At 48.7% G+C, this 112,741-nt stretch carries 116 protein-coding genes, 1 tRNA gene and 1 riboswitch (1 of these 118 only partly in view); of the genes, 56 read left to right on the forward strand and 61 right to left on the reverse strand.

Annotation, left to right across the window (positions count from 1 at the left end; translation table 11 throughout):
• A protein-coding gene (locus tag GUA87_RS06360; RefSeq protein ID WP_193715843.1) for a sterol desaturase family protein crosses the window boundary here: on the reverse strand, positions 1 to 270 show its 5' end (the start). 531 nt of this gene lie to the left of the window's left edge; the window shows 270 of its 801 coding nt (coding positions 1–270); its start codon is at positions 268 to 270; its stop codon lies beyond the left edge, outside the window.
• Positions 271 to 361: 91 nt separating this feature from the next.
• Between GUA87_RS06360 and GUA87_RS06365 the strand changes: the two genes are divergently transcribed.
• On the forward strand, positions 362 to 979 hold the full coding sequence (locus GUA87_RS06365; protein ID WP_193715653.1) for an alpha/beta family hydrolase: 618 nt from the start codon (positions 362 to 364) through the stop codon (positions 977 to 979).
• Here the strand turns inward: GUA87_RS06365 and GUA87_RS06370 are convergent, their stop codons facing one another.
• From GUA87_RS06370 to GUA87_RS06380, 3 genes are all read right to left on the reverse strand, one after another.
• A complete protein-coding gene (locus tag GUA87_RS06370; RefSeq protein WP_193715654.1) occupies positions 980 to 1,525 on the reverse strand; it encodes an NAD(P)-binding domain-containing protein in 546 nt (181 codons plus the stop codon).
• A gap of 75 nt (positions 1,526 to 1,600) precedes the next feature.
• Positions 1,601 to 2,008, reverse strand: a complete 408-nt coding sequence (locus GUA87_RS06375) for a tellurite resistance TerB family protein (RefSeq protein WP_193715655.1) — start codon at positions 2,006 to 2,008, stop codon at positions 1,601 to 1,603.
• Between the two features lie 52 nt (positions 2,009 to 2,060).
• The gene (locus tag GUA87_RS06380; protein ID WP_193715656.1) at positions 2,061 to 4,850 is read right to left on the reverse strand and encodes an ATP-dependent DNA helicase; all 2,790 of its coding nucleotides are present in this window, start codon (positions 4,848 to 4,850) and stop codon (positions 2,061 to 2,063) included.
• Positions 4,851 to 4,936: 86 nt separating this feature from the next.
• Here GUA87_RS06380 and GUA87_RS06385 point away from each other — a divergent pair, with 86 nt between their 5' ends.
• A complete protein-coding gene (locus GUA87_RS06385) occupies positions 4,937 to 6,526 on the forward strand; it encodes a lysine--tRNA ligase (protein WP_193715657.1) in 1,590 nt (529 codons plus the stop codon).
• A 65-nt stretch (positions 6,527 to 6,591) separates the two neighbouring features.
• Here GUA87_RS06385 and GUA87_RS06390 read toward each other — a convergent pair whose 3' ends face one another.
• Positions 6,592 to 7,437 carry a branched-chain amino acid aminotransferase gene (locus GUA87_RS06390; RefSeq protein WP_193715658.1) on the reverse strand — a complete coding sequence of 282 codons (846 nt, stop codon included), beginning with the start codon at positions 7,435 to 7,437 and terminating at the stop codon, positions 6,592 to 6,594.
• Positions 7,438 to 7,598: 161 nt separating this feature from the next.
• Here GUA87_RS06390 and GUA87_RS06395 point away from each other — a divergent pair, with 161 nt between their 5' ends.
• Positions 7,599 to 7,940 carry a DUF952 domain-containing protein gene (locus tag GUA87_RS06395; protein ID WP_193715659.1) on the forward strand — a complete coding sequence of 114 codons (342 nt, stop codon included), beginning with the start codon at positions 7,599 to 7,601 and terminating at the stop codon, positions 7,938 to 7,940.
• Positions 7,941 to 7,951: 11 nt separating this feature from the next.
• A complete protein-coding gene (locus tag GUA87_RS06400) occupies positions 7,952 to 9,010 on the forward strand; it encodes a quinone-dependent dihydroorotate dehydrogenase (RefSeq protein ID WP_193715660.1) in 1,059 nt (352 codons plus the stop codon).
• Here the strand turns inward: GUA87_RS06400 and GUA87_RS06405 are convergent.
• On the reverse strand, positions 9,007 to 9,555 hold the full coding sequence (locus GUA87_RS06405; RefSeq protein ID WP_193715661.1) for a cupin domain-containing protein: 549 nt from the start codon (positions 9,553 to 9,555) through the stop codon (positions 9,007 to 9,009). The genes GUA87_RS06400 and GUA87_RS06405 overlap by 4 nt on opposite strands.
• 155 nt (positions 9,556 to 9,710) lie before the next feature.
• Here GUA87_RS06405 and GUA87_RS06410 point away from each other — a divergent pair, with 155 nt between their 5' ends.
• The 3 genes from GUA87_RS06410 to GUA87_RS06420 all read left to right on the forward strand — a co-directional run bounded on the left by GUA87_RS06410 (position 9,711) and on the right by GUA87_RS06420 (position 13,363).
• The gene (locus tag GUA87_RS06410; RefSeq protein ID WP_193715662.1) at positions 9,711 to 11,039 is read left to right on the forward strand and encodes an aspartate aminotransferase family protein; all 1,329 of its coding nucleotides are present in this window, start codon (positions 9,711 to 9,713) and stop codon (positions 11,037 to 11,039) included.
• A 27-nt stretch (positions 11,040 to 11,066) separates the two neighbouring features.
• Positions 11,067 to 12,185 (forward strand): alanine dehydrogenase, encoded by a 1,119-nt coding sequence (gene ald / locus GUA87_RS06415; RefSeq protein ID WP_193715663.1) that lies wholly within the window; start codon positions 11,067 to 11,069, stop codon positions 12,183 to 12,185.
• Between the two features lie 155 nt (positions 12,186 to 12,340).
• Entirely contained in the window at positions 12,341 to 13,363 is a 1,023-nt protein-coding gene (locus GUA87_RS06420; RefSeq protein ID WP_193715664.1) for a Fe(3+) ABC transporter substrate-binding protein, read from the forward strand.
• 44 nt (positions 13,364 to 13,407) lie between these two features.
• Here the strand turns inward: GUA87_RS06420 and GUA87_RS06425 are convergent, their stop codons facing one another.
• The 6 genes from GUA87_RS06425 to GUA87_RS06450 form a co-directional block, all read right to left on the reverse strand.
• Positions 13,408 to 14,346: an alpha/beta hydrolase gene (locus GUA87_RS06425; protein ID WP_193715665.1), complete on the reverse strand. Its 939-nt coding sequence runs from the start codon at positions 14,344 to 14,346 to the stop codon at positions 13,408 to 13,410.
• A gap of 3 nt (positions 14,347 to 14,349) precedes the next feature.
• Positions 14,350 to 14,958, reverse strand: coding sequence for a 2-hydroxychromene-2-carboxylate isomerase (locus GUA87_RS06430; protein ID WP_193715666.1), 609 nt, complete (start codon positions 14,956 to 14,958; stop codon positions 14,350 to 14,352).
• A gap of 63 nt (positions 14,959 to 15,021) precedes the next feature.
• Complete coding sequence (locus GUA87_RS06435) at positions 15,022 to 15,663, reverse strand: response regulator transcription factor (protein ID WP_193715667.1); 642 nt, start codon at positions 15,661 to 15,663, stop codon at positions 15,022 to 15,024.
• 136 nt (positions 15,664 to 15,799) lie between these two features.
• Positions 15,800 to 16,906 carry a DUF2336 domain-containing protein gene (locus GUA87_RS06440; protein ID WP_193715668.1) on the reverse strand — a complete coding sequence of 369 codons (1,107 nt, stop codon included), beginning with the start codon at positions 16,904 to 16,906 and terminating at the stop codon, positions 15,800 to 15,802.
• Positions 16,907 to 17,004: 98 nt separating this feature from the next.
• The gene (locus GUA87_RS06445) at positions 17,005 to 18,339 is read right to left on the reverse strand and encodes a deoxyguanosinetriphosphate triphosphohydrolase (protein ID WP_193715669.1); all 1,335 of its coding nucleotides are present in this window, start codon (positions 18,337 to 18,339) and stop codon (positions 17,005 to 17,007) included.
• A 164-nt stretch (positions 18,340 to 18,503) separates the two neighbouring features.
• A complete protein-coding gene (locus tag GUA87_RS06450) occupies positions 18,504 to 18,857 on the reverse strand; it encodes a hypothetical protein (RefSeq protein WP_193715670.1) in 354 nt (117 codons plus the stop codon).
• 65 nt (positions 18,858 to 18,922) lie between these two features.
• On the opposite strand from GUA87_RS06450, the gene GUA87_RS06455 reads away from it, so the two are divergent.
• Entirely contained in the window at positions 18,923 to 19,288 is a 366-nt protein-coding gene (locus GUA87_RS06455) for a response regulator (RefSeq protein ID WP_193715671.1), read from the forward strand.
• A gap of 78 nt (positions 19,289 to 19,366) precedes the next feature.
• Positions 19,367 to 19,506: riboswitch (FMN riboswitch) on the forward strand.
• An 86-nt stretch (positions 19,507 to 19,592) separates the two neighbouring features.
• Positions 19,593 to 20,102: a 6,7-dimethyl-8-ribityllumazine synthase gene (locus GUA87_RS06460; RefSeq protein WP_193715672.1), complete on the forward strand. Its 510-nt coding sequence runs from the start codon at positions 19,593 to 19,595 to the stop codon at positions 20,100 to 20,102.
• A 35-nt stretch (positions 20,103 to 20,137) separates the two neighbouring features.
• On the opposite strand, the gene GUA87_RS06465 is transcribed toward GUA87_RS06460, so the two are convergent.
• From GUA87_RS06465 to GUA87_RS06490, 6 genes are all read right to left on the reverse strand, one after another.
• A complete protein-coding gene (locus tag GUA87_RS06465) occupies positions 20,138 to 21,679 on the reverse strand; it encodes an AMP-binding protein (RefSeq protein ID WP_193715673.1) in 1,542 nt (513 codons plus the stop codon).
• A gap of 22 nt (positions 21,680 to 21,701) precedes the next feature.
• Positions 21,702 to 22,919: a CaiB/BaiF CoA transferase family protein gene (locus GUA87_RS06470; RefSeq protein WP_193715674.1), complete on the reverse strand. Its 1,218-nt coding sequence runs from the start codon at positions 22,917 to 22,919 to the stop codon at positions 21,702 to 21,704.
• Between the two features lie 21 nt (positions 22,920 to 22,940).
• The gene (locus tag GUA87_RS06475; RefSeq protein WP_193715675.1) at positions 22,941 to 24,107 is read right to left on the reverse strand and encodes an acyl-CoA dehydrogenase family protein; all 1,167 of its coding nucleotides are present in this window, start codon (positions 24,105 to 24,107) and stop codon (positions 22,941 to 22,943) included.
• A 152-nt stretch (positions 24,108 to 24,259) separates the two neighbouring features.
• Complete coding sequence (locus GUA87_RS06480; RefSeq protein ID WP_193715676.1) at positions 24,260 to 25,567, reverse strand: TRAP transporter large permease; 1,308 nt, start codon at positions 25,565 to 25,567, stop codon at positions 24,260 to 24,262.
• Entirely contained in the window at positions 25,567 to 26,247 is a 681-nt protein-coding gene (locus tag GUA87_RS06485; RefSeq protein ID WP_193715677.1) for a TRAP transporter small permease subunit, read from the reverse strand. The genes GUA87_RS06480 and GUA87_RS06485 overlap by 1 nt, the downstream gene beginning before the upstream one ends.
• Before the next feature lie 128 nt (positions 26,248 to 26,375).
• Positions 26,376 to 27,410 (reverse strand): C4-dicarboxylate TRAP transporter substrate-binding protein, encoded by a 1,035-nt coding sequence (locus GUA87_RS06490; RefSeq protein WP_193715678.1) that lies wholly within the window; start codon positions 27,408 to 27,410, stop codon positions 26,376 to 26,378.
• 213 nt (positions 27,411 to 27,623) lie between these two features.
• Between GUA87_RS06490 and GUA87_RS06495 the strand changes: the two genes are divergently transcribed.
• From GUA87_RS06495 to GUA87_RS06530, 8 genes are all read left to right on the forward strand, one after another.
• The gene (locus GUA87_RS06495) at positions 27,624 to 28,388 is read left to right on the forward strand and encodes a CbiX/SirB N-terminal domain-containing protein (RefSeq protein WP_193715679.1); all 765 of its coding nucleotides are present in this window, start codon (positions 27,624 to 27,626) and stop codon (positions 28,386 to 28,388) included.
• A gap of 110 nt (positions 28,389 to 28,498) precedes the next feature.
• Positions 28,499 to 28,987, forward strand: a complete 489-nt coding sequence (locus tag GUA87_RS06500) for a cold-shock protein (protein ID WP_193715680.1) — start codon at positions 28,499 to 28,501, stop codon at positions 28,985 to 28,987.
• Positions 28,988 to 28,997: 10 nt separating this feature from the next.
• Entirely contained in the window at positions 28,998 to 29,216 is a 219-nt protein-coding gene (locus tag GUA87_RS06505) for a DUF3126 family protein (protein ID WP_193715681.1), read from the forward strand.
• Positions 29,217 to 29,261: 45 nt separating this feature from the next.
• The gene (locus GUA87_RS06510; protein ID WP_193715682.1) at positions 29,262 to 29,663 is read left to right on the forward strand and encodes a hypothetical protein; all 402 of its coding nucleotides are present in this window, start codon (positions 29,262 to 29,264) and stop codon (positions 29,661 to 29,663) included.
• A gap of 337 nt (positions 29,664 to 30,000) precedes the next feature.
• Positions 30,001 to 30,870, forward strand: coding sequence for an OmpA family protein (locus tag GUA87_RS06515; protein ID WP_193715683.1), 870 nt, complete (start codon positions 30,001 to 30,003; stop codon positions 30,868 to 30,870).
• A 56-nt stretch (positions 30,871 to 30,926) separates the two neighbouring features.
• On the forward strand, positions 30,927 to 31,097 hold the full coding sequence (locus tag GUA87_RS06520; protein WP_227711701.1) for a DUF3012 domain-containing protein: 171 nt from the start codon (positions 30,927 to 30,929) through the stop codon (positions 31,095 to 31,097).
• A gap of 150 nt (positions 31,098 to 31,247) precedes the next feature.
• Positions 31,248 to 31,805, forward strand: a complete 558-nt coding sequence (locus tag GUA87_RS06525; protein ID WP_227711702.1) for an RNA polymerase sigma factor — start codon at positions 31,248 to 31,250, stop codon at positions 31,803 to 31,805.
• Positions 31,792 to 32,556 carry an anti-sigma factor family protein gene (locus GUA87_RS06530; RefSeq protein WP_193715684.1) on the forward strand — a complete coding sequence of 255 codons (765 nt, stop codon included), beginning with the start codon at positions 31,792 to 31,794 and terminating at the stop codon, positions 32,554 to 32,556. The genes GUA87_RS06525 and GUA87_RS06530 overlap by 14 nt, the downstream gene beginning before the upstream one ends.
• 3 nt (positions 32,557 to 32,559) lie before the next feature.
• On the opposite strand, the gene GUA87_RS06535 is transcribed toward GUA87_RS06530, so the two are convergent.
• Together GUA87_RS06535 and GUA87_RS06540 are read right to left on the reverse strand one after the other, a co-directional pair.
• Complete coding sequence (locus tag GUA87_RS06535; RefSeq protein ID WP_193715685.1) at positions 32,560 to 32,835, reverse strand: aldehyde dehydrogenase; 276 nt, start codon at positions 32,833 to 32,835, stop codon at positions 32,560 to 32,562.
• A 94-nt stretch (positions 32,836 to 32,929) separates the two neighbouring features.
• Positions 32,930 to 34,231, reverse strand: a complete 1,302-nt coding sequence (locus GUA87_RS06540) for a sulfite oxidase (RefSeq protein ID WP_193715686.1) — start codon at positions 34,229 to 34,231, stop codon at positions 32,930 to 32,932.
• 109 nt (positions 34,232 to 34,340) lie between these two features.
• On the opposite strand from GUA87_RS06540, the gene GUA87_RS06545 reads away from it, so the two are divergent.
• Entirely contained in the window at positions 34,341 to 34,811 is a 471-nt protein-coding gene (locus GUA87_RS06545) for a GNAT family N-acetyltransferase (protein ID WP_193715687.1), read from the forward strand.
• Here GUA87_RS06545 and GUA87_RS06550 read toward each other — a convergent pair.
• Together GUA87_RS06550 and GUA87_RS06555 are read right to left on the reverse strand one after the other, a co-directional pair.
• Positions 34,795 to 35,421 (reverse strand): LysE family translocator, encoded by a 627-nt coding sequence (locus tag GUA87_RS06550; RefSeq protein ID WP_193715688.1) that lies wholly within the window; start codon positions 35,419 to 35,421, stop codon positions 34,795 to 34,797. The genes GUA87_RS06545 and GUA87_RS06550 overlap by 17 nt on opposite strands.
• Before the next feature lie 64 nt (positions 35,422 to 35,485).
• Positions 35,486 to 36,436, reverse strand: coding sequence for a LysR substrate-binding domain-containing protein (locus GUA87_RS06555; protein ID WP_193715689.1), 951 nt, complete (start codon positions 36,434 to 36,436; stop codon positions 35,486 to 35,488).
• A gap of 116 nt (positions 36,437 to 36,552) precedes the next feature.
• Here GUA87_RS06555 and speB point away from each other — a divergent pair, with 116 nt between their 5' ends.
• The 7 genes from speB (at position 36,553) to GUA87_RS06590 (ending at position 43,468) form a co-directional block, all read left to right on the forward strand.
• Complete coding sequence (gene speB / locus GUA87_RS06560) at positions 36,553 to 37,611, forward strand: agmatinase (protein ID WP_193715690.1); 1,059 nt, start codon at positions 36,553 to 36,555, stop codon at positions 37,609 to 37,611.
• Positions 37,612 to 37,679: 68 nt separating this feature from the next.
• Positions 37,680 to 38,768 carry an ABC transporter substrate-binding protein gene (locus GUA87_RS06565; RefSeq protein WP_193715691.1) on the forward strand — a complete coding sequence of 363 codons (1,089 nt, stop codon included), beginning with the start codon at positions 37,680 to 37,682 and terminating at the stop codon, positions 38,766 to 38,768.
• A gap of 95 nt (positions 38,769 to 38,863) precedes the next feature.
• On the forward strand, positions 38,864 to 39,901 hold the full coding sequence (locus tag GUA87_RS06570; protein ID WP_193715692.1) for an ABC transporter ATP-binding protein: 1,038 nt from the start codon (positions 38,864 to 38,866) through the stop codon (positions 39,899 to 39,901).
• Entirely contained in the window at positions 39,898 to 40,755 is an 858-nt protein-coding gene (locus GUA87_RS06575; protein ID WP_193715693.1) for an ABC transporter permease, read from the forward strand. The genes GUA87_RS06570 and GUA87_RS06575 overlap by 4 nt, the downstream gene beginning before the upstream one ends.
• Positions 40,755 to 41,552: an ABC transporter permease gene (locus GUA87_RS06580; RefSeq protein ID WP_193715694.1), complete on the forward strand. Its 798-nt coding sequence runs from the start codon at positions 40,755 to 40,757 to the stop codon at positions 41,550 to 41,552. Before GUA87_RS06575 ends, GUA87_RS06580 begins: the two co-directional genes overlap by 1 nt.
• Positions 41,552 to 42,328 (forward strand): carbon-nitrogen hydrolase family protein, encoded by a 777-nt coding sequence (locus GUA87_RS06585; RefSeq protein WP_193715695.1) that lies wholly within the window; start codon positions 41,552 to 41,554, stop codon positions 42,326 to 42,328. Before GUA87_RS06580 ends, GUA87_RS06585 begins: the two co-directional genes overlap by 1 nt.
• A gap of 57 nt (positions 42,329 to 42,385) precedes the next feature.
• On the forward strand, positions 42,386 to 43,468 hold the full coding sequence (locus tag GUA87_RS06590; protein ID WP_193715696.1) for a carbohydrate kinase family protein: 1,083 nt from the start codon (positions 42,386 to 42,388) through the stop codon (positions 43,466 to 43,468).
• On the opposite strand, the gene GUA87_RS06595 is transcribed toward GUA87_RS06590, so the two are convergent.
• From GUA87_RS06595 to GUA87_RS06685, 19 genes are all read right to left on the reverse strand, one after another.
• A tRNA-Arg gene (locus tag GUA87_RS06595) sits at positions 43,469 to 43,545 on the reverse strand.
• Positions 43,546 to 43,617: 72 nt separating this feature from the next.
• Positions 43,618 to 44,853, reverse strand: a complete 1,236-nt coding sequence (locus tag GUA87_RS06600; RefSeq protein WP_193715697.1) for a beta-ketoacyl-ACP synthase — start codon at positions 44,851 to 44,853, stop codon at positions 43,618 to 43,620.
• Positions 44,850 to 45,575, reverse strand: coding sequence for a 3-oxoacyl-ACP reductase FabG (gene fabG, locus GUA87_RS06605; protein WP_193715698.1), 726 nt, complete (start codon positions 45,573 to 45,575; stop codon positions 44,850 to 44,852). The genes GUA87_RS06600 and fabG overlap by 4 nt, the downstream gene beginning before the upstream one ends.
• Positions 45,576 to 45,588: 13 nt before the next feature.
• Positions 45,589 to 46,071: a 3-hydroxylacyl-ACP dehydratase gene (locus GUA87_RS06610; RefSeq protein ID WP_193715699.1), complete on the reverse strand. Its 483-nt coding sequence runs from the start codon at positions 46,069 to 46,071 to the stop codon at positions 45,589 to 45,591.
• 1 nt (position 46,072) lies between these two features.
• Positions 46,073 to 47,266 (reverse strand): beta-ketoacyl-[acyl-carrier-protein] synthase family protein, encoded by a 1,194-nt coding sequence (locus GUA87_RS06615; protein WP_193715700.1) that lies wholly within the window; start codon positions 47,264 to 47,266, stop codon positions 46,073 to 46,075.
• Positions 47,263 to 47,856, reverse strand: a complete 594-nt coding sequence (locus tag GUA87_RS06620; protein WP_193715701.1) for a DUF3261 domain-containing protein — start codon at positions 47,854 to 47,856, stop codon at positions 47,263 to 47,265. Before GUA87_RS06620 ends, GUA87_RS06615 begins: the two co-directional genes overlap by 4 nt.
• Positions 47,853 to 49,088, reverse strand: coding sequence for an NAD(P)/FAD-dependent oxidoreductase (locus tag GUA87_RS06625; RefSeq protein ID WP_193715702.1), 1,236 nt, complete (start codon positions 49,086 to 49,088; stop codon positions 47,853 to 47,855). Before GUA87_RS06625 ends, GUA87_RS06620 begins: the two co-directional genes overlap by 4 nt.
• A gap of 4 nt (positions 49,089 to 49,092) precedes the next feature.
• Entirely contained in the window at positions 49,093 to 51,342 is a 2,250-nt protein-coding gene (locus GUA87_RS06630; RefSeq protein WP_227711782.1) for an MMPL family transporter, read from the reverse strand.
• Entirely contained in the window at positions 51,342 to 51,920 is a 579-nt protein-coding gene (locus GUA87_RS06635) for an outer membrane lipoprotein carrier protein LolA (RefSeq protein ID WP_193715704.1), read from the reverse strand. Before GUA87_RS06635 ends, GUA87_RS06630 begins: the two co-directional genes overlap by 1 nt.
• Positions 51,917 to 52,339 carry an acyl-CoA thioesterase gene (locus tag GUA87_RS06640; protein WP_193715705.1) on the reverse strand — a complete coding sequence of 141 codons (423 nt, stop codon included), beginning with the start codon at positions 52,337 to 52,339 and terminating at the stop codon, positions 51,917 to 51,919. The genes GUA87_RS06635 and GUA87_RS06640 overlap by 4 nt, the downstream gene beginning before the upstream one ends.
• Complete coding sequence (locus tag GUA87_RS06645) at positions 52,332 to 53,294, reverse strand: hypothetical protein (protein WP_193715706.1); 963 nt, start codon at positions 53,292 to 53,294, stop codon at positions 52,332 to 52,334. Before GUA87_RS06645 ends, GUA87_RS06640 begins: the two co-directional genes overlap by 8 nt.
• A complete protein-coding gene (locus GUA87_RS06650) occupies positions 53,291 to 54,031 on the reverse strand; it encodes a glycosyltransferase family 2 protein (RefSeq protein WP_193715707.1) in 741 nt (246 codons plus the stop codon). Before GUA87_RS06650 ends, GUA87_RS06645 begins: the two co-directional genes overlap by 4 nt.
• Positions 54,028 to 55,791 (reverse strand): AMP-binding protein, encoded by a 1,764-nt coding sequence (locus GUA87_RS06655; RefSeq protein ID WP_193715708.1) that lies wholly within the window; start codon positions 55,789 to 55,791, stop codon positions 54,028 to 54,030. The genes GUA87_RS06650 and GUA87_RS06655 overlap by 4 nt, the downstream gene beginning before the upstream one ends.
• Positions 55,788 to 56,324 (reverse strand): hypothetical protein, encoded by a 537-nt coding sequence (locus tag GUA87_RS06660; protein ID WP_193715709.1) that lies wholly within the window; start codon positions 56,322 to 56,324, stop codon positions 55,788 to 55,790. The genes GUA87_RS06655 and GUA87_RS06660 overlap by 4 nt, the downstream gene beginning before the upstream one ends.
• A gap of 28 nt (positions 56,325 to 56,352) precedes the next feature.
• Positions 56,353 to 56,601: an acyl carrier protein gene (locus GUA87_RS06665; protein ID WP_193715710.1), complete on the reverse strand. Its 249-nt coding sequence runs from the start codon at positions 56,599 to 56,601 to the stop codon at positions 56,353 to 56,355.
• A complete protein-coding gene (locus tag GUA87_RS06670) occupies positions 56,598 to 56,870 on the reverse strand; it encodes a phosphopantetheine-binding protein (RefSeq protein WP_193715711.1) in 273 nt (90 codons plus the stop codon). Before GUA87_RS06670 ends, GUA87_RS06665 begins: the two co-directional genes overlap by 4 nt.
• A complete protein-coding gene (locus GUA87_RS06675; RefSeq protein ID WP_193715712.1) occupies positions 56,863 to 57,639 on the reverse strand; it encodes a lysophospholipid acyltransferase family protein in 777 nt (258 codons plus the stop codon). The genes GUA87_RS06670 and GUA87_RS06675 overlap by 8 nt, the downstream gene beginning before the upstream one ends.
• A complete protein-coding gene (locus tag GUA87_RS06680; protein WP_193715713.1) occupies positions 57,632 to 58,318 on the reverse strand; it encodes a beta-ketoacyl synthase chain length factor in 687 nt (228 codons plus the stop codon). The genes GUA87_RS06675 and GUA87_RS06680 overlap by 8 nt, the downstream gene beginning before the upstream one ends.
• Positions 58,319 to 58,330: 12 nt before the next feature.
• A complete protein-coding gene (locus GUA87_RS06685) occupies positions 58,331 to 58,756 on the reverse strand; it encodes a hypothetical protein (RefSeq protein WP_193715714.1) in 426 nt (141 codons plus the stop codon).
• Between the two features lie 77 nt (positions 58,757 to 58,833).
• Between GUA87_RS06685 and GUA87_RS06690 the strand changes: the two genes are divergently transcribed.
• From GUA87_RS06690 to GUA87_RS06700, 3 genes are all read left to right on the forward strand, one after another.
• Positions 58,834 to 59,421, forward strand: a complete 588-nt coding sequence (locus GUA87_RS06690) for a 4'-phosphopantetheinyl transferase family protein (protein WP_193715715.1) — start codon at positions 58,834 to 58,836, stop codon at positions 59,419 to 59,421.
• 99 nt (positions 59,422 to 59,520) lie between these two features.
• Entirely contained in the window at positions 59,521 to 60,909 is a 1,389-nt protein-coding gene (locus GUA87_RS06695; protein WP_193715716.1) for a methyl-accepting chemotaxis protein, read from the forward strand.
• Between the two features lie 229 nt (positions 60,910 to 61,138).
• Entirely contained in the window at positions 61,139 to 62,350 is a 1,212-nt protein-coding gene (locus GUA87_RS06700) for a porin (protein ID WP_193715717.1), read from the forward strand.
• Between the two features lie 73 nt (positions 62,351 to 62,423).
• On the opposite strand, the gene GUA87_RS06705 is transcribed toward GUA87_RS06700, so the two are convergent.
• Together GUA87_RS06705 and GUA87_RS18185 are read right to left on the reverse strand one after the other, a co-directional pair.
• A complete protein-coding gene (locus GUA87_RS06705) occupies positions 62,424 to 63,629 on the reverse strand; it encodes an acetyl-CoA acetyltransferase (protein WP_193715718.1) in 1,206 nt (401 codons plus the stop codon).
• A gap of 2 nt (positions 63,630 to 63,631) precedes the next feature.
• Entirely contained in the window at positions 63,632 to 65,101 is a 1,470-nt protein-coding gene (locus GUA87_RS18185) for a hydroxymethylglutaryl-CoA synthase family protein (RefSeq protein ID WP_193715719.1), read from the reverse strand.
• A gap of 246 nt (positions 65,102 to 65,347) precedes the next feature.
• On the opposite strand from GUA87_RS18185, the gene GUA87_RS06715 reads away from it, so the two are divergent.
• Positions 65,348 to 65,833, forward strand: a complete 486-nt coding sequence (locus GUA87_RS06715) for a MarR family winged helix-turn-helix transcriptional regulator (RefSeq protein ID WP_193715720.1) — start codon at positions 65,348 to 65,350, stop codon at positions 65,831 to 65,833.
• Between the two features lie 3 nt (positions 65,834 to 65,836).
• Here the strand turns inward: GUA87_RS06715 and GUA87_RS06720 are convergent, their stop codons facing one another.
• The gene (locus tag GUA87_RS06720; protein ID WP_193715721.1) at positions 65,837 to 66,292 is read right to left on the reverse strand and encodes a MarR family winged helix-turn-helix transcriptional regulator; all 456 of its coding nucleotides are present in this window, start codon (positions 66,290 to 66,292) and stop codon (positions 65,837 to 65,839) included.
• A 110-nt stretch (positions 66,293 to 66,402) separates the two neighbouring features.
• Between GUA87_RS06720 and GUA87_RS06725 the strand changes: the two genes are divergently transcribed.
• The 6 genes from GUA87_RS06725 (at position 66,403) to GUA87_RS06750 (ending at position 71,672) form a co-directional block, all read left to right on the forward strand.
• A complete protein-coding gene (locus tag GUA87_RS06725; RefSeq protein WP_193715722.1) occupies positions 66,403 to 67,548 on the forward strand; it encodes an acyl-CoA dehydrogenase family protein in 1,146 nt (381 codons plus the stop codon).
• Positions 67,545 to 68,303 (forward strand): glucose 1-dehydrogenase, encoded by a 759-nt coding sequence (locus GUA87_RS06730; protein WP_193715723.1) that lies wholly within the window; start codon positions 67,545 to 67,547, stop codon positions 68,301 to 68,303. The genes GUA87_RS06725 and GUA87_RS06730 overlap by 4 nt, the downstream gene beginning before the upstream one ends.
• Positions 68,304 to 68,318: 15 nt before the next feature.
• Positions 68,319 to 69,101, forward strand: coding sequence for a 2-ketocyclohexanecarboxyl-CoA hydrolase (badI, locus tag GUA87_RS06735; protein ID WP_193715724.1), 783 nt, complete (start codon positions 68,319 to 68,321; stop codon positions 69,099 to 69,101).
• Between the two features lie 176 nt (positions 69,102 to 69,277).
• Positions 69,278 to 70,411, forward strand: a complete 1,134-nt coding sequence (locus tag GUA87_RS06740; RefSeq protein ID WP_193715725.1) for a CaiB/BaiF CoA transferase family protein — start codon at positions 69,278 to 69,280, stop codon at positions 70,409 to 70,411.
• Positions 70,412 to 70,486: 75 nt separating this feature from the next.
• Positions 70,487 to 71,134, forward strand: coding sequence for a rhomboid family intramembrane serine protease (locus tag GUA87_RS06745; protein ID WP_193715726.1), 648 nt, complete (start codon positions 70,487 to 70,489; stop codon positions 71,132 to 71,134).
• Positions 71,135 to 71,207: 73 nt separating this feature from the next.
• A complete protein-coding gene (locus GUA87_RS06750; RefSeq protein WP_227711703.1) occupies positions 71,208 to 71,672 on the forward strand; it encodes a YHS domain-containing (seleno)protein in 465 nt (154 codons plus the stop codon).
• A gap of 107 nt (positions 71,673 to 71,779) precedes the next feature.
• Here the strand turns inward: GUA87_RS06750 and GUA87_RS06755 are convergent, their stop codons facing one another.
• The 4 genes from GUA87_RS06755 to GUA87_RS06770 form a co-directional block, all read right to left on the reverse strand.
• Complete coding sequence (locus GUA87_RS06755) at positions 71,780 to 72,268, reverse strand: DUF934 domain-containing protein (RefSeq protein ID WP_193715727.1); 489 nt, start codon at positions 72,266 to 72,268, stop codon at positions 71,780 to 71,782.
• The gene (locus GUA87_RS06760; RefSeq protein WP_193715728.1) at positions 72,261 to 73,913 is read right to left on the reverse strand and encodes a nitrite/sulfite reductase; all 1,653 of its coding nucleotides are present in this window, start codon (positions 73,911 to 73,913) and stop codon (positions 72,261 to 72,263) included. Before GUA87_RS06760 ends, GUA87_RS06755 begins: the two co-directional genes overlap by 8 nt.
• 20 nt (positions 73,914 to 73,933) lie before the next feature.
• Positions 73,934 to 74,254, reverse strand: coding sequence for a DUF2849 domain-containing protein (locus GUA87_RS06765; protein WP_193715729.1), 321 nt, complete (start codon positions 74,252 to 74,254; stop codon positions 73,934 to 73,936).
• Positions 74,255 to 74,358: 104 nt separating this feature from the next.
• Entirely contained in the window at positions 74,359 to 75,108 is a 750-nt protein-coding gene (locus tag GUA87_RS06770) for a phosphoadenylyl-sulfate reductase (RefSeq protein ID WP_193715730.1), read from the reverse strand.
• A 144-nt stretch (positions 75,109 to 75,252) separates the two neighbouring features.
• Here GUA87_RS06770 and GUA87_RS06775 point away from each other — a divergent pair, with 144 nt between their 5' ends.
• Positions 75,253 to 75,948 carry a hypothetical protein gene (locus GUA87_RS06775; protein WP_193715731.1) on the forward strand — a complete coding sequence of 232 codons (696 nt, stop codon included), beginning with the start codon at positions 75,253 to 75,255 and terminating at the stop codon, positions 75,946 to 75,948.
• On the forward strand, positions 75,949 to 77,442 hold the full coding sequence (locus tag GUA87_RS06780; protein WP_193715732.1) for a M48 family metalloprotease: 1,494 nt from the start codon (positions 75,949 to 75,951) through the stop codon (positions 77,440 to 77,442).
• On the opposite strand, the gene GUA87_RS06785 is transcribed toward GUA87_RS06780, so the two are convergent.
• The 5 genes from GUA87_RS06785 to secA form a co-directional block, all read right to left on the reverse strand.
• Positions 77,433 to 78,263 (reverse strand): hypothetical protein, encoded by an 831-nt coding sequence (locus GUA87_RS06785; RefSeq protein ID WP_193715733.1) that lies wholly within the window; start codon positions 78,261 to 78,263, stop codon positions 77,433 to 77,435. The genes GUA87_RS06780 and GUA87_RS06785 overlap by 10 nt on opposite strands.
• A 124-nt stretch (positions 78,264 to 78,387) precedes the next feature.
• Positions 78,388 to 78,885: a CarD family transcriptional regulator gene (locus tag GUA87_RS06790; protein ID WP_193715734.1), complete on the reverse strand. Its 498-nt coding sequence runs from the start codon at positions 78,883 to 78,885 to the stop codon at positions 78,388 to 78,390.
• A gap of 272 nt (positions 78,886 to 79,157) precedes the next feature.
• On the reverse strand, positions 79,158 to 79,493 hold the full coding sequence (gene fdxA, locus GUA87_RS06795) for a ferredoxin FdxA (RefSeq protein WP_193715735.1): 336 nt from the start codon (positions 79,491 to 79,493) through the stop codon (positions 79,158 to 79,160).
• 108 nt (positions 79,494 to 79,601) lie between these two features.
• Positions 79,602 to 80,054 (reverse strand): TerB family tellurite resistance protein, encoded by a 453-nt coding sequence (locus tag GUA87_RS06800; RefSeq protein ID WP_193715736.1) that lies wholly within the window; start codon positions 80,052 to 80,054, stop codon positions 79,602 to 79,604.
• Between the two features lie 19 nt (positions 80,055 to 80,073).
• A complete protein-coding gene (gene secA / locus GUA87_RS06805; protein ID WP_193715737.1) occupies positions 80,074 to 82,749 on the reverse strand; it encodes a preprotein translocase subunit SecA in 2,676 nt (891 codons plus the stop codon).
• A gap of 309 nt (positions 82,750 to 83,058) precedes the next feature.
• Between secA and GUA87_RS06810 the strand changes: the two genes are divergently transcribed.
• Positions 83,059 to 83,982 carry a peptidylprolyl isomerase gene (locus tag GUA87_RS06810; protein WP_193715738.1) on the forward strand — a complete coding sequence of 308 codons (924 nt, stop codon included), beginning with the start codon at positions 83,059 to 83,061 and terminating at the stop codon, positions 83,980 to 83,982.
• Between the two features lie 56 nt (positions 83,983 to 84,038).
• Here GUA87_RS06810 and GUA87_RS06815 read toward each other — a convergent pair whose 3' ends face one another.
• Positions 84,039 to 84,473 (reverse strand): DUF1178 family protein, encoded by a 435-nt coding sequence (locus GUA87_RS06815; protein WP_193715739.1) that lies wholly within the window; start codon positions 84,471 to 84,473, stop codon positions 84,039 to 84,041.
• 120 nt (positions 84,474 to 84,593) lie between these two features.
• Here GUA87_RS06815 and GUA87_RS06820 point away from each other — a divergent pair, with 120 nt between their 5' ends.
• The gene (locus tag GUA87_RS06820; protein ID WP_193715740.1) at positions 84,594 to 85,103 is read left to right on the forward strand and encodes a class I SAM-dependent methyltransferase; all 510 of its coding nucleotides are present in this window, start codon (positions 84,594 to 84,596) and stop codon (positions 85,101 to 85,103) included.
• On the opposite strand, the gene GUA87_RS06825 is transcribed toward GUA87_RS06820, so the two are convergent.
• From GUA87_RS06825 to GUA87_RS06835, 3 genes are all read right to left on the reverse strand, one after another.
• Entirely contained in the window at positions 85,100 to 85,939 is an 840-nt protein-coding gene (locus GUA87_RS06825) for a carbon-nitrogen hydrolase family protein (protein ID WP_193715741.1), read from the reverse strand. The genes GUA87_RS06820 and GUA87_RS06825 overlap by 4 nt on opposite strands.
• 22 nt (positions 85,940 to 85,961) lie before the next feature.
• Positions 85,962 to 86,222 carry a glutaredoxin 3 gene (gene grxC / locus GUA87_RS06830; protein ID WP_193715742.1) on the reverse strand — a complete coding sequence of 87 codons (261 nt, stop codon included), beginning with the start codon at positions 86,220 to 86,222 and terminating at the stop codon, positions 85,962 to 85,964.
• A gap of 104 nt (positions 86,223 to 86,326) precedes the next feature.
• Positions 86,327 to 87,088: a ComF family protein gene (locus GUA87_RS06835; protein ID WP_193715743.1), complete on the reverse strand. Its 762-nt coding sequence runs from the start codon at positions 87,086 to 87,088 to the stop codon at positions 86,327 to 86,329.
• 95 nt (positions 87,089 to 87,183) lie between these two features.
• Here GUA87_RS06835 and GUA87_RS06840 point away from each other — a divergent pair, with 95 nt between their 5' ends.
• The 7 genes from GUA87_RS06840 to GUA87_RS06870 all read left to right on the forward strand — a co-directional run bounded on the left by GUA87_RS06840 (position 87,184) and on the right by GUA87_RS06870 (position 93,792).
• Entirely contained in the window at positions 87,184 to 88,074 is an 891-nt protein-coding gene (locus GUA87_RS06840) for a methyltransferase domain-containing protein (RefSeq protein WP_193715744.1), read from the forward strand.
• Positions 88,075 to 88,189: 115 nt separating this feature from the next.
• Positions 88,190 to 89,251, forward strand: a complete 1,062-nt coding sequence (locus GUA87_RS06845) for a LacI family DNA-binding transcriptional regulator (RefSeq protein WP_193715745.1) — start codon at positions 88,190 to 88,192, stop codon at positions 89,249 to 89,251.
• Positions 89,248 to 90,261: an ABC transporter substrate-binding protein gene (locus tag GUA87_RS06850; RefSeq protein ID WP_193715746.1), complete on the forward strand. Its 1,014-nt coding sequence runs from the start codon at positions 89,248 to 89,250 to the stop codon at positions 90,259 to 90,261. Before GUA87_RS06845 ends, GUA87_RS06850 begins: the two co-directional genes overlap by 4 nt.
• 54 nt (positions 90,262 to 90,315) lie before the next feature.
• Positions 90,316 to 91,137: an ABC transporter permease gene (locus GUA87_RS06855; protein WP_193715747.1), complete on the forward strand. Its 822-nt coding sequence runs from the start codon at positions 90,316 to 90,318 to the stop codon at positions 91,135 to 91,137.
• A 3-nt stretch (positions 91,138 to 91,140) separates the two neighbouring features.
• Positions 91,141 to 91,971, forward strand: a complete 831-nt coding sequence (locus tag GUA87_RS06860; RefSeq protein ID WP_193715748.1) for an ABC transporter permease — start codon at positions 91,141 to 91,143, stop codon at positions 91,969 to 91,971.
• A gap of 1 nt (position 91,972) precedes the next feature.
• Positions 91,973 to 92,971, forward strand: coding sequence for an ABC transporter ATP-binding protein (locus GUA87_RS06865; protein WP_193715749.1), 999 nt, complete (start codon positions 91,973 to 91,975; stop codon positions 92,969 to 92,971).
• On the forward strand, positions 92,968 to 93,792 hold the full coding sequence (locus GUA87_RS06870; protein ID WP_193715750.1) for a phosphodiesterase: 825 nt from the start codon (positions 92,968 to 92,970) through the stop codon (positions 93,790 to 93,792). Before GUA87_RS06865 ends, GUA87_RS06870 begins: the two co-directional genes overlap by 4 nt.
• Here the strand turns inward: GUA87_RS06870 and mutT are convergent.
• The 3 genes from mutT to ubiG all read right to left on the reverse strand — a co-directional run bounded on the left by mutT (position 93,789) and on the right by ubiG (position 96,282).
• Positions 93,789 to 94,196 (reverse strand): 8-oxo-dGTP diphosphatase MutT, encoded by a 408-nt coding sequence (mutT, locus tag GUA87_RS06875; RefSeq protein WP_193715751.1) that lies wholly within the window; start codon positions 94,194 to 94,196, stop codon positions 93,789 to 93,791. The two genes, GUA87_RS06870 and mutT, sit on opposite strands and share 4 nt — an antisense overlap.
• Before the next feature lie 11 nt (positions 94,197 to 94,207).
• Complete coding sequence (gene argJ / locus GUA87_RS06880; protein ID WP_193715752.1) at positions 94,208 to 95,434, reverse strand: bifunctional glutamate N-acetyltransferase/amino-acid acetyltransferase ArgJ; 1,227 nt, start codon at positions 95,432 to 95,434, stop codon at positions 94,208 to 94,210.
• Between the two features lie 86 nt (positions 95,435 to 95,520).
• Positions 95,521 to 96,282, reverse strand: a complete 762-nt coding sequence (gene ubiG, locus GUA87_RS06885; RefSeq protein ID WP_193715753.1) for a bifunctional 2-polyprenyl-6-hydroxyphenol methylase/3-demethylubiquinol 3-O-methyltransferase UbiG — start codon at positions 96,280 to 96,282, stop codon at positions 95,521 to 95,523.
• Between the two features lie 163 nt (positions 96,283 to 96,445).
• Between ubiG and GUA87_RS06890 the strand changes: the two genes are divergently transcribed.
• The 10 genes from GUA87_RS06890 to clpB all read left to right on the forward strand — a co-directional run bounded on the left by GUA87_RS06890 (position 96,446) and on the right by clpB (position 110,717).
• Positions 96,446 to 97,666, forward strand: a complete 1,221-nt coding sequence (locus GUA87_RS06890) for an aspartate kinase (RefSeq protein WP_193715847.1) — start codon at positions 96,446 to 96,448, stop codon at positions 97,664 to 97,666.
• Positions 97,667 to 97,670: 4 nt separating this feature from the next.
• The gene (locus GUA87_RS06895; RefSeq protein ID WP_193715754.1) at positions 97,671 to 98,693 is read left to right on the forward strand and encodes an NAD(P)H-dependent flavin oxidoreductase; all 1,023 of its coding nucleotides are present in this window, start codon (positions 97,671 to 97,673) and stop codon (positions 98,691 to 98,693) included.
• Between the two features lie 19 nt (positions 98,694 to 98,712).
• Complete coding sequence (gene ptsP / locus GUA87_RS06900; protein ID WP_193715755.1) at positions 98,713 to 100,977, forward strand: phosphoenolpyruvate--protein phosphotransferase; 2,265 nt, start codon at positions 98,713 to 98,715, stop codon at positions 100,975 to 100,977.
• 103 nt (positions 100,978 to 101,080) lie between these two features.
• Positions 101,081 to 102,550 (forward strand): helix-turn-helix domain-containing protein, encoded by a 1,470-nt coding sequence (locus GUA87_RS06905; RefSeq protein ID WP_193715756.1) that lies wholly within the window; start codon positions 101,081 to 101,083, stop codon positions 102,548 to 102,550.
• Positions 102,551 to 102,668: 118 nt separating this feature from the next.
• On the forward strand, positions 102,669 to 103,787 hold the full coding sequence (gene ispG, locus GUA87_RS06910; RefSeq protein ID WP_193715757.1) for a flavodoxin-dependent (E)-4-hydroxy-3-methylbut-2-enyl-diphosphate synthase: 1,119 nt from the start codon (positions 102,669 to 102,671) through the stop codon (positions 103,785 to 103,787).
• Between the two features lie 36 nt (positions 103,788 to 103,823).
• Complete coding sequence (gene hisS / locus GUA87_RS06915) at positions 103,824 to 105,068, forward strand: histidine--tRNA ligase (protein ID WP_193715758.1); 1,245 nt, start codon at positions 103,824 to 103,826, stop codon at positions 105,066 to 105,068.
• A 9-nt stretch (positions 105,069 to 105,077) separates the two neighbouring features.
• Positions 105,078 to 106,166, forward strand: coding sequence for a peptide chain release factor 1 (prfA, locus tag GUA87_RS06920; RefSeq protein WP_193715759.1), 1,089 nt, complete (start codon positions 105,078 to 105,080; stop codon positions 106,164 to 106,166).
• A 2-nt stretch (positions 106,167 to 106,168) separates the two neighbouring features.
• Positions 106,169 to 107,017, forward strand: a complete 849-nt coding sequence (prmC, locus tag GUA87_RS06925) for a peptide chain release factor N(5)-glutamine methyltransferase (protein WP_193715760.1) — start codon at positions 106,169 to 106,171, stop codon at positions 107,015 to 107,017.
• Between the two features lie 238 nt (positions 107,018 to 107,255).
• Entirely contained in the window at positions 107,256 to 107,951 is a 696-nt protein-coding gene (locus GUA87_RS06930) for a DUF4167 domain-containing protein (protein ID WP_193715761.1), read from the forward strand.
• Between the two features lie 180 nt (positions 107,952 to 108,131).
• Positions 108,132 to 110,717, forward strand: a complete 2,586-nt coding sequence (gene clpB / locus GUA87_RS06935; RefSeq protein ID WP_193715762.1) for an ATP-dependent chaperone ClpB — start codon at positions 108,132 to 108,134, stop codon at positions 110,715 to 110,717.
• 43 nt (positions 110,718 to 110,760) lie between these two features.
• Here clpB and GUA87_RS18190 read toward each other — a convergent pair whose 3' ends face one another.
• Positions 110,761 to 112,161, reverse strand: coding sequence for a M23 family metallopeptidase (locus GUA87_RS18190; protein WP_321575880.1), 1,401 nt, complete (start codon positions 112,159 to 112,161; stop codon positions 110,761 to 110,763).
• Positions 112,162 to 112,741 lie beyond the last annotated feature (580 nt).

Raw genomic sequence — 112,741 nt, forward strand, 5'->3', positions numbered from 1 at the left:
TGCCCATAGGGGCAGGTTGATTATATTTAAGAGGCCCCAACCATTTTCTGCCGCGAGTGCCGCCATGCCCACGGCAAGAATAGGAAAAGCGATCCGCAAAATGAAGGAGTTCAAAAAGGTAAGGCCTAGATTATTTGCCCATCGCCACCACTTGGTCACACGAAGCTCCCGTCTTGGCGACAAAATCTCCCACAACGCAACAAGAGCTAGGGTTCCAAAAAAGAATACCAGCCTGATTGTCGGTTCATTTTCCATAATCTGATCAAACATGGTCACGATACTAATTGTTGCGTCCTTGCTTTGATATAGGGATTATTGCCGCTCCGGTTCAATATTTCGTTAGAAAAGCGAGAAGGGCTTTATGGATTTACTAAAAAACGGATCTGAAAACGCAAAAACAAAGATTATCCTGGCTCATGGGGCGGGCGCGCCCATGGATAGTCCGTTTATGGTGTTCTTTGCTGAAAAACTCGCAGAGCTTGGCCATGAAACTGTTCGCTTTGAATTTCCTTATATGCAGCAGCGCCGCGAAACCGGATCAAAGCGGCCACCAGATCGCCAGCCGAAATTGTTGGAGCGCTGGCAGGAGGTAATTGGGGCTGAAAGAAATGACGGTCAGAAACTGATCATTGGCGGGAAATCAATGGGTGGGCGCATGGCGTCACTGATTGCGGATGAAGTGGGCGCTGATGGGCTGGTGTGTCTCGGGTATCCGTTTTATGCCATGGGTAAGCCGGACAAGCCACGGATCGACCATCTAATGGACATTAAAACCCCCACTTTGATCGCCCAAGGGGAGAGGGACACCATGGGTAATCGTGAAAATGTCGCGAAACTTACCCTTGCCAGTTCGGTTGAGTATCACTGGCTGCCAGATGGAGATCATAGTTTCAAGCCACGAAAAGCGTCCGGCCGGACGGAGGAAGAAAACTGGCTGGACGCTATGGAAGCTGTGGATCAGTTCGTTCAAAAACTCTAGTTAGCTCGGGGCGAGGGCGGCACTTTGCCCGCTGCCAATGTCCCCTTCCAGTTTGATGTCTTTCGACACTAAATCAAGTAGAGGTTTTACAGTGCTCAGATTTTTCTGGTTTCCGCCTGCAGATAATTTGAGTTTTCCTTCGATGGCTTCTTCATCATTTCCGCGCGCTGGGATATCTATCCAGTCACCGCCTCTTGCGCGTGCAAGTTTGGCGTAATGTTTTGTGTCTGTGACAGATGTTGTCGACATGTCGACAATAAGGGTTTCCGCCGCCAGATTTTTAAGAAGCCCGTCATCCCCTTCCATAACTTCCGGCATTTCAGTTGGGTCCAGAAACAGGAAAACCGGCTGGCCACTCATTTTTGCGGCGAGATCAGACAATGAAGCGGTAAGGCTGATCCCCATTCGGGCGATTTCGTAGCGAATGGCAGGCCTGATATGATAGGCGAAAATTTGTACTTTATGGTCAAGAAAACGGCGGATAATGGGTCGCCCCATTCCGCCGATACCTACAACACCAATTGTTGTTCCGGATAAATTCCCCAATGTTGTCCCTCCCATTAGTTTTATTTAATTAAGAATAATATAATAAAATGGGAGGGATTTCTACGGGATAATGGTCTAGAGGCGCTGGAAGCGCGTCGCTGCACCGCGTTCGATGGCTGCGGCTGTTAAACGATCCACATTCAGGCCATGACGTAGGATTTCAAGAAGGCGCAATTCTTCCTGACTTAACTGTCCATCACATACAGCAATGTCACACGCCAAGGCATAGGCCATATCGTGAAGTTTCTTTGGAAGAACGGCCTTGATCTTGGCGACCATGGCATCCAAGCCTTCGGTTTCCTGCAGCAATTCCATGGAGCTTTTGGCGTCCGCTGGCAGATGTTCTTCGTTATATTCCGCAAAAATCGGAAGCATACGGACGACTTCACCAATTGTATTAAATTCGCGGTCTGTCATGTCGCCGTCAGCCGCGGAAACGATCACCATGGTCGAAATCAGTGCGGTATGAAGATTTAGGGACATTCAGTTTTGCTCCTGTTGCAAAGTTTTATTTCGTTAGAGCAGGATATGGCGATCAGCTTTTAATATCCAAGGAAATTTTTGCCTCTTCCTGCTCTTTCTCCGCCAGGAAATTCCGTGTGAGGCTTATGGCGTCTTTCAATCCCACCCTCTCAATTTCAACACCGGGCGGGAAAGCCGTTGCTAATCTGGATGGCATCATACTGTCTAACATGACAAACACACCATAGTCAGTATCGCGGCGAAGAAGGCGACCATAGGCCTGTTTCAGCTTCAACCGGGTGAGCATATCATCGTAGCGACTTCCCCCAAAGGCGGCTTTTCGGGCTTTGTGTTTCAAATCCGGGCGAGGCCATGGGACGCGGTCAAATACCATCAAGCGCAAAGAACGTCCGGGGACATCAACACCATCGCGAACAGCATCCGTTCCCAACAGAACGGAGTTCTCCTCCTCGCGGAAGATATCCACCAAAGTTGCTGTATCCATGGCATCCATGTGCTGCGCATAGAGATCAATACCGTTTTCGGACATGCTATCGGCGATGTTTTTGTGCACTTCACGCAAGCGCCAGATAGCGGTGAACAGACCGATGCCGCCACCTCCTGCCGCAAGGAAAAGTTCACGATAGGCGCTGGACACCTCTTTCATATGATCACGCCGTACATCGGTGACAACAATGACCCGTGTACGGTTTTTGAAATCAAACGGGGATGTCAGATGCGTGCGTTTGGGCGGCAGGACCAGATGACTGGCACCGGTACGCATATCAGCGGAGGTCCAGTCATCATCTTCTTCGATTTGATCACGCAAAGTTGCTGAGGCAATTAAAACACCATGGGAGGGTTTCAACATAACTTCGGAGAAGGGCTTCGTTGGGTCGACCCAGCTTCGGTAATAACCTAAATCAAAATCACGTCCTCCCACGCGCTCCAAACCCAACCAGTCCACAAAGGCGTCAGGTGTTGGCTCGTTCAGGTTTTTAAGGATATCAATCCATGGCGAGATCATGGTGGCTGTTCGTCGGGACAAGCCCTGAACCGCAGCTTCGATCCTTTGGCGTGTGGCGGTATCCAGCTCCTCCGCATCTTCATCAAGGCGTTTCACCAATGTCTTGGCGAGTTTCATCAACGGGGTTGCCAAATCGGCCAGCGCTTTTTCAAGTTTGAGTGCCGCTTCTTCAACCCCATCCACAAATTCAGTGGCGGCACATTCGATGCTATAGGGGCTATCCGGGGCACCAGAACGCGCCCGTACCTGCCCTTTGATTAAGTGGAGGAAAGTTTCCATGGGGCCATTGGGAAGGCCATCTTCCAGCCGTTTCATCCATCCATCTTTTGGCAGGCAAAAGCTTGCGTTGATAGCATCCTGCAGATGAGCTTGGCCTTCTTCATTGTCGCCAAGCAGGTCAGAAATGCGCTTTTCAAGGCCGCGCATACGGCCTTTCCGGGCGGTATCACTTCCTGATATCCAGCGGCGAAGTTCTGCGCCTTCAAGGCCGGTTAGATGAACAGAAAAGGCGCTGTCAGCCGCATCAAACAAATGATGCCCTTCGTCAAAAACATGACGCTTTGGCAGGTTTGGATCATCCGGGCGAGAAGCGGCATTGATCATGACAAGCGCATGATTGGCAATGACGATATCTGCTTTGCGGGCTTTGCGCGTAGATTTCTCGATAAAGCATTTCTTGTAATGACTACAGGCGGAGTAAATGCATTCCCCCCGTCGATCCGCCAGTCGGTTAATCCGGCCATGTCCTGCAAGTTCAAATAACCATCCCGGCAGGTCGCCGCCCATATCGCCATCACGGGTCGCAGATAACCAACGGGCAATCATGCCCAAGATAATACGGTCTCCGGCCATGGCTGCGCCGCCCTGCAATGCTTCTTCATAATTTAGAAGGCAGACGTAATTTTCGCGGCCTTTACGAACCACGGCTTTTTGGCGTTTGATGGCGGGATCGGGGTAAAGCCGGTCCAGTTCTTCATCAATTTGACGTTGCAGGTTCTTTGTGTAGGTAGAAATCCAGACGGCGGTTCCGTTTTTCTCCGCCCAAACACTCGCCGGGGCGATATAACCCAAGGTTTTACCCGTACCAGTGCCAGCCTCCGCCAGCACAAGGCGCGGGCAATCTTCTTGCTCCCGTGGGGTGAAGGCATGGGATGCCGCCGCACTGAAGTCAGCTTGTTGGGGACGGGCTTCCGCCCCTTCATGTAAAATCTCCTGAAGACGCACGCGGGCTTCCTGATCGCTTACCGGTTCATCATCGGGCGGCGGGTCGGGGGCAAAATCAGGCCATTCCGGCAGATCTTTCCAAATATCAAGCCCGCCATAGGGACCTTTGCCTTCTGCGACACCCAATGCGGCCAAAACATACGGGGCCCAATTCCAGCCCGCCTGTCCCATCGTCATCGCGATGCGGGAAGCTGCTTTTCGATGATCTGCCGGTAAGCGCGTTAAGCGATCCAGAAGAAGGTTCACAACCTCATACAATCTGAAGGCTTGATCTTCTAAGCTGTCAGGTTCGTCTAACCCCAGCGCTTGCGCGATGCCGCGGGCGGTTGGCAGGCAGGATTTCGCAGGGCAAGTGAACGCAAACAGCTCCAGAATATCGAAAGCAGTAAATGGGTTCAGGCCCATTTTTCGGGCAGTTGCCAAACGATGGATAACAAGTGGCGGCACATCACCGATTTTGGGAATGGCCTCATTTACTGATTCTTCGACAATTTCACCGTCACTGGTCAACCATGTGACGTGACTGCCATAGACCACCAGAACAGGGGCTTCCGGCAGGCGGATTTCCCCGCCATTGTCTCCCTTTTGCCTGTCTGTCTGGTTTTCTTCCATAATACTTTAAGTTAATCCCACCGTTTCGTTGACGCCGTCACTTTGTACGCCTAAATTCCGCCGACGACAAATATGGAGAGTAAATAATGTCATCAGATGCTGAAATCGCGCTGTCTAGCAACTCCTGGGCGTTTGCCGAGGCGAAGAAACTTGCAGATCGTTATGCGAAAGAAGCGCCTGCCAAGGGATACGTCCTTTTTGAAACTGGCTATGGCCCATCAGGCCTGCCGCATCTTGGGACTTTTGGCGAAGTGGCGCGCACAACATGGGTAATGCATGCCTTTCAGAAGCTGTCTGACATTCCAACTAAACTGGTTGCATTCTCTGACGATATGGATGGACTGCGTAAAGTTCCAGACAATGTTCCCAACAAAGAACTGTTGGCTGAAAATCTGGACAAGCCACTGACGGCTGTGCCTGATCCATTTGGTACACATAACAGCTTTGGTGAGCATAACAATAGCCGCCTGATCGCTTTCTTGGATCAGTTCGGTTTTGATTATGAATTTAAATCATCAACAGAAGCCTACAAATCTGGTGAGTTTGACGACACACTGAAACTGGTTCTTGAAAAATATGACCAGGTTATCAATGTCATCCTGCCAACTTTGGGTGAGGAGCGTCAGGCAACCTATTCACCGTTCCTGCCGGTATGTCCGCGCACTGGAAAAGTGTTGCAGGTGCCAATTATTACCCGTGATGTGGATGCGGCAACGGTGACATATAACGATCCTGAAACAGGGGAAGAGATAACCGTTCCGGTCACTGGTGGCCATTGTAAGCTGCAGTGGAAAGTGGACTGGGCCATGCGCTGGCATGCGCTGGAAGTTGACTATGAAATGGCAGGTAAAGACCTCATTGATAGTGTGACCTTGTCTAGTAAGATCGTGCGCATTCTGGGTAAGAAACCACCTGAAGGCTTTAACTACGAACTGTTCCTCGATCAGGATGGAAAGAAAATTTCCAAGTCTAAAGGTAACGGGATCAGCATTGAAGAATGGCTGACCTATGCGTCACCTGAAAGTCTTGCGCTATACATGTATCAGAACCCGAAAAAGGCGAAGCGTCTCTATTTTGACGTGATTCCGAAAGCGGTTGATGAATATTACACATTCCTGGATAAATTCCCTGAGCAGGAAGCCAAACAGCAATTTGGCAACCCGGTTTGGCATCTTCATAACGGTAATCCTCCTGCGGCCAATATGCCAATTTCCTTTGGTATGTTGCTGAACCTCGCCGCGGTTGTGAACCCTGATGACAAATCTGTTCTGTGGGGCTTTATCAGCCGCTATGCGGATGGTGCGACACCAGAAAATAATCCGGCGCTGGATCAATTGGCGGGCTATGCGGTGGCTTACTATAATGATTTTGTGAAGCCACACAAAAAATACCGTCAGCCAACAGATCAGGAAAAAGCGGCAATGGAACAGCTGGTTGGCATGCTGAAAGAGGCAGACCAAACAACCGATGCTGGTGACCTACAAAGCATGGTCTTCCAGGTGGGTAAAGATCATGAATTTGAAAACCTGCGTGATTGGTTCAAGGCGCTTTACGAAACGCTTCTTGGTCAATCTCAAGGTCCGCGCATGGGATCTTTCATTTCCTTGTATGGCGTGAAGGAAAGCACAGCGTTGATCGAGCGGGTTCTGGCAGGTGAAGATCTCGCCGCTGGATAAGCCCAAGAAAAATCAATAAAAAAGGCCGCAATAATTTGCGGCCTTTTTTGTTACTAAAACCAGTCTTAAAAGATCTGGCTTGCTTTCGAGAAGTCCATATACATATCGCGTAGTTTTGATGCGACAGGGCCCGGTTGGAATTCACGGTCTTCAACGCGGGTGACCGGCATGATTTTGCCGTAGTTGCCGCTGTTAAAGACTTCATCAGCTGTCATGATGTCTTCCTTGCTCATGAAGGTTTCGCTTACCTCAATACCTGCTTCTTCAGCAAGTTTGATAACGCGGGCACGTGTAATACCTGCAAGGAAGCAGCCGGTTGGTGCCGGTGTAAATGCAACACCGTCTTTAACTGTCCAGATGTTGGAAGTGGCAAATTCAGCGACGTTATTATTGGCGTCCATCATAATGGCGTTATCGAAACCAAGCTGACGGGCGTGGGCAACTGCGCGGCCTGAGTTCGGATATAACGCAGATGCTTTCGCATTTGTCGGGGCCATGTCACTTGCGGGGCGACGAAGTGGCGAGAAATGCGCACTGAAGCCACCTGAATCTGGCATCGGGCTGTCATAAACCGCGAGAACGAAATCTGTGCTTGCCGGATCCGGGTCGATAAAGCCACCGCGGGCAAAATACATCGGGCGAATATACAGTTCAGATTCTTTCGGTAATTTCTTGATGGCCGTCTTACACAGTTCAACAATTTCACCGCTTTCCATTGTTGGTGTCATGCCCAACGCTTGAGCTGAACGACCAAGGCGTTCACAGTGCAGGTCCAGATCCGGGGCCATACCCCGAAAAGAACGGGCACCGTCAAACACGGATGAAGACATCCAGAAAGCATGATCTTCCGGGCCTAGGATGCGTGGGTTTTCATCATACCATTTGCCGTCATAAAAATAGACACCAGCCATATTTCGAATTCCTGTCATTTATCGAAAAAAGAATGATCCACACCCATATCAGAAACACCCATGCCCCTGCAACCTAACTTGCCGTGAAGGTGTTTGTTGCCCCTGTTCAAAAGGTGTTGGATCGGGTAGGTTGCGGGCAAATAGATGGCTGAGGCGTTAAGATGACTTTGATTTATCACATGGCAAACCGTCCCGATTGGGAACAAGCGGTAAAAGACGGCAAATATGAGGGCACGGCGATGGATAAAGCCGATGGCTATATGCATTTCTCCACCGCTGAAACCATCAAAGGAAGCGCCGCCAAACATCGTGCTGGTGAGATGGATTTGGTTCTGATTACGGTCAACTCAGAAAAAATGGAAGATAAGTTGGTGTGGGAGCCTGCCCGCGGCGGTATTCTTTTCCCGCATCTATATGAAGCGCTGGATGTGAAGCTGGTGGATAAGGTGGAACCGCTGCCGCTTGGGGATGATGGGGTTCATATTTTCCCGGAACTTGGATGAGGCAGCGAAACATGTACAAGTTACTTTCCCGCGCGTTGTTTCTAATGGATCCCGAGAAAGCACACGGGCTTTCCATTAAAGGCCTTCAATCAGGCCTTATGAAAGCAGTGCCTGCTGATGTGGATCCGGTTCTCAATATCAGTCGTTTTGGTCTGGATTTTCCAAACCCTATCGGGTTGTCCGCCGGATTCGATAAGAACGGGGATGTACTTGATTCACTGTTAGGTCTGGGTTTTGGTTTTGTTGAAGCGGGCAGCGTTACCCCGCGGGCGCAGGATGGAAACCCAAAACCGCGGGTGTTTAGATTGGAAGAAGACAAGGCGGTTATAAACCGTCTCGGGTTTAATAACCGGGGCTTGCAGGCGGCGATTTCAAACTTTTCCAAACCGCGGCGGAGCGGCATTGTCGGCGCCAATCTTGGGGCCAATAAAACCAGTGAAGATCGCATAGGTGATTATGTGAAAGGCCTTGAGGCCTTGAGCCCGTTTTCGGATTATGTGACGGTAAATATCTCTTCTCCCAACACACCGGGGCTTCGGGCCTTGCAAGGGCGCGGGGAGTTGGAAGAATTGCTCGGCCGTCTTATGGAAGCCCGTAAAAACCTACCGCGGGAGCGAGAGCAAAATATCCCGTTGCTTCTTAAAATTGCGCCCGATCTGACAGGTGAAGATAAAGAAGATATTGCCACCGTTGCAAAATCCACAAATCTGGATGGTCTGATTATTAACAATACGACCATTACCCGGCCAGACAGCTTGCGAAGTGGGCAAAAAACGGAAACTGGCGGTTTAAGTGGCGCTCCGCTTAAACCCATTGCTCAAGAATTGATGGCGGATATGTATAAACTGACAGGCGGTGATATTCCGCTTGTGGGTGTTGGGGGTATCGCAAGTGCTGAAGATGCCTACGCCCGTATTCGTGCGGGCGCAAGCCTGATCCAGTTTTATTCCGCCATGGTTTATGAGGGGCCGTATTTGGCCCATCATATGGCTAAAGGGCTTGCTGGTCTTCTTAAGAGAGATGGCTATTCAAGTGTTGAAGATGCCATTGGCGTGGATGTAAAACTTTAGAAACTTGGTGGGGTGCAGGCGCTGACCACAACAGCGTCTTCATCCCCGATACAGCGAAAACGATGGGGTTGGTGGCTTTCGAAATAGAAAGCATCACCGGCTTTTAATACCTTGATTTCTGCTCCAACGGTGACTTCCAGTTTTCCTTTGACAACCACTCCTGATTCTTCCCCGTGATGGGTGAGCATATTGCGTCCCGTATCAGCGCCCGGATGATAGGTTTCGTGCAGAACCTGCAATGCTTTTCCGGTTAAATCGCGGCCCACCTGTTTATATTGAATTTTGCCGTCGGAAATGGTGGTGAGGTCTTTTTCCGCGAAAAAGATTTTCCGGTTTGTAGAAAAGTCGCTCGCGAAAAACTCGGACATGGCGATGGGTATTCCATCTAGCACCTTTTTCAAGGAGCCGACAGAGGGACTGATCCGGTTTTGCTCTATCATGGAAATGGTGCCGTTTGTAACGCCGGCGCGTTTTGCCAATTCTCTTTGGGATAATCCATGTTGCGCCCTTAACGCGCGCAGGCGGGACCCTATATCAATATCCATATCGCTAAATCCAGATTCAAAATAGTGGTTAGTATATTAAACACATTAACCACGGAAGTAAATTGAAGAGCGCAGAAAACTGCGGAAAAATTTTATGCTTGTGTAGTTTAATTACCTTGATACGGTCTTTCCCAATTCTTGACAGGGAGTGAGTGATGAGCAGTAATTCTACAAGTGCCGCCAACAATATGGATGCCTTCTGGATGCCATTTACGGCAAACCGCCAGTTTAAATCCAACCCACGTATGTTGGTAAGTGCCAAAGACATGTATTACCAAAATGCAGAAGGTAAGCAGGTTCTGGATGGAACCGCAGGCCTTTGGTGTTGTAACGCGGGTCATGCGCGCCAGAAAATTGTCGAGGCTGTCAGCAGCCAAATCGGCGAACTGGACTATGCTCCTGCTTTCCAAATGGGTCATCCAAAAGTGTTTGAATTGGCAGCGCGAGTTTCTGCTATGTTGCCAAACGGTCTGGATCATGTGTTTTTCACAAATTCAGGTTCTGAATCCGTTGATACAGCGCTTAAAATTGCATTGGCATATCACCGTGCCAAAGGGGAGGGTGCCCGTACCCGTCTGATCGGCCGGGAGCGTGGTTATCATGGTGTTGGCTTTGGTGGTATCTCCGTCGGTGGTATCGTTGCCAACCGGAAAAATTTTGGCACGCTGCTCGCGGGTGTAGATCATATGCCGCATACACATCTGCCTGAGAAAAACGCCTTCTCCCGTGGTATCCCTGAACATGGCGCAGAACTCGCGGATGAACTGGAGCGGATTGTGACCCTTCACGATGCATCCACTATCGCCGCCGTGATCGTAGAGCCTATTGCCGGATCCACCGGTGTGATCATGCCTCCAAAAGGCTATCTGGAGCGCTTGCGCGAGATTTGTACAAAACACGGTATCCTGCTGATTTTTGATGAAGTGATTACTGGTTTTGGTCGTTTGGGTTCTTCTTTCGCGACTGACTATTTCGGTGTTCAACCTGACATGATCACAATGGCTAAAGGCCTGACCAGCGGCACGATCCCTATGGGTGGCGTGGCTTGTTCTTCAGAGATTTACAACACTTTTATGACCGGTCCAGAGAATATGATCGAGCTGTTCCATGGCTATACATATTCCGGTCATCCGGTTGCCGCTGCGGCAGGTCTTGCAACTTTGGATATCTACAAGGAAGAAGGTCTGTTTGAACGCGCAAATGATCTTGCCCCATATTGGGAAGATGCCGTTCATTCCCTGAAAGACTGTAAAAACGTTATTGATATCCGTAACCTTGGCTTGATCGGTGCAATCGAACTGGCGCCAATTGAAGGCAAACCGACAGCACGGGCGTTTGATGCGTTTTTGAAAGCCTACGAAAAAGGCGTCCTTATTCGGACAACTGGCGACATTATCGCCCTGTCCCCTCCGCTTATTATTGATAAGCCGCAGATTGACCAGATTTTTGAAACCCTGCGCGATGTTTTGAACGCGCTCGACTAACATTTATTTTTATAAAGGTATTTAATCATGTTGATTGGTGTTCCTGCAGAAATTAAGACGCTGGAATCCCGCGTCGGGATGACACCTGCAGCCGTGCGTGAAGCGGTTGCTCATGGCCACCAGGTGGTCGTGCAAAAAGACGGTGGTGCGAAAATTGGTCTGACCGACGATTTATATATCTCGGCAGGTGCCAAAATCGCAGAAACGGCAGAGGAGATTTTTGCGTCTGCCGATATGATTGTGAAGGTGAAAGAGCCTCAACCACAAGAATGCGCTATGTTGCGTGAAGGCCAGATTCTGTTCACATATCTGCATTTGGCCCCGGATCCTGTTCAAGCGCAGGGTCTGCTTGATTCTGGATGCGTGGCAATTGCCTATGAAACAGTAACAAGCGCCCGTGGTGGTCTGCCTCTTTTGGCACCAATGAGTGAAGTTGCAGGCCGCATGTCTATTCAGGCAGGTGCCCATTGCCTTGAGATGCGTCAGGGCGGTGAAGGTATCTTGCTAGGTGGTGTTCCGGGTGTTCCTGCTGCCAATGTTGTCGTACTTGGCGGTGGCGTCGTGGGTGTTAACGCGGCACGTATGGCACTGGGTATGGGCGCGAATGTTACCGTTCTGGATCGTTCCATTCCGCGCCTTGCGGAACTGGATGGTCTTTATGGGCCGCAGCTTAAAACGATCTACTCCAATGCGGACACGGTTGAAGAATATGTCACAAATGCAGATCTGGTAATCGGTGCTGTGCTAATTCCGGGCGCGGCAGCGCCAAAACTGGTGAATACAGGTCACTTGAAGAAAATGAAGCAGGGATCCGTTGTCGTGGACGTTGCCATTGATCAGGGTGGGTGTTTTGAAACCTCCCGCGCCACAACGCATCTGGAGCCAACCTTTGAGGTGGAAGGTGTTGTTCATTACTGCGTGGCAAATATGCCAGGCGGTGTGGCCCGTACATCAACCTTTGCACTTAACAATGCAACCATGCCATTTACCTTGGCGCTGGCGGACAAGGGTTATAAGCAAGCTCTGGCCGATGACCCATATCTTCTGGAAGGTCTGAATGTCCATCATGGCAACCTGACCAATGAAGCAGTTGCCCGTGATTTAGGTAAATCATTTGTTTCAGCGCAAAGCGCCATTGCAGCGTAACTGTTAAGAGAGATTTCAACGAGCGGGAAAGCGGAATCGCTTTCCCATTTTTTTGGAAATATATTTGCGAACGATTATCATAATTAGTTGCCTTTAGTTTTTTGGAGTGATATACGGCTGTAAATGATAATCATTCGCATGTTAGAGGAAATGTAATGCGCGTCTCTTTTGGTCTTTTTGCCGCTGCGGCACTCATGACGTCTGTCGCAGGCACAACTGCCGCCTATGCAGAAGAAGTGAATCTGTATTCTTATCGTCAGGAAAAGCTGATCCGTCCCATCCTGGATGAGTTTGAAAAAGATACAGGCATTAAGGTAAATGTCGTTTTCGCCAAAAAAGGGATGCTGCAGCGTCTGAAATCTGAAGGTATGAACAGCCCGGCTGACGCCATCCTCACAACAGATATCAGCCGCCTACAGGCGCATAAAGCGGCAGGTGTGTTGCAGTCTGTTTCTTCTGACAAGCTGAACGCGAATATCCCATCGCAGTATCGCGATCCTGAAGGCGTATGGTATGGCTTAACTGTACGCAGCCGTGTGATCTTTTTTGCGAAAGACCGTGTCAAAGCGGAAGAACTTTCCACATATGAAGATCTGGCAGATCCAAAATGGAAGGGTCGTATCTGCATTCGTTCTTCTTCCAACGTCTATAACCAGTCTCTGATGGCCTCCATGATTGCAAATCTCGGTGCGGAAGCCGCTGAAAAATGGGCAGCTGGTATCAAAGCAAATCTTGCACGTAAACCACAGGGCGGTGACCGTGATCAGATTAAAGCAGCTGCGGCTGGTGAATGTGATGTGGCTGTCGGAAACACGTATTACTACGGGAAAATGGTGAACGGCAAAGACGAAGCGCAAAAAGCAGCAGCAGCGAAAACAGCGATGTTCTGGCCTAACCAGGATGGTCGCGGTGCGCACGTGAATATATCTGGTGCCGCTGTAACCAAGGCGTCCAAGAACAAAGAAGCTGCGATCAAGCTGATCGAGTTTTTATCAGGCGAAAAAGCGCAGAAATTTTATGCGTCTTCTAACTATGAATATCCTGTACTTGCTGGTGTAGAATTGGATGGAACAGTTGCCTCTTGGGGTAAACCAAAATTCGATGTAATCGGCCTCGATAAAGTCGCAGATAGTCAGGTTGAAGCTGTCAAAATCTTCGACCGTGTAGGATGGCGATAAGTCCATCTTCATGAAATTGAAAAGGGGCCTTGTGGCCCCTTTTTTTATGTCCTAAAGGCAGCCTGTAAAGCAGCAACCCCTTCAGCGATAGCCTCATTGGCCTGATCAATTGCTCCACCAAGATTGATAAATCCATGGATCATACCGGGATATTCCGTATGCGAGGCGGTTGATCCTTCTTTGTTCATACGCGTGCAATAGGCAACTGCCTCGTCTTTTAAGGGATCATATCCTGCTGTTTGTATTAGGGCGGGTGGCAAATCCGCTAAACTTACCGCCTGGAGAGGAGACGCACGCCAGTCGTCAATATCACCTTCATTCTGCAGGTAATGCCCCTGGAACCACTTCATCAGATCACGGGTCAGAAAATAGCCTTCCGCCAGTGCCTCATGTGAGGCTGTATCCATTTTGGCATCTGTTGCGGGATAAATCAGCCACTGAAAAACAGGGGCTTGAATGCCTTTGTCTCTCGCCATCAGAGATACGACGGCACTTAGATTGCCACCTGCGCTGTCACCGCCCACCGCAATGCGAGAAGCGTCCAAGCCGTAGGATGAAATATTCTCGACTGTCCATTGATAGGCAGTAAAGCAATCTTCCGGCGCGGCTGGAAAAGCAAATTCCGGTCCCATGCGATAATCAACGGACAGGACAGCAAATTCACCTTCATTGGCAACCTGTCGGCAGAGAGCATCATGGCTGTCGCGGCTACCGATTACCCATCCACCGCCATGGAAAAAGACAAGCACAGGAAGGTCGTCCCCACCGCTTACAGGTTTATAGAGGCGTACGGGGATAGGGCCATTTGGACCAGGCACCTCAAAATCCTTCACACTGCCGATAGGAACATCTTTGAGGCATAACTTCTGCGCACGCTGTTCATAGGCTGCCTTTGCTTCGGTGGCGTTCATTGTTTCCAGTGGGGGGACCTTATTTTGGATAGCGATATCCAGTACCCATTTCGCCTGCGGGTCGAGTGTCATTGGTTAGTTTCCTCCAACTTCTTGTAGTTTTCTTTCAACGAAATCCAGACGATCCTGCCCCCAGAATAGATCATTTTCAATGACATAGGTGGGGGCGCCAAAAACGCCTTTTCTCAGGGCTTCGTCAGTATATTCCTCGTAAATTTCAAGAATATCAGCGTCATTGCTTTTTAAGAATAATGACGTGCCATCCAGGCCTTGCTCGTTGGCAATGGTGATAACCGTTTCCTCATCGTCAATATTGCGCTGTTCCATCCAAACAGCTTTCATATATGCGTGCGCCAATTCCATGACAGGGTGGCCAGCCTGTTCGGCTGCGATAATCAGCAAGGCACCTTTGGTATGGGGAACTGGAAAATATTTTGGCTCAAGATGCAGTTGCACACCCGTTGCATCGCGCCATCTGATGAGCTCCTGCATACGGTAGGCGCGTCTCGCCGGGGGTCTCTTGTCTAGCGGCAGGCCTCCCGTCTGGCTGAAGATCCGTTGCAGGTCTACAGGCTTGAAGTGTATTTTCGCATCGTATTGATCGGCAAGTTCCTGAAGTCTGTTATGTCCGAGGTAGGTCCAAGGGGAGGATAATCCCCCGAAATAGTCGATTGTTATTGTCATTTTTCCCTCCCTTTTAACCATATATTGGCAAGCAACAGAGGAATTGTCCATGGAGGGTAAAGTTTAAATCTGAGATTTCTGCATGAGGCGCTGCGCCACTAACATGGCTTGGGTTCTATTGGATACACCGAAAGCCCTCAAAATAGCAGTGACATGCACCTTGACCGTTCCTTCTGATAACTTCAAGTGCCGTGCAATCTCACGGTTGCTTTTTCCAAAAGCAATCAGTCTCAAGACGTCCTGTTGTCGTGGTGTTAGTTTCGACGTTGCGCCAAAATATAGCGTGGCTTTTGGAGGAAGTCGTGATTTGCGATGTTGCCCTTCTTCTCCCTTGGATATCAATAGATTTTCTATAACAGTTTTAAAGCTTCCCATATCACAGGATTTGTCCAATACATCATCAATTGGAGAATGAGACGGTGTCAGTGCAGAGAGCCTTGTGGGTTTGGTTTCCTCAATCAAAAGCATGGGGGTGTTTGGTTGTAGATTCCTGATCCGGAAAATATCACAGTTTTCAGGCTTGCCTTTTGGGCAGATGTTACTGCTGAGCACAATAAGGTCATATGTGAAAGCACTTAATTCGCGGAAAAACGACTCCAGACAACTTGCTTCAACAACCTTGGCAGACGGCAAAGGAATGTCTTCAAATAAACGTGTAAGACTTTCTCTGAACAAGTCATGTCGATCGGCTACTAGGGCGCGCATTGTTATTTCTCAGGTCATCAAGTGTGGAGTAGGGGACCGAAAAAACATACTTTTTTGTTTGTTATACAAAAGTTACAGATGCAAGTATTAGCTGTATAGAAGAAAAATATTTTTCGTATTATCGCGCTGGTTTAATTTAGATGTCCCCAAAATGATGGAGTTTTTCGAAGATTTCTTCGATGGTCATCGGTGCGTGGAAATTGTAGATATTCTTTAGCTGATGGAGGAAATTGGCGCGGAGAATTTCCTTTTCTTCTATTGAAGCGTCTTTCATTCGAAGGATCTGGGGCGTGATTTTCTTGAAAGCAGGTATCAGGTGTTCTGGAGGGGAGGATTGTTTCAGGATTTTAGAAAGCGGTTTCTCTTTCCCCTCATGCAGAAGGTCTGTTATTTCTTGTTCGGATCGGCCGCTCTTTGATGACAGTGCGATCACAAGAAACTCACCGTCCAGAGCCAAATATTTGCGCAGCATTAGTGTATGCGTAAGGCGCCCATCTTCATACAGTTGGTGGATGGCCTTTCTCTTAAGCTTAACAGGCCAATTAATATCAATGACGCTGGCCAGTTTCTGCTCTTCCTTAGTATCAATGGCTCTGTTTTCAATTTCAATTGGGACAGTTTTAAATGCAGCCAATATCTCCTGCAGATCCATATCAGTTTGGGAGAGAATAGGTTTGATAAGACTTTCGGGAAGGGATTTCCTGCTAAGGATCAGTTTGATGATTCCCGGATATTTGCTGGCAAATCGATCTAACAGATTTCTGTATCCTCCTCCCGTAATCGGAGAGCTCATATTCTTCAAACAGATTTCAACGGTACTCAATTCACAGTATTTGCAGATGTAGTCTGTGAGTTGGTGGGTTAGATCAGGGCGCTCAGCTATCGCGTCCCGCACGCTTTGGCTACCCGCTAACACCAATGTATAAAGGTCGCTTTCCGTAAAATTCTCAAAGTGATGAAGCAGCCAGTTCGTGGGGTTGAGGTTACTTAGAATGATCTGCACGGCGATGCCTCCAGACAGTGTCGGGCTTTTGGCAACAAGCGAGGCAACGTGATTTTGAATCTGCTCATCCTTGTCCCCCAAGGGGAGTTTGAGCAATTTTTCATAAGTGGCGTGATTGGGAGAATCGACAGGGGTATTCAGGAATTTGTCTGCAACAGATTGAGCGGCGAAATGCCGCTCCCTTTCAGTTTGGGACATATACAGATCTACGTCCGTTACATCAATTGCGATTGTTTGCACCAGAATGCACCCTAATTCGGCGTTAATACATTAGCATGTATTGTTATAAGGTAAATTGCAATAAATAATATAATATTAATGCACGCAATGGGAGTGAATTACCGGAGACCCTTTAAATCCTTAAATTGTTTTACGGCAAAGGAATCTGTCATGCCGGAGACAAAATCTGTAATGTCCAACAACCAGTTATATCTGCCCTTTAGTGTATTTCTGTTTTCGGGAAACAGGTTCATGATAACTTGAGATCGGGGGGCGGGGGCCGCCTTTTCTTTCAGATAGGCTTCCCATTCATGGTTTGCAGTATAGAAAGCGTCCAGCAAACAGGTGATAATTTCTGAGCCACGTAATTCTGCCTCAACACGTTCTCTATGATTGAAAATGCTGTTTCTGCATAATTCTTCGATCTGTTCAAAAACAGAGGCACTGCGGGAGTGATGAAGTAGATCGCCCTTATAGGTTCCTGACAGGATTTGATTTTCGTGGTCTGCGAAGATTTCTGAAATTTCTCCGATCAAATGACCAATGCATTTCGCGCGAAGATAAGAGATTTTCTCGGATTTATCCTCAAGTTCTCCATAACGGGCCGGTGGAGTGCCTAGAATTTCAAGCATAAGCTCTTCTGTTTCAGTAAACTCCAGGCGACCTAGTTTAAACCCGTCTTCGATATCGACGACGAGATAACAAATGTCATCTGCGGCTTCCACTAGATATGTGAGGGGATGGCGACACCAGTAATCTTCGTGCCCGCGCCTTATAAGGCCGATTTCCGCTGCAATTTCTCTGAAGAATTCGGCCTCTGACTGCATAACACCAAATTTCTTCGCCGCCTGGTCTCTCGCCAAAGGGTTGGCAATGGAAGAAACTCTCGGATATTTCATGAAGGTTCCGAGGGTCGCATAAGTGAGGCGAAGTCCACCATCATTGCGCCAGTTTTGAAGGCGTGTCAGGATTCTGAACCCCTGGGCGTTGCCTTCAAATTTCAGGAAATCCTGTTTTTGGGTTTCCGTCAGGTTGTTCAGGTACCCTTTTGCGAGAGGTCCAGTTTTAAACCAGTGGCGAATGGTTTCTTCCCCGAAGTGTCCGAAAGGCGGATTGCCAATGTCATGTGCCAGACAGGCGGCAGAGACAATATGCCCAAACTCAGCGGCAGAAAAATCGGTATTTTTCATGTGCCGATCAATGATCACTTGTCCAGCATTTGCGCCTAAAGACCGGCCGACAGAAGCCACTTCCATGGAGTGAGTAAGCCGGGTTCGGACATAATCACTTTCCGCCATTGAATGGACTTGGGTTTTATCTTGAAGTCTTCGAAAAGCGGATGAAAAGACAATCCTGTCCTGATCTTTATGGAAGGGACTTCGCGAATCTGATATGGGTTCCAGAAAGTCCTGACCATACCGCTTGGTCGAGAGCAGTTTGTTCCAGTCCATCATTAGTCACATACCTTTCTGGGAGCCACCGATTCTGATGAGTGGTCTTAGTTCATCTTTTTCAAAGGATATTAATTGAGAAGTTTGAAGAAATTATAATTTTTTCCCGTACGGGGTGTGCAAATATGTAACGGTTTCAAAGGACTCAAATTTTAACATTACTAACGTTATGTTTTACCCCACCCCGGATAGGTCATAATCAAGTCAGCAGTGAGTTCGCGATTATTTGCATCCATGGAATGGATCAGTTTGGAAATACTTCCCAGCCCTTCTGAAAAGACGCGGTCTGCCTCGTTTCCCTCCCACAAGGCGACAAGCAGCATCAGCATTCTGCGTTGCGCATGGGATAGTTTTAGTCCTCCTGCAGACGCTTTGTCTTTTTCAATTTCCGGGATATCTGGTTGAATGTCGAAATGGCTTTCGACACTGTCCATTTCGCCACCCTTTGGGAAAAAATACCGCTCCAATTGGTTATAAACAATTGCCTCGCGCACAATTTTTGTAAAATCTGCTTCAAACATGTATGATGTTCACATAGTTTAATGATGTATTTGTTTGAAATTAAATAAAGAAAACCTTTTTAGCAATGAGTGATAAGCGCGCACTAATTATTGATGACGAAAAAATGTTTGCTGATTTCGTCAGGCAAGTAGCCGAAGGCATGGGATACGAAGTCCGCGTGACTGATGAAGCTGAGGTTTTCAAGCAGACATATATGGATTTTGATCCGACCGTGATCATTCTTGATATGGTGATGCCAGGGGTGGAAGGCATCGAGTTGGTCAATTGGCTCGCTGAAGAAGGCTGTTCGGCGCGCATTATGGTCGTTACCGGCTATAATCCACACTATGTGGATTTTGCTAAAACCATCGGAAGTGCACGTGGCCTTGTTGAAGTGCAAAGCTACACGAAACCCATTAGCCTTGCGGATTTGCGTAAAGCCCTCTCCTGATTTTGTGATTTCTGTCATCTTGCGTTGACGCCGGGGATATGAGATTATCCCGGTGATGTTACGCCTCATATAGAGGTGAAGCGTTCTCAGGGCAGGGTGAAAGTCCCTACCGGCGGTAAGAATGATATTCAAGCCCGCGAGCGCCTGTGCAAACAGGGTCAGCAGATCTGGTGCAACTCCAGAGCCGACGGTTATAGTCCGGATGGAAGAGAACAGCATACTTGGCTCGCATACCCGTGGTGTGTGGGTGCTTGTCTGTCTTGCCTTGAGTTTTTGATGTTTTTAAGAAAACGAGGCACATAAAATGACAACAGAAAAACAAGCAAGTGTCCTTCCTAAGGTCAAAAGCTCATCCCGCAAAATCGCAGTTATTCAGGCAAATTGGCATAAAGATATCGTGTCCCAAGCGACCGAAGCTTTTATTGTCGATCTGGAAAAGGCTGGAATATCTCGCGACAAAGTGGAAGTTTTTGACGTCCCGGGAAGCCTTGAAATTCCTTTAATGTCCCAGAAATTGGCGATGACAGGTGGGTATGACCTGATCATGGCAACAGGACTGATCGTGGATGGTGGTATCTACCGTCATGACTTTGTCGCAGGCACCGTTCTGGACGGGATGATGCGGGTTCAACTGGATACAGGTGTCCCGGTTCTATCCGTTGTATTGACACCGCATAATTTCCAGGAAGTGCCCGCCCATATGGATTTCTTCCGTAACCACTTTGTTCATAAAGGTCAGGAAGCTGCCAATGCGGCTGTACAGATGCTGAACAATTTGGCTGAATTGCCAGTAGATGTGAGGTTGGCATCTTAGAAAAAAAGGGGCGGTTTTCCGCCCCTTATCAACAACTAGATGATCTTGTTTTCGTGATCTTTCCAGTACTGATCACGTAATAATCGTTTGTAGAGCTTTCCTGTTGGGTGCCGGGGGAGTTCTTCAGTGAAGTCCACAGTTTTGGGGCACTTGATGTGGCTGATATGATCGCGGCAGAAAGCGATCAATTCCTGCTCCAGATCCTCGCCCGCATCTTTCATGTGAACAGGCTGAACAACGGCTTTGACCTCTTCACCAAATTCTTCATGAGGAATGCCGAACACCGCCACATCATAAACCCGTGGATGAGTCACAAGTAGGTCTTCCACCTCTTGCGGATATATGTTCACACCACCGGAAATGATCATGAAGCTCTTGCGATCGGTGAGATATAGAAACCCTTCCTCATCTACATATCCCACATCTCCCAGAGTGCTCCATCCTTTCTCGTTATAGCTCTCTTTTGTTCTGTCAGGATCATTGTGGTAGACGAAATCCTTCCCATCTGAAAAATACACCACACCGGTTTGCCCGGCAGGAAGTTCTTCTCCCTCTTCACCGGCGATATGGATGTTGCCAATGACAGCGCGACCAACAGTCCCGGGATGGGCAAGCCATTCTTCGGGAGTTACTGTGCAATAGCCGTTGCCTTCGGTGCCGCCGTAATACTCGTATATTATCGGCCCCCACCAATCGAGCATTTGCCGTTTGACTTTTTCAGGACATGGAGCGGCGGCATGGATCGCAAACTTCATGCTGCTGACATCGTATTTGTTCCGTATTTCCTCAGGCAGTTTCAACATGCGAATAAACATGGTCGGGACAAGCTGACTATGCGTTGTCTGGTATTTTTCAACCAGTTGCAGATACCATTCAGGATCAAAATGATCCATGACGATACAGGTTCCCCCAAATCGCTGCACACGCATATTGTAGCGAAGAGGTGCCGCATGATAGAGCGGGGCTGGAGATAAATAGACAATATCATCTCCAAATCCATAAAGCCCTTTTAATACGTTATAGAGATTGTCTTCAGATCCAATGGGATCCCCTATTTCAGTTGGCTTGACCCCTTTGGGTTTCCCAGTTGTGCCAGATGAATAGAGCATATCAGCGCCTTCACATTCATCCTTAATAGGCGTTTGGGGCATGGCGGACATGATATCTTCGTATGATGTGTACCCTTCGCGCACGCCGCCCATCATAAGGCGATGGTCCACATTCGGGATCAGGGGTAGAATTTCTTCGGCGAGCTCCCCCTTATAATCCGAGGTCAGGAAAAGTTCAGCGCCGCAATCATTTACAATATAGGCCGCTTCTTCGGCGGAGAGGCGCGAAGAGATCGCGGTGTAATACAGTCCGGCCCTTTGCGCGCCCCACAGAACTTCATGAAAGCGGTTGTTGTTTTCTATCAAGAGAGCGACATGGTCCCCAACTTTTAGACCCAGCTTTCTGAAATATTGCGCGACCCTGTTGGAGCGTGCATTGAGTTCAGCGTAGGTAATAACCTCGCCTGTTGCCGCCATGATGACGGCAGGCGAGTCTGGTCGGGTAGCAGCAAAGTCCCGGATATGCATAAGGTCCCCCAGATTATTATTTTTATTTCTTGGCCCCTTTTATTATTACCTTTTCATCAATTAATTCCGCAATGGTTTTTTCATCCAGGCCGATTTCACGAAGAACTTCTTCTGAATGCTCCCCAAGAGCTGGAGCGTGTTTGTGAATACCGCCTGGTGTCTTTGAAAAACCGGTTGGGATCCCCGGATATTTAAGCTTTCCTTCTGTTGGATGATCGACACTTTTCCAAAACCCAGTGGCTTTGAGATGTGGATCGTCAATCAAATCATCTGCTGTATTTATCGGTACATTTGGAATGTTGGCTTCTTCCAGCAGTTCTAACCATTCCGCGGCTGGTTTGGTTTCGATAATGTCAGACAACAAGCCGTAAAGCTCTGTGATATTGGCAAGGCGGGCCGATACATGATTGAATCTGGGGTCCTCTTTCAGTTCTGAATGTCCGGACAAGTCAAAGAAAGCAGCCCATTGCCGGTCGGTATAAGGCAACACACCAATCATTTTACCATCGCTAGCGCGATAAGGGCGTTTGTTGGGGGAAAGTGCCCGCGGATATCCGGCGGTGCCAATCGGTGGGTCGAAATTCATACCATAGAGATGCTCCAGCATATGAAACTGTACCATTGTTTCGAACATGGGCACGGTAACTTCCTGCCCTTCTCCTGTCCGCTCTTTGTGGAAGAGGGCCATTGTTATGGCATAGACAAGCGTCAGGCCGCTGGCCTTATCTGCGAGGACAGTCGGAACATATGCAGGGCGTCCAACCACATCACTTTGAACCGCGGAGATACCACTTACGCCCTGGATCATGTCGTCATAGGCCGGCTTATCCGCATAGGGTCCCGATTGATCAAAGCCAAAAGCCCCACAATAGATGATCCCCGGGTTCACTTTCCTGACCTCTTCATAGGACAGTCCCAGTCGGTCTACAGCGGACGGGCGCATATTATGTACAAAAACATCTACTGTTTTCAGAAGTGCCATGATCGCAGCGTGACCCTTATCCGATTTCAAATCGATACAGATGTCACGTTTATTGCGGTTGGCGTTGAGATACATCGCCGCCATGCGGTCGGATCTGCCGGGGCCAATATCCCGGGTCATATCCCCGTCCGGGCTTTCTATCTTGATAACATCGGCGCCGTGATCCCCCAGGATTTGGGTGGCAAAGGGACCCAACAAAACTGTTGTCAGGTCCGCAACTCGCACGCCGGTTAAAGGTCCTTTGTTGTTATTATTCATTTGGAACCACCGGTATTGTGATTAGTAGGATTTGGGAAGACCCAACGCTTTTTCAGCGATAAAGCAAAGGATCAATTGCGGGCTAATGGGTGCAATTCGACAGATCATCACTTCCCGCATAAGACGCTCCACCGTGAATTCTTTGGCATAGCCAACGCCACCGTGAGTGAGTACCGCTTGAGAACAGGCTTTAAAGCCTGCCTCACCGCCCATATATTTGGCGGCATTGGCATAGGTTCCGCATTCCTGACCGTTGTCATAAAGATAGGCAGCGCGCATCGCCATCAGATAGGCAGCTTCCAGTTCCATCCAGTTTTCAGCGAGTGGATGCTGGATTGACTGGTTCATGCCAATAGGCCGCCCGAAGACTTCACGCTCATTGGCATATTTCGCTGCGCGAGCAAGCGCATTTTGACCAATGCCAATCCCTTCCATCCCCACAAGAACACGTTCCGGGTTGAGGGAATGCAGAAGGTAGTAGAAGCCTTTGCCTTCCTCACCAACCAGATCCTCTTCCGGGATTGGCAGGTCATTGATAAATACCTCGTTAGAATCCACAGCTTTGCGGCCCATTTTGTCGATGACGCGGACATCACAATAGTCGCGGTTTAAATCTGTAAAGAAAAGAGACAGGCCATCGGTTGGTTTCTTACAGTCTTCTTTGGGGGTGGTGCGGGCGAGAAGCATAATTTTATCAGCTTCCTGACCGGTGGTTGTCCACATTTTCTGCCCGTTGGCGATGTATTTATCACCCTGTTTTACCGCGCGGGTTTGAAGGGATGTGGTGTTGAGGCCCGCATTGGGTTCTGTCACACCGAAGCATGATTTGATCTCACCTTTAATGAGCGGTGTCAGCCAACGTTCTTTTTGCTCATCTGTGCCAAAAACCACAATGGGGTGAGGGCCAAAGATATTTATATGGATTGCACTGGCGGCCGACATACCACCAGAGGAATTGGCAACCGTATGCATCATAATGGCGGCCTCAGTAACCCCTAAGCCCGCACCGCCATATTGTTCCGGCATGGTAATCCCAAGCCAACCAGCATCTGCCATGGCGCGGTGAAACTCATGGGGAAATTCGCCGGTCCGATCATGATCGCGCCAGTATTCGTCATCAAATTTGGCGCAAAGGGCGGCAACATTATCGCGGATGGCAAGCTGTTCATCCGTTAGAGAAAAATCCATCAGATACTCCGATTTTTATTGTTTTTTATTTTGCCCTAACCTGCCCCAATTTACGGGCAGATGCAAGTTATCCGTATAAGTTTCGTATATGCGAACATAAGACGAGGCGGAAAAAAAGCCCGGCACGGAACCGGGCTTCTTCAACTTGTATGTTAATTCAACATCTGTTGTGGTAGCCACAAGATCAATGATGGGAACGCAATAAACAGCGCCACCGTCAGGACGTCGGCGATAAAGAAAGGCCCGATACCGCGGAAAACATCCGCCAGCGGTATGTCTGGTCTCACCCCGTTCACCACATAACAATTGAGCCCGATCGGCGGTGTGATCAGGCAAATTTCCACCATCTTCACCACGATGATACCAAACCAGATCGGATCATAGCCAAGACCGATGACGGCGGGATATACCACTGGAAGCGTGAGAAGCAGCATCCCGATGGCATCCATGAACATTCCCAAAATGGCATAACCCACCAGAATCAGCAGAATGATAACAGTTGGCGGGAACGGAAGGGCAAGGATCCATTCAGCAAAGGCTTCTGGCAGGCCAGAAAAACCAAGGAAGCGAACAAACACCAACACACCCCAGATGATGGAGAAGATCATCACAGTTAGCTTAGCGGTTTCAAACAGGGCTTCTTTTAAGGCCTTTGTGCGCATTCCATGGATAAGTGCCAGAATGAACACGACAAATGCGCCGAGAGCACCAGCTTCTGTTGGGGTCGCCCAGCCGCCATAAATGGCGCTGAAAATAATGCCGATCACCGCAACAATTGGAAGTGTTCCCGGTAAAGACTTGAAGCGCTCCGCCATTGTAAAGCCACGAACCGGAGGGCCCAACTTAGGGTTCACACCAGCGCGGCCCATAATGATTAGGGCGTAAATCAACGCGGACACAATCCCGGGGATGAAGCCCGCCAGAAGCAAGGCACCCACAGATTGCTCCACAATAATGGCGTAGATCACCAAAATTGCACTTGGCGGAATAAGAGAGGCGAGCGTACCACCGGCAGCAACAACACCAGCTGCCAGTCGTTTATCATATCCAGCAGCCAACATTTCCGGAATGGCAACACGGCTAAAAACGGCTGCAGTGGCTGTACTCGCTCCTGACACGGCAGCGAAACCAGCTGCGGCAAAAACGGACGCAACGGCAAGACCACCCGGGACCCAACCAAACCATTTTTTCGCGGCATCGAAAGCCTTTGTGGTGATACCTGCATGGAAGGCGAGATACCCGATCAGGATAAACATGGGCAGAACACTTAAAGAATAAAGTGTTGATTTGGAGTGCGGGATGGTTCCCACAATACCCGTGCCAGCATCCCATCCAATAATGGATACGATGCCAATCATTCCGACAATGGTGGCTGCTACATATACACGAACGCCCAGAAATACCATGAGCATCAGGGCGCCCATACCGATAATGCCAGTTGTAAGCGGATCAAGTTCCATTACGCGTCTCCTCCGCTTTTTCTGTTCTGGCGGTATGTTTCATCAAATTTTGCTTCCGCAGCAACTTCTTCACCCAAGGCGTCCGCAATTTCATGACGGGCTTGTTCTTCAACATCTTCGATCACGGGTACCGCCACAACGGGCGCTCCTGGGAAGATGAAAAGACGGGTGAAACCGGCAACCTGAATGGCAAAGCGAATCCAGAGAACACAGAACGCAGCAGGAATGATGAGCTTAGCCGGCCAGATCGGCAGCTGAATATCAATGGTAGAGTCGCCAAACTCCCAGGCACGAAGGAAGTGCAGCCAGCTTTTGTCAATCAGGACCGTGATAACGAAAAGGCCGATCAATGTGGCAATGGCTTCAAAGAAATAAAGGGTCCTGCCATTAAACTTGGCCATAAACAGGTCCATCCGCACATGACCGCCGAGCCGCTGACAATAGGCGATGCCGAAGAAGGCAAAAACCACCATGCTTTGTTCGATAAAATCGATATATCCGGGAACCGGCATATTTAGAAGTTTCCTTCCAAATACCTGGGCGACGCCCAGAAACATAACGGCAAAAATAGCGAATGCGGAAATGCCGTTGAGGAAGTTTTCGATCTTGCTGTACCAGTGATCGAATACGGCAAGTGCCCCTTGGGGTGGTGATTGCGACGGTGCGGAATGCGTAATCATTTTCAATACCTTAACATGTGGATATTAATCCGATGATCCACCGATTATTCTTATTGTTATTAGGTGGATTAATATCAAAAAAGCCGACTATCTGTGTGGATAGTCGGCTTTCCCGTGTCAAACAGATGTTACTGTTTCGCAGTTGCCATAATCAGGTCGAGGAGTTCCTGTGCAGGAAGACCTTTGTCTGACATTTCCTTGATCCAGTCATCCCAAACGGGCTTCGCGCCTACTTTACGGAATTCAGCAAGTTCAGCATCGCTGTACTCGACAGCTGTCAGGCCTTTTTCCTTCATCATTGGAAGGTTCTTGGCGTCCGCTTTTTCATACGCAGAAATCAGAGCGTCATAAGCTGGTGCTTTGGCATCCAGCAAGAGTTGACGATACTGTTCAGGCAGAGATTGCCATGCAGGCAGGTTGACGACAACCGGGCAGTTCAGCGCGCCTGGTGACAGGTTTGCAGTGTACCAGTTGCCAACGTCAGTAAGTTTGTAGGCTACGTGCGCGTAGGTGAACGGGAAGGATGCCGCCTCAACTGTGCCACGCTCCAGTGCAGTGTAGGTTTCAGCAGCAACGGTTGTTGTTGGGATTGCACCGATTTTAGCCATGGCTTTACCAATACCACCGGCAGCGCGAACACGTTTGCCTTTCCAGTCAGCCAGCGTTTTTGGTGGCGTGCCGACACCTGTAAATTCATACTGAGGCAACAGAGAGCTCATCAGAAGATATGCCTGCCAGCGCGCCAAGTCTTTTTGAACAGCTGGATGCTGATAGTAAGTGTCATGAACTTTGGCCTGAACGGTCAGGTTCGGGAATGGCAGGAATGGAAGATCCAGACCAGTCAATGTCGGGTTCTTCGCTGGGTGATAAGCGGAGCAGAACATTGCCATCTGGAAAGCGCCAAGCGTAATACCGTCCAGATTTTCTTTCGCTTTAGACAGTGCAGCACCATAATGGATCTTAATGTTAAACTTGCCGCCAGTACGTTCTGCAGCGATATCACGGAGGGTCTCAATACCTGCTGTGAAAGCACGCTGTTTACCCCAAACGGAAAGATTCCAGTTTACTTTTGGCCCATCCACCATTTCTGCGGCAGAGGCGCCAAAGGCAAAGCCGGCGACCGTAGCGGCTGCAGCAACGGACAGGATTGTTTTCTTGATCATTTAGCTTCTCCCTTTAAAACTGTTGCGAAACTGAATTGTATTTTTATCGTTGAGCACAGTTGAAAAAAATAAAGCATGGTTTATCTGGCATTTCAACAAGTTGTTCAGCAAAGCGCTAAATACATGCTCCTCAGGCGAGCAAATAATTGCCTGACACATTCAGGAGGAGAAGTGGTCGCGTGTTAATCCTCGCGCCTATAAGGAATCGAATTTATGCCATCGCGCCCGTCACTCATCATTGTTGGACATGGTTCCTCCACAAGCTCTGCAGCCGAAGAAGCGGCAAATGAACATGCGATTACCCTGCGTCAAAGTCGTCGCTTTGGATCCGTGCTCACTCATTTCATTCAGAAAGGAAAGGGTCTACCACCTTTACCAGACGGAGAAGTGTTTATCCTGCCCTTTTTTATGAGTGATGGTTTTTTTGTGAACCGGAAAATACCCGAGTTATTTGATCTTGTCGGCGGTGAGAGACGCTCAGCCAGGCAGCATATTACACTATGTGATGCCATTGGTATGGATCCGGAACTCGCAGACATTATTGATGGATGTGCAGCAGAGGTTCGTCAGCGCCACCGAATATTTACAAAAGATCTCGGACTGCTTCTTGTCGCCCATGGGTCAACGAAAAATAGTGCTTCCCGAGACGCCGCTGTAAAGCAGCAGCAAGCTGTACAAACGAGAAACATTGCAGATTGCGTGGAGGTGGCCTTCCTGGAGGAGCCTCCCTCCATTGAAGAGTGCCTTGTTCGATTGGGGAAAACTTACAAACATATCGTGATGATTGGTCTTTTCTCAGCGAACGGGCCCCACGCCACGGAAGATGTTGCAGAAGCGATATGCCGTTTTGAGAGGAAAATAGGCTCAAACGATACCGCCAGACCCGCGTTATATTATCAAGGAGCTATCGGTGTGAGGCCTGAAATTGTTCGCCTGATCCAAAATAGCATTAGTCGCAAGGCAGCAGCGGTCGGGTGATTTGTCCCACACGATCTCGCAAAAACTTGGAGAAAATAATAGAATTGATTGAGATTCCTGCAATTCTTCTGTATTGGAGAGGGCAGTTTAATGAATGAGGTCCGCACCGGATGAATGATCGCAAGCAGCAAAAATCTGTTCGTAAAAATATTACGGCAACCGTAAAGTTCTTTGATGAGGCTAAAGGCTTCGGGTTTGTATCCCCGGCTGATGGCTCCCCAGATGCATTTATTCATATTTCTGTTTTGCAAAACACTTCCTACACTGAACTTGCAGAGGGAATGAAAATTGTCTGTGATCTGGTTGCTGGTGATCGCGGACCACAGGTTTCTGCGGTTTACGAGCCAGAAGAGGGTGAAGTTGCTTCTGCGCCGGGACAGGATACAGAAATTGAAGGTGTGGTTACCACTTACGTTCCAGAACATCGCTATGGTTTGATTACGCCTGATAATGGCGGGAAGGAAGTTTTCTTCCACACAAACATGTTGGAGCGATCCGAAGTGGATATGGAAAACTTTGGTATGGATGCCAAAGTGAAATGCGTTGTTCGTATGGGAATCAAAGGCCCTATCGCTGACAGTTTGGAAGTATTGGAATAGGGACTAGAAGATGACACGTTCAGAAGCACTTCGCATTCAACGCTACCTTCGTGAGAAGTTTGAAAATGACGACTTCGTTGTCAGAGAACGCCGCCCGTCTGACGGAAGCGCGGAAGTTCTGCTTGATGATGAATTTATTGGCGTTGTCTACCGCGACGAAGAAGATGGGGATGTTTCATTCGCGTTTCATATGACAATTCTGGATATGGATCTTCCAGAAACGTCTTAGTAGACAAAACCTATTTTCGACATATTCGAGAAATAGAATGAAGGCATGATGAGAAACTTACATCGTGCCTTTTTTATTGTCTTGCTTTTTGTTGCTGCTATTCAAGCACCTGCAATGGCTATGGAGATGCTTGAACTTCGTATTGAAGGTGCGGAGGGACAGGCGTTTAGCGGGGATTGCGTGTTCCAGCAGAAACTGGGCCCTGCCAAGAGGCAGCGTATTTCCGGATCGTCCCCGACACGGATCCTGTTTCCTGCAAAAACCCTACAATGTAATATCCAAAAATCGAAAATCGATGGGTTTTTTAAAGTAACAATCTCACGGGGAAATACGGTAGAGATTATCCAAAATAGTCGATACCCCTTCAAATGGATACTTGTGCAAAGCACGGGGGCATGGGGCGATGCGCGGGGCAGTACCCACGCTGCCAGGCCCACTTTCCGTTAACTTTTTGTTAAGATATGCCCGGCGAAACTCGGGGGCAGCTAGTCTATAGTATATGATCTTATAAATTTCACGATTGTGCGTAAAAGTTGCCTTGTTCGGGGTGTAATCAATGAAGAGTGTAATGGCGTATGTAAAATGCAACAAATTTATCACTCTATGTTGATTAATGACATTTTCACATTACTTTGCTCTGACACAAGTAATTGTGTAATCTATTAATGTAAAGTTGTGGAATTACGGTGTTGTGTGATGCGTTGAACTGTTGAAGGCGGGCATACAGCGCTATTGCTGAGTGGCCAATTGGGCTTAATTTCCTACCGTTTGCTAGGGGAGAGATATGAAAAAACTGATTACTGTAGCTGTGCTTGGGGCAGCGTCTGTGACATTGGCGGCTTGTGGTGGCAAGCTGGGTGAAGCCGAAATGATGAGTGCATCCGGCTCTGCATTTAGCAAAGCGCTATACAATGACTATATTGCACTCTCCAAAGGTGAATATGGCGAAGGTGACTACACTGATTCTGACCGTTTTGCTGAAAAAGCAATGATGGCAGCATCCGGTAAAGAGGTAGGTCCTTACAATCCAGGTGAGTGGCAGATCCCTTCAAACCGCGAAGCTGTAATGCGCGGTGCATATGATCGTTTGACTGCAGCACTTAACGGCACAGCTAAAGACAAAGCAACTGTTCAGCTTGCTCGCGCTCAAACCAGCTTTGATTGCTGGGTGCAGGAGCAGGAAGAAAACTTCCAGCCAGATCACATCGCAGCTTGTCGCGACGCTTTCATCGCAGCAATGGCAGATGTTGATAAAATGACAATGGTTGCCAAACCAGCACCAGCACCGGCACCAGCACCGAAAGCGATGGTAGCTAAGCCAAAAACTTGGAGCATTCTGTTCCACTTTGACAGCGTGAAAATGCTGCCAGGTACAAATGCGAAAATTAAAGAAGCTATCGCATATGTTGGTAACTTTAAGCGTCCTCGCGTAACAATTGCTGGTTACACAGATACTTCCGGTTCCAAGAAGTACAACGCGGCTCTTTCCGAGCGTCGCTCTGAAGAACTGGCTCTGACTGCTATGGATATGGGTCTGGATCCAAAAAATGTTGTCATGCGCAGTTACGGTGAAGACAAACTTGCTGAACAAACAGCTGATGGCGTGAAAAACCAGGCGAACCGCCGCGCGACAATCACAGTTGAAAGCAAATAATTGATTTGGTTAAGGCAGGGAAACTCCCTGCCTTTTCTTTTTGTTGAGTGATGAACATGATGAAATCTATCGGAACTGTTATTGGGATCTCTGCGCTTCTCGCTATCTTGGCGGCCTGCTCTCCAGAAGTAGGAAGTAAAGAGTGGTGCGAAGATATCAAAGCAAGAGATAAAACAGATATTACAGCGCAAGAAGCCGCAGATTTTGCGAAACATTGCGTATTTTAGGCACGCAGCTTAAAACTTTTTAAGCAACATGTAAGCCTAGACCAGTTTGATGGCCGCACGGAAACTTTTATATGTTTCCGTGCGGCCATTTTTCTTGAGTAGAAAATCTGATTTTTGGGTTTGAGCTTAGAAGGGGGCGGCAATTAGAAATTGTTCTTTATTGCCGGTTTCGGCTATATTCTTGTCATGTTTGTACGCCGTAAAATCGCCAGCTTAATGCCAGAGTTAAAGGCCTATGCGATCGCGCTTAGCCAGAACTTGGATGAAGCGGAGGATCTTGTTCAAGATGCCTTCCAGAAAGCGCTAGGCTCAAAAAAGACCCCTTCGAAGATTTCAGACCTGAAACCTTGGATGTTTCGGATTATTCGAAATCAGTATATTGACCAAAAGCGTAAAGAGAAAACACGTTTGGAATATTCTGAGGAAGTCATTCGTTTATATTCCGACGAACCTTCTCATACGCCAGCAATTATGGAAGAAATACTTGTAAGGCAGGCACTAACCAAGGTTACAACACAAGAACGTGAAATCTTATATCTAGTAGATGTGCTGGGCCTTAAATATGCAGAGGCTGCAATTGTTCTTGGTATCCCTAGCGGTACCGTCATGAGTAGACTAAGCCGTGCCCGCAAATCTTTGCTTGATGAGGTGGAGCAAACAAATATTACCCCGTTGCATCAGATGAGTAAGAGTAATGGCAGTGAATGAGTTTGAGTGGCAAAAACTGAACGCCTATGTGGATGGTGAATTGTCACCTGAAGAAACTAGGATGTTTATGAAGGGACTTCATGACCGCGAAGACCTGAAAGCGGAATATGAAAAACTGATACAACTGAAATCAAATTTATCTGCCCTAGCTCCTGTAGCGAAGGTGCCAGTCCAAGAGACCGCGATCGTTAGCAAACGGTTTCGGAATATTGCTGCCGCCATCGTTCTTGCCTTTGGTCTCGGCAGTTCTTTAGTGGTCTGGAACTCATTAAGTGAGACTTCATCGCCTGAAAAAATTCACGCGACTTTCTCAGAAAAAACCTATTTGCTGGACAAGTCCAGACCAGCTTTGCATGTGTCCAGTTTCACCTCTGGTGATTTTGATATTCCTGATTTGACACTGACACGGCTTCAACTCGCAGATATTCAAACCCGAGGCGAGGGGGAAAATGAGGTTATTTCCGCACATTATCGCGGGTATAGAGGGTGCCGTTTAACGCTGGTTTCCACCGCAGGAAACAAAGTTAATCCAGACGGAATTTTCCAGTTTTCCAAATCAGAAAAGTTGCTGAAAATATCTTGGAGCAGCGAACGTGCCGCCTTTACTTTGCTTGCAACTGGCATGGACAAAAACCGCTTTATGTCCATTGCAAATTACGTAAGAGATAGTATTTCGGAAAAGGAGAAAAAGCGGGAGAGCCTGAAGATCGCCATGCACGAAGCGTATAAGTCGGCCCTCCCTTGCGCGTAAAACCTATTTGGGGAAATTAGGCCTGTCCAGATTGTAGTGTTTGCTCAGGTAATCGATAACGAGAGAATAGTCAGGTTCTTCTATCGGATCCATTTCCTGTTCATCAACCATCCATTGCAAAAGTTCAATCCAGCCCTTTCGGTCCAGCCCCTGTTGGGCAACTATTCGTTCAGAATGACAGGCTGAGCAATAGATGAAAGTCTCTTCAGCACCGGGCTTATCGATCAGTACGCCATATTCTGAATCACTATCTCCACTTGCGAAAGCAGGCGACGTCATAGTTGCTGCCAATAAACCGGCAGCCGCAATTTTTTTTAACACTTAAACCACTCCATCCAAAAAAGGGAGCAGATAAACTGCTCCCAATATCATCTTATGAATACCGAACTGCCACACGGTGCATCGTGTTGTTCAGATAACCTTTCGGATTCCAGTTGATGGCATGTGGCTGCATCTCTCCTTCACTATCTGTCGCACGGGCCCAAATTTCATAGTAGCCCTTCTCAGGAAGCTTCACCTTCAAACGCCAATTTTGCCAAGCCCCGGAATTTACAGGCGCATCCAGATCCGCAGTGACCCAGGTCGTCCCGAAGTCAATGGAAACGTCCACCTGCTTGACTGTTCGGTCGCCAGACCATGCGTGGCCACGGACTTCCACTTCAGATCCTGCAACTGTTGCCCCAGTAGCAGGGGCTGTTACTAGAGACTTCACAGGCATTCTGTGAATGATTTCAAAGTCTTTTTTGTCAATTTTCTCACCTGGCTCTACTGGGCGATTAGGAACGCGATACGCCGTGCCTGTCATTTTTGGCCCGTCATGAACTATGTCGCGCAAATAGATTCGAGTCAGCCATTTCTGGGAACATGAACCCGGCCAACCCGGTACAACCAGCCGTAGAGGTGCCCCATTATTTGGATGCAGTGGCGCACCGTTCTGCTCAAAGGCAATCAGAATGTCATCCGTCATGGCTTTCTCAATTGGCATCCCACGGGACAGGGACAGTTTACCTTCCTTGCCGGAAAGATGAGTGTCCGCGCCCACATGCGCTGTGTAAATGGCCTCTTTCTTGACACCAGCGGCGTTGAGAACGTCTTTAAGACGCACTCCTGTCCATTCGGAGCAGGCTACGGCACCATAGGTCCATTGGTTGCCTTTTGCCGGTGGGTTAAAGAAGGCGCGGCCGTTGCCTCCGCATTCGATGGTCAATGCCATGGTGACAACTTCAAATTTGGATTTAAGGTCAGCAATTGACAGGGTCATTGGATTATCAACTAACCCATCAATCGTCAGCTTCCATGTTGTCGGATTCATTTCTTCAGGAGGCAAGCCATTGTTACGAATGAAATGGCGTTTCGTTGGGGTAATTGCATCGTCTAACAGATGAGGTGGTGTTTCCGCATTGACGGGGCGATCGTTCAAAAGCGTCAATCCATCTTTACCCGCAAGAATGTCTTCTTCGGCAAGAGCCACGGGTACCAACCCGGATGGAAAATTACGATGAAAGGGAATGGATGCACCAAGCAAACCTCCAAGTGTTGCAAGGCCAGCCCCTTTCAAAAAACCGCGGCGGTCATTATGTGCTACACGGCCCAAAAACACGCGATCTGCTTCAACGGGGTCTTTTTCATACAGTTCAAGTAAATTCTGATGTTTTAAATCCTGATTGTCTGACATTTTCTCTCCCTTCAATGTAAACAATAGTAGTTAGAGAAAAAACGTGTCAGCTCTGGATATTATTCCATTCTAATGAATATTTGTTTCAACCTGATTTATATGCCTAGACATGAATCTAAAAATTAGAACAGCAAAAGACGATGATGCGGCGGAGATTGCGCGGATATTAAAGCAGTCTCGCGAAGTTGCGATCCCTTACGCCCTTATTCCCTATTCGTTTGCGGAAATAGAAAATTGGGTAAGAGGGAGCTTGCTGGAGGAATGTCAGGTGTTTGTCGTTGAAGCGGAGGTGGGGAATAAAACACTGGGCGCTGTTGCCGCTCTTTCCTCCGGTTGGTTGGAGCAGCTATATGTGGATCCTGAGTATTTTGGAAAGGGTCTTGGGGCGGCGCTGATAGAGCAAGTCAAAAATCTAAGCGAGGGAAGTCTTTCGCTGCATTGTTTTGAGCAAAATACCAAAGCCCGCCAATTTTATGAAAAGCATGGGTTTAAGTTGGTTGAATATCGGGATGGCGCCGCCAATGAAGAAGGGGTGCCTGACTGCCTTTACAGATGGTCAGCCCCTAAACATTCCGATTAACGGCTGCCAGAAACCCGCCCATAACAATAAATAAAGATCCTGTGGAGCGATTGAACCACTTACCTACATTACCGCGGCTCAGCCATGGGATCATCCGGTTTGCACTGGCGGATAAAATGAGTTCCACAAGGAATTCTGTCACAGCAAAGGTGACGGCCAAGATTGCAAACTGAAGTAACTGAGGCTGCTGAGGGTCGATGAATTGAGGTAGAAAAGCTGCGAAGAAGATAATGACCTTCGGGTTGGAAAGGGCCACAAACAGGCCTTGGCTAAACAATGCCTTGGCCGGTTTAGTGTTTTCTGGATTTTGCGCTTCTACGTGTGGGGGAGGCGCGCGCCAGGTCTTAATGCCAAGATAAACAAGGTAGAGCGCACCAATAATCTTGGCGATGAAAAACGCCTGCTCGGATGCTAGTAACAAAGCCCCCATACCCGCCATGGAGATGGCCATCAAAATGACAAATCCAAACACGCCGCCGGCAATGGTTGCTGTTGAGCGCCGAACGCCGTGGGACGCACCATGAGACAGGGCCAGAAGTCCGTTTGGGCCTGGTGTGAGCGACAATCCAATGGTGGCGCCCAGATATAATAACCAGATTTCAAATGACATGATGCCGTACCTGTTTCAGAAAAGACCGGCGGAGATTAATCTGAAATTCTAATGTTGCCAATAGTTATGAATTGGTTCTGCGCCTGCGCATAGAAATGCGCCGTCCGGAGAGGGAACGGATCGTGTTTGGGGTGTCTTCTTCAAGCATGGCAAAAAGCCAGTCGATAAACGTGTTGACGATATTGCTCGTGCGCTTTTCAGACCGGCAGGCTAGATAGAAGGCATCATTGGCAGGAACAGCAAGATCAAAAGGAACAACAAGTTCACCTTTGGACAAGAGATTGCTGGCAGTTAGCGTATCCCCAAGGGCAATCCCCAACCCCAATAAAGCAGCGTCAATGGCACCGCGCGCGTCCCCCATATAGTGTTGGCGTTCAGATGCGTGAATATGTGCCTCAGCCGTTCCAAGCCATGTATGCCATTCGCGCCCTTCATCAGCATGCAGCATCACCTGATTTTTCAAATCCCGAAAATGACGGATCTGGTTTCGGTTCATATAGGTGGGGGAGGCTACTGGGAACAGATCAAAGGGGGTCCAAAGGCTGGTCCAGCAATCGAGGCGCGGTGCCTCACCATATAAAATTGATAGATCCACATTTGGAGAAAAAACCATCGCATTATCAGCTGAGGCATGAAATTCAATTTGAATATCTGGGTACTGTTCTGTGAAATGATGAAGCCGTGGCATCAACCAGAAAGAAAGTAGGGCCGGTGGGCAGGTGACAGAAAGGCGGCCGCTTGTCTGCTCACTCCCCAGCTTATTGATTGCTTCTGTGATGCCTTCAAACGCCTCTGTAACTGCAGGAAGTAGAAGCGCCCCTTGCGGTGTTAGTTTTAGGCGTTTGGCCTCTCTTTCAAAAAGCTTGATGCCTAAGGAGGCTTCCAGACTTTTTATCTGGTGGCTTATCGCGCTATGGGTCACATTGAGTTCCGCCGCCGCAGCTGTTACTGATCCCGCCCGAACGGTTGCTTCAAACGCGCGTAGTGGTTTTAAGGGCGGTAATCGACCTGACATATTAGCCTCATTTCATGTGAGAAAAATTCACATCAAACTCTATAACAATATCAATTGCTTTTTCAAACTTGATTCACAAGAATTAGCGAATGGTCTGAAATCGCAGGGATGATGAGATGGCATCTGATTGGAATGAAGATAAGCTGAAAGAGCTCCAGGAGTTATATGGGGAGAGCCATGGCGGAGAACTCCATAAACCTGAATTCCAAAAAGTGGCGAACAACATATTCTCAGAAGGCGGAACCCGTCTTGCGCCTTATTCCGGCATTCCGACATTTCTCGATGCGCCCTATCGGCAAGTAGATCCTTCTAATCCGGATATTTCTGATCTTGAGGTGGCCCTGATTGGTATCCCGATGGATCTGGGGGTTACAAACCGTCCCGGTGCGCGTTTTGGCCCGAGGGCTCTTCGCGCCATCGAACGAATAGGCCCCTATAATCATGTATTGGATTGTGCCCCCGTTCACGAGATGAAAGTGGCGGACATCGGGGATATCCCTTTTGATAGCCGTTACCGTCTTGAAAAAAGCCTCGATAACATTGAAGACTATATGAAGCGCATCGTGGAGGCGGGGGTAGTGCCATTGTCCGTTGGTGGGGACCATTCTATAACCCATCCCATTTTGAAGGCCATCGGTAAAGAGAAACCAGTTGCCCTTATCCATATTGATGCGCACTGTGATACGGGGGGATCTTTTGATGAGACAAAATTTCATCATGGGGGGCCCTTTAGAAACGCTGTTCTTGATGGTGTGTTGGATCCGACCCGCACGATCCAGATCGGTATTCGCGGGTCGGCCGAGTATCTTTGGGAGTTTTCTGAAAAATCCGGCATGACAGTTGTCCACGCGGAGGAAGTGCCGCATATGGGTATTCCCGCACTTATTCAGAAAACCAAAGACGTGATTGGTGATGGACCGGTTTATGTGACATTTGATATTGATGGGATTGATCCTTCATTTGCCCCGGGAACAGGGACACCGGAAGTAGGTGGTCTGACCACCCGCGAAGTCCTGGAGTTTTTACGGGGGCTTAAAGGGATTAATATCTGTGGCGGTGATGTGGTAGAGGTCGCCCCGCAATATGACCCTACAACCAATTCCGCCCATGTCGGGGCACAAGTTCTGTTTGAGATTTTAAGTTTGATGCACCACAACGTGCACATAAGAAAATAAGGGGAAACGCCTTTCGAGGTGCTTAATTTTTAAATTAGCCGAAAGGCTCATTTGCAGAGGAGGCAGTAATGCAAAAATTTAATAAATCACAGGTGAGCCGTCGTGCGGTCCTCGCCGCGGGTGCAGCGGGTGCTGCGGCCCTTTCCATGCCATCTATTCTTTCCGCGAACGAACGTTCCCTGAAAGTGGGTGTCTATGGAGGTTACTTTAAAAAATCTTTCGATACACATATCTTTAGCGAATTCACCGCCGCAACAGGCATTAAAGTGGAATCTGTAGCTGAACCAACAGGTGAAGCATGGCTTGTTCAATTGGAGCAGGCGGCCCGTGCGAAACGCGCACCAGCAGACGTTTCCATGATGTCACAGGTGTCCCTGCTGAAAGGTCAGACAACAAAGCTTTGGGCGCCACTTGATATGGCAAAAATCCCAAATTCATCTAACCTGCTGGATACTTTCGTCAACAAGTACCCTGATGGTAAAGTTGCCGGTATCGGTGCCGTTTCCTGGTACATCACCTTGGTATCCAATACGGAAGAAATCAAAGAAGCGCCAACATCTTGGGCGGCTATGTGGGATCCTGCCCGTAAAGACCAGCTGGGTCTTCTGGCGCTGGTCTCCAACTCCTTCCTGCTGGAAGTTACCGCGACAACTTACTTCGGTGGCACAGCCATTCTGGACACAGAAGAAGGTATCCTGAAAGTTATGGGTAAACTTGCCGAACTGAAGGACAATGTTCGTCTTTGGTACCGTGATGAAGCACAGTTTGAACAAGGCCTCAAAACTGGTGAGATTCCAATGGGTCAGTATTATCACGACGTAACCGGCCTTGCGGTTGCTGATGGTCACCCGGTGCGGTCTACCTTCCCGAAAGAAGGTGGCATTCTTGATAGTGGTAGCTGGGCAGTTTCTCGTGCCTCCAGCAAGCTGGAAGAAGCCCATGTCTTTATCAATTACATGTGTCAGCCGGATATTCAGGCGAAAATGTCCCGCAAAGTGGGAACAGCACCAACTGTGAAGCGTTCTCTGACTGATCTGACAGCAGACGAATTTGCATCTGTGTCATCAGACATTGCGCCAATTGTTCCGCGTTATGACATGTATCAGACACGGAGCGACTGGTTGAACCAGAAGTGGACTGAATTGATTGTCGGTTAATCCGTCATTTCAGTTGAATATCTCAGTTTCTTGATATAATCCCTCGCAGTCGGTTGTCCGACTGCGAGAATACTTGAAGTTTATGTGAGGCCAGAATGTCTGGATTAAGTTTGCGCGGTATTCGAAAGGAATTTGGGACTTTCGTTGCTGTAGAAAAAATTGACCTGGAAATCCCTACAGGCAGCTTTGTTTGTCTTTTGGGGCCATCTGGCTGCGGTAAAACCACATTGCTTCGGATGATCGCGGGACTTGAACAGCCAACCGAGGGCGGCATTCTGATGGATGATGCCGACATTACTGGTATCCCCACCCATAAACGCGAACTTGGGATGGTTTTCCAATCTTTGGCCCTGTTCCCGCATCTCACCGTCGCTGAAAATATTGCTTATGCGCTTCGTATCCGGAAAAGCAGCAAAGTGGAACAGGACGCGCGGGTAAAAGAGCTTCTTTCCATGATCCATCTGGATGGATATGGAGACCGGAAAGTATCACAGCTATCTGGCGGGCAACGTCAGCGTGTCGCCATTGCAAGGGCTCTGGCGTTATCACCAAAACTGTTTTTGCTGGATGAGCCGCTTTCCGCGCTGGATGCGAAACTGCGCGAAGACATGCAGGTAGAACTTCGCCAGCTGCAACAGAATTTGGGCATTACCACCATTGTTGTGACCCATGATCAACGTGAAGCCATGACCATGGCTGATATGGTTGTCGTGATGGGCGAAGGACGTATTCGTCAGGCGGCTCCGCCCATTGAAATTTACAGAAATCCTGCAGACAAGTTTGTTGCTGACTTTATTGGCGCGACGAATTTGCTTCCAATTACCCGGCACGAAAGTGGCAATGCCGCCTTTAACGGTACTGTTCTTGAAGGGGTTGCCGTCGAAACAGGTAACAACACAGCGACACTTTCGGTTCGCCCAGAAGACGTTGAACTGATCCCGGGGGCAACGGACGGCGTTGTCGGTGAGGTCGCCTTTGTTCGTGATCTTGGGGCGGTAATTGAAACCTTTGTCACTGTTGGTGGTGAAAGCGTTATGTCCTGTACAACACCCCGGAACCGTATTCCCTTAAGTGTTGGAGACAAAGTAGGTCTTCGGTTTTGTGACGAAGCGTCTGTGGTGCTGACAAAATGAGCCAAGCCACGCCGCAATCGATAAAAGACTACGGAACGATTGTCTATCCGGCTTTGATGTTGCTGGTGTTTTTTGCCATCCCCTTTGGCATCATGATTGCCGTCAGCTTTTTCCAGCGTGATCCAGCAGGTTTCTATACCGTTGATTTCGTCTGGAGCAATTATGAGAGATTCTTGAGCACCTTCTTTGCGAAGATCCTAGGCTTCTCAGTGGGATTGGCTGTTTTGGTATCTATCATATGTACGGCCATTTCTTTCCCCTTTACCTTTCTGCTGACCCGTTTGTCGCGTCCCGCACAAGTGGTGTGGTTGGTGGGGATATTGTCCGTATTGTCCCTCTCAGAGGTGATCATTGGGTTCTCCTGGTCGTCTCTTTTCTCACGAACAGCAGGATTGACAAACATTCTGGTCTCCCTTGGAATTATGGATGAGGCAGTGTCGCTTTACCCAAGTTTCGGGGCGGTGTTGACGGCCATGGTGTATCAGGCGTTGCCATACACAATTCTGGTCCTCTATCCCTCTTTGGCGCGGTTTGATCTTTCCTATGTGGAAGCCGCTAAAACAATGGGAGCATCCCCGTTTCGCGCCTTTATGAACGTTATGATCCCCATTCAGCGGAACACCATTGTGGCAACTCTGATCATGGTGTTTGTCTTTGCACTGGGCTCCTATCTGCTGCCTCAGATCCTTGGGCGTCCGTCTCATTGGACATTGTCCGTGCTGATTACGGATCAGGCCATTTACCAATCCAATATGCCATTTGCTGCCGCCATGGCTGTGTTCCTTGTCCTGATATCCTTGGCACTTATTGGCCTGACGTTGCTTGTCGGTAAGGAAGGGGGGGGGCAGAAATAATGCGCTTCTGGAACTATCTTTTCCTTTTCCTAATTGCTGGATTTTTGCTTCTGCCGCTCGTCGTTGTGTTTGGCGTGTCGCTCAATGAAAAACAGTCACTCACCTTCCCGCCAGAAGGTTTCTCGCTTGCTTGGTATGGACAGATTTTTACCGACCCTGAGTGGCGAAGCGCGCTGTTCAATTCCTTATTTCTGGCAATTGGATCAGCATTTCTGTCCATCTCTATTGCGTTGCCATTGTCCTGGTTCTTATGGCGTTGGTATGCCCCTTGGGCCAATATATTCAGGCTCTTAGGCGTAGCGCCGTTTATTCTGCCACCCGTGATCACGGCCCTTGGATTTTTGACCTTCTGGGCAACCTCCGGATTTTATGGGGAGCCTTGGACGGCCATCATCAGTCACGGTATTTTCTTCGTGACCCTGCCGTTGGTAACAACCACCCTCGGCTTTACCTCAATCGATCGGTCGGTAATTGAAGCGGCGTCGACGTTAGGGGCAAATGAGAGAACTGTTTTTAGAACGGTGATTTTCCCGCTAATTCTGCCTTATCTGATTTCAGGCTTCGCCTTCACGTTTGTGTTGTCACTTAACGAATATATTGTGGCTTATATGTCTGTTGGCTTCACGATGGAAACATTGCCGATCAAGATCTTCAACGCGCTTCGCTATGGCTATACGCCAACCATGGCGGCAGTTTCCTTCCTGTTCGTTGCTGTTGCAGCAGTGATTTTTGCGGTTGTTGCGCGATTTGGCGATCTTCCGAAATTGCTCGGAAATCATTCAGGGGCGGATAAGTAATGAAAATCGCAGGCGCCCAATTCCAACCAGCCGCCGGAGATGTTCAGGCAAATCTGGACAAGATCTGGAGCTTTGCCGAACAGGCACGGGAGCATAAAGCGCGCCTGCTGATCGTTCCTGAACTTGCAGTTCAAGGCTACGGAGCCGCAGATCAGATGGGACAGCTTGCCAATTTTGGTGGTCATAGCGCCATTAGTATCTTGCAGCAGATTAGCCGTGATACAGGTGTGGCTCTGATTGCTGGAAGTTCGGAGAAATCAGGCGTTAAGTTACATAACAGCGCGGTCTTTGTGGACGGAGACCGAGAGCCAGTCATCTATCGCAAAAGCAATCTTTATGGCCCGTATGAGAAAGGCCTGTTTAAAGATGCTGAACCCTCCACAGTAGTGTTTGAACTGGACGGCCTCTCCATCGGGATGTTGATTTGCTATGATGTGGAGTTTCCAGAAAATGTCAGGCGGCTGGCGAAGGCAGGGGTCGATTTAATTGCGGTTCCGACAGCCACACCGGAAGGGTCAAGTGGCAAATTCATTGCAGAGAAGATGCTGCCCACGCGTTCTTTTGAAAATCAGGTTTTCATTGCCTATATCAATTTTACAGGAACTGATGGGCGTTTCACCTATCAAGGCGGGGCAGGCATTCACGCGCCGGATGGTCAGACACTCGCAGAAGCTGGTAAAAATGAAGGGATCATTTTTGCTGACATAGAAACAGAAAATTACGCCCAATCTCGCGCGGAAAACACATATCTGGTTGATCTGAAGCCCGGTCAGTGATCTGGTAAGTTTTTATCCGCTATTCTTAAGAGTGGACCCAGAAACCAGAGGCATTTCATGAAGGTACTTGTAATCGGCGGCGCAACCATTGATGTCATCACCTCTATCGATACCGAAGATATCGAATGCATCACCATGCGAAATGCAACCAATTCCTTTCTTATGCTGGAACAGGGCAAAAAGGTTGAAGCCCAGCGGATTGATAATCAGGTGGGCGGCGGAGCGACCAATGCGGCGGTTGCCATGTCCCGCCTGGGAGGAGATGTTTCCGCTGTCCTAAAACTCGGCGATGACATGTATGCGACACGCGTGCTGGAACGCCTCGCCGATGAAAAAGTGGACACGCGGTATGTGGTGAAGATGCCTGGTGAGCAGACTGGTAAGTCCATCATTATCTCGTCTCATGACAAAAATGCCGGTGTGTTTGTGCATCGCGGGGCCAATACCACCCTGTCTATGGATGATGTTACGCCTGAGATGTTTGATGGCGTTGATCTTGTTTATATCTCGACACTTAGCTCCAACTCAGCAAATGCGTTTTTGCCGCTCGTAAAACTTGCCAAATCCAAGGGCTGTTTTGTGGCCTGTAATCCGGGTATCCGGCAAATTCGAAACCGGAAAGAACAGATGTTTGACGCCCTTCAATATCTGGATCTCATGGCAATAAATAAAGAAGAAGCAACAGCTTTGGCGGAAGGGATGACCTGCAGTGAAGGTTTCGGATGTCCTCACGAAGGACAATGTCCGGAACTCATCCGTCATGGCCTTGGGGATAAGGATGCCGAAGTATCCCTTGAATATCTGTCGCGTAAAATACTGGAAGCGGGCTGTCAGAACTTTACAGTGACCAACGGCGGTGAAGGGGCGTATCTGGCGTCTGGTAACCTCATCACCTTCCGTCCTTCTGTCAAAGTAGAAGTTGAATCAACCATTGGGGCCGGGGATGCCTTCAATGCAACGCTGGCTTTTTCTTTGGCTTCAGGGATGAGTGCTGCTGACGCCTTAACCCGTGCCGCCATCAATGGGGCGTCTGTTGCGGGAATGCTGGATACTCAAGGGGGGCTTCTTACCAAGGATGAGATGAGCAGAAGAGAGACAGAGCAGGCAGGCGTCAGCGCGCAGGAATTTGTAATTCAGTAATGGTGACCCCGACAGGACTCGAACCTGTTGCCTCCAGATTAGGAATCTGGCGCTCTATCCTGATGAGCTACGGGGCCACTTCGTGGAAAATAGAATCAATCCTCAGAATTTTCTAGCTGAAAATGGAGGTGTGTAATTTTTGGAGCGGTTTAGTTATCCCCGCGTCCAATAATCAGTGATGTGTTGATCCCACCAAAAGCGAAGTTGTTGCTCATGAAGTGGTTGATTTCAATGTCACGTGGACCGTCCTTGATATGATCGAGGCCCGCGCAATTTTCATCAATGTCCGTTAGATTAGCGGTTGGGGGGACCCATCCGTCATGCATGGATTTAATGGCGAGCCAAAGTTCAATTGATCCGCAGGCGCCGAGGGTATGACCGAAATAGCCTTTTAGGGTGTGAAAAGGAACTGCGCGATCAAAAAGGCCGTAAGTTGCCTGACACTCCGCCACGTCTCCTTGGGCGGTTGCGGTGCCATGTCCATTGATCAGGTCAATGTCGCTTTTGTCGATCCCACTGTCCTTCAAGGCAAGTTCCAAGGCGACCCGCATAGTGTCCGAGGAGGGTTGCGTAATGTGTTTTCCGTCAGAATTGGTGCCGAACCCAAGTATTTCTGCATGGATGGTCGCACCGCGGGCAATAGCGTGCTCCCTCTCTTCCAGAATGAGTGTTGCGCTTCCCTCTCCGATAACAAGGCCATCTCTTGCCGCATCATAGGGGCGGGGGGAAAGGTGAGGCTCATCATTTCGCTGACTGGTCGCAAACAGGGTGTCGAATACGGCGGCCATGGTCGGGCATAGCTCTTCCGCGCCGCCAGCAATCATGGCGTCCTGATGACCTGCCTTAATGGCTTCATAGGCATAACCAACCCCCATGCTTCCTGATGTACAGGCAGAAGAGGTCGGGATGATCCGGCCCGTCAGGCCAAAATGCACACCGATATTTACAGGTGCTGTGTGGCTCATCATCTGGATGTAGCTGGTTGCAGTAAGGCCGCGCGCCTGCCCGGTTTCCATCAGTCGGGCGAAGGCTTTTACAGGTGCCGTGCTGCCAAAAGAAGACCCATAAGATGTGCCAATGCGACCAGATTGAAGGAAATCCTTGTCTTCCAGAAGACCCGCGTCTTCTAATGCTTTTTCGGTGGCGGCCACCGCCATTCTGGAAACTGGCCCCATACTACGAAGGGCTTTCCGCGAGAAATGAGATGGCATTTTGAAATCTTCAACAGGACCCGCAAGGCGCGTACTCATATCCTCATAGCGTTCCCAATCCGACATGTAGCGGATACCTGTCTCACCTTTTGACATGCGGGTACGGATATCATCCCAATTGTCCCCAAGGGAGGTGACACCAGACATGCCAGTAACAACGACGCGGCGGCTCATAGCATCCCTCCGTTCACTGAAATCACCTGTCGGGTGATGTAGGAGGCTTCCTCAGAACAAAGGAAGGCAACAACACCAGCCACCTCTTCGGGAGAGCCGTATCGCTGCATTGGGATCTGATCTTTCACCATGTCCGGAAGATCCTTGGTCATTTCCGTTTCAATGACACCGGGTGCTACGCAATTGACGGTGATTTTCCGTTTGGCAAGCTCAATGGCAAGAGACTTGGCAGCCGCAATAATTCCCGCCTTTGTCGCGGCATAATTTGTTTGTCCCCGGTTGCCCGCAAGACCGGATACTGAGGACATAACCACAATTCGGCCAGGTGCCCGGCGGCGGATCATGGGCATGACAAGCGGTTTCAGGACGTTATAGAACCCTCCCAAGTTGGCATCTATCACATCATCCCAGTCTTCATCTTCAAGGGCAGGAAACGCATTATCGCGAGTAATTGCGGCATTGAGAACCGTGCCATAGTAGGCGCCATGTTCTTTCACATCCTGTTCCAGTTTTTTCCGGCATTCATCACGGTTAGCAATGTCGAAGCTGATGATGCGGCCATCACTTCCGGCTGCACGCACAGCTTGCAGTGTCTCCTGAGCGCCCGCCTCATCCCGGCCATAATGAACGACAATTTGATAGCCAGCCTCTGCAAGTCGAATGGCAATGGCTCGCCCGATCCCTTTACTTGCACCTGTGACTAAAATGGTTTCCTGCTTCATTGTATTACTGCTTTTAATCGACTGTTTTAGTTGTTTGATCCGCTTGATGATCTTGTGACAGCATTAGGCTGGGATCCGCGGGTTGATAGACGTTGATGCGACCATTTACGACGATTTTGTCATTGAGGGTAACCGTGCCATCGAAGACGGCCATTTCGCCATCATTGAAAGAGGTTTCGACTTTCACGACGGGTCGGCTGTCTAGTGGAAAATGGTCGCATTTGAGCTCAACTTTACGGCTTCCCAAAAGAAAGCCAGGTTGAACCTCTGTCCCGTTCTTTAGATCCTTCAGACCGTTAAAAGCGGCTATGGCCTGCGCGATATACTCAACGCCAATATATGCAGGCACGCCATTGCCCTCACTGAAAAAGGGTGCGTCTTCTGTAATGATCACTTCTGCAGTCAGTCCTGTCTCCGTTGAAGAGACATAGCGATCCAGCAGGATCATAGGCATGTCATGCGGGAGGATATCGCCAATGGGCCCTTTAAAGCTCATATCAAACTCCCTTTCCCATGATGATGCTCACATTGCTGCCGCCGAAAGCAAAAGAATTGCTCATCAAATAGACGGTGCCAGAAGCGGGGACCGTATCGCCTTTTTGCGCCAGATTTATGTCGGGGACATCCTCGTCCGTGCAACCGTCCCAAAGATGAGGCGGTAAAGAGACAGTATCCTCTGCATAGTGAAGGCAAAGCCAGAGAATGGCAGCTTCAACAGCCCCTGCAGCGCCGAGAGTATGCCCCGTCATTGGTTTGGTGGAACTTACCGGGATTGGTTTTTCAAACACCCGCGCAATGGCCTTCGCTTCCATGGAATCGTTAAGCTCGGTCGCCGTGCCATGCATGTTGAGATAGCTGATATCTTCCGGGTTTAGGTTCGACAGCTCAAGTGCCTGACGCATTGCACGTTCCGCGCCTTCGCCATTAGGCTCAGGGGCGCTCACATGATGGGCATCAGAACTTTCACCTGCACCAATAAAGGCAATGTCCGATTTTTCCTTTGTCATGACAAAAACCGCGATCCCTTCACCGATATTGGTGCCATTTCGGTTTGCGCTCAAAGGGTTGCAGATATCATCACTTAATGCCTGCAGGCTTCTAAAGCCACCAACTGTCATGCTGCATAAGGTGTCTGCGCCGCCCACGATAGCAGCGTCGCAAAAACCTGCATTTATCAAACGGGCCGCAGTGGAGAAGGCCTTACCACCAGAGGCACAGGCGGCAGATACCGAATATACAGGCCCTTTAATCCCATATATTTCGGCAAGGAATAGAGAAGGAGATCCTATTTCCTGTTGCCCGAAATTATAATCTGCGGGGAAGGATCCGTGTTCATGGCGATATCGCATCGCCTTTTCACTTTCTTCGATACCGGAATTGCTGGTGCCAATAATAACGGCAACACGAGAGGCGCCGTAGGTATCCACCGCTTTCTTAATTTCGTCATCTATCTGCAGTGCAACCTGATACAGATATTGGTTGTTGCGAGAGTTTAAAGAGGTGGCAACAGACGGCAGATCCGTAGAACTTTCTTTGATCATGCCGACAGTTTCCATTTGGCCAGGCGTCCAGTGGTCGCTTCGGACCATGCCGGATTGGTCACCTGCTAAAAGAGCGTTGTATGTACTTTCCTTGTCTGCTCCTAGAGGGCTGATCATCCCCATCGCGCAGAGGTAAAGCGGTCCACTCATTTGCCTCCTCCGGAAACGTTTGAAGAAATGAGAAACTGCACATTATGTATGCGGTTGAGAATTTCACTTTGTGAGGTCCAGGGATTTCCCCCTAAGCTACGGATTGTCATTATTGTCCCGTTCTTATTCTTCAGCATCCGCCCGCTATGAGTTTGTTCCAATTCTACATTAACGGGAAGTCCTTTTTTTACCTGCTCTACTGGCCAGAAAGCCAGAACAATTTGAGCAAGAATTAGTGAGCCATCAATTTCATCAGGGATCTTGTCTGATTTGGAGACCTTCAGATTTGAGGACGTCCAATCTATGTCAAAGGCCCTGCCCCCTGTCACGTCGAGAAGAGCAATTTTTACTCTTTCACGTTTTAGCTCCAAGATGGCGTTAAAATTGTGACGCTGTCCCCCTCTTGTGAGAGTTACCTGTTGCAACACAGTTTTGTCTTTTTGCGTCCAGACAGGATCAGGGAGCGTGAAAGGAAAGTCATGATCCAGATAGGTGACATGGCGAGTGTTTACTGTTGTGCTGCAGGACGCTAGCCATATCGCCATCAGCGGTATCAGTAGTACTCGTAAGGGTGAGGAGATCAATGTCATGCGTACATTTTCTCCAACAGGCGAAGGATACGGGTTGGGTTTTGAACAAGGGGACTGTCCTCTGACCAGGCATAACCGCTTAAGATTGAGACCATCATGAGTTCAATATCGGTCTTCTCTTCAGGACGGTTTAAAATAATATCCTGCAATCCTCCTTCATACCAGGATTGGACAAAAACCCTGAAAACATCAACGCCTTTCTTTAGCGGTTTGGAAAAGTCATTTTCCCAATCGGGGGACTGACCTTCAAGTTCTTTTAAGACAAGAGGCACCGCCAGTTCAGAGGATTGCAAGGCAATGGTGACACCGGAAGAGAAGATGGGATCTAGAAATTCCGCGGCATTTCCAAGAAGCGCGAAGCCTGGACCATGCAGGCTTTTAACATCGCAAGAATACCCCTTTATTTTGCCAAGTGGGCGAGTTTGAGACGCGTTTTTCAAAAGTTCCCCAAGATGTGTTTCTTGAAGATGACGCTTAAAAACTTCCTCATCTGGTAGATCTTCGTCATTTGAGTAGACAACACCTACGGAAGAGGTGCCATCGGAAAATGGAATGGTCCAATACCAGACATCTTTTTTCTTCGGATGAACGGTGATGAGGATTTTATTACGGTCAAATTCCGGGTCTGTAATCTGATCTTCCATATGGGTGAAAAGAACAGTTCTCATCGCCAGAGTAGAAGGCAACTCTAGATCTTCAAGTTTTGATAAGACCCTACCAAATCCGCTTGCATCCAGAACAAACCGCGAAGAGGTCACCATGGTGTCGCCGTCTTCTCCCACATGGGTGAGGTGACAGTCCCCCTTATTCAAATCAGAGCGGGTGACAGTACGGCCATATAAAATATCAGCCCCGGCTTTTTCAGCGTTATCCGCGAGAACCTTGTCAAATTCAGCTCTTTTTACCTGATAGGCAGTTCCCCAACCCGCGTCATACTTCTCCCGGAAATCGATATCGCGCTTTTCATCCCCCCGCTGAAATGCAGCGCCGTTTTTAAATTGAAAACCGGTCTCTATCACAGGCTGAAGAAGCCCCGCATTTTCCAGAAGGTTCAGGCAATGGGGAAGCAGGCTTTCACCAATACTGAAGCGCGGAAATGTCTCCCGCTCAAGAATAACGACAGATGCTCCCTGATCCCGAAGTTTCTTGGCGGCCAGTGCACCCGCAGGACCCGCGCCAATGATCGCCACATCATAAACAGTCTGATTTGAATTTGTTTTTCCTGTTTGCATTTGATTATTCTTTCTTGCTGGCAATCGCGAGTGGGGAGAGCCCCCAGGCGCAGACAACACCTATGACAATGGTTGATCCAATGGTTTGCAGAACCGGAATGGAGGAAAAAGACATTAATCCGAAGACGAGCACAGTGCTAAGTGCGGATAGTGTCACGGCTTTGTAGGCGCGGTCTCTGTCATCATCTTGTGACGCCATTTGAAAGAGCGCATAATCTGCTCCAAGCGCGAAAATGAGGAAGCCTGCGATGACAGAGAAGAAGGAGAGCCCTGGTGTCAAATAGGCAATTGCAAGCAAGGCAAGCAGTGTTGCAGCACTGGGGGCAACTAGCGCCTGAAGACCTTTTATGACACCAAATCGTATAATAAATATGAGATTGGCGAATATGATACCGGCGATTAAAGTTTGGGTGGCTTTCAGCCGCATCCGGGCCATATCTGATGTGTATTTTCGTGTCACGTCCAACTCTGTTGCCCAGGCGAATTTGCTCAAAAGCGGCGCGAGATATGCATCATTTGCTGAACCGGGAAGGATCATCAGATGGGCTTGCTGATCGATTTCATTATGTTCAATTCTCAAACCCTGAATTTCCATCGGAAGCTGCCTTATCACCGCAGGGTCCAGTGACACAAAAGTCCGATCGGCTTCTAAATCTCCAATCATGGATAAGAGAGGTGCGGCCTCTTTTGTTGCCATAACCTCTTTTGTGAGGGAGGCTATTTCTTCTTGCCTTTTGAGCGAGGGCAGAAAGTCCGAAAGAGAAAGACTGACACGAAGCGATTGATCGCTTGCAATAAACAATTCAGCCTTTAGCTGTTCTTCTCTTTGTAGAATTTCTTCCGCAGAATTGCCCTGGATTAATACTATTCTGTTGCTGGAATTTGCTCCCAATTTGGAAATCTGTTGTTCCAGTTTATCAATTGCCTCAGTACTTACACGCAGATTGCGAACACTGTCTGAAGAGGGGGCGTAGTTGAGCAACAGGAGTGCAGCAGAAAGAGCCGAAGCAAGACCCAAGGCAGGAAAAAGTGCAATTGGTGTGAGAGTGATATGAAGCTTTCTGACACCGTTATGATCGCTGGAAGGGCTCTGTTTGGGATCAATAATCGATAAAATCGGCAGAAGGAAGAGAACAGTCAGCGCCGCCCCCACCACGCCAAAAGTGGAATAAACCGCAATTTGCTGCAGGAAAATCATATTACTGAAGAGCAGGGCGATAAAACCAATGATGGATGTGCCCGCGCCAAGGACCAAGCCAAGCCTGATACGCTCTGCCGTTACTGCCATGGGTTCGCTTAACCGCCGGGCAGCATAAAAATGTATGGCATAGTCCACCACAACACCGATCAGACTGGATCCAAAGGCAACAGCGATAAGGTGCACTGTGTTGAATATCAGTAGGGTTGCGACCGCACCCGATAAAATGCCGCCAGTAATAATCAGAAGGGCACCAGATATGACACGGGCTGACCGAAAAGCAAAAAGGAGCAGAAGGATAACGCCAACGGTTGCGCCTATTGACAGGAAAAGGGCTTCGGTTTTGGACTTCTCTGCAATTTGGTTCTCATAAAAGGGAGCGCCAGTTGCCACCAAAGAAAAGCCATCATGCTTCTTTGAAACGACGTTTAATACTTCTTTGAACTGCAGAAATGTTGCCTTTTTCGCATCTGGTGACAGGTCTTCTTGGAGCAATAGTGAAAGCTGAACATAATGTACTCCGTCCTCCCCCAGAAAAGAGGCGTTACCATTAGCCGCGAACATGTTGATCTGGGCAGTGGACAAGGCAAGTGGATCTTTTCTCAGTTGGTCAGCGGTTATTAGACTTCCCGGCAAAAATAGCGATAGCAGTGTTCGCTGAATGAGGGAGGAGCCGTTGCCTGATTGCAGTTCTTTAAAGTCGTCCTCAGTGGCAATTAAACCTGCATTTTGCCGAATAAAACGACTGAGGCGCGTAGCTTCTTCATCGCTTGCTTCCCTCACCGTCAGGTTGCTGAGAGTGTAGAGCTTTTCTTTCAGATGGGATAACCCAGAAATTAGTCGCGCTTCATCGGCATGGCCTGCAAATATACTGATTTGACGTCCGTTCTGAGCCTGAAGAGCCTCATAGGCAGAAACTTCAATTTCTTTCCGGTCCGAAGCTGGGAATAAAGCATTTATGTCAGCAGCGAAGCGGGTTTGCCCTGTCACAACAGACCAGATCGCGGCGGCGCTGAGCGCGAGCAGAATGCTTATGATTATCCCCCTGATGATCATCACTGTTGTTTTTGAGCCTCATATTGAAATGCTTCCAAGGCTTCTGCCGTGGAGGAGGGGGAGATAACCTGATTGGAAAAAGCGATGCGATCGTAATCTCCTCTGGCTTTTTTGATGGTCAACAACTCTGTTGTCTCAGATCCTTCCACGATGATTTCCGTGACATATTCTTTGAGTCTGGAGTGTTTTGGGAGGAGCGTTGCTTTCCATTTGTTATCGACTTTACGGACGTCGACGGTGAAGTTTTTCGATAAACCTTCCCAGTCATTTGCCATTGCAGGGTAAATCATCTCTGAAATCACTTTGCCAACCCCGCCGGAACTGGATTGGGTGACTGCGCCATTTGCAATTTGGGTGATGCCATGTTCGTTCATAATTAATCGGCTTGGGAAAGGGGAGGTAACGACCCAGGCAAGACCCTTTTCCGGTATCAGGTGAAAATCACCAGAAGTTCTGAAAGGGGCTTCAAACCCCGCAAGGTAGCGGTCCTGATTAAACTGGCCAGATATGCTTTCCGCATTGGCTGAGCATGTGAAAAATAAAGCGACGACCGCTCCAAGGTAACCCCTTAGTTTCATCTGAAAGCCTCCACTTTTTTATGGAGGATAGGCGGACTTTCAAACATCATTTCTTCTGTATCGATATGAACAGCGACCTGCTTAGTTTGAGCCTTAGTCAGTGTTTCGCCGCTGTCGGTATCGGTAATGAGATAATTGATAACCAGCCTGTTTTCATATTCTTTCAAGGTGGCTGTTACGGTTATGTTTTGTTTGAACTTGGCGGATCGGACATATTTAAGGCGCATGTCCACAATCGGCCAAGCATACCCAGAGTCCCTCATTTCTTCATAATTGTAATTCATCTTGTCGAGCAGGGCGCAGCGCGCTTTTTCCAGGAAGCGTGGATAATTTCCGTGCCAGACAATTTCCATCGGGTCCAGATGATAGAACTGTATCTTCAGATCAATGGATGCCTGAATTTTTGGGACATTATTCATTTGTGAGTTCCTTTGGTGGACTCCAGAAACGGAAGAAGTTGAACCACTGATCAGGATATTGAATGGCGAGGTCTTCCAGCCATTTTGCGTAGGATGCCGCCCATTTTTCGGCGCTGACCTGGCGATTGCGCCGCTCCAATACCAAGCGATCTGTGAGTTTCTGCCATTTAACGGAAAACCGCGCCCCTTCTCTGAGGCAAGCCACCAGGTAAACCGGTTTCTCCAGAATGTGCGCAAGCACATAGGGTCCAAGTGCGAAGGGGGCTTTCTCCCCCAAAAAAGGGGCCCAAATTATGTTCCCCCGCCCCAAGACAGGGGGGCGATCCGCGGCGATAACAACCCAGCCACCTTCATCGACGCTGGTTTTTAAGTATGCCGCCACATCAGGTGTGATCTCAGTAACCTCAATCAATCTTAACTGGGAAGTGGGATTAAATCGTGTCATGAGGCGATTAAAACGCTGGGCATGTTTGGTGTGAACAAGGACGGTAACCGGGCGCTGATTGTTTAAGGACTTGAAAGCCCGCATCAGCTCCATATTCCCCAAGTGGGAGACAAACAACACGGCTCCTTTTTCTTCTGGATCCAGCTCAAACAGACTTTCAAGTCCCCCTTCAATGGATATTTTTTCTCTTGTGATATCACCGCGCCATGCCGCCAGTTTATCCATCGCGGCTGTTCCAAATTGAAGATAATTGGCAAATCCGGTCCAGAAGCCGGGCATGTTATTGCCGCTCCGCTTGGAGACTTTGGTTCTAAATTCTCTTACTGCTTCGCGCCCCTCAGAAGTCATAAAATAGAAGCTCAGAAGGACCGGCAGCATGAAAAGCCGACAGATGTGCCGCCCGGCAATTTTGTAGACGATAGCAAGAAAATTCAGCCCCCAAAAAGCGCCAACCTCTTCCACATCTGCCCAATGAGAATTTTTTGAATTATTGGTCGATTGGGGGGTCATGCTTTCGCTCCCAATCTCAAGGTGATCAGGCGAAGTAACATGCCAAAGACAAGACGAGTATGCATGCGCGTAATCAGAATATTGTCTTTTACCACATCAAAGTTCGATGTGTTGTCTTCGGGGTAGATCACCTTGGACGGGATCTCGATGACAGAAATGCCCCGCCAGAAAAGTCGCACCATGACCGACGTGTCAAAATCCATCCTTTGGCCGACTTTTTCCTCAGAAATAACGTCCAGAGTTGGGGCAATGGGGTAGATGCGGAATCCACACATGCTATCTGTGATCTTGAAGGATAATGTTTCGACCCAAACGCAGACATGTGTAAACCAACGCCCTATTTTGCGCCCCAGTGGCATACTGCTGTCATATACGGGTTTTGCCGTAACAAGGCAGTTGGGGTTGTCTCGGGCGCTGGAGATTAAGTTTGGCAGATCCTTTAGGTCGTGCTGACCGTCCGCGTCAATTTGCAGTGCATGAGAATGCCCCGCCGCTTTTGCATGCTGTAATCCAGTTAAAAACGCGGCCCCTTTTCCGCGATTAGCTTCATGCCGAAGAACAGTTACCTGTGCGTTTTCCAGGCCGATCTGATCAACGGTATCAGCGGTTATCTTATCTGAGCCATCATCCACAATAATAACAGGAAGGCCCGCGTTTAAGACCTCTTGTACGACCTTATTCAATACCTTGTAGTGATTGAGTGTTGGGATGATGGCGCAGAGGCTGAAACTACTCATGAAGCCTCCGGGTAAGACAGAAGGCCGGAGCTGTGCTCTTCGGAGGACCCATCAGAGCGTCTGCTTTGAAAGTGGAAAGAGAACTTGGTTTCAGATTTTCTTGTTAAAAGAAACTGGACTTCAGTTTCCGGAAAAATCAGTTTTTTGAACTTCAATTTATCTATTTTTGTAGGGTTACCCTTGATCGCGAAATGCTTTGCGATTTGTTCCGCTGCCCAATGGATCTGGACGACACCGGGTAAGATGGGTGTATCCGTGAAGTGTCCTTGGAAATAATCCAGATCTGCAGGCAAATTCAGCACGATTTCAATTTCATTTTCTGAAACTTGCTGTGAGATTTCTTCGAAACGAGTGTTGGTGAATTTTGATCTTGGTGCAGGCATGGCGCTCTCATTTGCCTCGAATATTTTCTCAATGTCGGATGGCATGATTTTACTTTGCTGATTTCGTGGGATGCGTCCGACAAATCGCCAGCGTTTCGGCACAGACACCGCGTCTTCAAACTGCTTGAGATGGTCTTCAAAGACGCGCCCTGTCCGAAAACGTCCATTTCGATATAGAAAATCCTGGCCCTCAGTTGAAATCGTGGCAACCGCCGCAAGTGACCTTTTACCAGAGCTCAACAGTTGGACGTGAACATCTTCAATCCACGGGTGTTCGCTTAAGATCCCTTCCAGCCTTGGAAGGGACACACGCTTTCCTTCCACTTTGACAATTCTGTCCGCCCGTCCCAAGAGTGTAAATTCATCTTCAGTGTGAAGTTTGGCGATGTCGCCTGTTTTAAAGTCACCCTCTCCATCTGGCAGTAGGAGAGTGTTGACAATAAGGCAGCCTTGCTCATCCAGACGCAACCCCACCCCATCCAGCTTGGACCAGTTTTCATTTTCTCCAGAATTGAATCTGTTGGCGATAGCTCCTGTTTCCGTGCTGCCATAAATCTCGAGTATCGGCGCATTAAGGAGTTTGGTAGCTTTTGCAGCATTTTCGGGCGGTAGAAAGCCACCAGCTGACAGCATGAGTTTTGGATTAATATTTAAGTTGCCGGTCTCCAGCGGGGACAGGCGACAAAGATGTGTTGGGCTGGTAACCAAAATAAATGGCCGTTCTGCAGATGTAATTTCGTCAATCTCATCCCAGTTTTTGGCGGTATCTGCATGAAAAGGACGGCCTGAACATAGTGGCCACAACAGGCGGAACATGAGACCATAAATATGCTGATGGCTGGCAGTGGCGTGAACTTCTGCGCCCGCCACATTCGCACCGTGGCTTTGTTCCCAATAGGCGATCTCACGATCTTTTTGATAGATGTATTTTTTGACTTCCTTTGGCTTTCCCGTAGAGCCTGAGGTGTAGAAAGTCATCGTGTAATTCTGAGGCACAGGTTCAGCTTGCGGCGAGACTTCACCATCATTCTGGAGAATATCATCTGACAACCGAATATGGTTGATATCAGGAGGGGACGTTTCATCGGTCAACAAGATATCAAAGCTGTCTGCAATTTCGCGAAGCGCGCCTTCTTGATTTGTTGCAGGATATACCGAAGGAGCATTGCCTTTAATCGCTGCCAAAATTGCAACAGCTTCAAGGGCAGAAGAGGTGCAGAAAATGCAAACTCTCTTTCCGGCAATTTGCTCTGAAAGTGTTTCAGCCGCTTTGAAAAGTTGGCGTCTGGATGTGATGCGATTGTTACGATGAATGACCGCAGGTGTGCCATCTAATTCGCTGCACCAGATGTTGCTGAGAAGAGAAGAATGTTTCATTCTGCCCCACTTTCATTTCGGCGAATTCTGAGACGAAATGCATATTCCCCTGCAAATAGCAGCCCTGTCAGGCAGTATGAAATGAATCCATTATACACCGTCCATTGCTCCAACGTGCCATATGTCGCTGTCCAAAGCGCAATAGAGGCATTGATCGCGAAAAAAAGAATCCAGACGATCGTCACTTTTCTGGTGTATTGCACGCCACTTGGGGCAAGGTCCGGTTCTTTGAGGCGGGCTATCATCTCGATGATGGTCGGGGGGTTAAGTATTGACCAGAAAAACGCAAGGGCGAGCAAACAGCTGATAGCAACCGGATAGAATTTAAAGGAAACGGCCCCCTTGAATAGAACACCCCCAAGAAGAAGCAGGAAAGCGATTACAAATGGCCAAAAAAGTCGGTTGTCTGATCGCATCGCGGATTTCATAAAAACAAGACGCAATGCAAGCACCACAAGAATACCAATAATGAAAATGCCTGGGGGAAGGGATGTGAGACCGAAATACACAAGAAACGGGTAGCTCAGTCCCAAGATTATTCCGGCCCCTCCCAATAAGGCTTTAGCCTTTGGTGACAACATTATGTATCTGGTCGACGACGTCATTTACCGTGCGGACTGATTTGAAATCGTCAGCATGTACTTTTTTACCGATAAGATCCTGAAAATTGACGATCAAATCAACCGCATCAATACTGTCCAGGTCCAGATCTTCTGCAAGAAGAGCATCCGGAGTGATCAATGCTTCGTCAACTTCAAAAAGTTCTACTAGAAATTCATTGAGTTTGGCTTCGATCTCATCGCGGGTCATGCGCTTTCTCCCTGCGCCTTCATTTCAGTAATGAAGTTTGCAAGCGTGTTCACATTCGCAAAATGTTCCGCTAGATCTTCTTTCTTGTTTTCAATCTTCACACCATATTTCTTCTGAAGAGCTACTCCAAGTTCAAGTGCGTCAATTGAATCAAGACCAAGGCCTTCATCAAACAGGGCTTCGTTCTCGTCAATATCTGCGGCACTGATATCTTCCAGCTCAAGGGCTTTGATAATAAGCTCTTTGATTTCTTGTATGAGGTTATCCATTTACTATTTTCTCCTCCAGCAATTCTTTGATTGCTGACGTCATTCGACGTGTGTTGAGAGAGTGTGTCTCTCCCTTGTTAAACAGGTCTGATGCCTCCAGTGGCTCAGTGAATTTTATTTTAAACGCCAATTTTGTCGGCGGAATGCGATACCAGGGTTCACCCTTTGCCAGCGTTGTGTGATTGCAGTGAAGGATAACAGGCATAATCGGCGCGTCACTTTCAAGAACGACATTTGCAACACCACGGTGCAGTTTTCCAAGAATTTCATTGGGACGGGTGCGCGTTCCTTCAGGGAAAATGATGAGATTTTCCCCTCGATCCAAGGCTGATTTACAATCAGAAATCAGCTTTTCCGGGTCCCGATCATTCTTCACATAATTTGCAGCCCTCATGACACCGCCGAGGAAGAAGTTATTCCATAGTTCATGCTTCACAATGCACTGCGCTTTATCCATTTGCGCCATCAGGATAACGGTATCCAGCAATGAAGGGTGATTGGCTATGATGACCGTCCCTTTTCGCCCGTTCAGAATATGGTTGTCTGTAACTTCAACACTGATGACACCCAGAAATTCCAGTAGGAAGATATAGGCCTTAAAGGATTTATGAATTACCTTTTGGATGATTTCTGCTCTTCGAACCGGATTTTGATAGAAGAGTTTTACAAAAGGGAAAACCGCAAGGGCAATAATAAGGCCGCCGATACCAAAAATCGCAAAGGCAATTCCTGTTCCGACTAGGCGCCACAACCAGTTGATCTTAGCCATGAGCCCTCTCCAAATTCCAATTGAAATGCTGTGCTTCAATTACCGCTTTTTCTGCAGAGCCTTCTAAAAAAGCCTTAAGGTGTTCAAACTGCCTTTGTAGATTGCAAGCTGTTGAGTTTGCTTTTGGCTCTAAAGATGCTTTAACTTCAAGATGCCCTTCAGCTTGCGGCTTCTTTTGTAGAAGGATTGCGCAGACGCCGGTGTTCTTTTCCTTATCTTCAAATTCAGCAAATACTTCGGGCAGCGGTATGTCGACATATACCAAAAGAACGGGTTTATCCGGGAAGGTGTCAAGAAGTGAAAATGCCTCTGTCAGCCCCATGGCAAAGGTGTCCGCGCCCGCCGCGATGACGCTTTGCATTTCTTTCAGCTTCCATGCAATGGATAATACGCCGGGTACGGCATTGTGGACTGAAAGACTGAAATTCATAGGGGAAAGTGCTTCCCCTTTGCAGATTTCTTCCAGTATCTGAAGTGACCTTTTTTCATCTCCATAGCGCGAAGCGAAGACAATGAGCGGACTGTTCGCTGTTTTGTCTTTCATCAGGCAGCCAGCGAGTTGGCCAAAAACCCCCAGTCGCCGTCGAGCTGAAGCGGGGAGAGCTTTTGTGTCCAAAGTTTCTAGTGACTGTTCGTTTGCGGGCGCAATCATGCCCCAATCAGATACACATACACGCATATTGTGGCTCTTTTACTTGGCCTTTTCTACAGCCAACCCGAGTTTTGTCACCAAATCTCTTTCAAGCAGTTCAACCCATCTGTTGTAACGGTGATGAATAATTCCATTGCTTGCTTTTAGGTTGTAACTATCAAGATATGAGATTGAGAATTTGGTTTCTGTGTAATTTAAATTAACGCGCGCGTTGTGTTTTGTCGTGCCAACTTTGCCGATCATATGGCCCGGTTTCACATCTTCAAAGATCCAGCCGCGATTGGCCCCGATCATTTTAATCTCATCTTTTACGGTGCTAAGAGGTAAAACTGCAGACGTTGCAAAGGATTGATTGTCGACATTATAGATTGGTTTTGTAACACAGGCAGCAAGAGTGCTGATTACCACTACAGATACTGCGAGTCGAATAGACAAATTCTTTTTGCTTACGATGCTACTTATCATATTATTCCCCCCGAACTGAAAGCCAGCGTACTAATTCAATTTGTCTACATCATCTGATTGGAATTTCATACTCTAAAATGAATAATTTTCCTGTTTTATTTTTGATGAATGTGGAAAGCGAAATTCCCATTTCGGTTCAGGGAATTTACGTTTCTGATGCGGACATTGAGTACTGCTCAAAGTATAAAAATGAACAGCGGCAAACTCAATCGATACTTGTCAGAAAATTGGTCCGAGAAGGTTTGTTTCAGGCAACTGGCCTTGGGCATGATTGCTGGGAGATTAAAATCGGTGACAATGGAGGCAGATATGCCCAATCCAGTGACGGTAAGATTTTGCAGCTCAGTTTTTCTCACAGTTCGGCGCATTACGCTGTTGCAATTCACAGTGACGCTGTAGGGGTTGATGTGGAAGAAATCAAAATTGGCCGCCCCTGGGAGAAAATGCAAACCTATTTTGAGAGGCCTGCAGGACTTCCACCCTATAAGACACAACTGGAATTCTTGAAGGGTTGGACGGCTTACGAGGCGGGTTTGAAGTATAGGAGTGCCTCAAATGACCCTGTTCTTTTTCATCATGTCTATCCTTCTGATACTGCAGTCGTCTGCCTTGCGGTGAGGGAGAGGACGAAGAACGTCCCAGCGACAATAGTAATCGTAAAATAGAATATTCTTCTGCTTTGAATAAGATTTGCCTCAATTAAACAATAATTTACCATATAAACTTAATGTGCATGTAAAGTAGGGGAACTTATAGAGGTACAAATGGGAGACAATGAAGCAAGCGTTGTCGCGGAAATCGCTGGCAAAGTAGGGGAGCTGGGTGTGTCTGCAGCAGATATTGCAGGGCAAGTATCTGAGGTTGCGGCAAGAAGCCAACGGCAAATGGAGACAATTCAGCAGCTATCATCTCAAGCAGAAGACATGGTCGCCACCAATAAAGAGATTGCGGCCAACATCACCCACACAAAACAAACGGCAGAAAGTGTTATCGGGGCAGTTTCTTCTGCGACGACAAGTGTAGCCGACGCTGTAAAAGATATTCATCAGCTTGTTGAAGGTGTTGAAGGTATGGAGCAACGCTTGTCTCGCTTAAGTGAGGCGTTGAGCGGTGTTGCCAAGGTCGCGAGTGATATTGAGAAGATCGCAAGTCAGACGAACTTGCTGGCATTAAATGCGACGATTGAAGCCGCAAGAGCCGGGGATGCTGGTAAGGGATTTGCAGTGGTGGCAAGTGAGGTGAAAGCACTTGCTGATGAGACAAGAAAAGCCACCGTGGAAATCGCCGAAACCGTTGGTGAACTCACGGGTCAAGTTTCACAGATTCAAAGTGAAGGACATCGTAATAAGGAAAAGGCGCTGTCTGCTGAAGAAGGTACCGGGAAAATCTCCGGTACGTTTGAGCAACTCCAAACCAATCTTCAAGAGATCAATAATAATATTGGTAACGTGCATGATGTCGCTGACAAAAACTATGGTCAGTGCAAGGACGTAGTAAAGAAGCTCGACACTGTACTGGGAAGGGTGCGAGATAACTCAAAAAACCTCCAGTCCGCAGACGATAGCGCCTCCTCATTGCTTAAAATGAGTGAGGGGTTGTTTGAGTTGTTGGCAAGAACTGATTATGAAACCGAAGATACCCTCCTCATAAAAGAGGTTCAGGGACGAGCCTCTCGCATTTCAGAAATTTTTGAAAATGCGGTGACATCAGGGGTGATATCAGAAGCTGACCTGTTTGATGAAAACTATGTTGATATTGCCGGAACTGACCCCGTCCAGAAAATGACAGCGTATATTTCTTTCGTTGATAAGGTCCTCCCGGAAATTCAAGAGCCGGCATTGGAGTTGGGGGATAATATTGTTTTCTGTGCCGCAGTAGATCGAAATGCGTTTTTGCCGACACACAATAACAAATTCTCCCAACCGCAGAAGCCTGGGGAATATGATTGGAACATGGCGAATAGTCGAAACCGGAGAATCTTTGATGACAGAACCGGCCTATCCGCAGCGCAAAATACCAAACCATTTCTTCTTCAAACATACCGTCGTGACATGGGCGGAGGAAATTTTGTGGTCATGAAAGATTTAAGTGCGCCGATCTCTGTAAATGGACGCCATTGGGGCGGACTTCGATTGGCTTACAAACCAAAATAGCACACACAAGCCTTTTTGATCTTGTTCAATCAGTTAGTCGCCCTATTTGTAACGTTGCGCACACTAATCACGAAGTTTTGAAGTCAGAAAAGTGCAGTGTGATCTACGTCACTTCAAATGTTTGTCATCGGTTGTGTACATAAATCACATCTAATTGGATTTTTATCTGATTGGTGAGTTCCCTCATACACATGTTTTGCTCTTCTTGTTGGGCGAAATGGAGATTGAAATGAAAAAAGTGATCTTGGGCACAACAGCTTTGGTAGCTGCGACTGCTCTCACAGCAGGCACTGCTTCTGCTGCTGAAAAAATCAAATTGGGTCTTGGTGGTTATCTGCAAACTTCTTTTATTGTTGCTGATTACGACAACGACACAGATCAGCTTCCAACTGATATCCGTCACGAAGGCGAAGTATTCTTCTTGGGTTCCACAACTCTGGATAATGGCCTGACATTCGGTGTGAACATTCAGCTTGAAGCCCGCGCGACAGGCGACCAGGTAGACGAAACATATATGTATGTTTCCGGTAACTTTGGTCGTATCAATATCGGTTCTGAAAACTCTGCTGATTACCTCATGCATTTTGGTGCACCATCACCAGTACCAGCATGGTCAGTAAACGATAACAACGCAAATGCTTCCGGTTTTGATGCGCCATCAACTCCGTCTACTGCAGTTAGCGATGCTGATAAAATCACTTACTTCACACCACGCTTTGCAGGTTTCCAGTTGGGTGCTTCTTTCACTCCAGATGCTGATGAAGAAACTGGTACAGGCGCGAGCCCATACGCACCAATCAAAGACGAAGGTGCTGCTGATGAAGCATATTCCTTCGGTGCAAACTACAGCAATTCTTTTGGTGGCGTAGCATTGAAAGCGTCTCTGGGTTACCAGCTGACGACACGCTCAGATACGACAACTACTACAACAGCAAACACAACATACACAATCACTGACGGTGCTGCAGCTACGGTTGTAACTGTAAACTCCAACGGCGAAATCGTAAGCATCACAGATGCTGACGGTGTTGTAACTGCTGGTGGTGCAACAACTACAACTACGACAAACAACGAAGACACAGATGAGTTTTCTGCAGGTCTGACGCTTGGCGTTGCTGGTTTTGATTTTGGTGGTTCCTACAAATATACTGACAACCTGTCAGGCGTGGACGATCGTGAGCGTCACGATTGGGCCTTGGGTGTGACTTATGGTCAGGGTCCATGGAAAATCGGCGTACAGTACGCTGGTGCTGAAGAGGATGGTGACACAGCCGCTGAAGAAGGCGAACTGCACGCATTCGTCGTTGGTGGTCAGTATGTTCTTGGACCAGGCATCACTGCATTCGGCGGTGTTCAGTACTGGAGCGGTGAAGATGCGCTTGAAGGTTCCGAAGGTGAAGATGCAACAATCTTCTTCGTAGGTACTGCGCTGTCCTTCTAATTTGAAGGTTGCCTTTACTGGCATTGAAAAGGCGGGCATTGCCCGCCTTTTTTGTTGTCTTCCTTAAGGAACTCTAAGCGCCCTCTTTACCCACAATAGTCAATGAACAGACATTTTGATGGGGGAAGCCACCCAGATTGTGGGTCATGCCAAAGACAGGGTCCTCATCGCGTTGACGTTCACCTGCGCGTCCATTCATCTGCAGATACATTTCGTAAATCATGCGAATGCCGGATGCCCCAATGGGATGGCCAAAGCATTTAAGGCCGCCATCAATCTGGCAGGGGATTTTGCCGTCCGCATCGAAGAACCCGTCCATAATATCGTGAACGGCACGCCCTTCTTCTGAAATAAAGAGATCCTCCATGGTCACCAGTTCGGTGATGGAGAAGCAGTCGTGAACCTCAAACATGCTGATCTGCTCACGCGGCTTTGTAATACCGGCTTCTTTATAGGCTCGCTCCGCGGCGGCACGGGTGGTTACAAAATGACTGCCATCCCAGCTGTTATGTTGGGCTTCGCGGCCGTTTGAGGCGGAAAGCTGCATGGCCTTAACGGTGACCAGATCTTTCTTACCCAATGATTTTGCAATCTCAGGTGTAGTGACGATCGCAACCGCAGATCCATCGCTTACCCCGCAGCAGTCAAATAGACCCAGGGGTTCTGCAATCATTGGCGCGTTCATCACCTTATCTTCATCGATCTTATTACGAAGATGCGCCTTTGGATTTTTGGAGCCATTTTCGTGGCTTTTTACTGAGATGTGGGCCATGGCACGTTTAAGATCTTTGGCGTCCACCTTGTGTTTCGCAGAATATGCCGAGGCAAGCTGTGCAAAAGATCCGGGAGCTGATGCGTTCGCCCAGAACAGATCGTTGACACTACCGCGCCCCCGTTGAGGCAGGCCGCCATAGCCTGTGTCTTTCAGTTTCTCAACGCCAACCGCCATGGCAATATCACAAGCGCCAGACGCCACCGCGTAAACGGCACCGCGGAACGCTTCTGAGCCGCTGGCGCAGTAATTTTCGACGCGGGTCACTGGAATGTTAGGGAGGCGAAGAGCCATGGAAAGCGGAACTGCCGACTTACCCACATGTTGCTCCTCAATACCTGTACCAAACCACGCTGCATCAATTTGGCTTTTGTCGATGCCTGCATCTTCAATGGCTTCTACGAATGCTTCAACGATCAGGTCTTCCGCATTGTCATTCCATCTTTCACCAAATTTGGAACATCCCATTCCCAGGATGGCCACTTTATCCTTGATACCAGAAGCCATGATCAATCTCCTTTCTGATCATTTTCAATGGGGATTGCCTTCCAGAAGTAGCGGCGGAAACCCCTTTTTGTGTCATAATCTTTTACGCGGAATACCATTCTCATTTTCAGGCCAACAGCCAGCTCATCATCCGGATGAATATCTGTAAAATCAGCCATCAGGCGGCCGCCCCCTTCAAACTGAACCATGCCATAACAAGCTGGTGGGTCCGGAGAGTAGGTCAAGCGGTCAGCTGTATAGGAATTAAGGGACGCAATCTTGTCAGAGAAGGGATGATCTTCCTGAGTGCCGATTTCGCCGCAATTTTCATTCACGCAGATGTTGCTTTTCGGGAATTGAACAGTGCCGCATTTTGTGCATTCGCCGCCCACCATACGCTGCGCCATATAACGGTTGCGATAATGTGTGGTGAGGCCTGTGTTTTTGTCAACTTCGGCCCTGATTCCCTGTTCCATCTGGATGCCATTGTTCAGTGCCAGGAAGCGATTGTAATTCTCGGTTTTTCGGCCGCGTGCCAAACTGCCTGTAATACCAAGCGGCTTGGGATGGCTGTTTATCTGGTCTGTAACTTCCAGAAGCAATGCGTCACAACCCTGACCAAAGCTGGCGATGAGAATTTTGTCGCCGGCAGAAGCATTTTCTAACGCCTGAACAAGCATAATGGGGGCATGGGAGGTGCCTGCCTCCCCGCAATTTTCTTGAAGGTTGTCCGCGACAGCCTCAGCGTTAATCCCTAGTTTCTTTGCGAGGCCAGCGGCAACATTTCGGGCTGCCACAGGGAAACAGAAGGTCGTAATCTTTTCCGCTTTGGTGCCCGTTTTTTCAAGCAAGGCTTCAACTGCAGCTGGAACAATTTTCATGTAGCCTTCATCGCGGATCCAACGTTCTTCCCACGTGTAGTCATGAGATGCTTCTTCGCCGCGGAAATGATCGACAAAATCAAATGATTCAGTGTGACTACCAAGCAATGTGGCAACTGGATTACCTTCACCTATCAGCAGGGCAGCGGCACCGTCACCTGTGGTGAGCTCAAGTGGGCTGCCTGCCTTGGTGTGACGTTTTTCTGCGGTGGTGTAAAGGATGTTGCCTGCACCGCCTTTTGCTGCCTGAATGGCGGCAATCAGTCCCGATGTTCCCGCCCGCATTGAGGATGCAAAATCCATTGTTTGAATGGAGCTGGAAAGGTTAAGCGCGTCTGCAACAATGCCTGAGTTTTGCCGATCCAGAAACGGAAAGGTTGTGGAGGCCATATAGACACCAGCAATGCCATTTTTGTCTTCAGCACTCAAGCAATCACGGGCGGCTTCAACGGCCATGGTAACGCTATCTTCGTCCCAATTGGCAATGGAACGTTCCCCCCTCGCCAGTCCTTTGAGGCCTGGATTAAACCACGCATGTGCCTTGAAAATCTCGTTTCGTTGAAGGCGGCTTTTGGGGATGTATCCACCATAGGCCAGAATACCAACTGCCACGTTAAATCCTCCTTATTGGGTGGTTTCGGCGCGTAGAAAGGCGTTCCAAGGGATGGATCCCATTGTTCGGCATTTGATCCGAACCACCATTTATTTTGTTATTCTTAATTAGTTCAAATCCAGAAACCAACCTAGACATCCTTGCGATAATAAGCAAGCTAATTAAATGTGGATTGTCCAACGATAATCTTTGCTAGGACGGTCCATCACGCTATAGTGGCGAAAACAAGAAAGGTGGGGCGTCATATGGATTACCTGGATCATAGGGCCGGATTTGTATTTAGCGATATCGCGCGTTTTCGGGCGCGGCTGTTTGATCGTCTTCTGGCGCCTCATGGTTTGACCACCTCTCAGGCGTGGGTGCTGGCCCAGCTTTTTGTCGAAGATAACCTTCCCCAGAAAGAAATAGCCCGTAGAATGGATGTGGGGACAGTGACGGTCGGTGGGCTGATTGATCGCCTGGAAGCACGCGGATTTGTGGAACGGAAAGTTGATCCGGAAGATCGTCGTATCAAGAGAGTTTTGCTAAAAGAAGCGGCGATCCCGATCGGGCGTATAATGTCCGAAAGTGGCCAGCAGGTAAACAAAGCGAGCTTTGCAGGCTTCGCCCCGGAAGAAGCGCAGCAGATGATGGATAGTCTCTTGAAAGTCCGCGCAAATCTGTTGGAAGTGCTGGATGATGACGGGAAACTTCCAAACGCCACAGATATCCTTCTGGAAAAAAGTAAGTAACTCCTACTTCTTTGTCCGATCCATTTGCAGCATTGCTTCCTGAAGTTTGTTCAAGTAGTGGACTAAGGAAATTCGGTCGTCTTCCGAAAATCCGTTGAGAGCCTGATCGTAGAAGGATCCAATGAGGGGTGTAATGCGCTCCCAAAGCTGTTCTCCCTCGTCTGTTAAAGCGATAAGGCGAGATCGCTGGTCATTTGGATCCACTGTACGCTGAATGGCGCCACGTTCCTCCAGTCGATTAAGAACTCCGGTCATATTTTGGCGGCTTAGTTTCAGGTATTCACATAGTTCTGATACGGCCATTCCACTGCGCGCTTGCGGCCTGGAGAGGGCGCCAAGCACGGACCATTGCTGTGTTGTGATTTGTTCCTCCTCCAACGCTTGAGCGCCAACTTTCTGCAATGTATTGGCGGTTTGATAGAGTCGGAAGAACAATCTATTGCTTAAGTCATCAAACATAACAGTATTTTTCTAATGCCATTTCGAAAATAATATGTCACTATATTGACATAAATTTCGAATGAGTTAAAGCTAAAGAGAACAGAAAACAAAAAATAGGGAGATGGGTGATGGAGTTTGCTTTGACATCAGATCAGCAGGCCATCGTGGAGGCTGCAACCTCATTCGCAGCCGAAAAAATTGCCCCTGGATATGCGGAGCGTGACAAAAGTGGCGTCTTTTCGAAAGAGCTGACTGCCGAAATGGGGGCGCTTGGGTTTATCGCACCTGAACAACCTGAAAGTTATGGGGGATCTGAAGTAAGTTACCTGACCAGCGGAATGGTCATGGAGGCCTTGTCCGCAGCTGATTTCAATATGGGTTATGTTCAGCTTCTGGGATCCTTAAACACTCAGATCCTTGCGCGGTATGCGACACCTGAATTGGCGCAGAAATGGATCCCTAAAATTTGCGCGGGCAAGTGTATTCTAGGGGTTGCACTTACGGAGCCGGGCGGCGGGTCGGATGCAGCAAACTTGCAATTGCGCGCTGAGAAAGTTGAGGGGGGATACCGCCTGTCTGGCGAGAAAGCGTCCATTTCCATGGCGGATCAGGCGGATATCATGATCGTCTTTGCCAGAACCGGAGAAAAGCACGCTCGCGCTAAGGGGGTGAGTGCTTTCCTTGTGGAAATGAACACTGAAGGTGTGTCGACTGGCCGTTATGAAGATATGGGGCAGCGCTGCATTGGCCGGGGGTCGATCTTTTTTGATCAGGCATTTATTCCTGAAGATCATCGCTTGGGGGAAGAAAATCGCGCTTTCTCGCAAGTGATGGAAGGGTTTGATTTCAGCCGGGCTTTGATCGGATTGCAATGCCTAGCAGTCGCGGAACAATCGCTGAAAGAAAGTTGGCAATATGCCAGCGAGAGAGAAGCCTTTGGTGAAAAAATTGCGGAGTTTCAGGGGGTAACCTTTCCACTGGCGGAGGCGGAGACCTTTCTGGAAGCGGCAAAGTTGCTTTGCTACAAAACCCTTTGGCTGAAAGATCAAGGGCTGCCCCACACAACCGAGGCCGCCATGTGCAAATGGTGGCCGCCGAAGCTGGGCTTTGAAATCATTCATCAGTGCCTTCTGACCCACGGACATGGCGGGTATGGCAGGGACTATCCATTTGAACAGAGATTAAGAGACGTGCTGGGGCTCCAGATCGGGGACGGCACTGCAAATATTATGAAAATGATTATCGCACGACAGAAGTTGGGAGAAGTAACGTGAAGGGTTTGGAAGGTAAAAGAGCTATTGTCACAGGTGGCGGTGGCGGTTTGGGGACTGCCATTTGTAAACGGTTGGCAGAAGCCGGCGTCATTGTAGGTGTGTTTGACCTGAACAAAGAAGCCGCTGAAAAAGTGGCGTCAGAAATTGGTGGCTCTGCCTCTGCTTACGCTGTTGATATTTCAGATCAGGCAGCGGTTATTGCAGGTGTTCAGGCATTTGAAAATGATCATGGTCCCGCAGATATTCTGGTGAATAATGCCGGCTGGGATAAGGTTGGAAACTTCCTCGATACAGACAAAGATCTTTGGGAGAAAATTGTCGGTATTAACCTTTGGGGTCCTCTGCACATGACCCATGCTGTCGGTCAGGGGATGGCGGCACGGGGCGGCGGAAAGATTATTACCATTGCTTCTGACGCAGCGCGGGTTGGCTCCAGCGGCGAAGGTGTATACTCTGCTTGTAAAGGCGGAATGGTTTCTTTCTCAAAAACCCTAGCAAGGGAGCTCGCACGTAAAAACGTCAATGTCAATGTTGTATGCCCGGGGCCTTCTGACACTCCAATTCTCAATGATTTTGTTGGTGAAGGGGAGATGGGTCAGAAGATTTATGAAGGTTTGAAACGGGCGATCCCGTTTAAGCGTTTAGGGCAACCCGAAGATTTCGGCGGGATCGTTGCGTTTCTGGCGAGCGAAGAAGCAGATTACATTACAGGCCAGGTCATTAGCGTCTCTGGCGGCCTGACGATGGCTGGATAAGAAAAGGAAAACAAAATGTCATTTGAAGATATCCTCTATGAAGAGAAAAATGGGGCTGCGTGGATCACCATTAACCGTCCGGAAAAATACAATGCGTTTCGTGGTCAGACTGTAGAAGAACTGATCGAAGCCTTTAACAAGGCGGCATGGAATAACGATATCGGTGTGATTGTATTGACCGGTGCCGGGGACAAAGCCTTCTGTACGGGCGGTGATCAATCAGCCCATGATGGACAGTATGATGGGCGCGGTACCATCGGCCTGCCAGTGGAAGAGTTGCAGTCTTTGATCCGCGATATTTCCAAACCGGTTATCGCCCGTGTTCAGGGCTTCGCTATTGGTGGCGGTAATGTTCTGGCGGCCCTTTGTGATATGACCATCGCGTCAGAACAAGCGCAGTTTGGTCAGGTTGGTCCAAAAGTTGGTTCTGTGGATCCGGGTTTTGGAACAGCCTATCTGGCCCGTATCGTAGGTGAAAAGAAAGCTCGTGAAATCTGGTATATGTGCCGCCGCTACAAAGCTGCAGAAGCGGAACGTATGGGTCTGGTGAACTGCGTGGTGCCTCATGATCAACTGGATGCGGAAGTTGACGCTTGGTGCGCTGAAATTATGGAGAAAAGCCCAACAGCCCTTGCCATTGCGAAGCGGTCTTTCAATATGGATACGGAGAGCATTAAGGGTATCTCTGCCATGGGAATGCAGAGCTTGAAGCTTTATTATGACACTGATGAATCTCGCGAGGGTGTGAAAGCCTTTAATGAAAAACGGAAACCGGATTTCCGCAAATACGCCAAGTAAGCAAAATCAGCGGGGGTTTTTACCCCTGTTCCTCCCCGGTTTTGTGATTTATAGTTTGCCAGACCTCAAATTACCGGGTCTGGCATTCTTGTTGGCATGAAAAGAAGTAATAAAATCTGTGCCTTCGCTGTTTCTGTATTCGCCAGTCCCGACCAGTCATGCAAGGGAGCCCAGAGATGGCATTGGATAAAAATAACAAAAATATTGATGGCCCGCTGTCCGGAAAATTGGTGATTGATGCAAGCCAAGGGATCGCTGGTCCTTATTGTGGGCAGATGCTGGCCGCCTATGGGGCGCGGGTCATAAAGATTGATCCGCCAAGTGGGGACTGGTGCCGTTCTGTTGGGACAACCTTTGGCACTTTGTCTATTTATTCTGTGGCGTATAACCGTGGTAAGGAAGGCATTGTTCTGGATCTTAAGAAAGAAGAGGATCTGGAAACGCTGTATGACATGGTATCGCAGGCGGATATTTTCCTTGAAAGTTCCCGGCCCGGTGTTGCGGACAAAATCGGAATCGGTTTTGAAACACTAAAACAGAAAAACCCGTCCCTGATTTATCTGTCTGTTAGTGGCTTTGGTCAGCAAGGGGAGTATGCAAATCGTCCCTGCACAGATGGTGTCGCGCAAGCCTATAGCGGTTTTGTGGATGGAAATATTGGCAATGATGGCACCCCCCATAAAGTGGATATTCCGATCATCGATATCGTCACCGGAATGATGTCCTGCCAATCAGTTTTGGCTGCCCTGCATCTACGGGATCGCAAAGGCGAAGCTATTTATCTGGATAACAATCTTGTGGGAAGTTCATTGGAAGTTCAAAAAGCCCGTTTGATGGAGCAGCATCTGAACGGCAGTGTTGTGACCAAATTGAATGTGCCGTCTGGTATCTACAAAGCGAAGGATGCCAATGTTGCCATCGCCCTTGCGACCATCGCACATTTTAAAAAGCTTGTTGATGTTATTGGCGCAACTGACCTTCAGGAAGATCCGGAGCTGGATGATTTTGAGGGATGTGCGCGAAATGAAGACCGACTTCGCGCTCGCCTTCAGGAGATTATCGGTACTGAGACTGCGTCTCATTGGGCAGATCTGCTGGGTGCGGCGGGAATTATCGTCAACCGTATCAATAGTGTTCAGGACGTGCTGGATGATGAAAATGCGCAAGCCGGCGGACTTCTTCATCAGATCACCCACCCGGGTCTTCAGAACTATCTTCTGCCAGTCATGCCTTTAATGCCGGTGAATGTGGGGGACGCCCCTGAAACAGGGCAGCATACACAAGCCGTGCTTGGTGAATTAAAAAGCTGATTTCGATTGATCCTTTGGGCATAATACCAACATGAGTGAGGCGGCCTCAGGCCGCCTTTTATGTTGGGAGGTCCCGTGGAAGAAAAAGAAGAACCCGCCTTTTTTGCGCCGCCTGTTACCAAATATCTGGTAATGGGGCTGATCGTTGCTCATATCCTGCTATTGGTTACAAGCGGAGAGACTATCATCTGGGTGATGGAAACGTTTGCCTTTGACATCGCCCGCGCAAAACTTGTCTTTGAAGGCGCTGGATCCGATGGTTTCGGCTATCTGGTGACAACCCTGACAACTCATATGTTTATCCACCATGATTTTATGCATTTGCTGGTTAATGCATTTATGTTGCTTGCTTTTGGTGCGATGGTGGAACGTTACTACGGAGTGGGTGCGTTTCTCTCCGTTTTCCTCTTATGTGGCTGGGCTGGGGGCTTAAGTGAGTATCTGGTATCCATGTCTGTTGGGGAGGGGTTCCTCTACGGGGCATCTGGCGCGGTCTTCGGGATGATGGGGGCGACCCTCAAATTATTGCTCCCAAAATTTGGCATTGAGAAAACGTTCATATTTGCTGGTGTATTGATGGGGCTCAATTTGGTGATTGGACTTAGTCCATTGGGTGCCATGCTGGCAGGGGAGGGCGCGACAATTTCCTGGGCGGCTCATTTGGGTGGCTTTTTGATGGGGATTGCTTTGTCTTTTGGACTCAAGATCCGACATGCAGTTTGATCACGATCTTGTTAAGGGCGCGTGACATAACTTCATCTTATATTTAGAGGAAAGATGAGGGAAAGGAATTGCAATGAAACTCTCTAAAGCAATGAAAGTTGTTGTATTCGCTGTTGTGGGCTTGTTTATGACAGGCGCCGCGATGGCAGGTGAGGCTGGTCCCTACCAAAAGGATTGGACGGGTACAGCAGCCGAAGGATATGACGTTGTTGCCTATTTTACAGATGGGAAAGCAACTAAGGGCGATAAGAAAATCATCCATGAATGGAACGGGGCTAAATGGCGCTTTGCTTCGGCCGCTAATCGGGATGCTTTTGCGGCTAACCCTGAAAAATATGCGCCGCAATATGGTGGTTACTGTGCCTATGCTGTTTCACAAGGGTATACAGCCAGTGTTGACCCTAAGGCGTTTTCAGTTGTGGATGGGAAGCTATACCTGAACTACTCACCGAGTGTAAAACAGACTTGGGAAGCTGACATTCCGGGATATATTTCTGAAGCTGAAAAATTCTGGCCAACCATTCGTTCAAAACTTTAAGAATAGCTGGAAATCAAAGATATTACCCGGGGCATGCGGGGGCTAGCCCCGGGTATCAATGTAGATCAATCAATTAGGGAGAGACAGATCTACATCTCTAGGAAGAGTTATCGCCGCCAAATCGGCGCATCAGTGTCAGCCGCTCCTTGATAGGTGACACTCATTTCATCGAAGGCTTTTAAAACAGACGGCACATCCTGATCATCACGCAGCTCAAATGATGAAAAGCCGCACCGCTGCATATAGAAAACCTGATCCTGCAGAACATCTCCTGCAGCCCGTATTTCACCTTTAAAGCCCAAACGTTCACGTAGAAGACGCGCCTGAGTAAACGCCCGACCGTCTGTCATTTTAGGAAATTGCAAAACAATCAGGTCCAATCTTTCCAGATCAGGCTCTAGCGCGTAAATGTCATCAGTATTTTCCAAAATGACACCCAGACGACTGTTGCGCTTTAGAAGATCTTCGCGGCGGTCCAGCCATGCATCAAAGGGGACATAAATGTCCCCTTCAGGCAGATCGCCTTCACCTTCCAGACCTGTATAAGGAAGCCAGCTGTCTTCGGCGGGCTTGCGATCTTTAATATACTTACCCATAAAGCTGTTCCTTAAACGGTGCTTGTCCAATGCGGCGGTAGGTGGTCAGGAAATCTTCTTCTTCGTCTTCGCGGTTTTGAAGATAGACGTCCAATACAGTTCCAACAGCGCCGACAATTTCATCTGCAGTGAAAGCAGGGCCAATGATCTTGCCGATCGCAGCATCTTCACGGGCGCTACCACCCAATGTGAGCTGGTAGACCTCAATACCTTTCTTGTTCACCCCCAGAATACCAATATTGGCAACATGGTGATGACCACAGGCATTGATACAGCCAGAGATGTTCAGGCTGATATCACCCAAATCATTGACGTAATCATAATTTTCGAAACGATCCGTGAGTGCCTGAGCAATTGGCAGGGAACGTGCGGTCGCAAGAGAGCAGTAGTCCATTCCTGGGCAGGCGATGATATCCGTCAGATGATTGTAGTTAGGGGTCGCAAGTCCAAGGTTCTTGAGCTCCTGCCACAATTCATAAAGATCGGTCAGTTTCACATCTGACAGAACAAGATTCTGGCGATGGGTTGAGCGGATCTGACCCAAGCTGTAGCGATCTGCCAGATCAGCGATGGAATCCATCTGATCGGCGGTCACATCCCCTGGTGGCTGATCAGGAGATTTCAGAGATAGATAGACAACGCGATATCCGGATTTTTTATGAAGCTCCAGATTATTGTCGACCCATTTTGCGAAATCTGTGTCTGTCAGCAGATGTTGATCAAATGTTTCGTCAAAATCTGCAAGGTCTTCATATTCAGGATCTTTGAAATGGGCACGGATTGCGTCAATATCCTCATCGCGCAAACGTAGCTTGCTCGCCTTGATATTTTCCCACTCGGCTTCTACCAATTCGCGGAATTTCTCTTCGCCTGTTTCGTGGACCAGAATCTTGATCCGGGCCTTGTACAGATTATCCCGGCGCCCAAGCTGGTTATAGACCCGCAAGATAGCTTCCATATATGTCAGCATGTCATGAACCGGCAAGAAGTCACGCACCAGTTTGCCGATCATCGGTGTTCGGCCGAGGCCACCACCAACGTAAACTTCCAGTCCGAGCTCACCGGCATCGTTCTTCACAAGGCGCAGACCAATGTCGTGAACCGCAACGGCAGCACGATCGTGAATGGCACCGCTGACCGCGATTTTAAATTTGCGCGGCAGGAAGTTGAATTCCGGATGGAAAGTTGACCACTGACGGATCAGTTCACAGTAAGGGCGCGGATCCGCGATCTCGTCCCTTGCGACACCAGCAAGGGGGTCAGACGTAGTGTTACGGATACAGTTGCCACTTGTCTGGATCGCGTGCATTTCGACGGCTGCGAGCGCATCCAGAATCTCTGGCACCTCTTCAAGTTTCGGCCAGTTATACTGGATATTTTGACGGGTGGAGAAATGCCCATATCCTCGGTCATAACGGCGTGCGATGTGGGCAAGGGTCCGCATTTGCTCGGATGACAATAAGCCATACGGCACCGCGACGCGCAGCATGTAAGCATGCAACTGCAAATACAAACCATTGCGCAGGCGCTGATTTTTAAACTCTTCTTCAGACAGGTCGCCCTTCAGTCGGCGCTCTACCTGATCGCGAAACTGCGTCACCCGCTCCAACAGGAGTTGGTGATCTGCTTGTGAATACTGATACATTCTCTAGCTCGTTTGAGTGATCAGGCTGCGGCTTGTGTGTGCTGCTTGGTTTTGCCTGAGATAGGTAATTTAATGGTTGGGCCGCCCGCACGGATACGTTCCCTGTTTTCTAAAGGAACGAGGCGTCCATCTTCACTTGTCACGTCTACGGTGTAAGGGCCAACGATAATGTTGTTTTGCTCCCCACGATCCGCTTCAAGTTTCAACGTCTCTTCAGCCACCTGTTCTGTACTTGTGGCGTTGGTAAAGTCAGTTGTCCAAACGGCTTCTCCATCTCTTAAAGATAGATAAGCGACAAGTCCCTCTTTCAGCAGGGAGGCTGTGTAGATTTTATAAGTCATCGTCAATCTCCGCATTTCGGGATTAGAATTTAGATCAAATATAGGAAATAAATCTAAATACGCAATAAAAATGTATATTAAATTTAAATACCAAAAAAATACTGTTAATTAATGGAGCTTATGTTACTTGGACGGCTCATATGAATGCCGCATTCGGTCTTGCCTTTACCAGACCACCGACCGGAACGGGCGTCACCTCCAGCAACGACACGTTCTGTACAAGGCATACAGCCGATGGATAGAAACCCGTCCGCAACCAACGGGTGAGGAGGGAGGTTCTTTTCCATGAAGGCAGCTTTGATATCCGCTTCGGACCAGTTTGCCAGTGGATTGATTTTGATAAATCCATCTGAGGCTTCGATCACCTCAATAGAACTGCGGCTGCTTGCCTGAAAACGTTTGCGGCCAGTAATCCAACCTTTAAAACCAGAATCTTCCAGTACTTTCAGGGATTTGTCTAAAGGAAGTACCTTCCTGATATGGCAGCATTTGTCTGAATCTGTGGTGAAAAGCATGTCATCAGGATCGAAATTTTCCAGATCTGCACTGTCTGGACGGATGATTCTCACATCCTCAAGCCCCAGCAACTCTGTAATTTGCCGCTGATAGCGTAAGGTCTCGCCAAACAGGCGTCTTGTGTCCAGAAATACCACTGGAATAGATGGATCGGCTTTCGCAACCAGATCCAGAAGCACGACAGATTCCGCGCCGAAAGAAGATGTGATCATAATCTTGCCTTGCATCTCGCCCTTGGCAAGCGCGCTTAGAAGTTCGCCGCCATCAAGATGGCCGTATTTACCGCGTAGCTGTGCAGCAACTGTTTCAAGGTCTTGAGCAAGATCGATTTGGGACATTGGTTTCTTCCATCTGCAACTGATTTTGAAAACATAATGTGAAATAATTTAATAGCAATAAAAAAATGTAATAAAAATAAACTACACATAAAATATGGTATTTATGAGAATGAGGCTTTTTGTTAGGATTTCTGCGGGGGAAGAATGAAAAAACGCGTTATCAAGCGAATTGCCGTAACTTTAGGGGCTGTGATTTGTATCACGCAGAGCCCATTGCGTGCAGAACCCAGATTTGCGTCTTTGGAAGTTGGTGATCGTCAAGTCACTTTGGACTACCTGCATTGGTTTAAAGCGCTTCCTGATCACATGTTAAGGGATGTTAAAGCTGGTAATGTGAGTGTTTCCACAAACAGATATGGGGGGGAGTATCGTAAGCTGCTGGATGGAGAAGGGAACTGGCTTCAGAGGAGCTGGATAGCACAAGGCTATGCTATTTATAATGGGATGGCGGGAATAAACACTGAATGGCGGATTTCTTTTCTAGAAGCAGAGCGACAAGCGCAAAAACAAAAATTGGGATATTGGGCGTCTCATACCGTTCGCCGGGCAACTAATTCAAACAGAATCAATGTAAATGGTTCTTTTCAGGTGATAGAAGGCGTCGTTCAATCTGTAGGGAAAAGTAAAGGCTGGATCTATCTCAATTTCGGATCCAACTGGAGGACAGATTTTACAGCCGCAATTCCGCCCAAAAACAAAGCCATATTTAAATCTAAAGGGTGGAAATTGGCAGAGCTTGAGAATATCTCTGTAAGGGTTAGAGGATATGTTCGGAAATATAATGGACCCTTCATGGAGCTATATTTTCCTGAGCAAATTGAATTGAGCAACGAGGATTAGATGATGAGTTTTCCAAATTCGGTCTTGCGCGCGATAGCAGTTCCAGCTTTATGCTTTAGCATCGCCATCGGAAATCTTGTTTCCCCTACAGTTGCCTATGCAGAAACGCGTAATGTCGCTGATATCTTCTCCATTTTTGAGCCTTCTGATGAGCAGGCGATCGGTGCTTCGCAGCATAAAAAGATCGTTGAACAATATGGCGGTGAATATATTCAGGAAGGGCTTAATGACTATATCCTCGATATTGTTCTCAGGATTGTCTCCACAACTGAGCAGCGAAACCAGCCCTGGCGTGTGACCGTTCTTAACAGTCCCGTTGTAAATGCTTTCGCATTGCCGGGTGGTTATGTGTATGTGACACGCGGGCTATTGGCGCTTGCCCGAAACGAAGCGGAAGTTGCAGGTGTTCTGGGCCATGAGGTTGGCCACGTCATTGCCCGCCACGGGGTGCAGCGTCAATCGCGTGCAACAGGTGTTGGAATCCTGGGGGCTATCGCAGGTATTCTCACGCAAAACGCAGATGTGGCGCGCCTTGGACAGACTCTCGGTGGGTTGTTTATCGCGGATTATTCTCGTGATCAGGAATATGAAGCGGATAGTCTGGGGTTAAAGTATCTCGGCAGTAGCGGTTATCCGCGAATGGCTGTCGCGGATTTTCTTCAGCGGTTGGAAGATCATGCTGAATTTGAAAAGAAAAAGGCCGGCAAAGATGGGCAAAGCGGTCAGTTTGATTTCTTTGCATCTCACCCACAAACAGAAGACCGTATAGATCGCGCCCGCAGCCTTGCCCGTCAGGCGGATGAAGGAGAGCGGGACAATGGACGTGACCGATATCTGGCAGCGACCGATGGCCTTAAATATGGAGATGATATTAAAGAAGGTGTTATTCGCGGACGTACCTTTATTCACCCGGATCTGCGCCTGACCTTCGATGCGCCGAAGGGCTTTCAGTTGATCAATTCCACCCGCGCCGTTTATGCGCAGGATCGAAATGGTAACCGTATGGTTTTTGACATGGACCCACGAGGTCTTCGCGGGCAAAGTGCGGCAAGTTATCTGCAGAATGTCTGGATGAAAAACTATCAGGTTGGCAATATTCAGAGCCTCGATGTGAACGGCGCTCAGGCGGCTTATAGCCGGATCAACATCAAACAAAATAATGGGCGGGTGACCTATCTTACCGCTGTGGTGATTAACTTTGGATATGAGCGCGTTGTTCGTTTCGCATATACGTCAAAACGTCGCTCCAACGAATTGGAGGAACGATATATTGAAAGTTTCCAGAGTTTCCGACCAATCGCCTATTCAGAAGCCTCAAAAATCAAGCAGCTGACACTCGCCATTAAAACTGTTGGGTATAGGGAAGATTTGGATGATCTTGTGGACGAGATGCCAGAAGGTAAATTCCGCAAAGATCTGTTTCTGCTATTGAACCCTGAATTTAAGAAGCGTGATCCTAAGAGAGGGGATCAGTATAAGATCATTCAGGACTGATCTGAGATTTCGCTTGAAGAAATCAGATCGTCAATTTCACCATCAAGCGTGATGCAGGCCGCTGTCAACGGACCGCCGAAACCACAGCCGCTATCCAGCGAAATGGTATGACCTGTTTCGACGACACCTTCATGCGCGCGATCAAATCCGCGGATAACACGTTTAAAGCCTGAATAAGGTGTTTCCATCTTATCAAAGAAACCGCTGCCCCACCAGAATGTGTCCGCTTGCTCGGTAACCGGGCGATTTGGGTCTATGCCCGCGTGAACCAGCAGTAATTCACCGTTCATGCTATAGGCTGCCCGGCGCAGTGATATGAGAATGTCATTATGTCCCGGATGGCTTTGGATGGCATCCCGAAGACGGCCCGTCCAGCGTGTGGTTGCCAGAATGCCCTCTCGAAGATAGCCACGGGCTTCCTGCTCGCTGTGGCCATAGGCTTCCAACGTGGCGCCAATTCCGTGGTCAACCATCCAGTCAAAGACTTCGGTTGGATTACTTGCCAATTGAACTTGAAGAAGTTTGCGCAGCATTTCTTCCTGTGCGCCGCGTAGGAAAACAATGTCGTCCGGTTCCATACCGGGAAGACACAGACGATCAATGCGAAACGCCAGCAATTCGTCCAGCACACCCTTGATGTCACTTCCATGTCCAAGATAGTTGCCCAGATAAACCAGGCGGTCGCCATGCTGCCAGCGATCACTGATCTGATCATGGATCTGACGCAAGGCTTCAACTTCGCCATGAATGCAGGAAACTGCCCATACCCGATTGGTATAGGAGAGACACCCGAACTTTTCGCTGTGAGGATTGTGCTTCATGGTTTGATAGAATGAATCGTCCGATTCGTTTTTTCAAGCACTGATTCGCGATTCGATAAAAATTTAATAAAAAACCCGGGTGATGGCCCGGGTTTTTTGAATTTTCATGTCTTAACAAGCTGTATTAGGCGGCTTTAAGAACCTTTTGAAGTTTTTCAGTGGCGGCATCGTCTTCGATTTTTTCGACAACAGCCAGTTCACGAGAGAGGCGCTCCAGAGCGGCTTCATAGATTTGACGCTCACTGTAAGACTGATCGGGCTGGTCTTCGTTACGGTGCAGGTCACGAACCACTTCTGCGATCTGAACGGGATCGCCGGAATTAATTTTCGCTTCGTACTCTTGTGCGCGGCGGCTCCACATCGTGCGTTTAACACGAGCGCGACCTTTGAGGGTATCCAGAGCTGTCTTCATAGTTTTTGGAGACGACAGGGCGCGCATACCAACTACTTTGGCTTTGGCGATTGGAACACGCAAAGTCATTTTTTCGTGCGCGAAATCAACAACATAAAGCTTCAGGCTCATTCCAGAGATTTCCTGATCTTCGATGCTGACAACCTGACCAACGCCATGTGTAGGATAGACGACGTGATCTAAAGGTTCGAATTCCAAGTCTTTAGTCATTTACTTCCTTCTCTCCACCAGGGGATGGTTTCAAAAATGCACAAAAAAATAGCAGCGATCCAAAGGGTAAGCTGCAACAGAAACCATTCCGGAAATGTGATGAATGCTTCCATCACCGGGCCAACGACAATAAAATTTGAAGATGGCAACGCTTAGACAGCCGGGAGAATCCCGCGACTGAAACAGGACTATAACACAATTTTAGACAAATTGCTAATCTAGAAGCATTAATTATACGCGGACCTGCTATTACAGGTCCGCATAGCTCAGATTTAGGAACCTTCGCCTGGGTTGGAGCTGAATTGTTCCATTTTGCCCGATTTGCCGTTCCAGTCGTCTGCATCGGCTGGCGCATCACCTTTTTGTGTAATGTTTGGCCATTTTTCGGAATATTCACGGTTTAGTTCAAGGAACTTGTCTGCCTCACCTTCTGTGTCAGGCAGGATGGCTTCCGCGGGGCACTCTGGTTCACAAACGCCGCAATCAATGCATTCGTCTGGGTGGATCACCAGCATATTCTCGCCTTCGTAGAAGCAATCTACGGGGCAAACCTCAACGCAGTCCATAAATTTGCACTTGATGCAATTTTCGGTCACGACGTAGGTCATTCTCTTCTCCAGCTCATTGGATTTTAATAATTAGCTTTAATAGGAATTATCTTTATTGCCGTCGGCTGACAACCCCTTTTTGTTTAGTCTATGTCACAACCAGCGTGTTTATCCGGAAATGCCAAGTCGCGCCAAAACACGTTTTCGTGCTTTTCCGCTTTCTACATCATCCACATAAATCAGGCCACATATACGTCTCAACAGGTTTGCTTCATAATCGCTGAGAACGCCATCTGCATAGACAATTTCCCAAAGCATTTCAACAATATGGACGCGATCATCAAAGTCGACGGTTTCTTTAACCGTGCGAGTGAAATACAAAATCTGATCTGAATTTGCGTGTGTTTTTTCAGCCTCAGAGATGATTTCCAGAACTTCCTTGTCCGTCATGTCGAAATGGCGCTTCAAGACAGAAGCCACCATTTCTTTTTCGGTTTCGCAGTAGGTCTCATCAGAGAGCGCCGCTTCAATCATCAGAGCAGCGATTGCGGTTGTTTTTTCATCAAGCGCTGATGCAGGTTCAGCTTCTTTGGAGAAAAGTTTCTTCAGTTGAGAGAGCATCGTGACCTCCAGAACCTGATTAGCTTACAGTGCCGTGGCAATGTTTGTATTTTTTGCCAGAGCCACATGGGCAAGGGTCATTACGGCGTACTTTCCCCCAGGTAGATGGATCATTTTCATCAAACGCGGCAGCCATTTCATTTTCGCCGGTAACCGGGTCAATATGTGTTGCCTGCATCTGACTTTCATCAGGGGCTTCGCGTTCGATGACGTCGGAAGGTTGCTGCAATTCAACGTGGCTAAGATATGTGGTTACCTGCACGTGAAGCTGGTTCAGCATTGTCTGGAACATGCCAAAGGCTTCGGATTTGTATTCGTTAAGTGGATCCTTCTGTGCGTAGGCACGAAGTGACACGCTCTGGCGAAGGTGATCTAATTGTAGCAGGTGCTCTTTCCAGATCTGATCCAGAATTTGCAGGAGCAGGCTTTTTTCCACCATGCGCATGACTTCAGTGCCATAGCGGACTGCTTTTTCAGCCATCTTGCGGTTGCTGTGATCTTCAATACGCTCGCGGATTTCTTCATCCGCAATGCCTTCTTCCTTGGCCCATTCATCAACTGGTAGATCCAGTCCTAATACCTCAAGTACTTCGTTTTTAAGGCCGTCGGTATCCCATTGCTCTGGGTATGCTTTTTCGGGGATATGGTTACTGACCATGTCGTCAATAACACCAAGGCGCATATCCTTGATGGTTTCTGACAGATCATCTTCCTTCATCATATTGATGCGTTGTTCATAGACTACTTTGCGCTGGTCATTCATCACGTCATCAAACTTCAGAAGGTTTTTACGGATGTCGTAGTTTCGGGCTTCAACCTTTTGCTGCGCTTTTTCGAGGGCCTTGTTGATCCAGGGGTGAATAATGGCTTCGCCTTCTTCAAGCCCCAGTTTTTTAAGCATGCCGTCCATACGTTCTGACCCAAAGATACGCATCAGGTCGTCTTGCAAAGACAGATAGAAGCGACTTGTGCCCGGATCCCCCTGACGACCCGAACGACCGCGGAGCTGGTTATCGATACGGCGACTTTCATGGCGCTCAGTGCCGATCACGAACAGACCGCCAAGTTCAAGAACTTTTTCTTTTTCGGCCTGTACTTCGGCTTCTATTTCCGCAGTGATCTTTGCGATTTCGTCAGCGTCGGTTTTACCTTCAGTTTTCTGATCAATGAGCATCTGCGCATTGCCGCCGAGCTTAATATCAGTACCACGGCCCGCCATGTTGGTGGCAATAGTGACAGCGCCTATGCGGCCCGCCTGACTGATAATCTCGGCTTCCTGATCATGGAAGCGGGCGTTCAGAACAGCGTGCTTGATGTTTTTCTTTTTGAGGATATTGGAGAGAGCTTCGGATTTCTCGATGGAGGCCGTGCCCACCAGCACAGGTTGACCACGTTCCTGACACTCGACAATCGTCTCAAGGATTGCGTTGTGTTTTTCTTCTTCAGTCCGGTAAACCTCGTCATCTTCGTCTTTACGGGCAACACCGATATTGGTCGGGATTTCGACAACGGCCAGACCGTAAATCTCTGCAAATTCTTCTGCTTCTGTAGACGCTGTACCCGTCATACCGGACAGCTTGTCATACATGCGGAAGTAATTCTGGAAAGTAATGGAGGCCAGCGTCTGGTTTTCTGGCTGGATATCCACTTTTTCCTTAGCTTCCAGTGCCTGGTGCAGGCCGTCAGAATAACGTCTACCATCCATCATGCGGCCGGTAAATTCGTCAATGATGACAACCTTGCCGCCTTTGACGATGTAATCTTTGTCTTTTTCAAAAAGTTTGTGGGCACGCAGAGCCTGGTTGGAGTGATGAACGGCACCCACATTTTCAATATCATACAGATTGCCGCTTTTCAGGAGACCGGCTTCTTCCAAAAGGCGTTCGATATGTTCTGTACCAACCTCTGTAAAGCTGACGGATTTGGATTTCTCGTCTACTTCGTAATCTTCTTCCGCCAACTGAGGGATAAGCGCATCCACAGCCATGTAGGATTCAGATGAATCTTCCGCAGGGCCTGAAATAATCAGTGGTGTCCGGGCTTCATCGATCAGGATACTGTCAACCTCGTCCACGATGGCGAAGTTGAAGTCGCGCTGAACCATTGATTCCTTGTCGAACTTCATGTTATCGCGCAAATAGTCGAAGCCAAACTCGTTATTTGTGCCATAGGTAATGTCGCAGGCGTAAGCCGCACGGCGTTCTGTTTCATCAACGCCAGATGCGATACAGCCCACAGTCATGCCCAGGCGTTCATAAACGCGGGCCATCCATTCACTGTCACGTTTGGCGAGATAGTCGTTCACGGTTACCACGTGAACACCTTTACCTTCCAAAGCGTTCAGATAAGCCGCCAGTGTGGAGACCAGTGTTTTACCTTCACCGGTCTTCATTTCAGTGATTTTACCTTGGTGCAATACAATGCCGCCCATCAGCTGAACATCGTAGTGACGTTCACCCAAGGCGCGTTTCGCCGCCTCACGAACGCAGGCGAAGGCTTCGGGCAGGATATCGTCCAGCTTCGTACCACCGGATAACTGCTCACGGAATTGGTCGGTTTTGGCTTTTAGTTCATCATCAGAAAGCGGTGCGATCTGATCTTCCAATGCATTAATTTGGGTAACGAGCGCCTGAATTGGTTTCAAGGCACGGTCATTGGATGAACCGAAAATCTTTTTGGCTAATGTACCAAACATTTCTGACACAACTCCGATAGTCCGCGTGTTTTAAGCGCTTGCACGCGGATAATAATTGGGCTCCAAACCGATTGGATCCATGAATTCAATAGGTGACAGATAAGGGGGATCATGCCCTCTGTCAATCTATCCGAGGGTTGGCGACATGAAACCGTCACATTTATGTTGGAAAGCTGTCCAATAGATAGGTTGTGTAACAGTTCTTGTTCTGCCCCCAAAATCACTTATATTGCGTGAAACGCGATGGGGGAGTGAAATGGGTACATACCTGCCTCGTCAGATTCTATAAGAAAATTGGGAATTTCTATTATGAAAGCAGCAAATCTCCTGGCACTGGTTATTGTGGCTGGGGTCTCCGCGGGTATCGGCTATTATGTTGGCACTGATATGTCCATGTCACCAAAAGGTGAAGCCGAAGCTCCTGCGACAAATGTTACCACAAAGGCGCCCGCAGCCGATGATGCCGTTGTCGCGACTGTAAACGGTGTGGAAATCCGCGAATCTGATGTGACAAACCTGTACGCAAATCTGCCACAGCAATATAAACAGGTTCCGTTTGAGATGATTAAATCTCAGTTGGTAGATCAACTGGTTAGCATGAAGATCGTTCAAAAAGCAGCGAAGGATGAAAAATACAACGAACAGGCTGGTTATCTGGATCGTGTTGCTGACGCTAAAGACCAGATCCTTCAAGAATTCTATCTACAGGAAAAAATGACGGCAGCCGCCTCTGAAGAAGCGGTCAACGCAGCATACGAAAAACTGAAATCAGAGTTTGAGCCGAAAGAAGAAATTCGCGCACGTCACATTCTGGTGGAAAAAGAAGAAGAAGCTCGTGACGTGGTTGCCAAACTGGATGCGGGCGAAGACTTCGTTGAGCTTGCTAAAACAACATCTGTTGGTCCCTCCGGCCCACAGGGCGGTGATCTTGGCTTCTTTGGCGAAGGCCAGATGGTGAAGCCTTTCTCTGATGCCGCCTTTGCCATGGAGCCAGGTACTTATACAAAAGAGCCTGTGAAAACTCAGTTCGGCTGGCACGTGATCAAACTTGAAGAGCGTCGTAACACCCAGCCACCAGCGCTTGAGCAGGTTCGCGGTGAGCTTGAAAACCAGATTTCCAATGAGGCTGTATCCACACTCATTGATGATCTGCGTGGTAAAGCAACGATCGATATTGTTGGTGAGAAAAAAGATGAGGCTGCTTCTGAAGAAGCAGATAAAGCCAAGCAGTAATCGGCTTTCAACTCTACTAAAAGAAAAGGCCCTTAATCGGGCCTTTTTTATTGAGATCAGCCATCCTGGTTGGAAAGCCAGGGGACAGCGGCAATTTCGACGCCTTCCTCTATAAGCTCCTGCTGTTCTTCCTTCGTCGCCTGGCCGTAAATGCCACGTTCTTCCGTTTCGCCATAGTGGATCTTGCGGGCTTCTTCGGCGAAATTTTCCCCTACATAATCGCAGTTTTCTTCAACATTCTTGCGAAGCTCGCGAAGGGCCTTCATGGCAACAGCCATTTCTTCACTTTGTTTCTGAGTCGAAACTTCGGGAGCTTTGCGATTGCCCTTTTTGGGGATAGAAGGCGCCATAGGGGCCTTCACGATATTGGTTGAGCCGCACAGGCTGCAACTTACAATACCTTTTTCGTTCTGCTCGTCATAAGCAGAGCTATTCTTGAACCATGCTTCGAAAACGTGATTCAGATCGCATTTGAGATTATATTTGATCATTTACTAACTGTTACGTAACTGGGAATATCCGATCAAACGGCCTGTATTTCTTATCTTAAATAAGGATTTTTGCGGTAACTGCAAGTCTTTGGCGCGATGATGGTGGATCTGGAGGGGCAGATGAGCGATATGAAAATTTCATCCTGGGTGGCAGGGGCTGAAAAATGGCTCCCTGAAACGGGTGTTGCGCTGGATGTGGCTGCCGGCAAGGGGCGTCATTCCATATTCTTAAGTAATTTGGGATTGGATGTGGTCGCTGTAGATATCAATACCTCTCATTTAGATTTACTGCCTCAGAAGAATATTAATGTTGTTGGCGCTGATCTTGAGGGAGAGGCATGGCCTTTTCATCTGGAAGTTTACGATGTGATATTAGGGGTGAATTACTTGCACCGTCCTCTTTTCCCAGCGATCAGAAACAGCCTTAAACCCGGCGGAATTGTTATCTGGGATACCTTTGCCATAGGGAATGGAAAATATGGTAGGCCATCAAACCCCAACTTTCTTTTAAGCGAGGGGGAGTTGCTAAAATCGTTTGAAGGATTTCAAATTCTGGATTTTGCTGACGGGTTTGTGGATGGCCCCAAACCCGCCATGCGTCAGTCGATAATTTGCAAGAAGCCCGATTAGGCTCCGCTATGTGTCAGGGTGAAGTCCCTGATGTTTTTGAGGTTCGGTACTTGTTGTCGGCGTTTGGCAACCTGTTCCATATCCAAAGTCGCCATGGTGATGCCAATTTCTTCGCCGCCATCTGCCAGTATTTCGCCCCATGGATCAACAATGATGGAATGTCCATATGTCTGGCGTTTTTCAGAATGTCTCCCACATTGAGCCGCAGCGATCACGAAGCACCCATTTTCGATCGCACGTGCTCTTTGCAGGATATGCCAATGGGCACTTCCTGTTGTGTAGGTAAAGGCCGCGGGGGTTACAAAAAACTCTGCCCCGCCGTTTCTGGCAAGCTCCTGAAACAGATGGGAAAAGCGAATGTCATAGCAAATTGACAGACCACAACGTCCCCACGGAAAATCAGTGGTAACAGCAACCTCTCCCGGTGCATAGGCACTGCTTTCCTTATGGGTTTCACCATTGTCCAGCTCCACATCAAACATATGGATTTTATCGTATTTCGCTGTGACTTCCCCTTTTGGGTTGATCACAAAAGCACGATTGGCAAGGCGGTCTTCATCTGGCTTTTTGATCACCAAAGAACCCGCATGGATCCATTTCTCATGTTTCGCAGCCAGTTCCTTAAGAGCCTTCAATGTGATGTCATCTTCTTCAAACTGTGCCTTTTCCCGGGCGGCAGCTTTATGAGGTTCCATCATATTGGTAACTTCAGGGGTGGAGATGAAATCCGCCCCACTTAAGGCGGCTTCTTCCACAAGCTCCGTTGTTACTTTCAGGTTTTCAGCAGGTTCCGTGCCTGATGTCAGTTGAATGCAGGCGGCGGTAAAACTGGACATGGGATTCCCTCAGACTTTTGTTTTATGCGTTGCCCAGAATTTGATCCAGTTTGCCAGCAGCGTCAAGACGATGCACATAATCGCAATCACCGATATGTTTACCGCCTACAAAAATCTGGGGAACTGTGTGGGCGCCGCCTGCACGTTTGCGCATTTCTTCGCGGCCGCGAAGGTCGGTTGTCACATCGATTTCTTTAAACTGAACGCCTTTTTTCTTCAGCAGCGATTTCGCGCGAGAGCAAAAGGGGCATAGCATCGTTGTGTAAATTTCTACTTTTTTCATTGGGTGCTCATAATTCATAAATAACTAGGACGAGCATTATATAGACTGACTTAATGTGCATACAAGAAGCAGTTAATCTTCACATCCTTGTGATGTGGTGGAGGTCACACCACGCTCGCCCGAACAACCCGCCCCAGAGTGAGCGCAGAAGCAGAAGTAGCGCCAGCCCGAAGAAGGGTCTTCGCGCATTCTTCCAGTGTCGCGCCGGTTGTGTACACATCATCGATCAAGACGATATGCCTCCCCGACAAAATCTCCCGCCCTTTTGGGGTGATTTCAAAGGCGCCTTTGACGTTGCGGGTGCGTGCTTTCAGGTTTTTGTTCCCTTGGCTATCTGTATGACGAATTCGCTTTAAACTTAACGTGTCAACTTCCAGCCCTGTCTGGCGTGCGATCTCCCGGGCGAGAAGGGCCGACTGGTTAAATCGCCGCTTTAGGAGGCGTTTGGGATGCAAGGGGACTGGGACGAGGCAAGGGTTACTTTCAAAGAGTTCCTGACCTGCCCGAGCCATCCATTTGGCAAAACTGATAGTTTGGTCGGTTTGGTCCCCATGTTTGAACGCAAGGATCATGTCTCGACTGTTTTCATCATATCGGAGCACAGAAATTGCCTGCTCGAAACTGGGTCGTGCCCGAAGGCAATGACCACATAAAGCGTCCGCTTCCATATCATATTCAAACGGCAGGCCGCAGCCATAGCAGGTAGGTTTGCTGATAAAGGTAATCTTACCCCAACAGTTTGCGCATAATGTACCCGGACTGCTCACACTGTCCTGACAACAGGGACATTGCGGCGGAAACAAGCCATCCAGCAAAGTTTGTCCTGATTTCTGTATTAGGCCGGTAATTTTAGATGAAATCCCCATTTGGGAATTATGGAAGAATATAAGAAAAAATTGAACTCTTATTTAGTGTGTTCGCTGAGGTTTGTTATTTTTGTGTGGTCGTGTATTAAAAGGGCATGAGTAATTTATCCCTAGTCCCACCAGAAACACGGCTGTTTGATCGGAATCTAGTCAAAGTGCACCGCGAACGTGCTTTGAAAGGTGATTGGGCGCGTCATGCCTTTCTTTTTGAAGAAGTGGCGGACCGCTTGGCTGATCGGCTTCTGGACGTCACTCAGGATTATGATCTGGCGCTGGATATTGGTTGTCATGATGGTGCTCTTGGGCGTCAGATGCGTGCGCGCGGGTTGGTGAAAAATCTCATCTCCTGTGATATCAGTGCGGGAATGGTCAGCAAAACATCAGGGGAGCAGTCGGTTGTCGCCGATGAAGAAGTGTTGCCGTTCAAAGATGAAGTTTTTGATCTGATCGGCAGTAACCTCTCACTTCACTGGACAAATGATTTGCCGGGGGCACTTGTCCAGTTGCGCCGCAGCTTAAAACCAAATGGGTTATTCATAGGGGCGCTATTTGGCCTTGAGACACTCAATGAATTAAAAACCTGTCTCACCGAAGCAGAGCTGGAGATAAAGGGGGGGATGGCACCAAGGATCTCCCCGTTCACTGAGGTCAGGGATGCAGGTAGTTTGTTGCAGCGTGCAGGCTTTGCCTTGCCGGTGACAGATGTGGATGTGATTACCCTCAAATACCAAAATGCCTTCGCTTTGATGCAGGAGCTTCGCGGAATGGGGGAGGCAAATGCGTTGATTGAGCGCCATAAAGGTTTTACGGATAAGAAGGTGTTCATGCGTGCGGCCGAGATTTATCATGATAAATATGCCGATGAAGACGGTCTTATTCCGGCGACTTTCCAGATTATATATATGACTGGCTGGGCCCCTCACGAAAGTCAGCAAAAGCCACTTCTACCGGGTAGTGGCAAGACCAATCTTAAAAACGTTCTCTAATTATCTGGTGAGTTGAGTCATCGATCAGTCATAAAAATTTCACAAATGTAACCGTTTACATTTTTGTTTCTCCTGTTACTCTTCCTGCAACGAAACAAGAAACGGGGGCGGGGAGATGGTTGCGACAATTCGTGATGTTGCGAAGCTGGCAAATGTATCTGTTGCCACCGTATCCCGTTATGTGAACGGTACCCACAAAGTGCGTGGAAAGACCGCGGATCGGGTCAAAGCCGCAATCGAGGAGCTAGGCTTTCGCCCCAATGCGGTTGGGCGAAGTTTATCTACATCAACCACAAAATCCATCGGCATGGTGATCCCGTCGATCTCCAACCCGGTTTTCTCTGAAGCCGTGTCCGGCGTGACGGAAACGGTCAGGGCCGCTGGATATTCACTGACATTGACCACCAGTAGTTATGATCCAGAAGGGGAGGTGGAGGCCATCTCCACACTTCTTGAAAATCGCGTGGATGGTGTCATCCTCACGGTCACCAACCCCAAAACAAGTAAGGCGCTGGATTTACTGGATAAATCTTCGGTTCCTTACACTATGATCTACAATCAACCAAGCGAAGGTCGTTCCACGTTTACTGTGGACAACGTGGGCGCAGGGCGCGATGTGGCAGATGAGCTTATCCGGCTTGGTCATCAACGGTTGGGTATGATTTCCGGTAAGTTTTCAGCGTCAGATCGCGCCGATGCCCGCCGCGTTGGATTTGAAGCAGGGGCCGCCGCTGCTGGGCTTGTCGCGCCCGTCATCTGTGAGGTTGATTTCGACCTTCAGGACATCAGTGGTGTTCTGGAAAAGATGTTTCAGAACATGGAACAGGCGCCAACGGCCCTGTTTTGCTCAAACGATATTCTGGCTATTTCCGTGATCGGGGGACTGCGCCGAATGAAGATTGATGTTCCCGGTCAGGTATCTGTTATTGGCTTCGACGGTATTTCTGTCGGACGCCACATGTATCCCACTCTGGCGACGGTCGCTCAGCCGTCGAAAGAAATGGGAAGGAAAGCCGCCTCCCATCTACTATCGCGGTTTTCTGGGGGGCAGGATCAGGAAACTGGTATCCTGCCTCACACCTTTACCCTTGGGGAATCGGCGGGACCCGCCTGCAAGCTTGATCCCGCCACACCCCAGCAACTTACCCAAACTCTATCGAAAAGGTCTCCGACATGATCAGGAAAGTACTGAAATCCGCCATTTTGGGCGCTGCGCTTATGGTTAGCGCAGGTACAACTGTTACGCAAGCCGCAGATGCAATTTGTTACAACTGCCCACCACAATGGGCGGATTGGGCGTCACAGCTGAAATCCATCAAAAAGAACCTCGGTTATGACATCCCGCATGACAACAAAAACTCCGGCCAGACTTTGTCTCAGCTTCTTGCTGAAAAAGCGAGCCCGGTAGCTGATGTCGCTTATTATGGCGTGTCTTTTGGCATTCAGGCTGGTGAAAAAGATGTTGCTGAAGCCTATAAGCCAAAGCATTTTGATGAAATTCCAGAAGGCTTGAAAGATCCTGCTGGTAAATGGTTCACCATCCACTCCGGCACGCTTGGTTTCTTTGTGAATGTTGATGCGCTGGAAGGAAAGCCGGTTCCGACTTCCTGGAAAGATCTTCTGAAACCAGTATATAAAGGCATGGTTGGGTATCTTGATCCTTCATCCGCTTTTGTTGGTTATGCGGGTGCTGTTGCAGTGAACCGCGCCATGGGCGGTAGCCTTGATAATTTTGATGCTGGTATCCAGTATTTCAAAGATCTGGGTAAAAACGACCCAATCGTTCCAAAACAGACTTCCTATGCACGTGTTCTTTCCGGCGAAATTCCGATCCTGCTGGACTATGACTTCAACGCCTATCGCGCCAAATACAAAGACGAAGCCAACGTTCAGTTTGTTATTCCAGCTGAAGGCACCGTGGTTGTTCCTTACGTGATGAGCCTTGTGAAGAACTCTCCGAACCCGGAAAAGGGTAAGAAGATTTTGGACTTTATCATGTCTGACGAAGGTCAGAAGGTTTGGGCAAACGCCTACCTTCGTCCAGTTCGCGCATCCGCGTTGTCAAAAGAAGCTGCGGCTAAATTCCTGCCAGCATCTGACTACGCACGATCCACGCCAGTTGATTACAGCAAAATGGCTGCAGTTCAGAACGACTTCAAACAGCGTTACCTGAACGAAGTCCGCTAAGAATACCCTCAGGCGAGGAGGTTTTCCCTCCTCGCCATTTACTGGTTTAAGTGAATGATCTCCATTTTCTCTTCAAGACTGTTTTATTTATTGCTGCCGACCTTGATCGTCTTTTTGGCTTTCTTTCTTATTCCGATGGTTCAGCTGGTGATTGTCGGCGGGTCGGGTGAAGAAGGCGTGATGGCCTATCTTACCTTCCTGACAAAAGCGCGACATTTTGAAAGCATGGTGGCAACAGTTCTTTTGTCTGCTGTTGTGACAGTGGTTGCGCTCGTCGTTTCAACGATTGCCGGACTATTCTTGGTTCGTAACAGATTTCCAGGCCGCGAGACGCTTGTATCATTGCTGACGTTCCCGCTTGCTTTTCCAGGTGTGGTTATTGGTTTTCTGATCATTATGTTGGCGGGACGGCAAGGATTGATCGGATCCATTACGAAATCCCTGACAGGGGACAAAGTTGTATTTGCCTACTCCATGGCGGGTTTATTTTTAGGCTATCTCTATTTCTCAATCCCCCGCGTCATTCTCACCGTTATGGCGACAGCTGAAAAGTTGGATCGATCGCTGGAAGAGGCGGCTAAGTCCCTCGGGGCCAATCAATGGCGTGTCATCGTGGACGTGATGCTGCCCGCTTTGAAGCCGGGATTGATTGCTTCGGGCGCAATTTGTTTTGCGACCTCTATGGGGGCCTTTGGAACGGCCTTTACACTGGCCACCAATATTGATGTGTTGCCAATGACCATCTATACGGAATTTACCTTAAACGCCAATTTTGCAGGGGCGGCCAGTCTCTCAATTGTCCTTGGGCTTATCACTTGGGTGGCCCTCTTTATTGCGCGAAGCCTTTCAGGCTCAACAGTCGCGGCATCGGGGTAAGTCATGGGAAAACAAAAGCTATATTTTTATCTGCAACTGGGCTTTACCCTTCTCGTCTCGGCATTTCTTATTTTGCCGGTGGTATTGTCTGTTCTGGCGGGCCTCACAAAGAACTTCTTTAAAGGGCTTGAAAGTGGGCTTACCACAAAATGGGTGGTGGAGGTGTGGGGGCTTTATGCTGACACGATCTTCCTGTCCATGTTTATTGCGCTGGCCTGCTTGGTGGTAACACTGATCCTTGGGGTGCCAACGGCTTATGTCTTGGCGAAAAAAGGGGGGCGGGCAGCCAGGTTCTTTGAAGAACTGATTACCTTGCCGGTCGCGATCCCCGGTCTCGCCATCGCTTTGGCCCTGATCATGACGTATGGCGGCTTTAGGGAGTTCCGAAGCAGTTGGGTGTTCATTCTGGTGGGGCATGTGCTCTACACACTGCCTTTCATGGTGAGGTCGGTTTTGGCCGTGCTTTCCAGTATCAATTTCACCGAACTGGAAGAAGGCGCCGCAAGCCTTGGGGCTAGTTTCTGGCAGCGCTTCTGGCATGTGCTTATTCCAAATGCGAAACCCGGTATCCTCGCAGGATCATTGATGGTGATTACGCTTTCCATTGGGGAATTTAACTTAACCTGGATGCTGCACACACCACTTACAAAGACCCTACCGGTGGGACTTGCGGATAGTTATGCGTCCATGCGCCTTGAAGTGGCAAGCGCCTATACTCTGGTCTTTTTTGTTATGATTATCCCGCTGTTGGTGGCCATGCAGATTTATTCATCTGAAGGACGCCGGGAAAAGCGGAAGGCTGCGCTCAAGAAACCCGCGCAGCAGGAGAGTTAATATGTCTCAACTTACATCCATTTCCATTGAAGGCTGCAGCAAGACCTTTGCGGATGGTACCCAAGCCTTGAACCCCATCCATCTGGAAATTGCGGGCGGGGAAACTCTGGTTCTTCTTGGGCCTTCTGGCTGCGGTAAAACCACGCTTCTTCGTATTATTGCGGGGCTCGAACAACCTGATCCGGGGGGACGTGTTATCTTTAACGGCGATGATGTTACCGATTTGCCCATCGAAAAACGCAATGTAGGGATGGTGTTTCAGTCTTATGCTTTATTCCCCAATATGACGGTTGCGGAGAATGTGGGGTATGGGCTGAAAGTCCGTAAAGAGAAACCCGCGGCGATCAAAGAGCGTGTCGATGAAATGCTTCAGATGATGCAGATTGAGGAGCTGAAAGATCGTCGCATTGAACAGTTGTCGGGTGGGCAACGTCAACGGGTTGCTCTGGCACGTGCCATTGCAGTTCGCCCGCGCGTCCTTCTGTTGGATGAACCCTTAACAGCGCTGGATGCGTTGCTTCGGGATCATTTGCGGATGGAAATCGACAGCTTGCTGCGGCGTTTGAATATCACCGCGATTTACGTCACCCACGATCAGGCGGAAGCCATGGCACTTGGGGATAGAATTGTGGTGATGAGCAAAGGGGAGATCTCACAAATCGGCTCCCCCCGTGAAATATACCATCAGCCCAAAACAGACTTCGTGGCGAGCTTTATCGGAACCATGAACAGTCTTCCGGAAAAGAACATTTATTGTCGCCCGGAAGATGTTGAATTACTTTCCAGCTCGGAAGGTGCTGATTATGTGGGAAAAGTCACGTCATCCTTCTTCTTGGGTGATCGTACACGTCTGGTGCTTGATGGTATTGGATCTGGTGATTTCATTGTGGAAGCGGCCCTACGTGAAGAAATCGCAGACGGTACAGAAATTCCTGTTCGGATCCCTAAAGGAAAACGGATCCAGCTTGACACTCAAATTATGGATAAAGGCACATTATGATTCTCGGTCAATTAACAGATTCCCATATCAAGGTTGAAGGCCGTTTGGCCTATGATCTGTTCGATTCTAAAATCCTGTTTGATAAAGCGATCGCGCGGATCAATGCCTACGAGCCTAAGATGGACGCGGTTATTGTTACCGGGGACCTTACTGATATCGGGCTTCCAGAAGAATATAAACGCTTGCGTGACTGCCTTGATAAGCTTGAGGTGCCGTGGTTCCCGGTTCCGGGTAATCATGATCAGCGGGAAAACTTCCTCAACTGTTTTGGGGATCTGCCAGCGCTTAAAGATTGTGATGAGTTTGTTCAATATACGGTTGAAGATTTCCCAATTCGCCTGATCGGTCTGGATACCGTCGTTAGTGAAAAATCATACGGATTTCTGTGTGAAAAGCGCCTTCAATGGCTGGACAAAACACTGTCCGAACAGCCTGAGCGACCAACAATGCTGTTTATGCATCATCCGCCGATCAAGGTGGGGATTACCCATATGGATGTGCAGAACCTTACCAACGCCGAAGCACTCTATGAATGTATCGCCCCGCATAAACAGGTGAAGCATTTGGCATGTGGACATGTTCACAGGGCCATTGAAACCTGCGTTAATGGTGTGGGGGTCAGTATTGCACCAAATGGGGCACATGCGGTCGCACTGGATCTGGAGCCAAATGGACCCGCATGCTTTGAAATGGATCCAGCGGCGTTTCGCCTGTTCCTAATTGATGATGAAAGCGCCCAGATCATTTCCCACGTGGGGTATGTGGAAGATAATGGGGGCAAGCATCCGTTTTTTGATGAGAACGGTAAACTGATTACCTAAAGCAAATCCCGAAGCATGGCGATCAAAGGAATATCCGCTGGAGGCATCGGATATTCCTTTAACTGGTTGGCGCGCACCCACTTTAAATTCTGACCTTCCAGGCCTTTTGGGGTGCCGCTCCAGCGACGACAGACGTAAAGCGGCATCATCAGATGAAACTTCTCATAAGCGTGGCTCGCGAAGGTAAAGGGGGCAAGGCATGCTTCTGTCACATCAATGGAAAGCTCTTCCCTTAGCTCGCGGATAAGCGCCGCTTCAGGGCTTTCATTAGGCTCTACTTTTCCGCCTGGAAATTCCCAAAGCCCGGCCATGGATTTACCTTCCGGGCGCTGGGCAATCAGGATGCGGTTATCGTCGTCAACCAAAGCGACGGCCACCACAAAGACGGTCGGATACTCACTCACAGTAAAATTCCCTAGCTGCGATAATCGGCATTAATGTCGATATAGCCGTGGGTCAGATCACAGGTCCATGCATAGGCGCTGCCTTCACCAATCCCTACATTTACATCAATGGTGATATCGTCCCCTTTCATTAAGGGGGCTACCTGATCTTCACTGTAGGAAGGGCTTGGTGCACCATTTTCGGCAATCACCACACCGCAGATACGGATAAACAATTTGTCCCGGCTGGCTTTCTCGCCAGATTTACCAACGGCCATAACCACGCGGCCCCAGTTGGCATCTTCACCCGCAATGGCGGTTTTCACCAAAGGAGAATTGGCAATGGCAAGGGCTATGGTTTTGGCAGACGCATCACTTTCTGCGCCATCCACTTTTACCGTGATAAACTTGCTGGCTCCTTCGCCGTCTTTTGCAATCTGCTGCGACAGATCCTGCATAACTTCAAGAAGCGCCGCTTTATATTCTGCAAGGGCAGCATCGTCCGCATTTGCAGGGGCATCATTTCCTGCTGCGCCCGTTGCAAATAGAAGAACACTGTCACTTGTGGAAGTGTCGCTGTCTACGGTTACGCAGTTGAAACTTTTCTCATTTTCAGATTTCAGAATGTTCTGAAGGACCGCCGCCGGTATATTTGCGTCCGTGAAGATAAAGGCCAGCATTGTCGCCATATCCGGTGCGATCATGCCAGATCCTTTGGCGATACCGCTGATGGTCACGTCTTTACCACCGATTTGGCAGGTGGCGGACGCGCCTTTGGCAAATGTATCTGTCGTCAGGATTGCGCTTGCCGCCGCTTCCTGATTGCCTTCGGACATATCGTCCATCATACCCGGAAGGGTGTCCGTAATGAGTTTCGTTTTGATCACTTCGCCGATAACACCGGTTGAGGCGATATAAACTTCATCGGACGCGCATTGCATCAGCTCGGCCGCCGCGGCGGCGGTATCGGTTACCGTATCCATGCCCGCCTGACCTGTGAATACATTGGCAATGCCAGCATTTACAACAAGGGCACGGGCACTTCCTTTGGGCAGAATTTTCCGGCCCCAATCCACGGGCGCACCCGGCATGCTGTTTTTTGTGAAAACACCAGCAACCGTTGTCCCTGCGTCGAAGGTTGCAAACAGAAGGTCATCACGCCCTTTGTATCGCATCCCAGAATTTGCGGTCGCAAAACGCGCACCTTTCACCACCGGCAAGGCAGGGAAGTTTTCTGGAGCCAAAGGAGATTTTTTCATCGGATTAACCTTCAAAAAATAATGAACTAAGCCAGATACGTTAATTCTTCATATCCGGTCAATTGCAGAATCTGTTTTGGGATAACTTATTCTGGACGTGTGGCACAAAGCATATAGTTGACGTCAAAGTCTCGGCTGAGGCTCCACTTGTCATTAAGCGGATTGTAGGTCGCTCCCGTCATATGCTCGACGGTAAGGCCTCCTCTGCGCACCAGGTGGACAACTTCAGAAGGTTTCAGGAATTTCTTCCAGTTATGGGTGCCGCGTGGAAGCCAGCGCAGGATGTATTCCGCCCCGACAATGGCTAGCGCATAGCTTTTCACGGTGCGGTTCAAGGTTGCCACAAACATGATCCCACCGGGCTTCAGCATTTTGCAGCAGGCGTTTGCAAAGCCTTCAAGATCCGCCACATGCTCAATCACTTCCATGTTGAGGATGATATCGAATTGCTCTCCAGCTTCGGCAAGATCTTCGGCAGTTGTATGGCGATAATCGATCTTCAGACCGCTTTTCTCAGCATGCAAAGATGCCACATTGATATTGGTTTCCGAGGCGTCAGCTGACACGACCTCAGCGCCCAAGCGCGCCATTGGTTCAGAAAGCAACCCGCCGCCGCATCCAATGTCCAACAGCCGCAAGCCCTTAAAGGGTTTTAACAGCGTCGTATTATCACCGCTTTTGATATTGAAATGCTGGATAACCTGATCACGGATATATCCAATCCGGATGGGATTGAACTTATGCAGAGGCTTGAACTTACCTGTTTCATCCCACCACTCATCTGCCATCGCAGCAAAGTTTGCGATTTCTTGTGGGTCTACCGATTTGGCGTGTGCTGCATCCGTCATGATTTTGAACCGAAAAATGTCTAAAAAAGCTAATAAATGCGTTGGAATGCTTGCCGAGCAAGCCCTGATAAGTATATGTATACGCTCCTTCGTAATGAAAGGGTAGCCGTTGATAAAATAAAACGGCATACGATGTGGCGGTGAAGAGAGGTTAGTGCGCAAAATGGCACGGATCGTTATGAAGTTTGGCGGGACATCGGTGGGGTCAGTTGACCGCATCAAAAATGTGGCCAAACGTGTTAAAAAAGAAGTTGATGCAGGTAATGAAGTAGCAGTGGTTGTCTCCGCCATGTCCGGGGAAACGAACCGGCTCGTTGGCCTCACGTCAGACGTGGCCTCATTGCATGATGCGCGCGAATATGATGTGGTCGTCTCCAGCGGTGAACAGGTGACGGTGGGTCTTCTTTCCATGGCTTTGCAGGATATTGGCGTTAATGCGCGTTCCTGGCTGGGGTGGCAGGTGCCGATCAAAACCAGTGATGTACATGGCGCGGCCCGTATTGAAGAAATTGACTGCACTGAAATTATTCGCCGTTTTGGTGAAGATCAGGTAGCTGTTTGTGCGGGCTTCCAGGGCGTTGGTCCTATGAACCGTATTACGACGCTTGGACGTGGTGGTTCTGACACCTCAGCGGTGGCGTTGGCAGCCGCCATGAATGCGGATCGTTGTGACATCTACACAGACGTGGATGGCATTTACACGGCGGATCCCCGGATCGCGACAAAAGCGTCCAAACTTGATAGAATTACATATGAAGAAATGCTGGAGCTGGCCTCCCTTGGTGCCAAGGTATTGCAGACCCGCTCCGTTGAAATGGCGATGAAGCATCAGGTGAAACTCCAGGTGCTCTCCAGTTTTGAAGACCTTCCAGGAACTCTGGTTGTTGATGAGGATGATATTGTGGAACAGCAAGTAGTAAGTGGCGTTACCTACACACGTGACGAAGCTAAGGTGACACTCCAGCAGGTAAATGATCAACCCGGTGTGGCTGCTAAGGTATTTGGCGCGCTGGCCGATGCCCATGTGAACGTAGACATGATCGTTCAGAATGTTTCTGAAGATGGAAAAGCCACGGACCTCACATTTACGGTTGGTGTGTCTGACCTGGACGCGGCAATGAAGGTTCTTGAGGGCCTGAAAGGTGAAGTAAACTGCAAAGCAATCGTTCCGGATCCGGATGTTGTGAAAGTGTCTATTGTGGGCATGGGAATGCGTAGCCATGCAGGTGTTGCACAAACCATGTTTGCGGCGCTGGCAGAAAAAGGTATTAATATTCAGGTGATTTCCACTTCTGAAATCAAAGTTAGCGTTCTCTTGGCAGAGGAATATACAGAACTTGCTGTGAGAACACTTCACTCAGCTTTTAACCTGGATGCAGCGTAACAATATGACTGAACAGACATCGTTTGACGGGGTGCAGGCACTCGAAAATGCCTGGGAACGAGGATGTGAGTTTCTAGGCACTAAATATGCCATTTTGGGCGGTGCCATGTCCTGGATTTCAGAGCGCAATCTGGTTTCTGCCATCTCCAACGCAGGTGGTTTCGGTGTGATTGCCTGTGGTGCCATGACGACTGATCTTCTGGATCAGGAAATTGCCGCAACCAAAGAACTGACCGACAAGCCTTTCGGTGTAAATCTGATCACCATGCATCCCGATCTGGATGCGCTGGTAGATGTCTGTTTGTCCCATAATGTGGGGCATGTGGTTCTGGCAGGTGGATTGCCGTCAAAAGATACCATCCTGAAAATCAAGGAAGGTGGCGCAAAGACAATTTGTTTCACACCGACCTTGGCGTTGGGTAAAAAACTGGTTCGCACCGGTGTGGATGCGCTGGTCATCGAAGGCATGGAAGCCGGCGGTCATATCGGCCCTGTTTCGACAAGCGTTCTGGCGCAGGAAATCCTGCCAAACATCAGTGATGTTCCTGTTTTTGTTGCCGGTGGTATCGGCCGGGGTGAAGCCATTGCGAACTACCTTCGCATGGGGGCCGCTGGATGTCAGCTTGGGACACGCTTTGTATGTGCAGATGAATGTATTGCACACCCGGACTTCAAAAAGGCGTTCAAACGCGCAAGTGCCCGTGATGCCGTGACCACCGTTCAGGTAGATCCACAGTTCCCGGTCATTCCAGTGCGTGCCTTGAATAACCAGGGTGTTCAGAAATTTATCGAGACCCAGCACGAAGTCATTGCGAAATACCGTGCAGGTGATCTTGATCTGGAAGCAGCACAGCTTGAGATTGAGCATTTCTGGGCGGGGGCCTTGCGCCGCGCCGTTATTGACGGGGATGTTGAATTTGGGTCTGTTATGGCAGGCCAAAGTGTTGGTATGGTGAAGAAAGAGCAGCCTGTTGCCGACATTATTCAGGAGCTGGTAAACGAAGCGGAAGCTGCCTTTAGCGCCTAAACACTAGAAAGGTAATTTGATGAACAGTGCGGCCGTCACCGGACCCCGTATACTGTTCCGCCAGATCCGGCAGGTGATGGCGGGCACGGGGGACGCTGAACTTCGGCTGCAGAAAATTGTTCGTCTCATTGCCTCCAATATGATTGCGGAAGTGTGTTCCTGTTACCTGATGCGGGCCGGGGACATGCTCGAACTTTTCGCCACAGAAGGCCTGAAGCAAGAAGCGGTTCATAACACCCGTCTTCGGGTTGGCGAAGGGCTGATCGGTGATATCGCGGCTCATTCGAGGCCGCTCAATCTTTCTGACGCACAAAGTCATCCCCGTTTTGCCTATCGTCCTGAAACGGGCGAGGAAATTTATCATTCTCTGTTAGGTGTGCCGATCCTCAGGGGCGGCCGGGTTATCGGTGTCCTTGCGGTTCAGAACCGCACTATGCGCCATTATACCGAAGAAGAGGCTGAAGCCCTTCAGACGGTCGCCATGGTGGTTGCTGAACTCGTCAGCTCTGAGGAGATGATCAGCAGCAAAGAACTGCTTGATACTGCGGGAAATGCTACAAAACCGCATCGCCTGACCGGGCGGACACTGGCTGATGGATTGGGCAGCGGGTATGCTATCTTGCACGAGCCGCATATCGTTGTTCAAAAAACCATTGCTGAGAATACGGCGGAAGAACAGGAGCGGCTGGAGAAGGCTGTTACCGCGCTACAAGATGCCATTGAAGCGATGCTTGTGGATCCCGAAGGTATTTTAACCGAAGAATCCCGGGATATCTTCGAAGCCTATAAGATGTTCGCCCATGACAAAAGCTGGCTTAAGAAACTTGAAAGCGCGGTGGATACGGGCCTGACCTGTGAGGCGGCGATCAAGCGTGTGCAGGATGATACCCGCGCGCGGATGAAGAAAATCACTGATCCCTATATCCGGGAGCGGCTTTCGGATATGGATGATCTGGCAAATCGATTGTATCTGCATTTGGATGGTATTCCGGTTCCGGACAAGCAGCATCTTGATCAGGATACGATCGTCGTGGCCCGCAATATGGGCGCAGCGGAACTCCTTGATTATGATAAGGAGCATCTGAAAGGTGTTATCCTTGTTGAAGGTACACGCAGTAGTCATGTTGCCATTGTTGCGCGCGCCATCGGGGTTCCTGTTCTGGGGCAATGTGAGGAAATTGCCAACGCCGTTGAGGACGGCGACTTTATTCTGGTGGATGCTGAAAATGCGCAAGTGTTCCTCCGTCCCGGCGATGATGTTATCCAAACCTTCAGTCGCAGTATTCGCCACCGCGAAGAGCGACAAGCCAAATACGCGGCGCTTCGTGATAAAGAAGCCGTTTCCAAAGATGGGCAGAAGGTTCAGCTCAGCATGAATGCCGGTCTTCTCATTGATTTGGACAATTTCCAGGGTGCTGGTGCGGAAGGAATTGGGCTGTTTAGAACAGAGCTGCAGTTCATGGTGCGCTCTCAAATGCCGAAGGTGGACGAGCAGACAAGCCTCTATGCCAAAGTTTTGGATAAAGCAAACGGGCGACCTGTGGTTTTTCGAACTCTGGATGTAGGCGGTGATAAAGCCCTTCCTTATCTGGAAATGAAAGAAGAGGAAAACCCGGCGCTTGGCTGGCGCGCCATTCGTATTGGTCTGGATCGTCCGGCATTGTTAAAGGCACAGCTTCGGGCCATGGTACGGGCCGCATCGGGACGAGATCTTTCTTTGATGTTCCCAATGGTGGCGGAAGTTTCGGAATTTGCCGAAGCCAAATCTCTTTTGATGAAGGAAATCGAACGGGAAGCCAAACGTGATGGTGGCGCACCAGTAAATGTTAGAGTTGGGACGATGATTGAAGTGCCGTCAATTGTCTGGCAATTGCCGCAATTGTTGCGCGAGGTGGACTTTGTATCTGTCGGTTCTAACGATCTGCTACAGTTTTTCTTTGCGGTGGATCGGGGTAATCCTATGGTCACCGACCGCTACGATATACTTAGCCCCAGTTTCCTGTCCCTTCTCAGATATATTGCTGTGGAATGTAATCGGAACGAAGTTCCGTTGTCACTCTGCGGGGATATTGCGGGTCGCCCGCTGGAGGCGTTGGCCCTTATTGGTTTGGGTTTCAGGCATTTGTCCATGTCCTTAGAAGGGTTGGGTCCTGTAAAGGAAATGATCCGGACCACTGATATCCCTAAATTGGAGGCTTTTGTCTCCAATCTATGCAGCAATTCTGCCCATTCAGTGCGGGAACAACTGCGCGCATTTGCCAAAGATCACGGCATTATTATTTAAATCATTGAACATTCTGCATTTTTTTCTGATAATTGCCACAAGGGCAATGATGCAGTGGTATTACTTATGCCCGGCACTGCATCTGGAAAGATGAGAGTATTCAATGGGAAGACAGGGGAAACTTCCACTTGATTCAGAAAAGGGGCGCCTCAATCTTAGCGTGGAAGCCGAGAATGAGGGCGATGGCGCGGTTGAGCCTCAGTATGCGGTTGAGCAGGAAATCACCGATGAGGTTGAGACTGAAGCTGTAGAAGTGCTGCCTGCACCAGAAGAACTGCCTCAGGATAAAAAGGCAGAAGCCGAATTTATCTCTGCTGAGGAAATGGGGTCAATGCAGGAAGAGGAAAATCTGACCCTTGGCGATTATCTACGTAATGAACGGATGCGCCGAGATCTCACTCTTCACGAAGCTGCAGAGCAATTACGCCTAAGACCCAAGCAGATCGAAGCCTTGGAGAGTGGGAATTATGAAAATCTGCCGGGCCATGCCTTTGTTACAGGTTTCTTGAGATCCTATGCCAACCTTCTGCAACTGGACGCGGTTTCAGTAGTAGATCTGTATAAAAGCGAAAGCCAGGGAGGGCATCAAGCCCCTGAACTGACATTTCCAGAGCCTACTTCAGAAGGTAAGATCCCGGGAATGGGCCTTATCCTTGGCAGTATGGTTCTGATCGCCGGGTTATTTGCAGGATGGTATTTCTACCTTTCGGAAAATCAGCTGGACCTGGAGATTGTGTCCAACCTGCCCGCAGAACTGCAGGAGAAGGTTGGGGCCTTAAGCGATGCGAATAGAGAGGCGGAAGCTCCAGAAGCGGCGGAGGTCCAGGAAACCCAAGCCGTTGCCAGCGAAAGCAACACTGCCGTCCAACCTCAGCTAGCAAGCCCAACATCAGTTGACAGCAGCAAGAGTGTTGACGTCTTAGCCTCAACTTCAGATGAGCCAAATGAAACCGCCAGCAGGACCGATCAAGTCGTGACGGATATTGCGAAAGCGGAAGTAACACCTCCTAAAGTGCCAGAAACGGTCGCCGAAAAAGACGTGACGATAGCTGCGTCTTCTGAACCTGTATCAGAGACAGAAAAATCTGAAGCCGCTGTTGTTCAACCGTCAAATGAACCGCAAAAGCCAGATGTAACCGAAGCTGCGCAACAGGCTGTGGTTACTCCAGAGGTGCAAGCTCCAGCTGTTGCTGAGGTTCCGTATGAGCAGAATAAATTGGATCTCGATCGAATTGAGACCAACTCCGCTGTGGCTGAGCGTACTGAAAGACTGCCAGAAGCATTAGGTGTTGAAAATGCGGACGGTCGTATTGTTATTGTGGCTAACCAGGAAGCGTGGGTTCAGGTAACAGGCTTAGATCAGGCGGTCGTTCTTGATAGAGTGTTGGAAGCTGGCGATACCTTTATGCTGCCAAACCAGACAGGATTGACCTTAAGTACTGCCAATGCAGGTGGGGTCGAAATTCGCGTTGACGGGGAAAACCTGGGGTCTCTTGGTAGTTACGGTCATATCGTTCAGTCAATGCCGCTTGTCGCAGAAGAATTAAAAGAAAAACTCACTACGGTTCAATAAATCGCTTTTAAGAAAGCGGTGGTGTAAAGAGAGGTTGAAATTTCTGCCTTTCCACGCCATTTTAGGCGTGAATTTCGAGGCGGCCTGACCGCAGATTTTAGCGAAAAGCACCAGTTCCATGAGCGTAAGACCATATCGCGATATTATTCGCCGTAAATCCCGTCAGATTAATGTGGGTAATGTATTAGTTGGCGGAGATGCTCCAATCAGTGTGCAGTCCATGACCAACACACTGACGTCTGATCCTAAAGCGACCATTGCCCAGATCCATGCACTGGAAGAAGCGGGTGCAGATTTGGTGCGTGTGTCCTGCCCCGATGAGGCAAGCACAAAAGCCTTGAAGGAAATTGTTCGGGAGACCACGGTTCCGATTATTGCGGATATTCATTTTCATTATCAGCGTGGGATTGAAGCGGCCGAAGCAGGGGCTTCCTGCCTTCGAATTAACCCAGGCAATATCGGGTCAGCGGATCGCGTGCGTGAAGTGATCAAGGCAGCGGTTGATAATGATTGTTCCATGCGTATTGGAGTAAATGCGGGTAGCCTTGAGAAAGAACTGCTGGAGAAATATGGCGAACCATGCCCAGAGGCTATGGTGGAATCGGCGCTCAATCACGCGCGCATTCTGGAAGACAATGATTTCACCAATTTCAAAATCAGTGTGAAAGCCTCAGATGTGTTTCTATCTGTTGCAGCCTATCAGGGACTTGCTGAGGCATGTGATTACCCACTTCATTTGGGGATTACCGAAGCCGGTGGTTTGACCGCAGGAACGGTGAAATCCTCCATTGGTCTTGGTATGCTTCTATGGTCCGGTATCGGTGATACACTTCGCGTGTCTTTATCCGCGGACCCTGTGGAAGAGATTAAGGTGGGATATGAAATCCTGAAAAGTCTTGGCCTTCGCCGCCGGGGTGTCACGATTATTTCCTGTCCCTCCTGTGCCCGTCAGGCTTTCCCTGTGATCAAGACAGTTGAAAAACTGGAAGAGCGACTGGAGCATATTTCCACACCGATGACCCTTTCCATTATCGGCTGTGTGGTCAATGGCCCGGGTGAAGCGCGGGAGACAGATATTGGCCTTACCGGTGGCGGAAAAGGCAATCACATGGTTTATTTAAGCGGTGTCACCGATCACAAGATTGACACAGACGGTATGGTGGATCATATCGTTGAGCTGGTTGAAGCAAAAGCAGAACAGTTGGAAGCGGAAGCCGCTGCTGCCGAGGCGTCTTGAAAGTTACGCCTTTCTAAGTTTTACGGAGAATAAGAAATGTCACAACCTCAACCGGTTCGCGGTACCCATGATCTGTTGCCTGAAGATTTTCGGGCACATGCCCATGTACGCGACACAGCGCGGGATATTGCCGCCTGTTTTGGGTATGGGGAAATGGCAACGCCAATTTTCGAATTTACCGAGGTTTTCGCTCGCACAATGGGCGAGACATCAGATGTGGTTTCAAAGGAAATGTACACCTTTGAAAGCCGCGGCGGCGAAAGTATGACACTGCGTCCGGAATATACCGCGGGCATTTGCCGATCTTTCATCAGTAACGGCCTTCAACAGAATGTGCCGTTTAAGGCGTTTGCAGCGGGTCCCATGTTCCGTTATGAACGGCCACAAAAAGGGCGTCAGCGCCAGTTCCACCAAATCGACCTTGAATGTATCGGTGCGGCCGAGCCAAAAGCGGATATCGAAGTGATTTCTGTGGCTGCCGCTATTTTGAAAAAACTTGATGTGTTGAAGCTGTGTACTTTGCAGATCAATACTTTGGGAGATGCGGAAAGCCGTGACGCATATCGCACGGCGCTTGTTGACTATTTCACCGCGCATAAAGACAAGCTGTCTGAAGACAGCCTGTCTCGTCTGACCCGGAACCCGCTTCGTATTTTGGATAGCAAAGACAAGGGTGATCAGGCGTTGGTTGCCGATGCGCCCGTGTTTACAGATTATCTGAATGAGTATTCGACTGATTTCTTCGCTCAGGTTCTGGAAGGTCTGGACCTTCTGGGCATTTCATATGAAGTGAATCGTCGCCTTGTTCGTGGTCTTGATTATTACACTCATACAGCGTTTGAATTTGTAACTGACGCGTTGGGCGCGCAAGGGGCGGTGATCGCTGGCGGGCGCTATGATGGCTTGATTGAAATGCTGGGCGGGAAGCCAACCCCCGGAATTGGCTGGGCCGGCGGAATGGAACGCCTTTGTCTTCTGACAGAATTGGTGCCTGCAGCCGAGCGTCCTGTTGCCATTGTCCCTGTTGGGGAGGAGGCTGAAAAGGCAGCCGCCAAGCTTGCTTATGATCTTCGCTTCGCTGGCGTTAATATTGAAATGGCGTTCAAGGGCAATGTGGGTAAGCGCATGAAGAGGGCTAATAAGCTGAATGCACGTGCCGCAATCCTTATCGGTGAAGATGAGCTGGAAAAGAATGTGTGTACCTTCCGGGATCTGGATGACGGCACGCAAGTTGAAGTTCCGCTCAGTGAAATAGCCGCAAAAATAGCTGAGCTAGCTTAAGGAAATATCATGTTACCAGAAGATAAACTCAACATGATTGTCGCTCGCTATGAAGAGCTGGAAGCAGGCATGGCTGGTGAAATGGGCGATGTGGCCGCGGACGATTTTGTGAAAATGAGCCGCGAGTATTCTGAGCTTAAACCCGTTGTGGAGACCATTCAGGCATTCCGTCAATCGCGGCATGAAATTGCTGATCTTGAAGAAATGCTGGGCAGTGACGATACCGATGATGAAATGCGGGAAATGGCGGAAGAGGAGCTTGCGGAGCTGAAAGCGGGTCTTCCTGATCTTGAGCATGAGATTAAAATTCAACTGCTGCCAAAGGATGATGCGGATACCAAAAACGCCATTTTGGAACTACGCGCCGGTACCGGCGGCGATGAGGCGGCGCTTTTCGCAGGCGATTTAATGCGTATGTATCAACGCTACGCCGAAGCCATGGGATGGAAGTGCGAGACTATGTCCGCGTCTGAATCCGATATTGGTGGCGTTAAAGAGGCTGTGGTTAAGGTCTCCGGCGCAAGCGTGTTCTCCAAACTGAAGTTTGAATCCGGTGTTCATCGGGTGCAACGTGTTCCTGAAACAGAAACGGGGGGCCGTATTCATACCTCTGCCGCCACTGTCGCAGTGCTTCCGGAAGCTGAAGAAATTGACGTTAAGATCGAAGATAAAGATATTCGCGTCGATATTTTCCGCGCCTCAGGCCCTGGTGGCCAGTCCGTGAATACAACCGACTCCGCTGTGCGTATTACCCATATCCCAACCGGAATTGTGGTGCAGCAGCAGGATGAGAAATCCCAGCACAAAAACAAAGCCAAGGCTATGTCTGTTCTTCGCTCTCGCATCTATGAGGCCGAGCGCGCGGCAAAAGCGGCTGAACGTTCTGCGGAGCGAAAAGGGCAGGTTGGATCTGGAGACCGTTCTGAACGCATTCGTACCTACAATTTTCCTCAAGGGCGTGTGACAGATCACCGTATCAATCTCACCCTCTACAAGCTCGATAAAGTTCTGGCTGGTGAAGCGCTAGGTGAAGTGATTGACGCGCTGATTGCTGAAGATCAGGCGGAACGCCTTGCTGAAGTGGAAGGCGGAGCTTAAGTGTGACTATCCGGCTGGATCAAGCGCTTATAGAAGCAACAATTCGGCTAAAGGGTGCGGGTGTAGAATTTGCGCGTCAGGATGCAAACCTTTTGATGATGGACTGCTTGAAGGCGGACAGAGACCTTCTGTTCAGGGAACCAGAAAGACTTCTGACCGATCAGGAACAGTCCGTTTTTGAAGAATTGGTGGAGCGCCGTGAAAAGCGGGAACCAATCTCCCATATTTTGGGAAAACGCGAATTTTGGAGCAGGGAGTTTATTGTGAACTCCCATGTTCTTGACCCACGTCCTGATACTGAAACCTTGATTGAACTTGCACTGACAGAGATGCCCGATATGGAAAAACCGTATCGGGTTCTGGATCTGGGGACAGGAAGCGGATGCATTCTTTTGACCCTGTTGGCAGAACGGCCAAAAGCAACAGGTGTAGGAGTTGATATCAGCCTTGATGCCATGAAGGTTGCCAGTGCAAATGCTGAAAATCTGAATTTGGAAAACAGAACCTCATTTATTGAAGGGCCGTGGTTTGCAAATGTTGACGGCAAATTTGATCTGATTGTGAGCAATCCCCCCTACATTCCGGACGCTGTTAAAGGTGAGCTTCAGCCGGAAGTGAGAGAGTTTGAGCCTCATCTAGCCCTTTTTGGGGGCGAGGATGGTTTGGATTGCTATCGCCACATTATTTCGAATGCTCAATCCTATTTGTGTGGTGGTGGATGGCTCGGTTTCGAAGTTGGTATCCACCAGGCACAAGACGTGCAAAAATTAATGCAAATTGAAGGTTTTAGAGATATTTCGTGTGCAAATGATCTTGCCGGTATTGCCAGATGTGTTTTTGGCCGGATTTAATTCCAGATTTTTAAAAAAAAGGTTGGAAAAACCAAAAAGCGGCGCTAGGGTTGTTTTGGATCAAGCGGAAACGTTTAAACCCCAAGTGGGTCGCGGGTCGATATTTTACAATAAAATTCTGACTTTATTCCTGGATTTTTTGCAGCTGTTTTTCCCATGGGAACGGAGAGCTGCGTCATAATCTTGACCAATATTTTTGTTATATCTTTGAACTATAAAAGATGGATAGATTAGTGTGATGCGTGCAAGCAGTAATCGCCGCTCTCGCGGCGGTCGTTCCGGTTCTGGAGGACGTTCCGGCTCTCAGGGAGGGCGCGGAAATAACAACAGCCGGCGTTCAAATAACAGCAATCGCAGCTATGATAGTAATGGGCCTGACGGGAAGATTCGCGGCTCAGCTACTCAGGTGTATGAAAAATACACTTCCTTGGGGCGCGATGCTTACATGTCGGGTAACCCGGTTGCCGCTGAAAACTATTTTCAACATGCGGAGCATTATTACCGTATCATGCTTGCTAATAACCTCGTGAAACTGGACAAAAACAGTGATGAGGCGGATACAGAAGCAGAAGCACTTGCAGATGGCAACAAAACGGATGCTGCTGACGAAGACGTTCTAGTTGAAATTAATTCCGAAGATGTCGCGTCAGACAAATCTGAAGATGCCGAGGACGGTGAGGTGGTCGCTGAGACCATCATTATTGATCTCAGCAACCCGGACACTGATAAACCAGATGAAATTCAGTTTGTAGAGTCATCAGAAGAGCCCGATGATGAGGACATGTCTGAAGCCCCTCAAGCTGCTGCTGGTGAGGTTGTCGAAGATAAACCGAAAACAAAAAGACGTGTCAGTCGGACACGGGGGCTGAGACGTAGAACAACCAGCCGCAGTGATGCAAGAGAAAGCGAAGACGAAGTGTCTTCTACTGAATAAGGGGCGAAAGCCCCCTATTTTTTTGATTAGCCTCAATTCACAATCAGAATACTATTGTAAAATCAATGACACCTACCAAGTAAGGTAGTGTAAACCGTTGACGGGTCGACGTTGCGATTGCCTAGTTAGGGATCGTGTTGGCTGCGTGACATGACAACGTTCTATGTGTCGAGGATGAGCATGGATTTTGAAAAATATACTGACCGTTCGCGTGGGTTTGTGCAGGCGGCGCAATCGCTGGCACTACGTGAAAATCACCAATTTTTAACAACAGAACATCTTCTGAAAGTCCTCTTGGATGATCAGGAAGGTCTTGCCAGTGGGTTAATTGAGAAGGCCGGAGGCAATTCCAAACAGGCACTTCAGGAAACTGAACTCGCCCTTGGTAAATTGCCTCAAGTGACAGGAAGTGGTGCGGGGCAAATCAGCCTGAAACCTGAAATGGCGCGCCTCTTTGATAACGCTCAGAAACTTGCCCAGAAAGAAGGCGACAGTTTCGTTACAGTCGAGCGTCTTCTTTTGGCTCTCACCCTTGAAAAAGGGACTGAGGCGTCCCGGATTTTGGGGGCGGCAGGTGTAACACCGAATAATATTAATAGTGCGATCAATGATTTGCGAAAAGGTCGCAAAGCAGACAGCGCAGGCGCGGAAGGCTCCTACGATGCGTTGAATAAATACGCACGTGATTTGACCGAAGCAGCTCGTGATGGAAAACTTGATCCTGTTATCGGGCGAGATGAAGAAATTCGCCGTACTATTCAAGTGCTCTCCCGTAGAACCAAGAATAATCCCGTTCTCATCGGTGAGCCGGGTGTGGGTAAAACCGCAATCATTGAAGGTCTAGCCCTTCGGATCGTCAATGGCGATGTACCTGAGAGCTTGAAAGACAAGAAGCTGATGTCTCTGGACCTTGGTCAATTGATTGCGGGTGCCAAGTACCGCGGTGAATTTGAAGAGCGTTTGAAGTCTGTTCTTTCAGAAATCACTGCTTTGGAAGGTGAAGTGGTTCTCTTTATTGATGAACTTCATACTTTGGTTGGCGCTGGTGCTTCCGAAGGATCAATGGATGCTTCCAACCTGCTGAAGCCGGCGTTGGCTCGCGGTGAACTTCATTGTGTTGGTGCTACCACTCTTGATGAATATCGTAAATATATTGAAAAAGATGCGGCTTTAGCCCGCCGTTTCCAATCTGTGTTTGTGACGGAACCGACCGTTGAGGACACAATTTCAATTTTGCGGGGCTTAAAAGAGAAATATGAACTCCACCACGGGGTACATATTGCTGATAACGCTCTTGTTGCCGCGGCGACACTATCCAATCGGTATATTACAGATCGTTTCTTGCCGGATAAGGCTATTGATCTGGTTGATGAGGCGGCAAGCCGCCGCCGGATGGAAGTAGACAGCAAACCAGAGGAAGTGGATGAGCTTGACCGTAAAATCCTCCAGATGAAAATCGAGGCTTCTGCCCTTGAGAAGGAAACGGACAAAGCATCACAAGATCGTCTGGAAAAATTGCGGGAAGAGCTTGTAGGTCTGGAACGCAAATCTGAAGAGCTGACCGCAGCCTGGAAAGCAGAGAAGGAAAAACTTCAATCTGCCCAAGCTGTGAAAGAGCAGTTGGATCAGGCACGTCAGGATCTGGCGACTTGCCAGCGTCAGGGTGATTTGCAGCGGGCAGGGGAACTTGCTTACGGATTGATCCCTTCTCTTGAAAAGAAACTTGAGGAAGCTGAAGAGGCGGAAAGCTCTTCGCTGGTCACTGAAAGTGTCAAGGAGCAGGACATAGCGGGTGTAGTCTCTCGCTGGACCGGTATCCCTATGGATAAGATGCTGTCTGGTGAACGGGAGAAACTTCTGGATATGGAAAACCGGCTTCGTGCTCGTGTTATCGGGCAGGAAGAAGCGCTTGTTGCGGTTTCCAATGCGGTACGCCGCGCCCGTGCAGGGTTGCAGGATCAAAACCGTCCTATCGGGTCCTTCCTGTTTTTGGGGCCAACTGGTGTGGGTAAGACAGAGCTTACCAAGGCTCTGGCCGAGTTCCTCTTTGATGATGAACATGCGCTTCTTCGGGTTGATATGTCCGAATTTATGGAAAAACACAGCGTTTCCAGATTGATCGGGGCGCCTCCTGGTTATGTTGGCTATGATCAGGGCGGTGTCATTACAGAGGCAGTTCGCCGCAGACCTTATCAGGTCATCCTCTTTGATGAGGTGGAGAAGGCGCATCCGGATGTCTTCAATATCCTCTTGCAGGTTCTGGATGATGGTCGCCTCACTGATGGACAGGGGCGCACTGTAGATTTCAAAAATACAGTGATCATCCTCACCTCCAACCTGGGTAGTGAGCATCTAGTTGAGGGGGATGCGGATGATCCTCTGGTACAGGCCAAGGTGTTGGAGGTTGTCAGATCCGCTTTTCGTCCGGAGTTTCTGAACCGTTTGGATGAGCAAATCGTCTTCCACCGTCTGTCGAGAGACAATATGGATGGCATTGTAGATATTCAGCTGGCGCAGCTAATTGCCTTGCTGGAGGATCGTCAGATTACGATCAATCTTGACGCGAAAGCGCGGACTTGTCTCGCGGATCGTGGATTTGATCCGATTTACGGTGCGCGTCCGTTAAAGCGGGTTATTCAACGTCAACTGCAGAACCCTCTCGCAACAATGTTGCTGCAAGGGGATATTGCAGATGGAGATACTGTTGAGGTGAGCGCCTCAGATGACGGGCTGACAATCAATGATCAGCTGGTGACAGTTGATTGATCAAACAAAAAGGGCGGCTCTGTAAGCCGCCCTTTTTTATTGTCTAGTTCTGTGGTTTTTCTTCCAGGCTCGCTACCTTGTTCAGCATGGGAAGTGCTGCGATATCCTTATTCATTTGCTTCATATGAGATTTGAAGGCGTTCATCATTTTACCCTTCAGTTTTCGTCCAGCCGGTAGCTTCACGGATAATGGGTTAATCTGACGTCCGCTTTTAAGTACTTCATAATGAAGATGGGGGCCGGTTGACCGGCCGGTAGTGCCCACATAACCAATGATCTGGCCCTGTTTGACACGCGCTCCCTTTCGGATGCCTTTCGCATATCCCTTCATATGGGCGTAGGCTGTTTTGTACTCGCTGGTATGGCGGATGCGAACATAGTTGCCGTAAGCACCATTTCGGGCCGCCATTTCTACGACACCGTTACCGGCTGCCATAATTGGCGTGCCGCGAGGGGCGCCGAAGTCAGCGCCGCGATGCATTTTGGTATAGCCGAGGATTGGATGTTTACGTTTTCCAAACCGAGACGTCAGGCGGGCACCATCAATAGGGGTCCGCATCAGCGTTTTTCGAACACTTTGACCGTTAGGCCCGTAATAATCTGTAAAACCATCATCTTTGGTTTTGAAACGATACAGGGAAATTTCATCACCACTTAGGGTGAGGGAAGCCCATAAGATACGCCCTTCTTTTAGCGCCGTGCCATTTTCATCTACAAAGCGTTCGAAATAGACTTCAAATTTGTCACCAGCCTGTATCTCGCGCTGGAAATCAACGTCAAAACTGAAGATACGAATAAGCTCAAGGGTAACCCGAGTTGGAAGACCGGATTGGGCAGCGGATAGGAATAAAGAGTTTTCAATTGTGCCACCGGCCCGAGCCATCTTCTTTTCAAGTTCAATGACAGTCTCTTTGACCGAGAAGCCATCATCCTGCCTGATTGCGGCTACTTCTCTGTCCACATCTTCCTTCAAAGAAACACTCACTAATTGGAACGTCTCTTCCCTGCCGTTTGCAACAGGCCGGTCTTCTTTTAAAAAGGAGAGCTTGACGTCCTGCCCGATTTTCAGTTGTCGTGGATTGTACTTTTCAGATAACGCCACGATCGCATCGTAGCTATCTTGTGTGTTGGCACCAGATCGGGTGAGGAGTTTCATTAGAGTGTCACCTTTGCCAACGGAAACCGTCTTGGTGACTTCTTCTGTTATGACTTCTTCCGAAAGCGATGCCAGTTGAATCTCTGCTTTGGGTGCCTGTGCAGATTGAGGTTCTGGTGAACTTACGTCCTCAGCAACCGTGCTTGCATCTCTTGCTTGAGAAATGTCAGGTTCTTCGTCTGGAAGGAAGGAATAAGCAATCATCCCTCCGATAGAGGCCCCGCCAATGATGGTCACAAGGGGTATGATAAACCTATATGAAGATGTTTGCTTTATCTTGCTGCGCACTTACTACACCTGAATGTCTATAACAGGATTAACCTTATAGGGCCCAAAGCCTTGCTAGACAATGAGGACACCCCTCTTATTTGTCAAGCATTCCACATTATTACCTTATTTGGCGTGAAATCCGTATCGCTTTGTGATCTGCTGAATCGAATTAGGTGAAATATGTGTCTGCCATGCAGTTCGGAGGGAATGATTCAAGGGCTGGTAAGAAAGATATCCACAGGGCTTGGAAGAATATAACAATAAGTGCCGAAAACGCGTTCGATATGAACCTGCTGAACTTTCATAATGGCTAAAAAATGGGGAAAGAGAAGTTTTTTGAAAAAAGATCAAAAAAGGGTTTGACGGTTTGGGATGATGGGCCTATAAACCGCTCCACACCGCCGGACGGGGTCACTTGGAAGCGCTTACGAGCGAGGATCTGAGAGGGTTTCGGAGGGTTGGATTTACGAAGGAAACTTCGGTTGTTAATTTACATTGTTGAGATGAGAAGAAAGAGATGCGCGGGCAGCGATAGCTTGTTTTAGTGAGTGTTTGCAGTGCGTGCATCGACAGTAATTTTGTTACAAAAATTAAAGTC

Source organism: Sneathiella sp. P13V-1 (genome assembly GCF_015143595.1).
Taxonomy (GTDB): Bacteria; Pseudomonadota; Alphaproteobacteria; order Sneathiellales; family Sneathiellaceae; genus Sneathiella.

Excerpts from the sequence above, each read along its gene's own strand:
- GUA87_RS06365 (WP_193715653.1), top strand. The coding sequence starts at position 362 with ATGGATTTACTAAAAAACGGATCTGAAAACGCAAAAACAAAGATTATC.
- GUA87_RS06375 (WP_193715655.1), bottom strand. The coding sequence starts at position 2,008 with ATGTCCCTAAATCTTCATACCGCACTGATTTCGACCATGGTGATCGTT.
- GUA87_RS06380 (WP_193715656.1), bottom strand. The coding sequence starts at position 4,850 with ATGGAAGAAAACCAGACAGACAGGCAAAAGGGAGACAATGGCGGGGAA.
- GUA87_RS06385 (WP_193715657.1), top strand. The coding sequence starts at position 4,937 with ATGTCATCAGATGCTGAAATCGCGCTGTCTAGCAACTCCTGGGCGTTT.
- GUA87_RS06390 (WP_193715658.1), bottom strand. The coding sequence starts at position 7,437 with ATGGCTGGTGTCTATTTTTATGACGGCAAATGGTATGATGAAAACCCA.
- GUA87_RS06395 (WP_193715659.1), top strand. The coding sequence starts at position 7,599 with ATGACTTTGATTTATCACATGGCAAACCGTCCCGATTGGGAACAAGCG.
- GUA87_RS06400 (WP_193715660.1), top strand. The coding sequence starts at position 7,952 with ATGTACAAGTTACTTTCCCGCGCGTTGTTTCTAATGGATCCCGAGAAA.
- GUA87_RS06405 (WP_193715661.1), bottom strand. The coding sequence starts at position 9,555 with ATGGATATTGATATAGGGTCCCGCCTGCGCGCGTTAAGGGCGCAACAT.
- GUA87_RS06410 (WP_193715662.1), top strand. The coding sequence starts at position 9,711 with ATGAGCAGTAATTCTACAAGTGCCGCCAACAATATGGATGCCTTCTGG.
- ald (WP_193715663.1), top strand. The coding sequence starts at position 11,067 with ATGTTGATTGGTGTTCCTGCAGAAATTAAGACGCTGGAATCCCGCGTC.
- GUA87_RS06420 (WP_193715664.1), top strand. The coding sequence starts at position 12,341 with ATGCGCGTCTCTTTTGGTCTTTTTGCCGCTGCGGCACTCATGACGTCT.
- GUA87_RS06425 (WP_193715665.1), bottom strand. The coding sequence starts at position 14,346 with ATGACACTCGACCCGCAGGCGAAATGGGTACTGGATATCGCTATCCAA.
- GUA87_RS06430 (WP_193715666.1), bottom strand. The coding sequence starts at position 14,958 with ATGACAATAACAATCGACTATTTCGGGGGATTATCCTCCCCTTGGACC.
- GUA87_RS06435 (WP_193715667.1), bottom strand. The coding sequence starts at position 15,663 with ATGCGCGCCCTAGTAGCCGATCGACATGACTTGTTCAGAGAAAGTCTT.
- GUA87_RS06445 (WP_193715669.1), bottom strand. The coding sequence starts at position 18,339 with ATGATGGACTGGAACAAACTGCTCTCGACCAAGCGGTATGGTCAGGAC.
- GUA87_RS06450 (WP_193715670.1), bottom strand. The coding sequence starts at position 18,857 with ATGTTTGAAGCAGATTTTACAAAAATTGTGCGCGAGGCAATTGTTTAT.
- GUA87_RS06455 (WP_193715671.1), top strand. The coding sequence starts at position 18,923 with ATGAGTGATAAGCGCGCACTAATTATTGATGACGAAAAAATGTTTGCT.
- GUA87_RS06460 (WP_193715672.1), top strand. The coding sequence starts at position 19,593 with ATGACAACAGAAAAACAAGCAAGTGTCCTTCCTAAGGTCAAAAGCTCA.
- GUA87_RS06465 (WP_193715673.1), bottom strand. The coding sequence starts at position 21,679 with ATGCATATCCGGGACTTTGCTGCTACCCGACCAGACTCGCCTGCCGTC.
- GUA87_RS06470 (WP_193715674.1), bottom strand. The coding sequence starts at position 22,919 with ATGAATAATAACAACAAAGGACCTTTAACCGGCGTGCGAGTTGCGGAC.
- GUA87_RS06475 (WP_193715675.1), bottom strand. The coding sequence starts at position 24,107 with ATGGATTTTTCTCTAACGGATGAACAGCTTGCCATCCGCGATAATGTT.
- GUA87_RS06480 (WP_193715676.1), bottom strand. The coding sequence starts at position 25,567 with ATGGAACTTGATCCGCTTACAACTGGCATTATCGGTATGGGCGCCCTG.
- GUA87_RS06485 (WP_193715677.1), bottom strand. The coding sequence starts at position 26,247 with ATGATTACGCATTCCGCACCGTCGCAATCACCACCCCAAGGGGCACTT.
- GUA87_RS06490 (WP_193715678.1), bottom strand. The coding sequence starts at position 27,410 with ATGATCAAGAAAACAATCCTGTCCGTTGCTGCAGCCGCTACGGTCGCC.
- GUA87_RS06495 (WP_193715679.1), top strand. The coding sequence starts at position 27,624 with ATGCCATCGCGCCCGTCACTCATCATTGTTGGACATGGTTCCTCCACA.
- GUA87_RS06500 (WP_193715680.1), top strand. The coding sequence starts at position 28,499 with ATGAATGATCGCAAGCAGCAAAAATCTGTTCGTAAAAATATTACGGCA.
- GUA87_RS06505 (WP_193715681.1), top strand. The coding sequence starts at position 28,998 with ATGACACGTTCAGAAGCACTTCGCATTCAACGCTACCTTCGTGAGAAG.
- GUA87_RS06510 (WP_193715682.1), top strand. The coding sequence starts at position 29,262 with ATGATGAGAAACTTACATCGTGCCTTTTTTATTGTCTTGCTTTTTGTT.
- GUA87_RS06515 (WP_193715683.1), top strand. The coding sequence starts at position 30,001 with ATGAAAAAACTGATTACTGTAGCTGTGCTTGGGGCAGCGTCTGTGACA.
- GUA87_RS06520 (WP_227711701.1), top strand. The coding sequence starts at position 30,927 with ATGATGAAATCTATCGGAACTGTTATTGGGATCTCTGCGCTTCTCGCT.
- GUA87_RS06530 (WP_193715684.1), top strand. The coding sequence starts at position 31,792 with ATGGCAGTGAATGAGTTTGAGTGGCAAAAACTGAACGCCTATGTGGAT.
- GUA87_RS06535 (WP_193715685.1), bottom strand. The coding sequence starts at position 32,835 with ATGACGTCGCCTGCTTTCGCAAGTGGAGATAGTGATTCAGAATATGGC.
- GUA87_RS06540 (WP_193715686.1), bottom strand. The coding sequence starts at position 34,231 with ATGTCAGACAATCAGGATTTAAAACATCAGAATTTACTTGAACTGTAT.
- GUA87_RS06545 (WP_193715687.1), top strand. The coding sequence starts at position 34,341 with ATGAATCTAAAAATTAGAACAGCAAAAGACGATGATGCGGCGGAGATT.
- GUA87_RS06550 (WP_193715688.1), bottom strand. The coding sequence starts at position 35,421 with ATGTCATTTGAAATCTGGTTATTATATCTGGGCGCCACCATTGGATTG.
- GUA87_RS06555 (WP_193715689.1), bottom strand. The coding sequence starts at position 36,436 with ATGTCAGGTCGATTACCGCCCTTAAAACCACTACGCGCGTTTGAAGCA.
- speB (WP_193715690.1), top strand. The coding sequence starts at position 36,553 with ATGGCATCTGATTGGAATGAAGATAAGCTGAAAGAGCTCCAGGAGTTA.
- GUA87_RS06565 (WP_193715691.1), top strand. The coding sequence starts at position 37,680 with ATGCAAAAATTTAATAAATCACAGGTGAGCCGTCGTGCGGTCCTCGCC.
- GUA87_RS06570 (WP_193715692.1), top strand. The coding sequence starts at position 38,864 with ATGTCTGGATTAAGTTTGCGCGGTATTCGAAAGGAATTTGGGACTTTC.
- GUA87_RS06575 (WP_193715693.1), top strand. The coding sequence starts at position 39,898 with ATGAGCCAAGCCACGCCGCAATCGATAAAAGACTACGGAACGATTGTC.
- GUA87_RS06580 (WP_193715694.1), top strand. The coding sequence starts at position 40,755 with ATGCGCTTCTGGAACTATCTTTTCCTTTTCCTAATTGCTGGATTTTTG.
- GUA87_RS06585 (WP_193715695.1), top strand. The coding sequence starts at position 41,552 with ATGAAAATCGCAGGCGCCCAATTCCAACCAGCCGCCGGAGATGTTCAG.
- GUA87_RS06590 (WP_193715696.1), top strand. The coding sequence starts at position 42,386 with ATGAAGGTACTTGTAATCGGCGGCGCAACCATTGATGTCATCACCTCT.
- GUA87_RS06600 (WP_193715697.1), bottom strand. The coding sequence starts at position 44,853 with ATGAGCCGCCGCGTCGTTGTTACTGGCATGTCTGGTGTCACCTCCCTT.
- fabG (WP_193715698.1), bottom strand. The coding sequence starts at position 45,575 with ATGAAGCAGGAAACCATTTTAGTCACAGGTGCAAGTAAAGGGATCGGG.
- GUA87_RS06610 (WP_193715699.1), bottom strand. The coding sequence starts at position 46,071 with ATGAGCTTTAAAGGGCCCATTGGCGATATCCTCCCGCATGACATGCCT.
- GUA87_RS06615 (WP_193715700.1), bottom strand. The coding sequence starts at position 47,266 with ATGAGTGGACCGCTTTACCTCTGCGCGATGGGGATGATCAGCCCTCTA.
- GUA87_RS06620 (WP_193715701.1), bottom strand. The coding sequence starts at position 47,856 with ATGACATTGATCTCCTCACCCTTACGAGTACTACTGATACCGCTGATG.
- GUA87_RS06625 (WP_193715702.1), bottom strand. The coding sequence starts at position 49,088 with ATGCAAACAGGAAAAACAAATTCAAATCAGACTGTTTATGATGTGGCG.
- GUA87_RS06630 (WP_227711782.1), bottom strand. The coding sequence starts at position 51,342 with ATGATCATCAGGGGGATAATCATAAGCATTCTGCTCGCGCTCAGCGCC.
- GUA87_RS06635 (WP_193715704.1), bottom strand. The coding sequence starts at position 51,920 with ATGAAACTAAGGGGTTACCTTGGAGCGGTCGTCGCTTTATTTTTCACA.
- GUA87_RS06640 (WP_193715705.1), bottom strand. The coding sequence starts at position 52,339 with ATGAATAATGTCCCAAAAATTCAGGCATCCATTGATCTGAAGATACAG.
- GUA87_RS06645 (WP_193715706.1), bottom strand. The coding sequence starts at position 53,294 with ATGACCCCCCAATCGACCAATAATTCAAAAAATTCTCATTGGGCAGAT.
- GUA87_RS06650 (WP_193715707.1), bottom strand. The coding sequence starts at position 54,031 with ATGAGTAGTTTCAGCCTCTGCGCCATCATCCCAACACTCAATCACTAC.
- GUA87_RS06655 (WP_193715708.1), bottom strand. The coding sequence starts at position 55,791 with ATGAAACATTCTTCTCTTCTCAGCAACATCTGGTGCAGCGAATTAGAT.
- GUA87_RS06665 (WP_193715710.1), bottom strand. The coding sequence starts at position 56,601 with ATGACCCGCGATGAGATCGAAGCCAAACTCAATGAATTTCTAGTAGAA.
- GUA87_RS06670 (WP_193715711.1), bottom strand. The coding sequence starts at position 56,870 with ATGGATAACCTCATACAAGAAATCAAAGAGCTTATTATCAAAGCCCTT.
- GUA87_RS06675 (WP_193715712.1), bottom strand. The coding sequence starts at position 57,639 with ATGGCTAAGATCAACTGGTTGTGGCGCCTAGTCGGAACAGGAATTGCC.
- GUA87_RS06680 (WP_193715713.1), bottom strand. The coding sequence starts at position 58,318 with ATGCGTGTATGTGTATCTGATTGGGGCATGATTGCGCCCGCAAACGAA.
- GUA87_RS06685 (WP_193715714.1), bottom strand. The coding sequence starts at position 58,756 with ATGATAAGTAGCATCGTAAGCAAAAAGAATTTGTCTATTCGACTCGCA.
- GUA87_RS06690 (WP_193715715.1), top strand. The coding sequence starts at position 58,834 with ATGAATAATTTTCCTGTTTTATTTTTGATGAATGTGGAAAGCGAAATT.
- GUA87_RS06695 (WP_193715716.1), top strand. The coding sequence starts at position 59,521 with ATGGGAGACAATGAAGCAAGCGTTGTCGCGGAAATCGCTGGCAAAGTA.
- GUA87_RS06700 (WP_193715717.1), top strand. The coding sequence starts at position 61,139 with ATGAAAAAAGTGATCTTGGGCACAACAGCTTTGGTAGCTGCGACTGCT.
- GUA87_RS06705 (WP_193715718.1), bottom strand. The coding sequence starts at position 63,629 with ATGGCTTCTGGTATCAAGGATAAAGTGGCCATCCTGGGAATGGGATGT.
- GUA87_RS06715 (WP_193715720.1), top strand. The coding sequence starts at position 65,348 with ATGGATTACCTGGATCATAGGGCCGGATTTGTATTTAGCGATATCGCG.
- GUA87_RS06720 (WP_193715721.1), bottom strand. The coding sequence starts at position 66,292 with ATGTTTGATGACTTAAGCAATAGATTGTTCTTCCGACTCTATCAAACC.
- GUA87_RS06725 (WP_193715722.1), top strand. The coding sequence starts at position 66,403 with ATGGAGTTTGCTTTGACATCAGATCAGCAGGCCATCGTGGAGGCTGCA.
- badI (WP_193715724.1), top strand. The coding sequence starts at position 68,319 with ATGTCATTTGAAGATATCCTCTATGAAGAGAAAAATGGGGCTGCGTGG.
- GUA87_RS06740 (WP_193715725.1), top strand. The coding sequence starts at position 69,278 with ATGGCATTGGATAAAAATAACAAAAATATTGATGGCCCGCTGTCCGGA.
- GUA87_RS06750 (WP_227711703.1), top strand. The coding sequence starts at position 71,208 with ATGAAACTCTCTAAAGCAATGAAAGTTGTTGTATTCGCTGTTGTGGGC.
- GUA87_RS06755 (WP_193715727.1), bottom strand. The coding sequence starts at position 72,268 with ATGGGTAAGTATATTAAAGATCGCAAGCCCGCCGAAGACAGCTGGCTT.
- GUA87_RS06760 (WP_193715728.1), bottom strand. The coding sequence starts at position 73,913 with ATGTATCAGTATTCACAAGCAGATCACCAACTCCTGTTGGAGCGGGTG.
- GUA87_RS06765 (WP_193715729.1), bottom strand. The coding sequence starts at position 74,254 with ATGACTTATAAAATCTACACAGCCTCCCTGCTGAAAGAGGGACTTGTC.
- GUA87_RS06770 (WP_193715730.1), bottom strand. The coding sequence starts at position 75,108 with ATGTCCCAAATCGATCTTGCTCAAGACCTTGAAACAGTTGCTGCACAG.
- GUA87_RS06775 (WP_193715731.1), top strand. The coding sequence starts at position 75,253 with ATGAAAAAACGCGTTATCAAGCGAATTGCCGTAACTTTAGGGGCTGTG.
- GUA87_RS06780 (WP_193715732.1), top strand. The coding sequence starts at position 75,949 with ATGATGAGTTTTCCAAATTCGGTCTTGCGCGCGATAGCAGTTCCAGCT.
- GUA87_RS06785 (WP_193715733.1), bottom strand. The coding sequence starts at position 78,263 with ATGAAGCACAATCCTCACAGCGAAAAGTTCGGGTGTCTCTCCTATACC.
- GUA87_RS06790 (WP_193715734.1), bottom strand. The coding sequence starts at position 78,885 with ATGACTAAAGACTTGGAATTCGAACCTTTAGATCACGTCGTCTATCCT.
- fdxA (WP_193715735.1), bottom strand. The coding sequence starts at position 79,493 with ATGACCTACGTCGTGACCGAAAATTGCATCAAGTGCAAATTTATGGAC.
- GUA87_RS06800 (WP_193715736.1), bottom strand. The coding sequence starts at position 80,054 with ATGCTCTCTCAACTGAAGAAACTTTTCTCCAAAGAAGCTGAACCTGCA.
- secA (WP_193715737.1), bottom strand. The coding sequence starts at position 82,749 with ATGTTTGGTACATTAGCCAAAAAGATTTTCGGTTCATCCAATGACCGT.
- GUA87_RS06810 (WP_193715738.1), top strand. The coding sequence starts at position 83,059 with ATGAAAGCAGCAAATCTCCTGGCACTGGTTATTGTGGCTGGGGTCTCC.
- GUA87_RS06815 (WP_193715739.1), bottom strand. The coding sequence starts at position 84,473 with ATGATCAAATATAATCTCAAATGCGATCTGAATCACGTTTTCGAAGCA.
- GUA87_RS06820 (WP_193715740.1), top strand. The coding sequence starts at position 84,594 with ATGAGCGATATGAAAATTTCATCCTGGGTGGCAGGGGCTGAAAAATGG.
- GUA87_RS06825 (WP_193715741.1), bottom strand. The coding sequence starts at position 85,939 with ATGTCCAGTTTTACCGCCGCCTGCATTCAACTGACATCAGGCACGGAA.
- grxC (WP_193715742.1), bottom strand. The coding sequence starts at position 86,222 with ATGAAAAAAGTAGAAATTTACACAACGATGCTATGCCCCTTTTGCTCT.
- GUA87_RS06835 (WP_193715743.1), bottom strand. The coding sequence starts at position 87,088 with ATGGGGATTTCATCTAAAATTACCGGCCTAATACAGAAATCAGGACAA.
- GUA87_RS06840 (WP_193715744.1), top strand. The coding sequence starts at position 87,184 with ATGAGTAATTTATCCCTAGTCCCACCAGAAACACGGCTGTTTGATCGG.
- GUA87_RS06845 (WP_193715745.1), top strand. The coding sequence starts at position 88,190 with ATGGTTGCGACAATTCGTGATGTTGCGAAGCTGGCAAATGTATCTGTT.
- GUA87_RS06850 (WP_193715746.1), top strand. The coding sequence starts at position 89,248 with ATGATCAGGAAAGTACTGAAATCCGCCATTTTGGGCGCTGCGCTTATG.
- GUA87_RS06855 (WP_193715747.1), top strand. The coding sequence starts at position 90,316 with ATGATCTCCATTTTCTCTTCAAGACTGTTTTATTTATTGCTGCCGACC.
- GUA87_RS06860 (WP_193715748.1), top strand. The coding sequence starts at position 91,141 with ATGGGAAAACAAAAGCTATATTTTTATCTGCAACTGGGCTTTACCCTT.
- GUA87_RS06865 (WP_193715749.1), top strand. The coding sequence starts at position 91,973 with ATGTCTCAACTTACATCCATTTCCATTGAAGGCTGCAGCAAGACCTTT.
- GUA87_RS06870 (WP_193715750.1), top strand. The coding sequence starts at position 92,968 with ATGATTCTCGGTCAATTAACAGATTCCCATATCAAGGTTGAAGGCCGT.
- argJ (WP_193715752.1), bottom strand. The coding sequence starts at position 95,434 with ATGAAAAAATCTCCTTTGGCTCCAGAAAACTTCCCTGCCTTGCCGGTG.
- ubiG (WP_193715753.1), bottom strand. The coding sequence starts at position 96,282 with ATGACGGATGCAGCACACGCCAAATCGGTAGACCCACAAGAAATCGCA.
- GUA87_RS06890 (WP_193715847.1), top strand. The coding sequence starts at position 96,446 with ATGGCACGGATCGTTATGAAGTTTGGCGGGACATCGGTGGGGTCAGTT.
- GUA87_RS06895 (WP_193715754.1), top strand. The coding sequence starts at position 97,671 with ATGACTGAACAGACATCGTTTGACGGGGTGCAGGCACTCGAAAATGCC.
- ptsP (WP_193715755.1), top strand. The coding sequence starts at position 98,713 with ATGAACAGTGCGGCCGTCACCGGACCCCGTATACTGTTCCGCCAGATC.
- GUA87_RS06905 (WP_193715756.1), top strand. The coding sequence starts at position 101,081 with ATGGGAAGACAGGGGAAACTTCCACTTGATTCAGAAAAGGGGCGCCTC.
- ispG (WP_193715757.1), top strand. The coding sequence starts at position 102,669 with ATGAGCGTAAGACCATATCGCGATATTATTCGCCGTAAATCCCGTCAG.
- hisS (WP_193715758.1), top strand. The coding sequence starts at position 103,824 with ATGTCACAACCTCAACCGGTTCGCGGTACCCATGATCTGTTGCCTGAA.
- prfA (WP_193715759.1), top strand. The coding sequence starts at position 105,078 with ATGTTACCAGAAGATAAACTCAACATGATTGTCGCTCGCTATGAAGAG.
- GUA87_RS06930 (WP_193715761.1), top strand. The coding sequence starts at position 107,256 with ATGCGTGCAAGCAGTAATCGCCGCTCTCGCGGCGGTCGTTCCGGTTCT.
- clpB (WP_193715762.1), top strand. The coding sequence starts at position 108,132 with ATGGATTTTGAAAAATATACTGACCGTTCGCGTGGGTTTGTGCAGGCG.